The 113,099-nt window shown below is 42.9% G+C and carries 135 protein-coding genes and 1 tRNA gene (1 of these 136 running past the window's edge); 119 read left to right on the plus strand and 17 right to left on the minus strand.

Going from position 1 to position 113,099, the window contains the following annotated elements; translation table 11 throughout:
- The 6 genes from ACIFSR_RS26755 to ACIFSR_RS26780 all read left to right on the plus strand — a co-directional run.
- The coding region (locus tag ACIFSR_RS26755) for a WIAG-tail domain (protein ID WP_430061207.1) at positions 1-550 on the plus strand (550 nt) is incomplete at its 5' end.
- 213 nt (positions 551-763) lie between these two features.
- Positions 764-2,152: a glycosyltransferase family 2 protein gene (locus ACIFSR_RS26760; RefSeq protein ID WP_430061209.1), complete on the plus strand. Its 1,389-nt coding sequence runs from the start codon at positions 764-766 to the stop codon at positions 2,150-2,152.
- 64 nt (positions 2,153-2,216) lie between these two features.
- The gene (locus tag ACIFSR_RS26765; protein WP_430061211.1) at positions 2,217-2,507 is read left to right on the plus strand and encodes a nucleoside-diphosphate sugar epimerase; all 291 of its coding nucleotides are present in this window, start codon (positions 2,217-2,219) and stop codon (positions 2,505-2,507) included.
- A 27-nt stretch (positions 2,508-2,534) separates the two neighbouring features.
- Positions 2,535-2,879, plus strand: a complete 345-nt coding sequence (locus ACIFSR_RS26770; RefSeq protein WP_339204064.1) for a restriction endonuclease subunit S — start codon at positions 2,535-2,537, stop codon at positions 2,877-2,879.
- Positions 2,879-3,193: a hypothetical protein gene (locus ACIFSR_RS26775; protein ID WP_339204063.1), complete on the plus strand. Its 315-nt coding sequence runs from the start codon at positions 2,879-2,881 to the stop codon at positions 3,191-3,193. Before ACIFSR_RS26770 ends, ACIFSR_RS26775 begins: the two co-directional genes overlap by 1 nt.
- Positions 3,180-3,425, plus strand: a complete 246-nt coding sequence (locus ACIFSR_RS26780) for a hypothetical protein (protein WP_339204062.1) — start codon at positions 3,180-3,182, stop codon at positions 3,423-3,425. The genes ACIFSR_RS26775 and ACIFSR_RS26780 overlap by 14 nt, the downstream gene beginning before the upstream one ends.
- Before the next feature lie 81 nt (positions 3,426-3,506).
- On the opposite strand, the gene ACIFSR_RS26785 is transcribed toward ACIFSR_RS26780, so the two are convergent.
- Complete coding sequence (locus tag ACIFSR_RS26785) at positions 3,507-4,514, minus strand: ketoacyl-ACP synthase III (protein WP_430061213.1); 1,008 nt, start codon at positions 4,512-4,514, stop codon at positions 3,507-3,509.
- A 161-nt stretch (positions 4,515-4,675) separates the two neighbouring features.
- Between ACIFSR_RS26785 and ACIFSR_RS26790 the strand changes: the two genes are divergently transcribed.
- Positions 4,676-5,401 (plus strand): YhcN/YlaJ family sporulation lipoprotein, encoded by a 726-nt coding sequence (locus tag ACIFSR_RS26790; protein ID WP_339204060.1) that lies wholly within the window; start codon positions 4,676-4,678, stop codon positions 5,399-5,401.
- A 232-nt stretch (positions 5,402-5,633) separates the two neighbouring features.
- Positions 5,634-6,773 (plus strand): hypothetical protein, encoded by a 1,140-nt coding sequence (locus ACIFSR_RS26795; protein WP_430061215.1) that lies wholly within the window; start codon positions 5,634-5,636, stop codon positions 6,771-6,773.
- 62 nt (positions 6,774-6,835) lie between these two features.
- On the opposite strand, the gene ACIFSR_RS26800 is transcribed toward ACIFSR_RS26795, so the two are convergent.
- Complete coding sequence (locus ACIFSR_RS26800; protein ID WP_430061217.1) at positions 6,836-7,915, minus strand: glycosyltransferase; 1,080 nt, start codon at positions 7,913-7,915, stop codon at positions 6,836-6,838.
- A gap of 218 nt (positions 7,916-8,133) precedes the next feature.
- On the opposite strand from ACIFSR_RS26800, the gene ACIFSR_RS26805 reads away from it, so the two are divergent.
- Complete coding sequence (locus ACIFSR_RS26805; protein ID WP_430061218.1) at positions 8,134-9,447, plus strand: nucleotide sugar dehydrogenase; 1,314 nt, start codon at positions 8,134-8,136, stop codon at positions 9,445-9,447.
- The gene (locus ACIFSR_RS26810) at positions 9,444-10,229 is read left to right on the plus strand and encodes a glycosyltransferase (protein WP_430061220.1); all 786 of its coding nucleotides are present in this window, start codon (positions 9,444-9,446) and stop codon (positions 10,227-10,229) included. The genes ACIFSR_RS26805 and ACIFSR_RS26810 overlap by 4 nt, the downstream gene beginning before the upstream one ends.
- A 31-nt stretch (positions 10,230-10,260) precedes the next feature.
- Here ACIFSR_RS26810 and ACIFSR_RS26815 read toward each other — a convergent pair whose 3' ends face one another.
- Positions 10,261-11,079, minus strand: a complete 819-nt coding sequence (locus ACIFSR_RS26815) for a UTP--glucose-1-phosphate uridylyltransferase (RefSeq protein WP_430061222.1) — start codon at positions 11,077-11,079, stop codon at positions 10,261-10,263.
- Between the two features lie 231 nt (positions 11,080-11,310).
- Here ACIFSR_RS26815 and ACIFSR_RS26820 point away from each other — a divergent pair, with 231 nt between their 5' ends.
- The 5 genes from ACIFSR_RS26820 (at position 11,311) to ACIFSR_RS26840 (ending at position 17,004) form a co-directional block, all read left to right on the plus strand.
- On the plus strand, positions 11,311-12,033 hold the full coding sequence (locus tag ACIFSR_RS26820) for a sugar phosphate nucleotidyltransferase (RefSeq protein WP_339204053.1): 723 nt from the start codon (positions 11,311-11,313) through the stop codon (positions 12,031-12,033).
- Positions 12,034-12,220: 187 nt separating this feature from the next.
- Positions 12,221-13,399 (plus strand): glycosyltransferase family 4 protein, encoded by a 1,179-nt coding sequence (locus ACIFSR_RS26825; RefSeq protein ID WP_339204052.1) that lies wholly within the window; start codon positions 12,221-12,223, stop codon positions 13,397-13,399.
- Positions 13,400-13,624: 225 nt separating this feature from the next.
- Positions 13,625-14,536, plus strand: coding sequence for a CgeB family protein (locus ACIFSR_RS26830; protein ID WP_339204051.1), 912 nt, complete (start codon positions 13,625-13,627; stop codon positions 14,534-14,536).
- 32 nt (positions 14,537-14,568) lie between these two features.
- The gene (locus ACIFSR_RS26835; RefSeq protein ID WP_339204050.1) at positions 14,569-15,900 is read left to right on the plus strand and encodes a glycosyltransferase family 2 protein; all 1,332 of its coding nucleotides are present in this window, start codon (positions 14,569-14,571) and stop codon (positions 15,898-15,900) included.
- Positions 15,901-15,924: 24 nt separating this feature from the next.
- Positions 15,925-17,004, plus strand: coding sequence for a family 6 glucosyltransferase (locus ACIFSR_RS26840; protein ID WP_430061225.1), 1,080 nt, complete (start codon positions 15,925-15,927; stop codon positions 17,002-17,004).
- A gap of 79 nt (positions 17,005-17,083) precedes the next feature.
- On the opposite strand, the gene ACIFSR_RS26845 is transcribed toward ACIFSR_RS26840, so the two are convergent.
- Entirely contained in the window at positions 17,084-18,163 is a 1,080-nt protein-coding gene (locus tag ACIFSR_RS26845; protein ID WP_430061227.1) for a hypothetical protein, read from the minus strand.
- A gap of 61 nt (positions 18,164-18,224) precedes the next feature.
- Here ACIFSR_RS26845 and ACIFSR_RS26850 point away from each other — a divergent pair, with 61 nt between their 5' ends.
- The 7 genes from ACIFSR_RS26850 (at position 18,225) to ACIFSR_RS26880 (ending at position 26,165) form a co-directional block, all read left to right on the plus strand.
- Positions 18,225-18,827, plus strand: coding sequence for a sugar phosphate nucleotidyltransferase (locus ACIFSR_RS26850; protein ID WP_430061229.1), 603 nt, complete (start codon positions 18,225-18,227; stop codon positions 18,825-18,827).
- A 10-nt stretch (positions 18,828-18,837) separates the two neighbouring features.
- Positions 18,838-19,923 (plus strand): CDP-glucose 4,6-dehydratase, encoded by a 1,086-nt coding sequence (gene rfbG / locus ACIFSR_RS26855; protein ID WP_430061231.1) that lies wholly within the window; start codon positions 18,838-18,840, stop codon positions 19,921-19,923.
- A 12-nt stretch (positions 19,924-19,935) separates the two neighbouring features.
- The gene (locus tag ACIFSR_RS26860; protein ID WP_430061233.1) at positions 19,936-20,856 is read left to right on the plus strand and encodes an NAD-dependent epimerase/dehydratase family protein; all 921 of its coding nucleotides are present in this window, start codon (positions 19,936-19,938) and stop codon (positions 20,854-20,856) included.
- Positions 20,857-20,900: 44 nt separating this feature from the next.
- On the plus strand, positions 20,901-22,784 hold the full coding sequence (locus ACIFSR_RS26865) for a glycosyltransferase family 2 protein (RefSeq protein WP_430061235.1): 1,884 nt from the start codon (positions 20,901-20,903) through the stop codon (positions 22,782-22,784).
- 21 nt (positions 22,785-22,805) lie between these two features.
- Positions 22,806-23,486, plus strand: coding sequence for a hypothetical protein (locus tag ACIFSR_RS26870; protein WP_430061237.1), 681 nt, complete (start codon positions 22,806-22,808; stop codon positions 23,484-23,486).
- A 14-nt stretch (positions 23,487-23,500) separates the two neighbouring features.
- Positions 23,501-24,949: a glycosyltransferase family 2 protein gene (locus ACIFSR_RS26875; protein WP_430061239.1), complete on the plus strand. Its 1,449-nt coding sequence runs from the start codon at positions 23,501-23,503 to the stop codon at positions 24,947-24,949.
- 109 nt (positions 24,950-25,058) lie between these two features.
- The gene (locus ACIFSR_RS26880; protein WP_339204040.1) at positions 25,059-26,165 is read left to right on the plus strand and encodes a glycosyltransferase family 2 protein; all 1,107 of its coding nucleotides are present in this window, start codon (positions 25,059-25,061) and stop codon (positions 26,163-26,165) included.
- 58 nt (positions 26,166-26,223) lie between these two features.
- On the opposite strand, the gene ACIFSR_RS26885 is transcribed toward ACIFSR_RS26880, so the two are convergent.
- Positions 26,224-27,159 carry a GDP-L-fucose synthase family protein gene (locus tag ACIFSR_RS26885; RefSeq protein ID WP_339204039.1) on the minus strand — a complete coding sequence of 312 codons (936 nt, stop codon included), beginning with the start codon at positions 27,157-27,159 and terminating at the stop codon, positions 26,224-26,226.
- A 194-nt stretch (positions 27,160-27,353) separates the two neighbouring features.
- Here ACIFSR_RS26885 and gmd point away from each other — a divergent pair, with 194 nt between their 5' ends.
- The 9 genes from gmd (at position 27,354) to ACIFSR_RS26930 (ending at position 38,706) form a co-directional block, all read left to right on the plus strand.
- The gene (gene gmd, locus ACIFSR_RS26890; RefSeq protein WP_430061242.1) at positions 27,354-28,427 is read left to right on the plus strand and encodes a GDP-mannose 4,6-dehydratase; all 1,074 of its coding nucleotides are present in this window, start codon (positions 27,354-27,356) and stop codon (positions 28,425-28,427) included.
- A complete protein-coding gene (locus ACIFSR_RS26895) occupies positions 28,427-29,752 on the plus strand; it encodes a sugar phosphate nucleotidyltransferase (RefSeq protein ID WP_430061244.1) in 1,326 nt (441 codons plus the stop codon). Before gmd ends, ACIFSR_RS26895 begins: the two co-directional genes overlap by 1 nt.
- Positions 29,749-30,171: a hypothetical protein gene (locus ACIFSR_RS26900; protein WP_430061246.1), complete on the plus strand. Its 423-nt coding sequence runs from the start codon at positions 29,749-29,751 to the stop codon at positions 30,169-30,171. The genes ACIFSR_RS26895 and ACIFSR_RS26900 overlap by 4 nt, the downstream gene beginning before the upstream one ends.
- 140 nt (positions 30,172-30,311) lie before the next feature.
- On the plus strand, positions 30,312-30,989 hold the full coding sequence (locus ACIFSR_RS26905) for an NAD(P)-binding domain-containing protein (protein WP_430061248.1): 678 nt from the start codon (positions 30,312-30,314) through the stop codon (positions 30,987-30,989).
- 224 nt (positions 30,990-31,213) lie between these two features.
- Positions 31,214-35,020, plus strand: a complete 3,807-nt coding sequence (locus tag ACIFSR_RS26910) for a phospholipid carrier-dependent glycosyltransferase (RefSeq protein WP_430061250.1) — start codon at positions 31,214-31,216, stop codon at positions 35,018-35,020.
- A 111-nt stretch (positions 35,021-35,131) separates the two neighbouring features.
- Positions 35,132-36,133 carry a glycosyltransferase family 2 protein gene (locus ACIFSR_RS26915; protein WP_430061252.1) on the plus strand — a complete coding sequence of 334 codons (1,002 nt, stop codon included), beginning with the start codon at positions 35,132-35,134 and terminating at the stop codon, positions 36,131-36,133.
- Positions 36,126-36,572 (plus strand): GtrA family protein, encoded by a 447-nt coding sequence (locus ACIFSR_RS26920; RefSeq protein ID WP_339204032.1) that lies wholly within the window; start codon positions 36,126-36,128, stop codon positions 36,570-36,572. Before ACIFSR_RS26915 ends, ACIFSR_RS26920 begins: the two co-directional genes overlap by 8 nt.
- A gap of 16 nt (positions 36,573-36,588) precedes the next feature.
- Positions 36,589-37,260: a class D sortase gene (locus tag ACIFSR_RS26925; protein ID WP_430061254.1), complete on the plus strand. Its 672-nt coding sequence runs from the start codon at positions 36,589-36,591 to the stop codon at positions 37,258-37,260.
- Positions 37,261-37,518: 258 nt separating this feature from the next.
- On the plus strand, positions 37,519-38,706 hold the full coding sequence (locus tag ACIFSR_RS26930) for a tyrosine-type recombinase/integrase (RefSeq protein ID WP_430061256.1): 1,188 nt from the start codon (positions 37,519-37,521) through the stop codon (positions 38,704-38,706).
- Between the two features lie 33 nt (positions 38,707-38,739).
- On the opposite strand, the gene ACIFSR_RS26935 is transcribed toward ACIFSR_RS26930, so the two are convergent.
- Complete coding sequence (locus ACIFSR_RS26935) at positions 38,740-38,952, minus strand: helix-turn-helix domain-containing protein (RefSeq protein WP_430061258.1); 213 nt, start codon at positions 38,950-38,952, stop codon at positions 38,740-38,742.
- 459 nt (positions 38,953-39,411) lie between these two features.
- On the opposite strand from ACIFSR_RS26935, the gene ACIFSR_RS26940 reads away from it, so the two are divergent.
- From ACIFSR_RS26940 to ACIFSR_RS26970, 7 genes are all read left to right on the plus strand, one after another.
- Complete coding sequence (locus ACIFSR_RS26940) at positions 39,412-39,693, plus strand: hypothetical protein (RefSeq protein WP_430061260.1); 282 nt, start codon at positions 39,412-39,414, stop codon at positions 39,691-39,693.
- Between the two features lie 36 nt (positions 39,694-39,729).
- A complete protein-coding gene (locus ACIFSR_RS26945) occupies positions 39,730-39,915 on the plus strand; it encodes a hypothetical protein (protein ID WP_430061262.1) in 186 nt (61 codons plus the stop codon).
- 611 nt (positions 39,916-40,526) lie between these two features.
- Positions 40,527-40,590 (plus strand) — tRNA-OTHER (locus ACIFSR_RS26950).
- 73 nt (positions 40,591-40,663) lie between these two features.
- A complete protein-coding gene (locus ACIFSR_RS26955) occupies positions 40,664-41,728 on the plus strand; it encodes an acyltransferase (protein WP_430061264.1) in 1,065 nt (354 codons plus the stop codon).
- A 246-nt stretch (positions 41,729-41,974) separates the two neighbouring features.
- A complete protein-coding gene (locus ACIFSR_RS26960; protein ID WP_430061266.1) occupies positions 41,975-42,301 on the plus strand; it encodes a YolD-like family protein in 327 nt (108 codons plus the stop codon).
- Positions 42,294-42,500: a hypothetical protein gene (locus ACIFSR_RS26965; protein WP_430061268.1), complete on the plus strand. Its 207-nt coding sequence runs from the start codon at positions 42,294-42,296 to the stop codon at positions 42,498-42,500. The genes ACIFSR_RS26960 and ACIFSR_RS26965 overlap by 8 nt, the downstream gene beginning before the upstream one ends.
- 32 nt (positions 42,501-42,532) lie before the next feature.
- Positions 42,533-42,739, plus strand: coding sequence for a hypothetical protein (locus tag ACIFSR_RS26970; RefSeq protein ID WP_430061271.1), 207 nt, complete (start codon positions 42,533-42,535; stop codon positions 42,737-42,739).
- 84 nt (positions 42,740-42,823) lie between these two features.
- Here the strand turns inward: ACIFSR_RS26970 and ACIFSR_RS26975 are convergent, their stop codons facing one another.
- Positions 42,824-43,018: a hypothetical protein gene (locus ACIFSR_RS26975; protein ID WP_430061273.1), complete on the minus strand. Its 195-nt coding sequence runs from the start codon at positions 43,016-43,018 to the stop codon at positions 42,824-42,826.
- Positions 43,019-43,218: 200 nt separating this feature from the next.
- Between ACIFSR_RS26975 and ACIFSR_RS26980 the strand changes: the two genes are divergently transcribed.
- The 5 genes from ACIFSR_RS26980 (at position 43,219) to ACIFSR_RS27000 (ending at position 50,355) form a co-directional block, all read left to right on the plus strand.
- Positions 43,219-43,422 carry a hypothetical protein gene (locus ACIFSR_RS26980; RefSeq protein ID WP_430061275.1) on the plus strand — a complete coding sequence of 68 codons (204 nt, stop codon included), beginning with the start codon at positions 43,219-43,221 and terminating at the stop codon, positions 43,420-43,422.
- Positions 43,423-43,485: 63 nt separating this feature from the next.
- On the plus strand, positions 43,486-45,303 hold the full coding sequence (locus tag ACIFSR_RS26985) for a fibronectin type III domain-containing protein (RefSeq protein WP_430061277.1): 1,818 nt from the start codon (positions 43,486-43,488) through the stop codon (positions 45,301-45,303).
- 13 nt (positions 45,304-45,316) lie between these two features.
- A complete protein-coding gene (locus tag ACIFSR_RS26990; RefSeq protein ID WP_430061279.1) occupies positions 45,317-46,309 on the plus strand; it encodes an SGNH/GDSL hydrolase family protein in 993 nt (330 codons plus the stop codon).
- A gap of 47 nt (positions 46,310-46,356) precedes the next feature.
- Positions 46,357-49,362 carry a right-handed parallel beta-helix repeat-containing protein gene (locus tag ACIFSR_RS26995; RefSeq protein WP_430061281.1) on the plus strand — a complete coding sequence of 1,002 codons (3,006 nt, stop codon included), beginning with the start codon at positions 46,357-46,359 and terminating at the stop codon, positions 49,360-49,362.
- A gap of 579 nt (positions 49,363-49,941) precedes the next feature.
- Complete coding sequence (locus ACIFSR_RS27000) at positions 49,942-50,355, plus strand: hypothetical protein (protein WP_430061283.1); 414 nt, start codon at positions 49,942-49,944, stop codon at positions 50,353-50,355.
- 173 nt (positions 50,356-50,528) lie between these two features.
- Here ACIFSR_RS27000 and ACIFSR_RS27005 read toward each other — a convergent pair whose 3' ends face one another.
- On the minus strand, positions 50,529-50,732 hold the full coding sequence (locus ACIFSR_RS27005) for a hypothetical protein (protein WP_430061285.1): 204 nt from the start codon (positions 50,730-50,732) through the stop codon (positions 50,529-50,531).
- 464 nt (positions 50,733-51,196) lie between these two features.
- Between ACIFSR_RS27005 and ACIFSR_RS27010 the strand changes: the two genes are divergently transcribed.
- The 33 genes from ACIFSR_RS27010 (at position 51,197) to ACIFSR_RS27170 (ending at position 74,886) form a co-directional block, all read left to right on the plus strand.
- The gene (locus ACIFSR_RS27010) at positions 51,197-51,703 is read left to right on the plus strand and encodes a ParB N-terminal domain-containing protein (protein WP_430061635.1); all 507 of its coding nucleotides are present in this window, start codon (positions 51,197-51,199) and stop codon (positions 51,701-51,703) included.
- The gene (locus ACIFSR_RS27015) at positions 51,700-52,734 is read left to right on the plus strand and encodes a DNA cytosine methyltransferase (RefSeq protein WP_430061287.1); all 1,035 of its coding nucleotides are present in this window, start codon (positions 51,700-51,702) and stop codon (positions 52,732-52,734) included. Before ACIFSR_RS27010 ends, ACIFSR_RS27015 begins: the two co-directional genes overlap by 4 nt.
- Before the next feature lie 121 nt (positions 52,735-52,855).
- Entirely contained in the window at positions 52,856-53,083 is a 228-nt protein-coding gene (locus tag ACIFSR_RS27020; protein ID WP_430061289.1) for a hypothetical protein, read from the plus strand.
- Positions 53,084-53,114: 31 nt separating this feature from the next.
- The gene (locus ACIFSR_RS27025) at positions 53,115-53,558 is read left to right on the plus strand and encodes a phage terminase small subunit P27 family (RefSeq protein WP_430061291.1); all 444 of its coding nucleotides are present in this window, start codon (positions 53,115-53,117) and stop codon (positions 53,556-53,558) included.
- A gap of 27 nt (positions 53,559-53,585) precedes the next feature.
- Positions 53,586-54,119, plus strand: a complete 534-nt coding sequence (locus ACIFSR_RS27030) for a hypothetical protein (protein ID WP_430061293.1) — start codon at positions 53,586-53,588, stop codon at positions 54,117-54,119.
- On the plus strand, positions 54,088-55,962 hold the full coding sequence (locus tag ACIFSR_RS27035; protein WP_430061295.1) for a phage terminase large subunit family protein: 1,875 nt from the start codon (positions 54,088-54,090) through the stop codon (positions 55,960-55,962). Before ACIFSR_RS27030 ends, ACIFSR_RS27035 begins: the two co-directional genes overlap by 32 nt.
- Before the next feature lie 19 nt (positions 55,963-55,981).
- Positions 55,982-56,209: a DUF6148 family protein gene (locus tag ACIFSR_RS27040; protein ID WP_430061297.1), complete on the plus strand. Its 228-nt coding sequence runs from the start codon at positions 55,982-55,984 to the stop codon at positions 56,207-56,209.
- Positions 56,206-57,798 carry a phage portal protein gene (locus ACIFSR_RS27045; RefSeq protein ID WP_430061299.1) on the plus strand — a complete coding sequence of 531 codons (1,593 nt, stop codon included), beginning with the start codon at positions 56,206-56,208 and terminating at the stop codon, positions 57,796-57,798. The genes ACIFSR_RS27040 and ACIFSR_RS27045 overlap by 4 nt, the downstream gene beginning before the upstream one ends.
- 26 nt (positions 57,799-57,824) lie before the next feature.
- Positions 57,825-59,009, plus strand: a complete 1,185-nt coding sequence (locus ACIFSR_RS27050) for a head maturation protease, ClpP-related (RefSeq protein WP_430061301.1) — start codon at positions 57,825-57,827, stop codon at positions 59,007-59,009.
- Complete coding sequence (locus ACIFSR_RS27055) at positions 59,009-59,380, plus strand: head decoration protein (protein ID WP_430061303.1); 372 nt, start codon at positions 59,009-59,011, stop codon at positions 59,378-59,380. The genes ACIFSR_RS27050 and ACIFSR_RS27055 overlap by 1 nt, the downstream gene beginning before the upstream one ends.
- Positions 59,381-59,400: 20 nt before the next feature.
- On the plus strand, positions 59,401-60,459 hold the full coding sequence (locus ACIFSR_RS27060) for a major capsid protein (RefSeq protein WP_430061305.1): 1,059 nt from the start codon (positions 59,401-59,403) through the stop codon (positions 60,457-60,459).
- 1 nt (position 60,460) lies between these two features.
- A complete protein-coding gene (locus ACIFSR_RS27065) occupies positions 60,461-60,802 on the plus strand; it encodes a hypothetical protein (protein ID WP_430061306.1) in 342 nt (113 codons plus the stop codon).
- Positions 60,789-61,106 carry a hypothetical protein gene (locus ACIFSR_RS27070; RefSeq protein WP_430061308.1) on the plus strand — a complete coding sequence of 106 codons (318 nt, stop codon included), beginning with the start codon at positions 60,789-60,791 and terminating at the stop codon, positions 61,104-61,106. The genes ACIFSR_RS27065 and ACIFSR_RS27070 overlap by 14 nt, the downstream gene beginning before the upstream one ends.
- Positions 61,103-61,687, plus strand: a complete 585-nt coding sequence (locus ACIFSR_RS27075) for a phage tail protein (RefSeq protein ID WP_430061310.1) — start codon at positions 61,103-61,105, stop codon at positions 61,685-61,687. The genes ACIFSR_RS27070 and ACIFSR_RS27075 overlap by 4 nt, the downstream gene beginning before the upstream one ends.
- 11 nt (positions 61,688-61,698) lie before the next feature.
- Positions 61,699-62,136 carry a hypothetical protein gene (locus ACIFSR_RS27080; protein WP_430061312.1) on the plus strand — a complete coding sequence of 146 codons (438 nt, stop codon included), beginning with the start codon at positions 61,699-61,701 and terminating at the stop codon, positions 62,134-62,136.
- A complete protein-coding gene (locus ACIFSR_RS27085) occupies positions 62,133-62,387 on the plus strand; it encodes a hypothetical protein (RefSeq protein WP_430061314.1) in 255 nt (84 codons plus the stop codon). Before ACIFSR_RS27080 ends, ACIFSR_RS27085 begins: the two co-directional genes overlap by 4 nt.
- Before the next feature lie 9 nt (positions 62,388-62,396).
- Positions 62,397-63,851, plus strand: a complete 1,455-nt coding sequence (locus ACIFSR_RS27090) for a phage tail sheath family protein (RefSeq protein WP_430061316.1) — start codon at positions 62,397-62,399, stop codon at positions 63,849-63,851.
- A gap of 16 nt (positions 63,852-63,867) precedes the next feature.
- Complete coding sequence (locus ACIFSR_RS27095; protein ID WP_430061318.1) at positions 63,868-64,383, plus strand: phage major tail tube protein; 516 nt, start codon at positions 63,868-63,870, stop codon at positions 64,381-64,383.
- A gap of 15 nt (positions 64,384-64,398) precedes the next feature.
- Positions 64,399-64,692 (plus strand): phage tail assembly protein, encoded by a 294-nt coding sequence (locus tag ACIFSR_RS27100; protein WP_430061320.1) that lies wholly within the window; start codon positions 64,399-64,401, stop codon positions 64,690-64,692.
- 169 nt (positions 64,693-64,861) lie between these two features.
- The gene (locus tag ACIFSR_RS27105) at positions 64,862-67,387 is read left to right on the plus strand and encodes a phage tail tape measure protein (RefSeq protein ID WP_430061322.1); all 2,526 of its coding nucleotides are present in this window, start codon (positions 64,862-64,864) and stop codon (positions 67,385-67,387) included.
- Entirely contained in the window at positions 67,384-67,581 is a 198-nt protein-coding gene (locus ACIFSR_RS27110) for a tail protein X (protein ID WP_430061324.1), read from the plus strand. Before ACIFSR_RS27105 ends, ACIFSR_RS27110 begins: the two co-directional genes overlap by 4 nt.
- A gap of 4 nt (positions 67,582-67,585) precedes the next feature.
- Positions 67,586-68,608, plus strand: coding sequence for a phage late control D family protein (locus ACIFSR_RS27115; protein WP_430061326.1), 1,023 nt, complete (start codon positions 67,586-67,588; stop codon positions 68,606-68,608).
- 3 nt (positions 68,609-68,611) lie between these two features.
- Complete coding sequence (locus tag ACIFSR_RS27120) at positions 68,612-69,010, plus strand: phage baseplate assembly protein V (RefSeq protein ID WP_430061328.1); 399 nt, start codon at positions 68,612-68,614, stop codon at positions 69,008-69,010.
- Complete coding sequence (locus ACIFSR_RS27125; protein WP_430061330.1) at positions 69,007-69,399, plus strand: phage tail protein; 393 nt, start codon at positions 69,007-69,009, stop codon at positions 69,397-69,399. The genes ACIFSR_RS27120 and ACIFSR_RS27125 overlap by 4 nt, the downstream gene beginning before the upstream one ends.
- Complete coding sequence (locus tag ACIFSR_RS27130; RefSeq protein ID WP_430061332.1) at positions 69,396-69,710, plus strand: GPW/gp25 family protein; 315 nt, start codon at positions 69,396-69,398, stop codon at positions 69,708-69,710. Before ACIFSR_RS27125 ends, ACIFSR_RS27130 begins: the two co-directional genes overlap by 4 nt.
- Positions 69,710-70,834 (plus strand): baseplate assembly protein, encoded by a 1,125-nt coding sequence (locus tag ACIFSR_RS27135; protein ID WP_430061334.1) that lies wholly within the window; start codon positions 69,710-69,712, stop codon positions 70,832-70,834. Before ACIFSR_RS27130 ends, ACIFSR_RS27135 begins: the two co-directional genes overlap by 1 nt.
- On the plus strand, positions 70,827-71,390 hold the full coding sequence (locus ACIFSR_RS27140; protein WP_430061336.1) for a phage tail protein I: 564 nt from the start codon (positions 70,827-70,829) through the stop codon (positions 71,388-71,390). The genes ACIFSR_RS27135 and ACIFSR_RS27140 overlap by 8 nt, the downstream gene beginning before the upstream one ends.
- The gene (locus ACIFSR_RS27145) at positions 71,390-73,021 is read left to right on the plus strand and encodes a hypothetical protein (RefSeq protein WP_430061338.1); all 1,632 of its coding nucleotides are present in this window, start codon (positions 71,390-71,392) and stop codon (positions 73,019-73,021) included. Before ACIFSR_RS27140 ends, ACIFSR_RS27145 begins: the two co-directional genes overlap by 1 nt.
- Positions 73,022-73,036: 15 nt before the next feature.
- Positions 73,037-73,384, plus strand: a complete 348-nt coding sequence (locus tag ACIFSR_RS27150) for a hypothetical protein (protein ID WP_430061340.1) — start codon at positions 73,037-73,039, stop codon at positions 73,382-73,384.
- 59 nt (positions 73,385-73,443) lie between these two features.
- Positions 73,444-73,602: a CD1375 family protein gene (locus ACIFSR_RS27155; protein ID WP_430061342.1), complete on the plus strand. Its 159-nt coding sequence runs from the start codon at positions 73,444-73,446 to the stop codon at positions 73,600-73,602.
- Positions 73,603-73,669: 67 nt separating this feature from the next.
- On the plus strand, positions 73,670-73,963 hold the full coding sequence (locus tag ACIFSR_RS27160; protein ID WP_430061344.1) for a hypothetical protein: 294 nt from the start codon (positions 73,670-73,672) through the stop codon (positions 73,961-73,963).
- A gap of 19 nt (positions 73,964-73,982) precedes the next feature.
- Positions 73,983-74,255, plus strand: coding sequence for a phage holin family protein (locus tag ACIFSR_RS27165; protein ID WP_430061346.1), 273 nt, complete (start codon positions 73,983-73,985; stop codon positions 74,253-74,255).
- Entirely contained in the window at positions 74,248-74,886 is a 639-nt protein-coding gene (locus tag ACIFSR_RS27170) for a M23 family metallopeptidase (RefSeq protein ID WP_430061347.1), read from the plus strand. The genes ACIFSR_RS27165 and ACIFSR_RS27170 overlap by 8 nt, the downstream gene beginning before the upstream one ends.
- Before the next feature lie 119 nt (positions 74,887-75,005).
- On the opposite strand, the gene ACIFSR_RS27175 is transcribed toward ACIFSR_RS27170, so the two are convergent.
- The 3 genes from ACIFSR_RS27175 to ACIFSR_RS27185 form a co-directional block, all read right to left on the minus strand.
- Entirely contained in the window at positions 75,006-75,584 is a 579-nt protein-coding gene (locus ACIFSR_RS27175; protein WP_430061349.1) for an SLATT domain-containing protein, read from the minus strand.
- Positions 75,562-76,440, minus strand: a complete 879-nt coding sequence (locus ACIFSR_RS27180; RefSeq protein WP_430061351.1) for an SMODS domain-containing nucleotidyltransferase — start codon at positions 76,438-76,440, stop codon at positions 75,562-75,564. Before ACIFSR_RS27180 ends, ACIFSR_RS27175 begins: the two co-directional genes overlap by 23 nt.
- A 179-nt stretch (positions 76,441-76,619) precedes the next feature.
- Positions 76,620-77,507 carry a DNA ligase gene (locus ACIFSR_RS27185; RefSeq protein WP_430061353.1) on the minus strand — a complete coding sequence of 296 codons (888 nt, stop codon included), beginning with the start codon at positions 77,505-77,507 and terminating at the stop codon, positions 76,620-76,622.
- Positions 77,508-77,667: 160 nt separating this feature from the next.
- On the opposite strand from ACIFSR_RS27185, the gene ACIFSR_RS27190 reads away from it, so the two are divergent.
- Positions 77,668-78,009 carry a hypothetical protein gene (locus ACIFSR_RS27190; protein WP_430061355.1) on the plus strand — a complete coding sequence of 114 codons (342 nt, stop codon included), beginning with the start codon at positions 77,668-77,670 and terminating at the stop codon, positions 78,007-78,009.
- 30 nt (positions 78,010-78,039) lie between these two features.
- Here the strand turns inward: ACIFSR_RS27190 and ACIFSR_RS27195 are convergent, their stop codons facing one another.
- On the minus strand, positions 78,040-78,267 hold the full coding sequence (locus ACIFSR_RS27195; protein WP_430061357.1) for a transcriptional regulator: 228 nt from the start codon (positions 78,265-78,267) through the stop codon (positions 78,040-78,042).
- Positions 78,268-78,459: 192 nt separating this feature from the next.
- Between ACIFSR_RS27195 and ACIFSR_RS27200 the strand changes: the two genes are divergently transcribed.
- From ACIFSR_RS27200 to ACIFSR_RS27225, 6 genes are all read left to right on the plus strand, one after another.
- Complete coding sequence (locus tag ACIFSR_RS27200; RefSeq protein ID WP_430061359.1) at positions 78,460-79,263, plus strand: ParM/StbA family protein; 804 nt, start codon at positions 78,460-78,462, stop codon at positions 79,261-79,263.
- Positions 79,256-79,480 (plus strand): hypothetical protein, encoded by a 225-nt coding sequence (locus ACIFSR_RS27205; protein WP_430061361.1) that lies wholly within the window; start codon positions 79,256-79,258, stop codon positions 79,478-79,480. The genes ACIFSR_RS27200 and ACIFSR_RS27205 overlap by 8 nt, the downstream gene beginning before the upstream one ends.
- Before the next feature lie 15 nt (positions 79,481-79,495).
- A complete protein-coding gene (locus ACIFSR_RS27210; protein WP_430061363.1) occupies positions 79,496-79,711 on the plus strand; it encodes a hypothetical protein in 216 nt (71 codons plus the stop codon).
- A 109-nt stretch (positions 79,712-79,820) separates the two neighbouring features.
- Positions 79,821-80,294 (plus strand): hypothetical protein, encoded by a 474-nt coding sequence (locus ACIFSR_RS27215; protein ID WP_430061365.1) that lies wholly within the window; start codon positions 79,821-79,823, stop codon positions 80,292-80,294.
- A 14-nt stretch (positions 80,295-80,308) separates the two neighbouring features.
- Complete coding sequence (locus ACIFSR_RS27220) at positions 80,309-80,989, plus strand: M23 family metallopeptidase (protein ID WP_430061637.1); 681 nt, start codon at positions 80,309-80,311, stop codon at positions 80,987-80,989.
- Positions 80,986-83,337, plus strand: a complete 2,352-nt coding sequence (locus ACIFSR_RS27225; RefSeq protein WP_430061367.1) for a hypothetical protein — start codon at positions 80,986-80,988, stop codon at positions 83,335-83,337. The genes ACIFSR_RS27220 and ACIFSR_RS27225 overlap by 4 nt, the downstream gene beginning before the upstream one ends.
- Before the next feature lie 223 nt (positions 83,338-83,560).
- Here the strand turns inward: ACIFSR_RS27225 and ACIFSR_RS27230 are convergent, their stop codons facing one another.
- The gene (locus tag ACIFSR_RS27230) at positions 83,561-84,109 is read right to left on the minus strand and encodes a hypothetical protein (protein WP_430061369.1); all 549 of its coding nucleotides are present in this window, start codon (positions 84,107-84,109) and stop codon (positions 83,561-83,563) included.
- Between the two features lie 156 nt (positions 84,110-84,265).
- Positions 84,266-85,042 carry a putative phage abortive infection protein gene (locus ACIFSR_RS27235; protein ID WP_430061371.1) on the minus strand — a complete coding sequence of 259 codons (777 nt, stop codon included), beginning with the start codon at positions 85,040-85,042 and terminating at the stop codon, positions 84,266-84,268.
- A gap of 117 nt (positions 85,043-85,159) precedes the next feature.
- On the opposite strand from ACIFSR_RS27235, the gene ACIFSR_RS27240 reads away from it, so the two are divergent.
- Entirely contained in the window at positions 85,160-85,747 is a 588-nt protein-coding gene (locus ACIFSR_RS27240) for a HEPN domain-containing protein (RefSeq protein ID WP_430061373.1), read from the plus strand.
- Between the two features lie 56 nt (positions 85,748-85,803).
- Here the strand turns inward: ACIFSR_RS27240 and ACIFSR_RS27245 are convergent, their stop codons facing one another.
- Together ACIFSR_RS27245 and ACIFSR_RS27250 are read right to left on the minus strand one after the other, a co-directional pair.
- Positions 85,804-86,199 carry a hypothetical protein gene (locus ACIFSR_RS27245; protein ID WP_430061375.1) on the minus strand — a complete coding sequence of 132 codons (396 nt, stop codon included), beginning with the start codon at positions 86,197-86,199 and terminating at the stop codon, positions 85,804-85,806.
- The gene (locus ACIFSR_RS27250; protein WP_430061377.1) at positions 86,196-86,876 is read right to left on the minus strand and encodes a LexA family protein; all 681 of its coding nucleotides are present in this window, start codon (positions 86,874-86,876) and stop codon (positions 86,196-86,198) included. The genes ACIFSR_RS27245 and ACIFSR_RS27250 overlap by 4 nt, the downstream gene beginning before the upstream one ends.
- Positions 86,877-87,003: 127 nt before the next feature.
- On the opposite strand from ACIFSR_RS27250, the gene ACIFSR_RS27255 reads away from it, so the two are divergent.
- The 35 genes from ACIFSR_RS27255 to ACIFSR_RS27425 all read left to right on the plus strand — a co-directional run bounded on the left by ACIFSR_RS27255 (position 87,004) and on the right by ACIFSR_RS27425 (position 112,485).
- On the plus strand, positions 87,004-87,237 hold the full coding sequence (locus tag ACIFSR_RS27255; protein WP_430061379.1) for a helix-turn-helix transcriptional regulator: 234 nt from the start codon (positions 87,004-87,006) through the stop codon (positions 87,235-87,237).
- Positions 87,238-87,380: 143 nt separating this feature from the next.
- Entirely contained in the window at positions 87,381-87,683 is a 303-nt protein-coding gene (locus ACIFSR_RS27260) for a hypothetical protein (protein ID WP_430061381.1), read from the plus strand.
- Between the two features lie 241 nt (positions 87,684-87,924).
- The gene (locus ACIFSR_RS27265) at positions 87,925-88,179 is read left to right on the plus strand and encodes a hypothetical protein (RefSeq protein WP_430061383.1); all 255 of its coding nucleotides are present in this window, start codon (positions 87,925-87,927) and stop codon (positions 88,177-88,179) included.
- Between the two features lie 96 nt (positions 88,180-88,275).
- Positions 88,276-88,758 carry a hypothetical protein gene (locus ACIFSR_RS27270; RefSeq protein ID WP_430061385.1) on the plus strand — a complete coding sequence of 161 codons (483 nt, stop codon included), beginning with the start codon at positions 88,276-88,278 and terminating at the stop codon, positions 88,756-88,758.
- A 13-nt stretch (positions 88,759-88,771) separates the two neighbouring features.
- Positions 88,772-89,014 (plus strand): AbrB/MazE/SpoVT family DNA-binding domain-containing protein, encoded by a 243-nt coding sequence (locus ACIFSR_RS27275; RefSeq protein ID WP_430061639.1) that lies wholly within the window; start codon positions 88,772-88,774, stop codon positions 89,012-89,014.
- Between the two features lie 11 nt (positions 89,015-89,025).
- Positions 89,026-89,298, plus strand: coding sequence for a hypothetical protein (locus ACIFSR_RS27280; RefSeq protein WP_430061387.1), 273 nt, complete (start codon positions 89,026-89,028; stop codon positions 89,296-89,298).
- A 195-nt stretch (positions 89,299-89,493) separates the two neighbouring features.
- Positions 89,494-89,868, plus strand: coding sequence for a hypothetical protein (locus ACIFSR_RS27285; RefSeq protein WP_430061389.1), 375 nt, complete (start codon positions 89,494-89,496; stop codon positions 89,866-89,868).
- 6 nt (positions 89,869-89,874) lie between these two features.
- A complete protein-coding gene (locus ACIFSR_RS27290; protein ID WP_430061391.1) occupies positions 89,875-91,956 on the plus strand; it encodes a hypothetical protein in 2,082 nt (693 codons plus the stop codon).
- The gene (locus ACIFSR_RS27295) at positions 91,953-92,123 is read left to right on the plus strand and encodes a hypothetical protein (RefSeq protein ID WP_430061393.1); all 171 of its coding nucleotides are present in this window, start codon (positions 91,953-91,955) and stop codon (positions 92,121-92,123) included. The genes ACIFSR_RS27290 and ACIFSR_RS27295 overlap by 4 nt, the downstream gene beginning before the upstream one ends.
- A complete protein-coding gene (locus ACIFSR_RS27300; RefSeq protein ID WP_430061395.1) occupies positions 92,120-93,241 on the plus strand; it encodes a hypothetical protein in 1,122 nt (373 codons plus the stop codon). Before ACIFSR_RS27295 ends, ACIFSR_RS27300 begins: the two co-directional genes overlap by 4 nt.
- Entirely contained in the window at positions 93,241-93,966 is a 726-nt protein-coding gene (locus ACIFSR_RS27305; RefSeq protein ID WP_430061397.1) for an MBL fold metallo-hydrolase, read from the plus strand. The genes ACIFSR_RS27300 and ACIFSR_RS27305 overlap by 1 nt, the downstream gene beginning before the upstream one ends.
- A 13-nt stretch (positions 93,967-93,979) precedes the next feature.
- Complete coding sequence (locus ACIFSR_RS27310; protein WP_430061399.1) at positions 93,980-94,603, plus strand: 3'-5' exonuclease; 624 nt, start codon at positions 93,980-93,982, stop codon at positions 94,601-94,603.
- A gap of 5 nt (positions 94,604-94,608) precedes the next feature.
- Entirely contained in the window at positions 94,609-95,244 is a 636-nt protein-coding gene (locus ACIFSR_RS27315; protein ID WP_430061401.1) for a hypothetical protein, read from the plus strand.
- Between the two features lie 15 nt (positions 95,245-95,259).
- A complete protein-coding gene (locus tag ACIFSR_RS27320; protein WP_430061403.1) occupies positions 95,260-96,111 on the plus strand; it encodes a hypothetical protein in 852 nt (283 codons plus the stop codon).
- A complete protein-coding gene (locus tag ACIFSR_RS27325) occupies positions 96,065-96,409 on the plus strand; it encodes a hypothetical protein (protein WP_430061405.1) in 345 nt (114 codons plus the stop codon). Before ACIFSR_RS27320 ends, ACIFSR_RS27325 begins: the two co-directional genes overlap by 47 nt.
- Positions 96,406-97,815 carry a replicative DNA helicase gene (gene dnaB / locus ACIFSR_RS27330; protein WP_430061407.1) on the plus strand — a complete coding sequence of 470 codons (1,410 nt, stop codon included), beginning with the start codon at positions 96,406-96,408 and terminating at the stop codon, positions 97,813-97,815. Before ACIFSR_RS27325 ends, dnaB begins: the two co-directional genes overlap by 4 nt.
- A 153-nt stretch (positions 97,816-97,968) precedes the next feature.
- Positions 97,969-98,502, plus strand: a complete 534-nt coding sequence (locus ACIFSR_RS27335; RefSeq protein ID WP_430061409.1) for a hypothetical protein — start codon at positions 97,969-97,971, stop codon at positions 98,500-98,502.
- Entirely contained in the window at positions 98,495-98,935 is a 441-nt protein-coding gene (locus ACIFSR_RS27340) for a MarR family transcriptional regulator (protein WP_430061411.1), read from the plus strand. Before ACIFSR_RS27335 ends, ACIFSR_RS27340 begins: the two co-directional genes overlap by 8 nt.
- Positions 98,904-99,452, plus strand: coding sequence for a hypothetical protein (locus ACIFSR_RS27345; RefSeq protein WP_430061413.1), 549 nt, complete (start codon positions 98,904-98,906; stop codon positions 99,450-99,452). Before ACIFSR_RS27340 ends, ACIFSR_RS27345 begins: the two co-directional genes overlap by 32 nt.
- A gap of 74 nt (positions 99,453-99,526) precedes the next feature.
- Positions 99,527-99,892, plus strand: a complete 366-nt coding sequence (locus ACIFSR_RS27350; protein WP_430061415.1) for a hypothetical protein — start codon at positions 99,527-99,529, stop codon at positions 99,890-99,892.
- Positions 99,893-100,061: 169 nt separating this feature from the next.
- Complete coding sequence (locus ACIFSR_RS27355; RefSeq protein ID WP_430061417.1) at positions 100,062-100,394, plus strand: hypothetical protein; 333 nt, start codon at positions 100,062-100,064, stop codon at positions 100,392-100,394.
- A complete protein-coding gene (locus ACIFSR_RS27360) occupies positions 100,391-100,570 on the plus strand; it encodes a hypothetical protein (protein WP_430061419.1) in 180 nt (59 codons plus the stop codon). The genes ACIFSR_RS27355 and ACIFSR_RS27360 overlap by 4 nt, the downstream gene beginning before the upstream one ends.
- On the plus strand, positions 100,567-102,471 hold the full coding sequence (locus ACIFSR_RS27365) for a DNA cytosine methyltransferase (RefSeq protein WP_430061421.1): 1,905 nt from the start codon (positions 100,567-100,569) through the stop codon (positions 102,469-102,471). Before ACIFSR_RS27360 ends, ACIFSR_RS27365 begins: the two co-directional genes overlap by 4 nt.
- A 9-nt stretch (positions 102,472-102,480) precedes the next feature.
- Complete coding sequence (locus tag ACIFSR_RS27370; protein WP_430061423.1) at positions 102,481-103,647, plus strand: hypothetical protein; 1,167 nt, start codon at positions 102,481-102,483, stop codon at positions 103,645-103,647.
- 185 nt (positions 103,648-103,832) lie between these two features.
- Positions 103,833-105,023, plus strand: coding sequence for a DNA-methyltransferase (locus ACIFSR_RS27375; RefSeq protein ID WP_430061425.1), 1,191 nt, complete (start codon positions 103,833-103,835; stop codon positions 105,021-105,023).
- Positions 105,024-105,035: 12 nt separating this feature from the next.
- On the plus strand, positions 105,036-105,245 hold the full coding sequence (locus ACIFSR_RS27380) for a hypothetical protein (RefSeq protein ID WP_430061427.1): 210 nt from the start codon (positions 105,036-105,038) through the stop codon (positions 105,243-105,245).
- A gap of 12 nt (positions 105,246-105,257) precedes the next feature.
- Positions 105,258-105,710 carry an ASCH domain-containing protein gene (locus ACIFSR_RS27385; RefSeq protein WP_430061428.1) on the plus strand — a complete coding sequence of 151 codons (453 nt, stop codon included), beginning with the start codon at positions 105,258-105,260 and terminating at the stop codon, positions 105,708-105,710.
- 319 nt (positions 105,711-106,029) lie between these two features.
- On the plus strand, positions 106,030-106,947 hold the full coding sequence (locus tag ACIFSR_RS27390; RefSeq protein WP_430061430.1) for a phosphoadenosine phosphosulfate reductase family protein: 918 nt from the start codon (positions 106,030-106,032) through the stop codon (positions 106,945-106,947).
- Positions 106,948-106,986: 39 nt separating this feature from the next.
- Positions 106,987-107,316, plus strand: coding sequence for a hypothetical protein (locus tag ACIFSR_RS27395; RefSeq protein WP_430061432.1), 330 nt, complete (start codon positions 106,987-106,989; stop codon positions 107,314-107,316).
- A gap of 101 nt (positions 107,317-107,417) precedes the next feature.
- On the plus strand, positions 107,418-107,876 hold the full coding sequence (locus ACIFSR_RS27400) for a hypothetical protein (RefSeq protein WP_430061434.1): 459 nt from the start codon (positions 107,418-107,420) through the stop codon (positions 107,874-107,876).
- A 139-nt stretch (positions 107,877-108,015) separates the two neighbouring features.
- The gene (locus tag ACIFSR_RS27405) at positions 108,016-108,639 is read left to right on the plus strand and encodes a sigma factor-like helix-turn-helix DNA-binding protein (RefSeq protein ID WP_430061436.1); all 624 of its coding nucleotides are present in this window, start codon (positions 108,016-108,018) and stop codon (positions 108,637-108,639) included.
- A gap of 65 nt (positions 108,640-108,704) precedes the next feature.
- Positions 108,705-108,890: a helix-turn-helix domain-containing protein gene (locus tag ACIFSR_RS27410; RefSeq protein ID WP_430061438.1), complete on the plus strand. Its 186-nt coding sequence runs from the start codon at positions 108,705-108,707 to the stop codon at positions 108,888-108,890.
- A gap of 230 nt (positions 108,891-109,120) precedes the next feature.
- Positions 109,121-109,345 (plus strand): helix-turn-helix domain-containing protein, encoded by a 225-nt coding sequence (locus tag ACIFSR_RS27415; RefSeq protein ID WP_006040330.1) that lies wholly within the window; start codon positions 109,121-109,123, stop codon positions 109,343-109,345.
- 177 nt (positions 109,346-109,522) lie between these two features.
- Positions 109,523-111,112, plus strand: coding sequence for a sensor domain-containing diguanylate cyclase (locus tag ACIFSR_RS27420; protein WP_430061441.1), 1,590 nt, complete (start codon positions 109,523-109,525; stop codon positions 111,110-111,112).
- Between the two features lie 62 nt (positions 111,113-111,174).
- Positions 111,175-112,485: a GHKL domain-containing protein gene (locus tag ACIFSR_RS27425; protein ID WP_430061443.1), complete on the plus strand. Its 1,311-nt coding sequence runs from the start codon at positions 111,175-111,177 to the stop codon at positions 112,483-112,485.
- A gap of 53 nt (positions 112,486-112,538) precedes the next feature.
- On the opposite strand, the gene ptsP is transcribed toward ACIFSR_RS27425, so the two are convergent.
- Positions 112,539-113,099: the 3' portion of a phosphoenolpyruvate--protein phosphotransferase gene (ptsP, locus tag ACIFSR_RS27430; protein WP_430061445.1), read on the minus strand. The gene runs 1,170 nt beyond the window's last position; the window shows 561 of its 1,731 coding nt (coding positions 1,171-1,731); its start codon lies off the right edge, out of view — the gene reads right to left on this strand; its stop codon occupies positions 112,539-112,541.

Consider the following 113,099-nt stretch of genomic DNA (forward strand, 5'->3'; position numbering starts at 1 on the left):
AAGCGTGACAACGACGAAGCTAGCGTTTGGCAGCGTAGGTGCGGAACAGCTGGCGGACGGAAGCGTAACCTCAGCGAAGCTCGCTCTAGGCAGCGTAGGAACGGAACAAATTGTTCCGGGAAGCATTACTGCAGATTTGTTGGCACCTGGATTATTGCTGAGCAATGTAGAGGGTTCAGCAGTAAATCAAGTAGATCAGGTTGCAGATGGCTCAATTACTGGAAGGCATATTCAAGAGCAATCCATTGGTCTTTCAGCACTGCAATTTGCACCTGTAATTACTAATGCGAGCCAAGGCATAGTAAAGCAGCAATTTGGGCTTGCACCTTACAGCTTTGCTGCGCAAGCAGAACAAGTAGAGCTTATCATTCCATTTGATGAGCCGTTCGTGGATAATTATTACGTGCTAACCGTAACGACTGACAACCCGGCCTGCTATGCTGTAGTTCATTCGAAAGCTGCGGCTCATGCAGTTATTCTCATCATTCGTACACGCATCAGTCAAGAGCCAATTGGCCATCTCAACTGGATTGCTATCGGTAAAGGATAAGACGAATTGAAAAGGAGATTGCCTGAAGGTGTAAAATACCGAGGGCAGTCTCTTTTTATACACAATTATAAGACAACTCTAGCATTTTGTTGTCGCAGCATTTTATACTCATTCCTTGATAAGCAGTACACTTGCCGTTGCAGATATCTCTTCAAAACATACTATATGATGTTGATGTAAAAAAGATCAAATGACGGATTGGAGAGGTTATCGATGAGACGCAAAAAAAGACCGGTCCGACGTCTCAAAAACAATGTTAGCTTGCGCAATACAGCGGAAAAAAGAGTAGAGAGATATAGGCTGGGTATGAATGAAGGCTATGAGGAAGGATTGAAAGCTGGCATTGAAAGCTATGATTCATATTTCGAAGGAACTAGCATAATCATTCCCAGTCATAATGAGGTTGAATCGGTAAAAGCATGTATCGAAGGCATTATGGATCATACCGATTTGCCTTATGAAATCATCGTTATAGATAATGGATCTTCAGATGGCATCGAGCATTATTTACGACAACTAGACGGCCAAGTGCGGTATCGTATTTTAGCAAAGTCGGCAGGCTTCACAGGCGCTGCTAATAAAGGTTTAATGATGGCTAAAGGGACGACTATTTTGCTGCTAAACAATGGGATGCGACCGACTGGAAATTGGCTCGACAATCTATTAATATGCTTGAATAGCGATGCTGGCATCGGAATGGTAGGCCCTGTCTCTATCGGACTGACTGGCAAACAAAAGATGGAATTTCATTATGTTGATATGGAAGATATGCATGAACTTGCGAGATTAAATAATGCTAGTGATTCATCGAAATGGCATCAAACAGAGCGGTTAGCTAGCAGATGCCTGCTCTTTCGGCGCGAGCTGCTGGAGAAAGTGGGCTTTCTCGATGAAGGCTGCCAAGAGTCGCCGTTTGAAGCAGAAGATTATGGCTTGCGAGTGAGATTGCAAGGATATTCATTGGTTTACGCGCGCGACGCCTACATTCATGCCGAACGAAATGATAAGGAGCTGGCGGAGTACAACGCTAGAGAGTCCGAGGCGCTTGAATCCAAGCATTATTTTATGAACAAATGGAGCGGCTTGGATGAGAAGTTTTTGGACCGAGAGGGAACTGACTTTGAACGTCAAGCCAAGCTTCCTGAATGGGAAGCGAGCATTAGACCGAAGCTTGGGGAGTCGGTGTTTTATCCGCAGCAAATGGTCGTAAAAGGTTTTGGAGAAACAATTTATTGGATAGAGGACAGCGTTAGACGGCCCATTCATGGCTTATGGGAGCAGCCAGTTAAACGCGTATCTCAGCTTGACTTGTGTCGTTGGCCGATCGGTGAGCCTATCGAGGTGGATGTAGTCATTTCACGTAAAGGCTCGCTATATTACGGTGATAGCAACGAACTCCAAAATGGCAGCATTTATGCAAGTGAGAACGGAAGCAGCTTCTATCTTGAGAATGGCAAGAAACGTATTATTATGAGTCGCCTTGCTGCCGATGGCTGGGGTTTGCAGCTTGGGCATAAAGAGAAGCTTTCCGAAGCAGAGCTTCGTATGATTCCCGATGGCTTGCCCTTGATCGCACCGATTACGCTTCGTCAAGCATTGTAACAAAAGGGAAGTATCCACTGCTGCGGAGCACGCATATGATGTAGGAGCAAGGAGGGAAAGTGCGATGCAAGCTACAATTACGGAAATTATGCAGCATATGTCTCACGGCAATGTACAAATGGCACGAATGCTAGAAGCAGAACGGCATGTAACGGTTCGCTTATCCGAGATCGTGCAGGCGCTTCCAGACGAGCATCCGAATTTAGGAGGTTTATCTGGCATTCTGGAAAATACGCAAGCGGTGGGTCAGAATATCGTTGCATATTTGAATAGTATCGCAGATTTTCAAGAAACGATTGCTACTCAACTTACCTATGTCGTGCGTGAGCTTAAGGAAGCAGACGGGGAAGAATAGAGAGCAAATAAGGAGGCCTAGCTTGCAATGGATCGTGATCAAGCCTATATGCGAATGCTTAGCTCAACAGCTAATATGCAATGGAATATAGCAATTATGCTGGAAGCCAAAGCGGCTGAGGCAGAGAAGATGCGAGGCTGGATATGTAATCATGTGCATAGCCACACCTTTAATTCGCACCAAACGCAGCTAGGCCAATCTATTCAAATGCATGATCAGGTGATTGAGATGATCGATGGAATAGCGAAGCTTAATCAAGGGATCGTGTCTATTATGAAGGCCGTGCTGCAGCAAGAGGAAGAAATGTCAGAGAGTTATGGTGATTCATTGCCTTCGCTGGGCAAGGGCTTCACCTTTGGTGACAAAAACTGATGGAGACCTTGGGATCTGAACGAGAGGCAAGAGCGGCTTTTTTAGCCTCGCTTGCTAGAAGCCAAGGCGCGCTTGCCCGTATATTAGAAAGTATCGCTGATGTGTCTGACGCTTCACAAGGAACAGTTAAGCTCCTCCGGGACAATGTAAGATCGCTTACCGCACTACAGGAAACGATTGCTGAATCGGTAACAAGCCTTGCTTGGCATAGACGGATAAAACGGAAGGGTAATCCAACGAAGCCATGGCTTCAGCCTGAGCTGCCTATCTATGGCGTTCATTGGTCAGGGGGAGAGGGGATTGTTGAACAGTAAGAGCAAAACACGGAAAAGTGAAAGTGCACTAAGCCCTCGCAAACGGACAGCAAGAAGAAATACGACAAGCAAAAAAACACTACAACGTAGAAAACAAGTACCGAGGAAACGATTTGCCCATAAGGAAACCGAACGAGCTGGACTTGGGCAAACCTTTAATGACGGCTATAACACAGGGTTTGCAACGGGTTTTGAAGATGGACACCAAGCAGCATACGAGAGTCAACCCTAAATGGCTGTAGAAAAACAGCCCTCTACACCATCGGTTCCAAGCGGAATGTAATCGATGGAGTATAGGGCTGTTTAGCATGTTCTAGAAGGACCAGCGAAGAACGACGCCAGCTTGAGTTAATCCGCCTCCAAAGCCGTATAGGAGTAAAAGATGTCCAGGCTCAACGAAGCCGGATTTCACAGCCTCGTCTAGGGCAAGCGGAATGGATGCAGCAGATGTGTTGCCATATTGTTTTATACTCGATAAGGTTTGTTCAAGTGAGAAGCCTGTTCTTTCGCAAAGCGATTCTATAATTCGCATATTAGCGCTATGAGGAATAAACCAATTGATTTCTGCCGGTGTATATCCGCTCTTCTCCAATAGCTGCTGAACACCTTCAGCTACATGACTAATCGCCCAGCGATATACTTCCCGGCCATTTTGCACGATTAAACCGTTCGTTTGTATATCATGCTCACCAATTGCGGATGCTAAACTGCTGCGATAAAGCAGATGACCACGGGCACCATCTGTTTTGGTATATACTGCTTCGATATCGCCATGTCCGTCATGCGAAGCTTCCATAAGAATTGCGCCAGCCCCGTCGCCAAACAAAATACAGGTCGTACGGTCTGTATAGTCCGTAATTTTGGATAACGTTTCTGCGCCAAGCACTAAAATTTTGCGATGCGCTCCAGATAACAACAAGCCATTCGCTAATTGAATGGCAGCGGCAAAACCAGCACAGGCTGCTTGAATATCAGCTGCACCAGCATGGCTGATGTTGAAGTGCGACTGTACCTGAGAAGCTACGCTTGGGAAGACGGCATCTGGGGTAGAAGTAGCCACGATAATGTAGTCAACATCAGTCACGCTTACGCCGTAGCGTTCAATCATATTATGAATAGCTTCAAAGCATAGATCGCTGGTGAACTGACTGTCGGAGGCGATATGACGCTCCTTGATGCCGGTTCGCTGCATGATCCATTCATCGCTCGTGTCCACAAGCTTCTCCATATCTGTGTTTGTTAAAATCCGTTCAGGAACGTAAGTGCCTATTGCGGTAATGACGGCATTCGATTGAATGGCAGATGGTTTTATTTTGTCCATACAATGCACACTTCCTCTCAAAATTAGTACCAAGTACTAGTATCTGATACTAATTTACTTCATCCCTTTTGCTTTGTCAATGCAATGAATAGCGAGTCCCGAAAAGGCGAACGCTAAGGAAGGGTCCGGTGCCTAAACAAAACAAGTTGGAGGATGGCTAAATGCGCAAACAAATCGTTGCTTTGTCTGCAGGTGTGCTGCTAAGCACAATGCTGGCAGGCTGCATGGAAAATCACGGTGAGCTTGGAAATAAAGACATCCGCTCGAACAGTATCCGTTATGATGCAAATGGAAATTTATTAAAAAATAAACGATTCGCCGATGACCAAATGAATGAGAAAAATAGAGTAAATGGACGCAGGCTAAACAGCAATAACCTCATTGGCTCACATAAAAATTATAGAATGCAAATGAATGAAAAAATGGCTAAGGAGATCACAGATTTAGGTGTAGTCAAATCTTCATATGTGATGATAACCGACCATAACGCATACGTCGCTGTTTCATTAGATGAGATTCAGCCTAAGGTTGAATCCAAAATGCTAAGTCGAACAAATAGTGGGTATATGGGAAAAGAGGGCGTGGAGATTAGCCGGCGCATGAGCACTCTGTCTACAGGAAACCATATGCTTACGGCGCAAGTAAAGGAACAAATTGCGAGTAAAGTGAAGCAATTAAATCCGAGCATTGAACATGTATATGTGTCAGCTAATCCTGATTTTGTTGGGCGGATGAATGCGTATATGAATGATGTGAAGCTTGGGCATCCTATACAAGGCTATATTGCAGAATTTAATGCGATGGTCGAACGAATTTTTCCAGCCCAGACTGTAGAAAATAAGATGAAGAGCAAAAGCATCAAAGATAGGCGCATGATTTACGACTAAAGGGCAGGTAATCGTAATGAAAATACAGAAACGGCTGGAGGATTTCAATCTCTGAGCCGTTTTTATTTTGGAATGGCAATGGGTAAAACTATCAGATAATCTTCACCCTATATTTAGACGGATACTAGGGTTTCCTATGAAACAAGGCAATCATAGGATATGACAGGAGAGGAGATGGTCGTACTGCCATGAATGATAATAGACTAGTTATAGCTAGATTGGGAGAGGCATTATGATTTTTGGTACGGTTATACATGCAGAGCATACAGCCAAAGCGATAATGATGGCCAAATCCATTAAGAAACATATGCCTATTGGCAAGGTTATCATTGGTGTGATGGAGGAAACTATGCCTAATGCCGCTTTTGGCTGTCCTTATTTTGATGAGGTCGTGCTCATGAAAGATACGGATGCATATTCCAATATGAAAAAGTTTTTTTTCCAGTACACTCTTCAAGAAGCACAGCGGGCTTGCAAGGCTTTATTGGTGAACTATATATACAAAAAGTATACGAATGAGATAGCTATCCATTACTTGGATGCGGATACATGGGTCATTTCGCCATTTGAAGAGCTTGCAGACGGTTTCAATCAGCATCCTATTACTTTGATTGGAAAAGTCATTGATCCAGAGTTTCTGGATTTGGACTGGTTGACTGATGTTAGGAAAAACGGGATCTATGATTCAAGCTTTATGAGCTTTAAACGTCATGCTGTTACGGAAAGCTTCCTGAAATGCTGGCTCAAGCTTAGTGAAAATAATTGTTATTATGATCGGGCGATCCATAATTTTATCGATCAAGGATGGCTGGATCAATCGCACACACTCTTTGATGGTGTCTTTTCCTTGCGTGATGCGGGTTATCAGGTCTCTCACAGCAACCTTATGGAGAGATGGGATATATCAAAAACTGCTCCTTATACGTATTCCATTGGTAATAGACCGCTGCGCTCCATTCGAATATCCAATGATTTTGAGCTGGCAATCTCATGGATCGAGCATGAGAAGGGGCAGCTATACGGAGAATTAATCGAAGAATATAGAAATGAATGGATAGAAATAGAACGTTATACAGCGGCGAGCTCAACCTGGAGCTATAGTCACTTCACTAGCGGAGAAATGATTGCAGATCAAACGAGAGGAAAGTTTCGCATGCACTACTATGACAATTCTGAAGTTGAAAATCCATTTTTGCTTTCAAATGGGTATTTTCATTCAGAAGCGTTCAGTACGGATGTGATGGATCAACCAACTCCGTATTACGCGGACGAACCAGATCGGATAAAACATCGAAACTTTACGGTGAAAAAGAGAAGAGCTCGGCGCAAGCTAAGGAAGCCTATCCGCAAAAAACGTCGTCGTTCGTATTGAGATATGCCTCAATTGAAATGAAAAAAATGCACCCGTTAGCCTAGGTGCATTTTTTTGCATTCTTATTTATTTAATCTTGCACGATGCTTTGTGTAACCAAAGTTTGCTTCAACATATTGAATCGCTCTTCTCACTTGCCTCTCGTAAAGTTCGGAGCTTGACATCAACCGATCGATTTCATTCGTTACATTGGAAGGTTCAGCATAAATTGCGGCTTCACCAAAAAGCTCCTTGTAGCTTGGGGGAAGAATAACCGGCACGCCAGCAGCCATTGCCTCAAAAATAACGCGGCCAAACGCTTCGACACAATTGGGATGTGTATAGTAAACAAAGACGTCGAGTCCTGCCAAAAAAGACTTTGGCGAGCGTTTTCCAAATCCAAGCACATGCCAATTTTGAGGCAGCTTTCCTAATATCCGACGCGGTGTTCTGGCACCGCCAAGAATGTGTATTTCATATTTTGATGAAGCGGGATAAATTTTTAGAAGATCCGTTCGATTGGAAGGCCATTTCACATAAGCATCTCTGGAGTGTCTGCCTATTTTGATCACGCCTCTGTGAGAAGGACGGTTTTTCCGTCTCCATTCCCTCGTATTAATGATGTTGACCCAATCTGCAGAAGCCAATTTAATGTTCTTCAAATCACCTGCATGGTGCTTATAAAGCGTTTTTCTCACTTGAGGGCCGATTGGATGCCATGTGCTGGATTTTCCGAAAAATTGTTTGACCCGCTGCTCGCAGCGACTAATGTTATAAACTAACCGGCCGTATCTGCCATAATCCTTTCTTGGGGTTTGATTGACGATGACGTGTATTCTCTTTGCCGATACGTTCGGTTTATATCTTCTTCTCACATGAAGAATTCGCGGATGTCTAATAATTAGAGTTTCACAGGTAGCTCTGGCGGTTGTATTCAGCATTCGAATGCTCCGCCCATCGACCATACGCTTGATTTTGGGGTTAATTGTACTGGTTTTGCTTCTTGGCTGGCCGGACATGTGAATCAGCCCTGTTGTTAAACCTGCTCTTTTTTGAGCTTTCATTTCTTCTACGTTGGATGAGGTTGTTCCACCCGGCAATCTAAAGTCAGACATCATAATGACGTCAAAATGTCTGCTGCGCTTGCGGTATTTTCCAGCCATATCGTTACCCCTCTCGAAGCATTTGCTTGCTGCAGATTATCGATAGCATATGCGGCATTTGAAAGGAAGGTATAAGGCGAATGCAAGGGAAGTGGAAAATTGGACTGTGATCACGGTGGCAGCATTTTGTATCCAAACTGTCCAAACTATTAATAAGTTGTTTCATATACTATCTAAGCTGATTAAAAATTACTAGAGAGAAGGCGAGAGATTAGAATATGAGCGATTTGCATAATCATAACGCGATTGAAAAGCAGAGAACGGTAGCTATTGTGGGGCTTGGTTATGTGGGTCTGCCACTTGCTCTGCTTTTTGTTCGTAAGGGGTTTAACGTTGTCGGAATTGATTTGGATAGAAGAAAAGTAGAGTCGATTCAATTAGGAAAAAGCTATATAAACGAAATTAAGGATCAGGATATACAAGAAGCGAATTTATCTGACCGCTTTACCGTTTCAAATGAGTATCATCTAATGGATGCAGCTGAAGCGATCGTTATTTGTGTGCCAACGCCTTTAACTGCGCATGGAACGCCTGATTTGAGCTATTTGACGCAAGCGGCCAAACAAATCAGCAGTAGACTTAAGCGGCAGCAGCTAGTCATATTAGAAAGCTCAACTTACCCGGGCACTACAAGAGAAGTGCTCCTACCTGTTTTGAATCAAACCGGGCTTAACGCAGGGATAGACTATCATATTGCCTACTCGCCTGAACGGGTAGATCCTGGAAATAAACATTTTGATGTAGAAAGTATTCCAAAGGTAATTAGCGGCGTAACGCCCGGCTGCTTGGAGCGAGTGAAGGAATTATACAATCAAATTTTTATTCGTGTGCATCCCGTTTCCTCCACGGATACAGCGGAGATGACAAAAATATTGGAAAATGCTTATCGACTGGTCAACATTTCTTTCATTAATGAAATGGCATTAATATGCGATGCAATCCATTTGAATGTCTGGGAAATTATCGAGGCAGCCAGTACGAAGCCGTTTGGATACAACACGTTTTATCCCGGGCCTGGAATTGGCGGTCACTGTATTCCGGTGGATCCCTCGTATTTAGCATGGAAGCTGAAGCAGTATGGCATTACTTCTGATTTTATTCACATTTCAAATACAATTAATGATGGAATGCCGCTATATATTACACAGCAGCTTGAACATTATTTGGCGCCTAAAGCGCTCTCGGAAACGAGAATTATGATATATGGAGTAGCCTATAAGCCAGATATAGCTGATTACAGGGAATCAGCGGCTATTGGTTTGATTCAAAGTCTGCATCTAAAAGGTGCGGATGTAGTTTACCATGATCCATACGTACCATCGCTGCAAGTAGATGAGCATAAGCTTGTTAGCTTGGAGCTAAGCGCAGAAACACTTTCAAATACAGATTGCGTTATCATTGCTACCGATCATACTTCTTTGCAGCTGGAACTTGTTTTGGAGCATGCTCCGTTTGTATATGACACCCGAAATGTAGTCAAAGGGATTACGGGCAAATCAAGAATCGTCACGCTCGGAGGCGGCGGATCATGAGAGTATCACTAGCTGTTTATGACCGAGTAAGGAGGCACGATGCAGCCGGCATGGATAAGGAGCATTTTTCCGGTCAGGGGAGGATGACCTCAGGTGTAACCATAGTTACAGCAACGAATAAACCCCTCTTTATGCAAAATCTATTCACTAACTTCAAGCGTCAGCAGTGGAGGGTGAAGGAGATGATCGTGCTGCTCAATAACGATGGCATGAACATTGAACTTTACAAAAAACAGGCCAGCAGCTTTGGAAATGTATCGATATACAAGCTGCCGGCCAAATGGTCGCTTGGGAAATGCTTAAATTACGGCATTAGCAAAGCCCAATATGAGATTATAGCCAAATTCGACGATGATGATTATTACGCTCCGAATTATTTGACTGAGGCGATGCTGCGACTTGAAAAAACGGAAGCGGATTTGATAGGGAAAAATAAGTTTTATATGTACTTTAAGCATTCTTCAAGGCTGATGCTTGCAACGATGCCTAGTAAAAATAGAGTAGCAGGAGCGACGATGCTGTTCAAAAAAAAGCTGTATCCGGACGTTTCTTTCAAACATCTTCGGAAGGGAACGGATATGAGGTTTCAGAAGGACAGCATCAAAAAAGGCTATAAGCTGGCTTTCACAAGTCCCAGCCATTTTGCAGCAATTAGAAGATCCAATCAAACAATGCATACATGGAAGGTTACGAAAAAAACGATTCGATTGCTTCGTGCCAAAAAAATTGCGCAGACGAATCAATACCGAAGAATAGTCAATCAGACCAGCAAACAAAAATAAGGATGGCAGCGGCCTATCCTTATTTTTTGCTTTATTGCTTTTGCTTTTTATGGAGCTGGTATGCACGCTGTTGAATTTTCAAGTAGTCATGCTCGATGCTCGTATCGTACCAGCGTTCCTTGTATACATATCCGATTGCTTTGCGTGTCATGCCCATCTGATTTAAAGCATCGGTTAATTGAATCTCTCCGCCTATTCCGGGTTTCGTTGTTTTTAATAATTCGAAAATGCCAGGTTCAAGAATATATCTGCCCATGACCGCGAGCTGGGACGGAGGATCATATGCTGGCTTCTCTACTATGGAAGCGACCTCGTAAATTCGGCGCTGAACTTGAACAGCAGACGCCACGCCGTATTGGGACAACAGCTTGGGGTCAACCGATTGCAGTCCAATGACATTGGTTCTGTGCTTCTCGTAGTTTCGAATCAATGGTAGGAGTAAAGAGTTTTGATACAGGTTTATTTGATCCGGCAGCAGAACAGCAAAGGGCTCGTTTGCAGCAAATGATTGTCCAAGCGAAACGGCATGACCAAGACCGAGTGCTTCATATTGACGAATATATTGAATATTGACTTTGGCGGGAGCAATGATAGGCAGCATGCTTTCTTTGTGAATCGTACGCAAATGAGCCTCCAGCTCCATCGAACGGTCAAAATAGTTCATAATTTCTGTCTTATTGCGAGATAATATAATTAAAATGTCGGTAATTCCTGCATCGATTGCTTCTTTAACTACATAGTCGATTGCGGGTCTGTTTCCAATGGGAAACAATTCTTTGGGTATAGCCTTGGTTATGGGTAAATTGCGAATTCCATAGCCTGCGGCAGGAATAATCGCTTTTCGAATCAATTGCATCACCTCTAGTTTTGAATGTCTCTCTAAATCTAGTTTATTAATAAAATATAGATTTGAAGCTTGTCCTTCTTAAAAAAGGCAGCCGTACAAGCCCCTTTATCGTCATGATTTTTGATCAACAACGTCCAAATCTTAGCGCATGTGGTTATCCATCCACTCTTAAATCTTTTAAATTCATATACTTATAAGGGAGTTTCAGTAGAGTGAGGGGAGGTGGACTGCTGGATGAAAGGCGTTATACTGGCTGGCGGGTCAGGCACGAGACTTTATCCGCTAACGAAATTTATGAATAAGCATCTATTGCCAGTCGGAAAGCATCCTATGATATATTATGCGATTAAAAAGCTGGCGGATGCAGGGATTAAAGATATTTTGCTCGTTATAGGAAAACAATCAGCAGGCTTGTATGTTGATTTTTTGGGGAGCGGCCACGAATGGGGCGTTAATCTCGTTTTTAGAGTGCAGGATCAGTTTGGCGGTGTTGCTGAGGCATTAGCTTTGGCAGCTGGGTTCGTATCTGCGGATGAAAAATTTGTCGTTCTGCTCGGAGACAATTTGTTCGAGGATTCATTATCTGAATATATGGTTTCTTTTGAAGCATCATCGGAAGAGGCGAAGGTATTACTTAAGAGAGTAGCTGATCCAGAAAGATTTGGCGTTCCGAGAATTGAAGGCGGGCGTATTGTATCCATTGAGGAGAAACCTTCGAATCCCGGCTCTAATTATTGTGTAACGGGTATTTATATGTACAACGCTGATGTTTTTAATGTAATTAAGACACTGCGCCCTTCGGGGAGAGGGGAGCTTGAAATTACCGATGTAAACAACTTTTATGCGGCGAGGGGGGCGCTCAAGCACAGCATCTTGAAAGGGTGGTGGCATGATGCGGGTACGTTCGCTTCGCTGCAGAAAGCGGGATTGCGTCTAGCGGATGAGAAAACAGAATAGTAGGCCAGCTAGACTGCGACATTACCTGTGTCCCAGTCTATTTTTTTGCAACGATTAGGAGCGATGAAACTTCATGGTAACAGACGCCGTGGCGGTAAAAAGGATCAAACATATTATGAGATAGGGTTGAATGCATAGAGTCACCAAGTATACCGCCATTACAGATATAAGGGAAGGAAAAAAGATTATGAAATTCAAAAATCTTAAGGTCCGACCTAAGATGATGCTGAAGCCAAAAAGGAGAATTGGTAGAAAAAGCAGCTTGGTCAAAAATGGAAGGAAAGATTGGCGGGCAGGATCGATAAGCAGCCAGTCAGAAGGCTACAAAGCTGGATGGAAAGACGGCTATCGTGACGGCCGCTGGATTGCTGTAGTAGGCGGCGTCTGTAAGCCGAAAATTGCATACGTCATCCCAGGATGCTCCATTTCCGGTGGCGTAGCGGTTATTCTTCAGCATGCCAACCGCTTGAAGCAGCGCGGTTATGATGTCGTATTAGTTTCCATGGATGGAAATACGCAGGTTAGCTGGCATCCTGTTGAGGTGCCCATCGTCACAGAATCCCGCGCTCCTGCGGATCGTGATATTGTGATTGCGACCTTTTGGGCTACACTCGGCGCTGCAAGAAGAATAGAAGCAAAGAAACGCTTTTATTTCATTCAATCGGATGAATCCAGATTTTATTCGCCATCGTCGGAGCAATCGAAGCTGGCCTATCAAACGTACAAAACGAATGATTTTACGTTTCTGACGATGGCAGGCTGGCTGCAGCGCTGGCTGCAGCGTACGTTTAATAAGCAAGCGATCTATATCCCTAACGGACTCGATACCTCACTTATGTATGAGGCAGAGCCGCTTGCACCAAAAAGCAGCAAGGTTAGAGTATTGCTGGAGGGACCTATTAACGTTCCTTACAAAGGAATGAGCGATGCTTTTACGGCAGTGCGGGATTTGAACTGTGAGGTTTGGTGTGTCAGCTCGTCGGGGCGTCCCGCTGCATCTTGGCGCTGTGACCGCTTCTTTGAGAGTGTATCCTATGAAACGATGAAGCATATTTACTCTAGCTGTGATATTTTGCTCAAAATGAGCAGGGTTGAAAGCTTCCTCTATCCTCCACTTGAGATGATGGCTTGCGGAGGAGTTCCAGTCGTTGCTGATGTAACGGGGACGGATGAATATCTGGTCAATCATTATAATAGTTTGGTCATTCCAAATGACATTAGAGCAGCAGCGAATGCAGTACAAAGTTTGATAGCAGACAAGTCTCTGCGCGAACACCTAAGAGCTGGCGGGAGCGAGACGGTAAAGAAGTGGGAATGGGATCGAAGCATAGATTTGTTGGAGCAGGCACTAATTAGAAATGTATAAAGAGTATTCGTTACAGAAAGAGGTGAGATACTTCTGAAGCAGAAACGGAAAATAAACAATTCAGCAGCAAACGAGTGGGATGCGGGACGCGAATCTGGCTGGAAACATGGTTACCATGTGGGTACCTGTGAGGCGTTAATTCAGAAAATACCGCGGCCTGCAAGCGTGCTTCGATCTCTGCGAGTATTATATGTTCGCGCGGGATTAAGAGGCCCTTTTCCAGATATGGATCAGGCGGTTACGGATGCTCTCAGAGGTATGGTCAGCGAGCTGATCATCGCATCTCCATCGGATAATCTTATTGATCTGGCAAGCAGGAGAAGACCGGATTTAGTGCTGGTACTGCATGGCACTCAGGTGCCAGTCCACCAAATCAAAGGCATTCGTTCGATCGGTGTTAAAACAGCAATATGGCTCGTCGATGAGCCTTATGTAACCGATGTAACAACGGTCATTGCCCCGCAGTATGAATGGTTATTTACCCATGAGCTGGCTGCTATTCCAATCTATCGGCAGCTCGGCTGTCAGGTTCATTATTTGCCGCTGGCAGTTAACCCAGCCGTGTATAAGCCTAAATATGTACCCTCTCATTATCAAAGCGATATTTGCTTTATTGGGAATGCCTTTCATAACAGAGTCAGATTAATAGATCGAATTGCTCCTGCACTAGCACAGCGCGATACAAGAATTATCGGCTTGTTCTGGAAAAGGCTTAAGCGTTACAAAAGCCTAAGCAAAGGCATCCGCATTTCATGGATCAGCTCAGAAGAGGCAGCGAGCTATTACAATGGCGCCAAGATTGTCATCAATATTCATCGTTCCCATGACGACAAGGTGCATAACAAAAATAGCCGCAACCTTCCCGGCTTGTCGATCAACCCTCGTACGTATGAAATTGCGGCTGCCGGAGCATTTCAGCTTACAGATGTTCGTCAGGATTTAAGCGATTTTTATGTACCGGGAACTGAGCTTGAAACGTACTCTTCACCAAATGAGCTGGCTGATAAAATTGCATATTACCTGCAGGACGAGCAAAAGAGGAACCAAATCGCATTAAGAGGATTTATAAAAACGCTGGAGCAGCATACCTACGAGAAGCGGCTCAGCCAGCTGCTTCAAATCGTCTTTCCATCATGATAGCTAAACAAGATCGTGGGAGGTGAATCGAGATGCGCAAGCGATATCCGCGCAGGCGTATAAAAGCAGTCCGTAAAATAAAGCGAACCAACTTTCAAGCGAGCTATGCAGCTGGTTATCGGGATGGCAAGGCGAGTGGAGCAGCAAGCTATCAGCAGCCTTTTGAAGGCACAAGCATTATTATTCCAACCTATAACCAGTTGAACTATTTACGAAATTGTATAGAGAGCATTCATAAATATACGCCGCAATCTTATGAAATCATCATTATTGATAATGGCTCAACGGACGGAACGGCTGCCTATTTAAAGTCGCGGGCAGGGCGATTGCGCTATAAAATTTTTCAAGAGAACTTAGGTTTTTCCGGTGGTGTCAATCAAGGCCTGATGATGGCAAAAGGTACGTCGATTCTCATTCTTAACAATGATACGATCGTGACGAAAAACTGGCTGTCGAATTTATTGTCGTGCTTGAACAGCAACCCATCGATTGGTCTTGTTGGTCCGGTAACCAATTATTTGTCGAATGATCAAAAGATTGATGTCAGCTACAAAAACATGAAAGAAATGCAGCAGTTTGCCCAAAATTACAATCATATTAACCCGGTACGATGGAGAAAAACGAATGCCATAATGGGCTTTTGCTTGCTTTTATCCAGAGAGGTGCTTCAAAGAGTCGGGTATATGGATGAGGGATATGTCATTGGGACCTGCGAGGATGTAGACTTTTATCTTCGGATACAATTGCTTGGTCTCGATCTAGTAATTGCGGAGGATACATTCATCCATCATTATGGCAGTGTGACGATGCGTTCGTTTCTGGATGCTTCCTTGCTTAATAACGCTTTTTTTCGTGAAAAATGGGGCGACTGGGATCAGATCAGCAGGCTGGAGGCGGTAATGAATTCGGCATCGCCTAATGAAAAGAGAACAGGAACAAACTTTTACCCTAGCCATATCGTTGTTAAAGGAACCGATTCGAATGTCTATTGGGTAGAAAATGGATATCGATATATCGTGCGGTCTTCAGACTTAATGCATGTGGATGCAGTAAGATTGCCGCAGCTTGATTTATGGAACTGGCCGATAGGAGGAGACATTTCGATTGCAGTGCTGCAGCAGAGAATAGCTGCATTATCGGCGCTCACAACCAATTTCGCTGAAGGCAGTTTAGTAAAAACGCAAGACGGCGAAATGTACCAGATTATACAGGGCAAGCTGCACCGGATGACGACAAAATATGCCTATAAGGCATGGGGACTGGAGCAGCGTTATGTTCGTCCTTTAACGCAGGCCGACAAAAACCAGTATTCGGAAGGCTTCCCTATTGTAGCTCCTCCGATCATTAAGGCTAATAATATATAATTTCAAGTTTAGGAGGACGGCAGCATGCTGACGAAACGAAAAAAAAGTACAGCTATTAAAAAAACGAGCGTAAAAAAAACGTTGAAAGCCGGCGGGAAATTAAGCAGCCGCAAAAACAAATATGGTGTAAAAAAAGGGAAACGGCGAGGTAAAACATTAAAAAAAGGGTTGAGAAGCGTTGCAAGAGGGAGAAAAAGAAGCGGACCGTTTCACACAGGTTATGAGCAAGGGTATAGAGAAGGGCATTCTAAAGGTTTTGAGGATGCGCATCAAGAGTCTTATATGACCAATCAAGGTGCTGTCCTCTCGCAAGCACAGCCAGAAAGCGCAAATGCATCCCCTTATCTGACTACACAAATGCCGAGTGAAGCAGAAATTGCGAGTGTAGCCGGATCTCGAATCGGGATTCTTTATATATGCACAGGGAAATACAGTATTTTCTGGGAAAACTTTTATCGGAGCGCCGAAGCTTATTTCTTGCCGGGCTACCAGAAAAACTATTATGTATTCACAGATGCCGACCACATCGTTGATGAAGAGAGATCGAACATTTTGAAGATTCCTCAGGATAATCTTGGATGGCCGGGCAATACGCTGCTGCGATATGCGATGTTTAGAAACGTGGTGCATCAGCTGCAGCAGGAATGTGATTTTGTATTTTTCTTTAATGCCAATATGCAATTCGTTGATGTTGTAAGGGAAGAAATATTGCCTATTCACGAGGGCATCGTTGCGGTCCAGCATCCAGGCTTCTACAATAAAGCGCGCCACGAGCTTGATTTTGAGAAAAATCAACAAAGCTTAGCCTATATTCCGGAGGGCGCAGGAAGCTACTACTTTATGGGTGGGTTGAACGGCGGCCTAACGGAGCACTATACGAATCTCATTCGTGTTCTGGATGACAATATTAGAACGGATATGAATAATGGGATCAATGCCATTTGGCATGACGAATCGCATTTAAATAAATATTTAATCGACAAGTCTCCTAAAGTGATGAATCCATCCTATGGTTACGTGGAGGGCCAGCAGCTTCCGTTTCCAATGAAAATATTAATTCGCGATAAAAACAACTTCGGCGGCCATAGCTTTTTGAGAAGCTAGCGGCATAAAAAAACGTAAGCGGTTCGGATTTTTCCGAGCTGCTTACGTTTTTTTTGTGGATGAATGATAGGAACAGCTATTAAAAGATGTCTACCTGCTCGTGGCATGCGGCTGGAATATAGTTTGCATATTTGTTTACGTTTATACGATCACCGTTCTCAAATAGCAAAGCAAGCTCTTGCGGCGAGTATTCCTTATTGCTTCCTGCGCGGTTGGCATAGACATTCTGAACGACGTTGAGCGGGTTGCAAAACGCTAAGGATACTTCGCTGCATGCTAGAAACTGGCGCCCCTCAGACAGCTCCTGCGCACGTCCTGCCATACATCCTTCAAGCGTATTGGGGTTGGAGAAATCCAAGTTTCTCAGATGAGGAAGAAGATGAGTTGTGCGGTATACCGAGCTGGAAACTTCAATCGGATAGCCGAATTCATACTGCGCCGATGTCCAGTCAAACTTGCGATAGCCATACTCGATAATGTGATGCCATGGAATAGACTGTTCAGCACTCATCGTGTAGCAGTAACGAATGTTTGGTCCCAGTCTTAAGGAAAAGCCAATCAAATCGTTGTGCGCAGCTAATGTGTTCATGACGGACTGCAGCGTGAAATCGCGAACGAACAAGCAATCATCCACGATGAATAGAACATAGGTATAGGGTTCCATCGAAGCGATAACCTGCTCTTTGAATTGCTCCTCTTTAATAAATTGTACCAACGGGTATTCGTTTTTGAGTCGTTCATATTGTGATTCATAAAAATCGCTCGATGTCTTGTAAAGGACCTTCATGTGAAAATTGGAAATATCGAGGGCATGCAAGTAAAGCGATCGCAGGGCTGCATCCAGCTGGAGGGCTCGATCCTTGCTGAAAATAATACCCGTCAGCGGTATTAAAATAGGCGCTGCCCCTCCGTCGCTTGGCTGTTCAACAAGAGAAGAAGCAGGAGCAGTAGGAGCTATTGGAGCAGCTGGTACTTTACGGGCGAGGATGCCGCGTTTCCATCCTCTTGCTCGTTTGTTTATTCGATTTGACCGCAGCAGCATCTTCCCCTTGCGAGAAGCTCTGCGACGCGTATTTGCGGACGTGCGATTTATTTTTTTACTTTGTCGTTTCATCCGCTTATTCGAAGCTGGTTTTCGTTTGACAACGGTTTGAGACAAGCGTTATCCCTCCTTATTTTCAAGAAACCTCGTTCAATGTATTCTATGTCGATAATTTGGCATGGTACGGGCAATCGATAGGCGTGAAGCGCCTGTATTCCATTGCTCGGATGTGACCTTTGATTTATCGAATCGAAACGAAATGACAATTCATGAATCTTCCATTGAACCTTGGAAAATCACGTTGGTCGACACAGGCAAAGAAACGATGACGGGCGGCAGGCTAAAGCGAGTTCAGCCGTATTTAGGAAACAAAACATTTATGCTGACGTACGGCGACGGGGTTTCGGACATCGATATTGGCAAGCTGTCAGCTTTTCACTGCTCTCATAACAAGCTGGCTACAGTAACGGCTACGCAGCCAAGCGGCAGATTTGGCGCTCTCGATATAAAGGACAGCAACAAGGTTATTGATTTTATGGAGAAACCAAAAGGCGACGGGAGCTGGATTAATTCAGGTTTTTTCGTAATGGAACCGCAGCTGCTTGATTATATTGAAGGCGATCATACAAATCTGGAGATGGACTGCATGCAGAAGATAGCTAATGATGGACAGCTTATGGCTTATAAGCATGAGGGGTTCTTTCAGCCGCTGGATACGCTTAGAGATAAAAACTATTTAGAAGGTTTATGGAAATCAGAAAAAGCGCTTTGGAAAAAATAAAGGAGTGTCCATGATGAATCCAAGCTTTTGGCGCAATAAAAAAGTGTTCATTACTGGACACACCGGCTTTAAAGGCAGCTGGCTTTGCTTGTGGCTGGCAGCGATGGGCGCCAAGGTGACTGGTTATGCGCTAGCACCGCAGCAGCAGCCTAATTTATATGAGCTTTGCAATATCGATGCGATGATTCAGTCCGTTACCGGTGATATTAGAGATTCAGCAAGGCTGAGCAAGGTTTTGTTAGCTGCTGAGCCTGATATCGTTATTCATATGGCAGCTCAAGCTCTGGTTAAGCCCTCCTACGAAACGCCTGCTTATACTTTTGAAGTCAACGTCATGGGTACGGTTAATCTGCTTGATGCGGTAAAGCTTGCTGTGGAGAGTGGAGCGGGCATTAAGGCGGTTGTTAATGTAACGACAGATAAAGTGTATGAAAATCAAGAATGGGCATGGGGCTACAGGGAGAGCGATAGGCTGGGCGGTTATGATCCATATTCAAACAGCAAAGCTTGCTCGGAGCTTGTTACAGCCTCTTATCGCAATTCCTTCTTTCATAGCAAGGATGAGAAGGTTCACGGTGTCGGCATTGCAACGGCAAGAGCGGGCAATGTCATCGGGGGCGGAGACTTTGCTCAGAATCGATTAGTTCCAGATATGGTTCGTGCCTTCATGGACGGCAGTGCGGTGAGCATTAGAAACCCGCATGCGATAAGACCTTGGCAGCATGTACTTGAGCCTTTAAGCGGATATTTGCTGCTTGCAGAGAAACTTTATGCGAACGGATCAGAGTATGCGGAAGGCTGGAATTTCGGTCCTCGCGATGAGGATGCAAGGCCGGTAGGCCAGATTGTTGAAATACTTGGTGTGAAATGGGGCGGCGTAGTGGTGCATACGGATATAGGCAAGCACCCGCATGAAGCCCATGAGCTGAAGCTGGACTGCTCGAAGGCGCAGCGACGCTTAGGCTGGAAACCAAGATGGACCCTTGATCAGGCGCTGGATAAGGTGGTTGAGTGGACGCTTGCCTATCAAGGCAACGAAGATATTCGGCAGGTTTGTTTGAAGCAATGGAATGAATATGCCGGGAAAACAAGCTGAGGGGGGACATCGATGATAGAAAAAAATTCCCGTACAGCCTTAACAGCTTTAGTCACCGGAGCCACGGGTTTTATTGGCTCACACCTCGTTCGGAAGCTTTTGGCGGAAGGGTGGAAGGTGCACATTATCGCTAGAAATGAGTCGAGCCTTAAGCAATTGGAGGATGTCCAGGGTGCTATCATCATACATCGGCATGATGGGACGATTGACAGTATGTTCGCAATTGTCGAGTCTGCAAAGCCCGATCTTGTTATTCATTTAGCATCATTCGCCACAGTTACGTATGCGCCAAGACAGGTAGAAGAGATGCTGACAAGCAATATTATTTTCGGTACGCAGCTAGTGGAGGCGATGTTGTCGCAGCATGTTTATGCATTCATTAATACGGGAACCTTCTCACAGCATTTTGACAATAAGCTTTATAGCCCAAAATCGCTGTATGATGCCTCGAAACAAGCGTTTACGGATATTTTAGCTTATTATTGTGAGTCGTCGCCGTTACGTGTAATTACACTGGAGCTGTTCGATAATTACGGTCCAAACGATACGAGATCCAAAATCATTTCGTTGCTGCTGAAGGCAGGGAAGGAACAAAAACCGCTCGCGATGTCACCTGGAGAGCAGCTGATTGATATTGTACACATTGATGATGTTGTTGAAGCTTATATGCTCGCAGCCCAGCAGCTGCTAAATGAAGAGGCAGTTAAGAACGAGGTTTATTCCGTATCTTCACAGCAGCCCATTCCACTAAAGGAGTTAGCGGGCATTATCGAAAAAATAATGGATGTACCATTACAGGTGAATTGGGGAGGACGACCCTACCATCCGCGAGAAATTATGATTCCATGGAACAAGGGGGTAGCCGTGCCGAAGTGGAAGCCAAAAATAACACTAGAGGAGGGAATTAAAAGATTAATAGAGCAGCAGCAATAGGAATGAGAATAGATTGCTGTTAAAAATGAGGAGGGTAAATTAAGATGAGAATCTTGCTTTGTTATGAGGCGGATGAGGCAGCTGCGGGCAGTAAGGCAGCCGGTCAACTCACCGCTGCGCTCCATGATTTACTCGCTCCAATAGGCGCAGTTACGCTGTTCAATGCCTCATATTTTGATGTGCGGATACTGCAAGGTCAAAGCTACGATCTGTATGTCGGCGGCTCCTATCATCTCTCGCGTATAAAAGGGCTATGCCATATAAAGAAAAGTATATTGATAACGACAGGGCTGCACCCCCAAGAAATCAACCACAGCACGTCTAGATTAAAGGCTGGCCATAACCTGCCAGATGATGTTTTCCATGAGACTGCTGCACCGAATGTTGACGAGCTGGAACAGTCTATCAATCAAGCTGATTTCATTATCGGAATTGGAAATATTGAAACCTACAATTCTTACATCAAACGCGGACTGCCAAAATGGAAAATAAAAATGTTGTTAGGCGGGATTGCTGCTTTAGATCAACCCAATACGTTGCCATCTTCGGAAAATGTAAAAACGGGGCAAAGAAGAGTGTACACGTATATCGCTCCAAAACTCGGATTAAGCAGTGGTTTTGAAGCTGTCTTTCTACTCTTTTCGAGTTCAGACATCGCGAGTCAAAATTTGGAGCTGCATGTTGTGGGGCAGCCTGCAAATAGGTTTTTCAACAATAGGCTGCTGCAATTAAAAGCTGTGCTCGGCGATAAGCTGTCTGTTCACGGTGATGAGCTTAATGAAGCTCAGAGCGCAGAGCTGCTCTCGAACACTGATTTTATCGTTTACCCCTCGTTAGGCCAATATGATTCTTCGATTTTACAGGGACTAATCCACGGCGCTATACCGCTTGTAACCGCGCAGTCCGGCATCGATTTTTCACCCATCGGAGTATTCGACCCATTGGATCATTTGCAGCAAAAACAGCTGCTGCAGCGCACGCTTCAGCTGAGTGATCAAGAGATTGTGGACTGGAAAAAGAAGACGATTGAATATGTAAAGGAATATCACCTTCCTTATAAGCAGGTACTGGACAAGACGATTAAGGATTGCCTGAACGGGAATCTATATCCGAAAATAAGCATTACGCTGCCAGTTTTCAATAAAGAAGCTACGATTGTTCCCCTAATAGCGGAGCTGCACCGTGCTGTGAGCGAATATAAAAATGCTGAACTCCGAATTATTTTTGATGGCTGCTACGATCAAAGCGAATACGTGGTGAAGCAATTTTTTCAGACCGTTCAAGTGGATTACAGTATTGCTTATGAAACGACGCCTAACATTTTTGAGATTAAAACGAACAACATCGGCTTAAAAAAATCATCTGGTGCTTATTGCGTCATTCTGCAGGATGACAATTATATTTACGATAAAAATATCTTTTACGAGGTTGTACAGTTTATGGACAAAAATACGAGTTGTGCTATTGTCGGCTGTTTATCCGGCGTTAACTTTTACCCGAGAGGAACGACGCTTAGCGGACCTGGGCAAATCTCGTGTTCTGCAAACGAGGTGTATTGGAGGCAGGATGAGAAAGCAGATTCGAATTTGAAAAACCGTGTTTTTGAAGTGGATGCTTGCATGCGGGGACCGCTCGTCATTAGAAAATCATTTATGGAGCAGTATGGATACTTAGATGAATGCTACGCGCCTTTGTATCAAGACGACATGGATATTTGCTTTCGGGCTAAGCATTACGGCTATAAAGTGTATTGCATGATGTCCGATGTAGAGAACCGTTCTTTGACAATGGCCCATTACGATACAGGGATGAGCAGGATGTTCCAGGAGGTGATGGAGCGAAATACGAATATTTTTTATGCAAGATGGACGCCGAGTACAAACAAAGATTTTGCATGGATTCATCGAACTCGCGTTGATGGATCATAGGTTAGAAGGAAGTGGTCATGAATGATTTATTTAGTAAGTTTTGCATCGCCAGAATTTCAATCCTATCAAGATAGACTAAACGCGACTGCGCTGCAATTCGGCGTTGATCGTGTCATTTCATATCATCCAAGCGATCTCGAAGGAACGGCTTTTGCTCGTAAGAATGCAGCAATTTTGCAGCATGAGATAGGCTTTGGCCTATGGTGCTGGAAGCCGTATATTTTACTGGACTCTTTATCGAAAATGGAAGAAGGAGCGCTGGTGCTGTATTCGGATGCGGACACGCGGTTCACCAGTCCATTGTATCCGCTATTTGCCCACTGCGCCGATAACGGCGGATTTGCTTTTTTTAAAACAGCCTACTATTTAAATAAAAGCTGGACCAAAAGAGACAGCTTCGTGCTTATGCAGTGCGACAGCTCGAGTTATTGGGAAGCAGAGCAGGTCTGGGCTGGATTTTTTATGTTTTACAATAATGAGAAAAGCAGAAGCCTATTAGAAGAATGGCTGTTTTATTGCCAAGATTATAAAGTGATTTCAAATGCTGAAAATAGCAGCGGCCTGCCGAACTTCCCGGAATTTATCGATCATCGTTACGACCAGTCGATTCTTTCGCTGTTGACGGTGAAATATAGCTTGCCGGTGACAAAGGATATGTATCATTACTTTATGCTGCCAGACAGGAAAGTTACACCAGAATGAAAGGAGCTTGCCCGATGAATGTGAAGGTCAGCATAGTAATCCCGTGCTTTGATGAGGGTAGATTTATTGAACAAACCATCGATTCCTGCTTAGCTTCTTCCAATTCGGAGATTGAAGTAATCGTCGTGGATTATGGATCAACAGAGCCAGCGACGATCGATCTATTAACTAGTTTAAATAAACCAAAGACGAGAGTCATTTATGAGAGGAACAGTGGACTCCCGGCTGCGAGGAATGCGGGGATTAAGGCAGCGCAGGGCGACTTCATCGTATCGCTGAATGCAAATGATTTGCTCCATAACAGCTTTCTTGAGAAGGCGATTCGCCTGCTTGAGCAAAATCCAATGGCAGGCATTGCTTCGCCAGGCTATCATACTTTCGGGGCTGTTCATTATAGCTGGGAGCCGCCGGTCTTTCATTTTGGCCGCTTGTTAGCTGAAAATATTATATGCATAAGCGCTCTCTTTCGGAAGCAGGCTTGGCTTGAAGCTGGCGGCTATAACGAGGGGATGACGGATGGTTATGAGGATTGGGACTTTTGGATTTCGCTTTCGAAAAAGGGCTGGATCAGTATAGCCGTAAATGACGCCCCGCTGGCTTATCGTGTATTAAGCGCCGATTCGGATGGTTCCAAGCATGATCTGCTCAGTAAACAAATTGTGAGTAACCATCCAGAGTTGTTTCACGAGAACCGCTTGGATAAGCTATGGCTCAGCTGGCTGCGAGACGAATGGGAGGTTAGGAGAATGCTACGCAGGCGACTTGGTCAAGATCTTGAGCTCACGCCAATCGTAAGCATCGTCATTCCCTGTTACAATTACGGCCAATATGTGGAGGAAGCCGTAGATTCTTGCTTAAACTCGACCTTTCAAGAAATTGAAATTATTGTCGTAAATAACGGCTCTACCGACCCGTACACAATCGATGTGCTTCAACGCCTTCAGCGGCCAAAAACGAGAGTCATTCATGTTCAGACGAATATCGGTCTGCCGTATGGACGAAATGTTGGCATACGCGAAGCAAGAGGGAAATATATATTGCCCCTTGATGCGGACGACAAAATACAGCCTACTTTAATAGAGAAGGCTTACCGCATATTAGAAGCGAGACCGGAGGTTGGGTTCGCAACTGTCGGGTTGGAGTATTTCGGCGATCAATCGTGGGTTTGGATTCCGCCTGAATTTGATTTTAACCGCTTGCTTTCTGAAAATATTGTTTGTGTCACGTCGCTTGTTCGCAAAAGTGCTTGGTTATCAGTAGGCGGTTACAATGAAGCGATGATACACGGCTATGAGGATTGGGATTTCTGGATTTCGTTATGCGAGAGGGGCTGGCGTGGGACTGCCATTCATGAAGCCTTGTTATTATATCGGCGTCATGGCCATTCGTTGTCCTATGATGCGGGACAGAAGCATGCGATGATTGTTCAGCAAATACGAGCGAATCATCCGAGATTATACTGAAACAGCGACATTGTTGAAAGAACGATGAAGATGCCCTAAGGCTTTTGTCCAAACCATCTGCATCTATCATTCATTGTATAGTAGTGAGTGTGTAGAAGGAGGCGGGAAGGTGCCAAAGGTAACGGTTTTGATGCCGGTTTATAACGGTGAATTGTTTTTGCGCGAAGCAATCGAAAGCATTTTAAATCAGACATTTCAAGATTTTGAGTTTTTAATTATTGATGACGGCTCCAATGATCAGAGCGCCGCAATCATTGCCTCTTACTCGGATACAAGAATCCGTTTCTTTAGCAATGGATCAAACTACGGACTTATTTTCACGCTAAACAAGGGGCTTGTTCTTGCTCAAGGCGAATATATTGCTAGAATGGATTGTGATGATTTTGCTTTTCCTGATCGTTTGGCTAGGCAGGTTGAGCTTATGAATCAATACCCGGATATAGGCCTTTGCGGCACAGCGATGAAATATATGCATACCGATATTTGGGTTAAGCATCCAACCGACCATGAGGACATTAAGGCAGGGCTTTTGTTTTATTGCTCTCTAAATCATCCAACGGTCATGATGCGGAGCTCCGTTGTTAAGAGCTATTCGCTTTACTATGACTATCAAAGCCCTCATACGGAGGATTATGAGCTGTGGTCGAGAATGGCGCAATTAACCCGTATCACGAATATACCTGATGTACTGCTTCATTACCGCATTCATAGTGAGCAAATAGGCGCGAAGCATAATGCGGAACAACAAATGATCGGGAAAAAAATTGTATTCAATCAGCTGATTCAGATGGGGCTCCTGCCTACGGAGGATGAGCTTAATCTTCATATGGACGTATGCGAGAGACGTTTGCAGGCAACAGACGGTTTTGTTCAAGGGGTGACAAGCTGGTTCGATAAGCTTCGGGCAAAAAATATCGAAACGAACCATTATTCCCAGCAGAGCCTTGAAAATGTGTTGAATTCGTATTTTGCTGAGGTTTCAAGCTATTATCAGGCTAATCTGCCAGTTGCCAAACCAGCTTCAAGCATAGGGAGAACGAAGCCGTTAAGAAGAAACGGACGTAAAAGGTTAGGAAAAAAAACAACCGCCATGCGAAGAAAAAAAAGTAGTAAAGGCGCATCGAGCAGGAGAGCTGTCAGCCGGAGCAAGCGTAAGGGGAGTGTCCAGCCACGGAAAAAAGGGAGCGCAATAAAAGGAAAGAAGCGGGCATCATAAAAACAAAAGCCACAGCGACTAGGGATAGTCGCTGTGGCTTTTGTTTTTATGACCGTATTTATTGCTGATCGATATACCATTTGACGGTTTTCTCTAACCCTTCCGGCAGATCTGTCTGTGCCTTGAAGGAGAATAGCTGCTCTGCTTTGGATGTGTCAAGGCATCTTCGCAGCTGCCCGTCGGGTCTGCTTGCATCCCATCGTATATTTCCGGTATAGCCTGTTTTCTCTGCAATTAAATGAACGAGCTCTTTAATCGAGATTTCGCGGCCTGTGCCAATATTGACAGGCTCTTCGCCATTAAACTGCTCTGCGGCTTGCAGAATAGCTGTTGCAGCGTCCTCCACATATAAAAACTCTCTTGTTGCAATTCCTGTGCCCCAAACCTCAATGTAATCAGCATTCTGTTCTTTCGCCTCTAAGCATTTGCGAATAAGCGCAGGAATGACATGCGAGGTTTCCAGATCAAAGTTATCTCTTGGACCATACAGATTAACGGGTAGAAGGAAGATGGAATTAAAGCCGTATTGCTTGCGATAAGCTTGAGACTGAACGAGCAGCATTTTTTTGGCTAAGCCATAAGGTGCGTTTGTCTCTTCAGGATAGCCGTCCCATAGCTCTTCTTCCTTGAATGGAACATTGGCAAATTTGGGGTAAGAGCAAATCGTTCCGCAGGCTACAAACTTTTCGACGCCATGGAGGCGCGATGCCTCTGCGAGGTGGATGCCCATCGACAGGTTGTCATAGAAGAAAGAACCTGGATTTGCGCGATTGGCTCCAATCCCGCCTACTTTTGCGGCCAAATGAATGACGATATCCGGTTTATAGTCTTGAATGACGGACAAACATGCGGCCTGGCTAGTTAAATCATATTGCCGGCTCCTCGGTACAATAACGTCCGCTGCATCGTATTTAGCAAGCAGCTCGACGACATGCGAGCCTAAGAAGCCGGAGCCTCCGGTGACCATAATTTTTTTCCCTTTCAATTGACTCATTATCAGCCTCCGACCTTTCCTATTTAACCTGAATATATAATTCTACTTATCAGATTATGTAATCGGCTCTTAATGTGAGCATGTCTTTGCCTATTTATAGAATTGAGTTTGAGAAGCTTCCATTACGTCCATACCAATTCGTTTGAGAGACATACTATGTTACTAATTGGGATGATAGGGAAGGGGCAGATGCTTTGAAGATTGCTTTTGTAACAGGGATTACGGGACAAGACGGCGCATATCTAGCTGAATTGCTGTTAGATAAGGGATATATTGTACACGGATTGCAGAGAAGAAGCTCTCTGCCGAATACCGGAAGAATCGACCATTTGTTGAATGATTCCAGCATTAATGAACAAAGATTTTTTCTTCATTATGGAGACCTAACGGATTCTTTAAACATAGTGCGAATTATTGAACAGGTGAAACCGGATGAAATTTACAACTTGGCAGCGATGAGCCATGTTCATGTCAGCTTTGATACGCCAGAGTATACAGCCAACGCAGATGGCATCGGAACGCTGCGCATACTGGAAGCTGTACGACTGCTCGGGCTTACGCAAAAAACAAAAATTTATCAAGCCTCCACATCTGAGCTTTACGGGCTTGTCCAACAAATTCCGCAGCACGAGAAAACACCGTTTTATCCCCGCAGTCCTTATGCAGTTGCCAAGTTGTATGCCTATTGGATCACAGTAAACTACCGCGAGGCCTACGGCATGTTCGCGTCCAACGGTATTCTCTTTAATCATGAAAGTCCTTTGCGAGGAGAAACATTCGTTTCACGCAAAATAACGAAAGCTGTAGCCCGTATAGCGCATGGACTGCAAGACAAGGTTTACTTAGGAAATTTAAATGCGCAGCGAGACTGGGGACACGCAAGAGATTACGTCGAGGCGATGTGGCTGATTCTTCAGCAGAGCGAGCCGGAAGACTTTGTCATAGCAACAGGATACACGACAGAGGTTAGAGAGTTTGTTCGCCTTGCTTTTGCCGAGATCGGTGTGGAAATAGCATTTAAAGGTGAAAAGGAAGACGAAGTGGCCTATGTAAAGGCATGCCATAATCCAGCCTATTCGCTTCCGGTCGGCAAGGAGGTTGTTGCCGTGGATGCCAAATATTATCGGCCTACCGAGGTTGAGCTGCTGCTCGGAAGTCCTGAGAAGGCAAAGAAACAATTAGGGTGGAAACCTAAATATGATGTTCAAGCGCTTGTTAAAGAAATGGTTATGCAGGATATGAATGTACTAAAAGGAGCGCGAGGCTAATGAAAATAATTTTGCTCTCGGGAGGCTCCGGTAAACGATTATGGCCGCTCTCGAACGGCTCGCGAACGAAGCAATTTTTAAAGGTGCTCAAAGGGGAGAACGGCGAACGAGAATCGATGGTTCAACGGGTGTGGAGACAGCTGCAAGAGGCTGGCCTTGAGGCTTCATCCTATATCGCCACATGCTCCTCTCAGGTGGATTTGATTAGAAGCCAGATTGGCAACCAAGTTCCGATCATCGTGGAACCGGAGAGAAGAGATACCTTTCCGGCTATTGCTTTGGTTTCCGCTTATTTGAATTCAATCGTGAAGGCATCTAAGGACGAGATCGTATGCGTGCTGCCTGTAGACCCCTATGTAAATGCTGATTTTTTCGAAAAGATCAAGGAATTAGAGCAGGTTTTGAGAGGAACGGATGCGGAGGTTGCCTTAATTGGATCACGTCCGACTTATCCTTCTGAGAAATATGGCTATATGATTCCGTCTCCTATGAATCTCGCATCACAAACTTATAATAGCATCGTGATTACAAGTTTTGTCGAGAAGCCGCCAGTGCTGATTGCCAAGGATCTAATAGAAAATGGCGCACTATGGAATTGCGGCGTGTTTGCCTTCAAACTTGATTATTTGCTCTCGCTTCTACGCGATCGGAATTACCCAACCTCCTATCAACAATTATCCCGCCAATATGCTGCGCTGCCGAAAAACAGCTTTGATTATGAAGTGTTGGAAAAAGCGAAGCAGCTCAGAGCCATCGCCTATGAAAATGAGTGGAAGGACCTCGGCACTTGGAACACGCTGACGGAGGAAATGGATACGAATGTGATCGGGCAGGGTCTTATAAGCGACGATTCGTACAATACGCATGTGCTTAATGAATTGGATATTTTGGTGACGGTGCTTGGTTTATCGAATATCGTTGTTGCAGCAAGTCCGAATGGCATCCTCGTATCCGATAAATCTGCGAGTCCCCGCATTAAGGAAATGATGCAGCCTATCGATCAGCGATTGATGTACGAGGAGCTTCGCTGGGGCTGGTATCGCCTTTTGGACGTGTTTAAGCTGGAAGACAACCGAGAGACGCTTGTGAAAAAAATTGTAGTTCATACAGGAGAGCATTATGTTCCGGATCCATTGTCCTCTCGAAGGGTTATATGGACTGTTCAAGCCGGCAAAGGCGTAGCGATTGTGGATGGTAAACCGCTAAACGTGGCTCCCGGGGATTGCTTGGAAATGGAGTCGACAACAAGCTACAGCATAGCCGCTTTAACGGAGCTTACTTTAGTGGAAGTACAAATAGAGACGACCAGCGGAGTGGACGTATGACATTTAGAAAAAGGATGCTGGTCTTATCCATCATCGACAGCTTGCTGCTCCTCGGAAGCTGGATGTTTGCTTTATATTTGATTTATGGCGAGCTTCTGCCTCAATCATTATCGGTTACTGATGTGGCAGTTGCTGGACTTTTTATCATTACAAGCTACTTCTTCCTTGTCATCAGCAAGTCTTACAAAACCTTATGGAAATATGCAGGCGTGCACGAACTCATTAGGGTGTTTAAAGCGGTGGCGGCAGCTGTCATTCTCTACGCAGCGGAGTTACTGCTTTTCATGCGGGAAATTGATGATTGTGTAAAAAAAGCACATGAAAGCAATCGATTGCGCTTGCCATCATCGGATCAACCGCGAGGCATAACAACCCGACGTTTATCATTGGACCTGCCAGAGAATCGCAGACTTTTGTAGCCTGTTTCTATATTGTTGCAGAGCGTGAGCATGTAAAGGCTATTTGTGAATACGCCGATGGTAAGGTCGACTACATTTTCATTGACGCCGAAGCTAAAAACGCGGAAGCGGGTGATTTTCTGACTGTCGCCAAAGCGTGTGTGCTGCAGAGTGAGATAAAAGCCTATAAAGGAAACGATATTACCTCGCTGGCATGCGATCTTCTAATCAACGAGCTGGTTCCTGAGCTGAAACAGAAGAAGGTTTCTATTATTGGCGCGGGAAACTTAGGCTCAAAGCTTGCGTTAACGCTCGCCGAGCGAGGTGCTGACGTTTACACCAGCAGGAGAGATCAGCAGGGGGCAATCATTGCGCAAGCTTTGAATGCCATTCTTCCAAGGTACAGCACCGGGCTGATATACAATGAGAACAACATCGCGGAATCCGTCAAAAATGCTGATATTCTTATAGGCTTTACGCAGGGGTTCCCTGTTATAGACGAGGCTGCGGTCACAACCCTAGCTAAGCATGCGCATATTGTGGACAGCGGCATCGGAACGGTTAAGGAGGCTGCGATCGCAACAGCTAGGCGATTAGCGATAACCATTATTCGGCTCGATGTGCGCATTGCGTTTTCTTATGTCATTGATGCGATGTTGAATACGGAATATTTTATGAGGCATATCGCTGGAACAAGAGTCATAGAAGGCAAAAGCTATGTGGCGGGAGGCATGATCGGCGAGAAAAACGATATCGTAGTCGCGGATATAAGAAAACCTTCAGAAATCGTAGGCATAGCCGATGGAAAGGGTGGTATGCTGCCTCCAGCCTCAAGCTGAATCGAGAGTGCATCCATGCAGAAGAACATGCATTCCATTGTGGCATTTCGCGCATCCCATTAGGGATGCTTTTTTATTATCGCTGTCGACTTTTCCGTCGTGCTAAAAAAGCGGTGGAAATTTCACTTTTTCATTGACCATGAGGTTAATATCACATAGAGTTAAGTTGTATTTCATTATAAAATGGACAACTTTATTCCAAATATGAGGTGGAAATCGGAACGATGATGAATATGTTTAGTCGCGCTACAATAACCATCCTTCTCCTAACCCTTCTATGGCCAGCGGCAGTATCAAACGCAGCAAGCAATCTACTTAACAATGCCGGTTTTGAAAATGTTGCGGAGGGAGCGCCTTCAGATTGGACGCATGATGCGTATTTGAAGGAAGAGCAAATTACTTCGTATACGATTGATAATACCGAAGCGCATACAGGAACTTATTCAGCCGTGCTTGAGAACAAGCAAGCTAATCACTCGCGGTGGACACAGACGATAAAAGTAAAACCAAACACAACATATAAATTTTCTGGGTACGTGAAGACGGAACAAGTAGGCTTGGATGCAACAGGAGCTCTATTTTTCGTTGAAGGCGTAGCAGTAACTTATCCTGAAGTGAAGGATACAAATGGAAAATGGGCGTATGTTGAGTTTTATGCGAAGACGGGCCAGGACCAGAAGAGTATTACGTTCAGCGCTAGTTTAGGCGGATACGGGAGTATTAATACCGGAAAAGCTTATTTTGATGACGTCAGTGTAGAGAAAGTATCTAAGGCGCCATCCGGTGCAGAGGTGTTCAGCTTAGTCCCTACGGAGACAAGCCAAGGAACTGAAACATCGACTTCGGGCGGCTCAGTCCTTCCACTTATTTTGTTTGGTGCACTGTTCACCTTGTTTTTTGCACTTATCTATAAGAAGCTGTTTCGAGAGCGAAGCTGGCTTGACGAGAAACAACATTTACATAAAATCATTCTTGTATTCGTGTTCCTTGGGGCACTAATTTTGCGGCTCTGGATTGCTGTTTCAAGCAGTGGTTATGCGAATGATATCGCTTTGTTTATGGCTTGGGCTGACCAAGCTGCGAAGCAGGGGCTTTCTGGATTTTACCATTCGGGAATGTTTGTAGATTACCCTCCCGGCTATATTTATATTCTGTATGTATTAGGTTTAATAAAAGATATGCTGTCGCTAGATTCAGGATCAAATGCGGCATTGCTTCTATTTAAGCTCCCGGCGATTTTAGCCGATTTGGCTGCTGCTTATTTCATTGTCCAAATAGGCAAGAAGAAAGCTGGCTATTCGATAGCGTTAGGATTAGCGCTTCTTTTCTTATTCAATCCAGCTATTATTGTGGATTCTGCCGCATGGGGGCAAGTGGATTCAATATTTGCGCTGGCACTCGTGCTGGCTATTCATGGACTGGTCGAAAATAAAATAGAGCGCGCTTCGGTTTTGTTTGCTATTGCAGCGCTTATTAAGCCGCAGGCATTTATATTCATGCCGGTGCTGCTGTTGTGGTTCGTATATCGCAAAGATTGGAAGAAGATTCCAGTCAGCGCATTTTATGGCTTCACTACGTTTATATTGCTCGCTTTGCCTTTCTTCTGGGGCAACAGCGGCTTGTCGGGCCTCATTAAGCTGTATTCAGGAACCTTGTCTTCTTATCCGTACGCGACGCTAAATGCATTCAACTTCTATGCGTTAAGCGATGCCAATTGGAAGCCGATTACGGATACGTGGCTGCTGTTTTCGTTCAAAACATGGGGGAATATCTTCATTTTTGCAGCCGTAGCGATCTCCGCTTTTTTTGCACTGTTAAAGCGAGACAAGGAATCGTCAAAGCGCTCTTATTTTATAGCGATGGTGCTTATCGTTGTCGTATTTTTGGGTGTAACGAAGATGCATGAGCGTTATCTGTTTCCAGTAATGCTGCTTGGAATCTTTGCTTTTATACAATCGCTCGATCGCAGGATGTTGATGGTGTATTTCGGATTTAGTTTGACGAGTTTCATCAATATTGCTTATGTGCTTGACTACAGCAAAGTGAGCACGAACGTGCCTTTTAATGGAATTGTTCTATTGTGCTCGTTAGCAAATGTTGGATTGATGCTTTACTTGTTATATATCGGATATGATAATTATGCACGCGGAAGGTTGAAGCCTATCGCCCCGCTGCTGGAGGAAGAACGCAAGCAGTCGGATCACAAGACACTAACAGCTTTCAAAGCTGAAGCGATCTCACGAGTGAAGCAAGAGAATGAACGACTCGTGCGCAAGGATTGGATATGGATGGGTGCGATTACGCTAATTTATGCGGTCGTCGCGCTATTCCAGCTTGGCGAGATGAAGGGGCCGACAACCGCATGGCAGCCTTCGACCGTTGGTCAAAGCTTTTACGTTGATTTGGGCGAGGTTAAGCAGCTTGATCGCATCAACAGCTTTGGCGGAGTTGGAACAGGAAAATACAAATATGAATTTAGTCAAAATGGGACCGACTGGGACAATCTCATGGAAGTCGACAGCAGCCATGTTGCTGTATTTACTTGGAACAGTCAGCCAGCGGCGCTCGCAGCTCGGTATGTGAAGCTTACGACGGTTCAAACAGGCTTCTCCATGCATGAGATGGCTATTTACGAGCAAGGTAACAAAATACCGTTATCAATCGTTGGAATAAATGATGAGCAGGCGAAGGATGCCAAACGAGGCAGCGTACCTTTGCTCTTTGATGAACAGCAGCGCGCGAAATATGAAGCGACTTATATGAACGGATCTTATTTTGATGAAATTTATCATGCCCGTACTGCTTATGAGCATATGGAGCATATTGTAGCTTACGAGAATACACATCCACCGCTTGGCAAAATTATAATTGCGATCGGTATTAAGCTGTTTGGGCTTAATCCGTTTGGCTGGCGCATTGCTGGTACGCTGTTTGGCATTGCAATGCTGCCGTTAATGTATGTATTCGCGAGAAGGCTGTTTAAAACGACTGTTTATGCGGGTGTGGCGACTGCCTTGCTAGCAGCAGATTTTATGCATTTTACGCAGACTAGAATTGCAACGATTGACGTTTACGGCGTGTTTTTCATTATGCTGATGTTTTATTTCATGCACAAATATTATTCCTTAAGCTTCTACAGGGTAAAGCTGAGTGTTACTTTGCTGCCGTTGTTTTTAGCCAGTCTCTTTTTTGGAATCGGTGTAGCTTCCAAATGGATTGTGCTCTATGGGGGCGCAGGCTTAGCTATTATGCTCGGTTTATCTTTATTTGATCGTTATAAGGAGTATGCAGCTGCCAAGCGAGTTCTGAAAGAGAACAAAAGAGAGTCTGGCTTTAGCCAAGACAAGCTGCAGCATATTATAAACGTATTTCCTCGTTATACGATCATAACGCTTGCTGTATGTCTCGTATTTTATATCGTTATACCGCTTGCGATTTATGCGTTATCCTACATTCCCGTGCTGACTGTAATGGATGAAGGATATACCTTAAAAAGTCTAGTTGATTACCAGAAGCATATGTTCAGCTATCACAGCAAGCTGGTATCAACGCATCCATTCTCATCCTCATGGTGGGAGTGGCCGTTCATGAAGAGGCCGGTATGGTATTACTCAGGCGACAATATGGCAGCAGGTATGAAATCCACAATTGTAGCGATGGGCAATCCGCTTATTTGGTGGGCAGGCATTTTTGCGATGGCAGCGACGATATGGATGAGTATCAAACGGAAAGATAAAGCGATGTATACGATATGGATTGCGTTTCTAGCACAGTATGTGCCTTGGATGCTTGTAACAAGGCTTACGTTCCTTTATCACTATTTTGCAATGGTGCCGTTCATTATTCTGAGCTTGGTCTATATGTTTAAAATAATCGAAGAGAAACGGCCAAACTTTAAGCTGATTCGAAATGTTTTTGTGGCAGTAGCGATATTGTTATTTGTGATGTACTATCCTGCGCTATCCGGTATGACTGTAAAGACCTGGTATGTAGAGCATGTTCTGCGCTGGTTCCCAAGCTGGTTATTTTAAAATATAAGAAAGTATATCGTTTTCTCATACTTATCTTATATTTCACCGTCAAGGCTACTTCAGCGTCTAAGGAAGCCGAAGGCGTTTTTGCTTGAAGAAAGGGGTATCTGGATGAAACAATCGGCTGTAAAATACAGTATTATCGTTCCTATGTACAACGAAGAAGAGGTTATCGAGCATACGTACGAGCGGCTGAAGCTGGTCATGGACAGCACGAACGAGTGTTATGAGCTTATTTTCGTCAACGATGGAAGTAAAGATCGTACGGTCGAATTAATTTCCATGATCTGCGATTTCGATCCAAATGTCCGAATGATTAATTTTTCACGTAATTTTGGTCATCAAATCGCGATTTCAGCGGGGATGGATTATGCGCAGGGTGATGCGATCGTCGTCATTGATGCTGATCTACAAGATCCTCCTGAGGTCATTATCGATATGATCGCCAAATGGAAGGAAGGCTTTGAGGTTGTTTATGGCAAACGTCTTAAGCGCAAAGGCGAGACGATGTTCAAGAAAATAACCGCTAAGCTGTTTTATCGCACGCTGCGCAGCTTAACGAATGTGGATATTCCCGTAGATACGGGGGATTTCCGATTGATCGACCGGAAGGTATGCGATGTGCTGCGCGGCTTGAAGGAAAAAAATCGGTTCGTTCGCGGCTTGGTAAGCTGGATCGGTTTCCGTCAGACGATGGTCGAATATGAACGGGAAGAACGTTTTGCAGGCGAAACCAAATATCCGCTGAAAAAAATGATTTCTTTTGCCATTGACGGAATAACCTCCTTCTCTTATAAACCTTTGAAAATTGCCACTTATGTTGGCTTTACATTATCAATTACGAGCTTCTTGTATTTGTTAGTCGTTATATTCCAGAAGCTGTTTACGGGCACCACGATAGCTGGCTGGGCTTCCATTGTGGCAGTAAATCTTTTGTTTAACGGCATTATATTGATGCTTTTAGGCATAATCGGGGAATATATTGGCCGGATTTATGAAGAATCCAAAAACCGCCCTCTATACATCGTTCGCGAAGCTCAAGGGTTTCCTGCGAAAGAAGACAATCAATCCTCAGAGTCTGCTGAACAAGATCGGGTTAAAAAATATGTCTAACGCAACATCAAAACGAGCAGCTAGAGGATTCATCGCACAATTTGTAAAGTTCAATTTAGTTGGACTTCTTAATACGTTAATCGATTTTCTGATGTTTACACTTCTCATTTGGTTTGGTGCGTATTATTTACTTGCACAGGTGATTGCATACGGAGCTGGAATGATTAATAGCTATGTGCTAAATAGCCGATATACATTTAGGAAGAGGGAAAATGAAGCTTCAAGCCCGCAGCAGCTAAATAGAGGTATGAGATTCATCGTATGGAACGGTATCATACTAGGTATTACTTTATTGCTGCTTATGGCCTTGAACGAGTGGTGGGGTTTGAATGAGGTCGTCTCAAAGCTGATTGTAACGGTGGTAACCGTTGCGCTTAACTTTTACGGAAGCAAGAAATGGGTTTTCGAGGCGAAAGGACCACAGACTGAGGCCAGCTAGCGGAAGGTGGGGAAAAATGAAAAGAATACTCTCTTATGCATTAGTGATTGTAGGTATTCTCATATTGCTCTATCCAAAAGCGAATGAATGGTACGAGAACCGTCAGCAGGATAAGCTGATGGCTACTTGGGATGAGGCGAGCTTTGATGTGAGTGCAGAGCAGCAAGCGCAGCAGCAATATGAGCAATTGACGGATCTCTTCAACGAGCAATCCGCAGCGACCGAGACGCCGATTCAATCGCCGACGGAAGCAGCTACACCAGAAGCAACTCCTACAGAGGCGCCAAAAGCACAGAAGATTGCCCCCATTGCAACGATTAAGATTGATAAAATAAAGCTTAAGCTGCCTGTCGTTGAGGGAGCCACCCAGAAGAATATGAAATCGGCTACAGCTCACTTAAAGGAAACAACAGCAATAGGCAAAGTCGGCAATGCAGCTATAGCCGGCCATCGGATGCGCTCTAAGGGAAGGCTGTTTAATCGGCTTGGGGAAGTTGAGGTCGGAGATAAAATCGTCGTGGATACAAAAGATGAAAGCTTCACATACACCGTTTATAAAGTATCCATTGTAGATCCGACAGATGTATCTGTTCTAAATTACAACAATAAAGATAAGCTGCTGACTTTGATCACCTGTGATCCCATAGTAAACCCCACGCATCGGCTCATCATTCATGCAAAAATATAATGGGCAGCAGAGCCCATTTTCCCTTCATAACAGCACCAATGGTATCGCCCCTTCATAGTATAAGTTGACTGTATCCCTTAACCTTGTTAAACCATAAAAACCCGCGCAAGGAGGGGTGACAAACATTGAAGGGTAAATCTACCCGACCGAAAACCCTTATAAATAAAGGGTTTTTTTGTTGTCTAAATATTTTTGATGCAAATTTGATGCAAAATGCCTATAATGACACCTATGAGCAAAACTTAAGGGGTGACTTGCTTGGCTAAGGTATCTGAGGAGAGCAAAAAGAAGTCTAAGGACAAAATAAATTATAACGATACCGTGAAAAACGGAAAGCCATGGTGGTTTCAAGTCATGGTTAATGGGGAACGGGTTACTAAGCGAGGGTTCAGGACTTTCACTGAGGCGAAAAAAGCTAGAGAAGCTTTGTCTACCGAATTAGATAAGGGAACGTATATCGAGCCTGCTAAGTTGTCCTACGGAAAGTATTTTAGAGATTGGTTAGATAACCGACCAATCAAAGAAATACACGGGAATGGAATTGCTGGATCGACTAAGGATCTGTACGATTCATATTTCACTAATCATATCGAGCCTATACTTGGTAAGATCGCTTTATCAAAATTAACACCGTTGGATATTAAAAAGTTTATCGCCGATCTGAGAAAAAAAGATTTGGGGGATCAAGCTGTAAAAAGAATTTATTCGACAGTAAGTGCTTCCCTGAATTCGGCTGTGACAATGGAGATAATTCAAAGTAATCCAGCTTCGAAAATACCAAGGGATGAAAAGCCGAAGGTAGAACGCAAAGAACGACAAATATGGAGCAATGAATCAGTAAAGCATGTGCTTTCTAACGGAAAAGAAACAACAAGGTATTGGATTGCCTTTTTCCTTGCAATAATGACGGGTATGCGGCAAGGCGAGGTTCTCGGCCTTCAATGGACTGATATTGATTTTATGCGAGCGCAAATTCGAGTTCGAAGAAGCTTGCGTAAAGATAAGGTTACATTTACAGGGGTTAAGAATGAAAGCAGCGTCCGAATTATCAGTTTGTCACCATTGACTGTTTCCTTTTTAGAAGAGCATAGGGATTTTGTGGAATCTGAGAAGAAAAAGCTGGGCGAGAGATATGAAGATAACGACCTTGTTGTATGCTCCAGTAAGGGGACGCCGGCAAGGGCATCAAAGGTTTTGGCGGCGTGGTATACGATGTGTGATAAGTTTAAACCGGAGCATGAGCCTAGAATAACCTATCATGACTTAAGGCACCAAAGCGCAAGCATTATGCTGAATGAACGTGAGGACGTTCGGGTAGTATCTCAAAGGCTCGGACATTCGACAGTGAGTACAACATTGAATGTCTACTCTCATTTACTGCCAACAGCTCAGGAGAGCGCGGCATTGGCTCTTGATAGGACAATAGGATTCACTGATGGTGGATAAGTAGCAGAATTAAAAAAATAGAGCAGTGAGGGTTTAATCCTCCTGCTCTTTTTTGTGCTCTATAATATCGTTCGGCTGACATTCAAATCGTGTGCAAAGCTTATCCAGCACATCCATCGACACATGTTCACCTTTCCCCATCTTTGCAATCGTTGCGCTGGATAGGCCCAACTCAACTCGTAATTGTTCCTTCGTCATTTCCTCTTGTACTAATCTGACCCATAAGGGCTTGTATGAAAAAGCCATATCACATTCTCCTTTACAAAGCTTATATGTTAATTATAGAAGTTATTCTTCACGAAGTCAAAGAAAATGTTTGCAAATACCTTTAGGTAATGTTATAATATATTTAGAAAGTTAAAGATTAGCTTTCGGAAAGGGTGAAACAAATGAAGGATTGGGTTTTACTTCTTACGGCACTCATACAATGTTACACGGCAATCATGATAAGCCGGACAAGCCGTAAGGAAAACAAAAAAGGAACCCCACGCAAGCGCCGCAAACGCAAGTAAGGTTCCTCGGAGAGGTCGTGGTAGCGACCTCTCCACCCAATCTTAACATATAGCAAGATTAAAATAAATGGAGGGATCTCGATGAACGTAATTACATGGATCGTAATAGGCGCAGCATTGGCTCTCAGCATCGTTGCGTTAGTAAGAGTAGTAAGAAATAGAAAATAGCCCAGTGAGGCATTGGAGGCGTTAGATGATGTCAAAGGTTATCGAGTTTCCTGCAGAACGAATATCGAAAGGGGTCCACACTTATTATCCTGAGATGAAAGAGCGAAAGGTCACAGCACAGATTGAAGCGCGTTTGAGTTATTACGGTAAGCACTACTTCCTTTATACAACACTTGAGCTCAAGGGGCGAGGGATAGTTCAAAATGAATCTTCTCGCCCAGAATTAAAAAGTTACATGGTGACTACTAAAGCCTTCGATAAACTGAAGCAGCTATATTCAGTTAGTTTGGAGAGATTGCTTGATTAATTCAAGCCCTTCGGGGCTTCCGAGGAGGAAAAGGAAATGGAGAATACAACGATTGAGATTACTGGAAGAGAACAGTATTTAATCGAACTTGCATTAAAACGTTTTTTTGATCAACTAGAGCTAGAAATTAATCGTAAACCCAAGTATCAAGATATAGCACGTCGCAATGAAGTCGCCGCACTGTATCATAAAATACTACACAGTTCAATGCAATGTATATAACCGCCTGATGAGTCCGCAACGGGCGCGGACGAAACCTAAGGCAGCAGCCGGTAAGGTCGCGGATCTCCGCAGCGAGCTGGTCATGCATGGCCGGCCTTTACATAGATTGTTCTTTGAAAACTTCAAGTAATATCAAGAAATAGTACATATATGGAATTTTAGAGTAAAAAGTGCTATATCTTGTCATGTGAATGCCACCAATAGGTGAAGGCACTAATCGATAACAGTGTAGTTGATGCAAGGTTATCAGGAGGTGATCCATTATCTAACGTCATACGCTCAGAATTGCGACGAGAACAAACGTTTGGTCTATCTGCTTGTATGTGGAAACCAAAACACAAAGTGCCTCACAATCGAATTTGGGGCGTCTGACGGTTTCTTTTTACGACAAGTCAACTCCGCAGGATCGGTCGGCTGCCGAGATCATAACGAGGAGGCACCTTCGTTCTGGTGACACAGCCTGCGGGGGAATGTTAGGTCGAAGCCTTATTTAACTAAAACAGCACACAGAGGGGAATACCCCGGAGTTTTAAAGGTGTGCATTTGATGGCCCAAGCCGGGCATGGCGCATTGGCGGTAGGCGCATGTAATAAATTACCGCTCTTTGTTATGCGGGTATAGGTTGTACCGCAGCCTTACAAGCTGCTGAGGTGGGTTCAAATCCCACTGCTCGCTTAAAATCATTCTTGTTAGAGAACAACTGTGGATGTTATAATGAACAAAATATGGAATTGATTGGGGATAGCTTATGGAAAGGGTTTATTCAATTGACTACATAAAGTTTTTCGCAATTTTCGCAGTTGTAATAATTCATACGACAACAGTAGATACTCAGCTAGGATTGATATTAAACACAATATCGCGGTTTGCTGTACCATTTTTCTTTGTTGCTTCTGGCTACTTAGTTGGACAAAAATTATTGAAGAGCAATATTGACGGATTGTCATACGTTAAAAAGTATCTTATGAAAACTACAAAAATCTTTGGCAGCTGGCTTCTGATTTATGTGGTGTATGACTTATTGATCTCAACTCTAGTAAACTTACAGAACGGAAAAGATGTACAGCAGGGCATCATCAATTATTTTAACGAAGGTTTCAATGTTCTGAACATTTTTTATTACGGCACTTTTTCGAGCGGTTATCAGCTCTGGTTCTTGCCCGCATTAATTTGGAGTACAATTATAGTATTCCTATTCCATAAGCTTAATCAAATAAAGCTATTACTGGTTATAAGTTTGCTGCTCAATCTTGTTGGCCTTTTTGGTCAAGCATACTCGGGCGTTTGGTCTTTTAGCATTCCTATCTCAACGCAAGATACATTGTTTTTCGGATTATTTTATACCTCATTAGGTTTCTTTATAGCGAAGTATTACCAGGCTGTTAAATTGAAATTAAGTAATTGGACATATGCGGTTCTAATTTTTGTATTCTTATCACTGCAGATATCCGAATCTTGGATGTTGGATTCTCCAAGCGGTTATTTTATATCAACTATCTTCCTAACAATTTCAATATTCTTATTTGTTTTAAATAACAAGCCACTAGGTCAAAATGCATTAATATCTAAAATCGGCTCACAATCACTTGGAATTTATGTGATGCATGTGTTAGTTATAAGCTTGATTAACTTTGGATTATCTACACTTAACTTAAGCGCTGTTAAAGAAATGGTACTTTTTGAAATTCTTTTTGCTCCAGTTGTGTTTGTTATCTCATACTTCGCGTACAATGTTCTGCAAAAACTAAAGTATATGGTTGTAAAACCTGAAAGCAAGAAATCGAATCAATTGAAACCAATAAAGAGCATATAAATATGATTATTCCAAGAGAGCCTAACAGCTCTCTTTTTCGTTACGCCGATCCTGCAAGGCGATATGGTTTTGACATTCTCCATACGCCTTGTTTGCTCATTTCCTTCTCCGGTCACTGACTGTACGTGTAAGGATTCGGCTCGCAGCGGCAATGGCATGCCGAATTAAATGCCATTTCTTCACCCTTGAATAAAGAACGTGTGTTCGCATATAATAAGAACATCAGATATGAAGGACGGTGCTCTTATGGCGAATAAATTAACGGGTAATGGGATGTGGGAAGCGAGTAGAATGATGCTTCCTGAACATAAAGTTCGGATCAATCAGCTTGCTGAGGAACAGAAGAAACGTGTTCGAATTTATCTCGATGAACAAGATTGGGAAGATATTTCGAGGATTGTAGCTCAATCATTGGAAAGAAAAGAACCAATTAAACTTAAGATGTTCCATGAGCTTGAAGAACTTGAGGTTAACGGCATCGTGGATCGCGTGGATCAACTACAAGGTCGTTTTATGGTTGATGGTGAATGGTTCAAGATTAGAGATATTGAGGGTGCCCAGCTTGATGATTGATCGTCAGAAATTAATCGAGTATCTTGAAAATAACGCTGAGCTGCTGAGGTTGAAGATTGACGGATACGATGAGGCGAAGAGCATAGATAGCGGGATGATTCTGATGTGGGTCGCCAAAAAGATCATGCTGACGCATCTTCTGGATGATTTATATAATGGCAAATTTGATACAGCTCACTTAGAGGAGAATGAAGATTAATATTGAACACTCTTACAAGAGGAGGCGGTTCAGTGTTAATTGATGATTATATAGGTCACATAGTAGTCGTTGAGCTTGATACTTCGTTGACGTATCAAGGATTGCTAGAGGCTGTCAAGGACGAGTTTATTACTGATTATGTTAAGGTGACATTTGGTAGTAGCGTAGATTGGCTGCCGAGACATGAAATATATAAAATCACTCCTATTTATCCCAAACGCTTTGTATCTGAAGAATGAATTCATAAAAATAACAAGAAGCCATTCTTGCTGCTGTTAAAGCGCAAAGATGGCTTTTTAAATCCAATAATTATGATAAGCCGATTAGCGAATCTTGAAGTCACAATTGGCTTTCAAGTAGTGCATCCCATTGATTTTGACAGTGTTTGGATGAATTTGTTGGATAACTCCGCCGTAATCAATGATTTCATCATCTTGGTAAGCAACAACGGGGGTTTTGTTAAACATAGCAGCTAAAAGATGAGCGTCGTTAGTCAAAGCAAAGCCTGATTTAAACATTATCCAACAGCTTGAAAAACACGCTAAAAATAATGAAAATCGCTCCAAGTAAATAAATCGGTATTATGATTCTGGAATGTATGATATTACCAAGTGATACAAAGAATCTCAAAATAACACCTCCTTTATACCTAGTTCATTCGACACCAAAAGAGGAAATCCTTTCCTTTTGTCGAAATGTGATTCAGGGGGCGAGTTACTTGAAATTATTATGGAAGGTCATCTTGGTTATTATTGCATTATTATTATCAATTATGATGGCATTTGGTGATGCTATGTTGTTTGGTATGCTTTTTAAAACCCGACGAGAACGAAGGACAAAGGGGCTTGATCAAAGGTTATTTGATTGGGCTGTGATGCAAATGCCAAATAAGACATTGAAGTTTTGGAAGTGGAATAGTTGAGATAGTCGAAGTCGTCCAAATGGAGCGGCTTTTTTTATTGTCCAAAATGAGGAGGTTTTGTAATTGGCTAATCTTATTTATGTTGGTCCAACCATTCAAAGTTTAGGATTTTCGCAGAATGCTGTGTTTAAAGGTGGAGTGCCTACAGGATTATTGGGCGTTTATAACTCTAACGCGGATATTCAACTATTAACAGTAGTATACGCAGCTGCAGGAAAGACTTGGGCTCAAACTCAAACACCTGGCACACCTCAGCATGATGCTTATAATCGTTTGTCAAAAGCAGAAACAAAAGATCAAACTGGAACAAAACCTGATGGAGGAAACTCTGAGGGTGGAAGTGGTGAAATTCCTGATCCATATGAAACACCAATTCCATCAAAACAGAAGCGATCTGATGGCACGATTGTAAATCCAGCAGATGCTTATACACCTGAGGGAGCATTGAAAGTAGTTCTTCAGGGGGGATCAACTGGAGCCGGTGGATCTGATGATTTAGTTGCTACTGAATTTTTCAGTGGTTCAGGCGATATGACAAAGAATTTTAGTGTGAATATGAAGGGCTTTGTCATAAGCAATGATCACACTAGCGATTTAAATTTTACAATAGCGGGATTAGGTACTATTCCTGTTCTAGGTGATCCAACAGGTAATAAAAAAGGTGAGGTCTTTAACCAACGCCTTGAAACGTTCTCATCAGTAAAGATAGTTGCATCAGGTCCGTTTAGAGCGTATGGTTTAAAATCGCCTGGTACCATTATTGATGTAACTGAGCCTAATCCTGTTACAAGTCTTGCTGAAGTAAGTAAGACATCGACAAGTATTCAACTATCATGGATAGCTTCAACGTCACCCGATGTCATAAGTTACGAAATTCTGCAGGGTGGTTCTGTTATAGCTACAGTGACTAATACGTCCTACACCATTACTGGATTGAGTCCACAGACACAATATAATTTATCGGTACGTGCAAAAGATGCTTCTGGTAATGTTTCTACAAGCGTGTCACTTATAATCACCACAAATGCATCAAATATCATTTTACCTAATCCGGTTTCAAATATGTCTGCGGGCACACCTACAGAAAGTTCAATTACATTAAGCTGGACGCCATCCACTTCACCCGATGTAATCAAACAAGAAGCAGCTTATTCAATTGACGGAACAAATTTCACGATTGCTAGTGCAGATATTACTGTCGGTGTTACGAGCTTTATGTTTACTAACTTAGCTGCTAATACAGTTCATACGTTACGAATAGTAGCTATTGATAGTGCGGGAAATCGATCAACTCCTGTGACTTTGCAAGCAAAAACGGCGCTAGCTATAACAAATCCAGTTATTGATGCATCTAGAACATTATTCTTAGAAAACCCTGCGAACTTGTATTCTGTTCCTAATCCTGATAATTACTTCGGTGGTACTGGGGATTTCACACTTGCTGTAACTGTTAAAGTAGCTTCTAATGGGACAAACGCAGCAACAATACTTGTGAGTCGTTGGATTAGTGCTGGAACTGACAATGTCATGAAGCTGGAGTTTGCATGGAACAATTATATCCAGGCAAATCTATTCGGAATGCGAGCAGACGGAACAACTAATTGGTATCCTTCTGTTTCTACTAGCCCGACAACATACACTGATCACAGTATGTATTATCATATAGTTTTTGAACGCGAAGGAACGACGATTAAGATCTATGTAAATGATGTTCAAGTTCAACAGCTATTTATCAATTTAACAGATAAAGTGCGACAATCATCGAGTCTTCCGCTTGTTATAGGTGAAGTTGGTAAGATGGCAACATTTAAGAATGTATCATACTACAATCGTGCATTGTCAGCAGCGGAAAGAACACAGAATTTCAACGCTCTTAAATAAAGGTGGGATATCATTGTTTCATAAATCAGGGTTACCAGGTCCTGCGGGTCCACAAGGACCAGCAGGCAGCGGAAGCGGCGGGGGTAGTTCTAAGTTAATTATTGGCGGTAATGTGAAATTCGCAGTTGATTTTATAGCAAAAACCATTGCATTTACTCCGTTTAATTTATGGAATGCTACTTCTGCCTTCACTCTTTCGGTCGGCACCAAAACGTTTACAACCGAAATGGGAACGACTACTTTTTATTATGTGTGCTTATTAAATAACACAATCGAGCTAAAAACTGCAAATGAAATGGCGGCATATGCCGGGTATCCGATTTTCGGGATAATGAACAATATTGTTTTTCCGTTTTCTTATCCTTTAAACCAAATTGGCGTTCGCGGCGGTTCAATATTCGGGCGTCCCGATCTGTCGATAGGCGAATGGACTCTTATTGGAGACAGCTTAACACAGGGGACATCATGGTGGCAGTACGTAAAAGAACAGTACTATATTCCAATCCACACAAACTTAGCGGTTGCTGGTAGAAAAATGTCCGGTTCTTCTGGAATGTGGAAAGACAAAGATACAGTAACTGCAACGACTGACTTAGTAACAATCATGGGCGGTACGAATGACGAGACTATCCACTCAGCTGGTGGAGCCGGGACGCTTCAAGCAGTGGGTTCGACGTTTAATACAGAAACTTATATCGGAGCTTATCAAACGCTAATCGAGGGTCTGCTTGCTAAAAACCCGAAAATGAAAATCATCCTTATGACGCCACCGAGAGCGTGGACGGATACAACCGGGACAACTTTAAGAAGCCAGTTGAAAGTGGTAGGGGATGATGTCAAAAAGATTGGTCAGTTTTACAATTTACCCGTTATAGATATGTATAACAATATGGGTTATAACGAAGTTAATCAGAAAACATACCTTACTGACGGTTTGCATTGGACAACTGAAGGTCACAAGCGAGTAGCTTCATTGGTATGTGGTGCACTGAGACAATATTATTAAAAGTAGTTTTTATCAACCTATTTTAGGGAGAGTTAGGAGGTTGGATCTTGACTGGTCAAAGCTTTATTTACATGGGCCCGACAATCGTAGGATTAGGGTTGGTCCAAAACACGGTATTTAAAGATGGGATTCCACTTTATTTACGCGAAACCATTGCTAAGTCAGAAGATATACAGGCTCTAATTGTAGTTTTTTCAGATATGGCGAAAACAAATAGTGAAATTAATAATGTTGGTAGTTCACTGCATGAAGCGTATAAGCGATTATCTGGCGATTATGAAATTGTGATTAGACCACCTAATGGAGGCGGTGGGGGCGAACACGGTGGAGGAGGAACTCAAGGACCTCAGGGTCCAGCCGGTCCACAAGGCCCTAAAGGAGATAAAGGTGATAAAGGGGCTACTGGTGCAACTGGCCCCGCAGGTCCAACAGGACCACAAGGACTTAAGGGTGATAAAGGTGATCAGGGAATTGCAGGTCCACAAGGCCCTGCAGGACCAACTGGTCCACAGGGGCCGGCTGGAAATGGATCGGGATCTGGTTTGCCTAGTACAACCTATATTGTTGAACTTACAAGATGGGGGATTACAACTGGTATCCCTTCGAAGCCTTACATTGATGCTGATTATATTCGGGCCGATAATAATGTAAAAGGTATAAACGATGCAATACAGTGGGCATATGCTAATGGGTATCGGTACATTGTTATGCCATTTGGTAGTTATCCGATTTGCTATCCTAGAGAAATCGTCATTGATAAGAGTTACATGACTTTAGATTTAAATGGATCCACATTCCAAGTTTTATATGATTCAGAAAGAAAGTCTCCATTTGATACAAGAGCAACCACTGACTATTATAAGTTTGCAGGAAACAGTTTTGCAATTGTTGGTGCTCATTACTCTGAAATCGTTAATGGGGAAATATTAGGCGAACGTTTGGATAGAAGCTTTGTTGACCCAGCAGAAGTTGCAATTGAATGGTCAACGGGTATTTTAATTCGGAAAGGTTCAAGTTTCTGTGGAATTAGAAGAAATAAAATTGCGTTTTACATGGCTGATTCCATTGGATTTAAGTCTGATTCAAATGAAGAGACCGCTGAGTTTAATTTGACTCTAACAGTGAATGATCTTAGTCGTACAACTGGTCTTCCGATTGCATCGACAGCGGATACTTTGATTTCACAAATGATGACGATTCCGACAACTGCCGCTTACCCATCACATAATGCTTTTTGCATAATGGGACAAGGTTATACTCGTCCAACGAATCTCATCTCAAAAGATGTGGGAATATTTTATTATCGTGCAGATGACTCTTTTATTTGTTCGATACCGACTCAAAAGATTTTCACTCCAATGACAATTCCTCCAGGAGCCAAGAAATATCGGTTTCTATTCTATAACGAAACTGATACAAGCAGGGTAGGATCGACACAGTTGGCTATTCATCTTAAATTTGGATTGGTTGTTCATAACACAATTATTGAGGACTGTGAAATATACGGGAATCATAGGGGTGGCATTCAACCAGGCGGAAGCGAAAACATTATACAAAACAATAAAATTCATGATATCGGGGTTGGGCTTTTACCAGGTATTGATATCTATGGAAAGCCGATTTTTAATGATCCAACTCGATATGCAATAAACCAAGAGGATTTCTATGGTGATTCGATCACTATAAGAAACAATCTAATCTATGGCTGCCATACAGGGATTTTGTGTGGGAACTATAATTCTACGATTGAGAATAATCGGATTTACAATTGTCCGTCAATTGGAATCAATTTATATACAACACTTAAGAGTGTAATTAGAGGGAATTTCATATATAAGTGTGGAAGTCCGGTCGGTCTGATGGATTCCCATTTCGGCAACGCTCACGTGTTAATCACTGAGAATACTTTTGTTGGTGGTAGTACTGGTTATATCAGTGCTGTAGGATACCACGTTACAATTGAGAAAAACACCTATATTGACCCACTGAGTATATTCATTCCTGATAATGATTTTTATGTTTTTAAAGATAATCGTATCAAAGTTAACTCCTACTATAATGGTCTCATGGTAGTTACATCTAATAAACTTGAAAATTGTTTATTTGATGTTCGGGGTACAGCCAAAAAAACGATAATCTTTAGAGCGGATGTTTATAAAAATTGTGTCTTTCTTAACACCCAAGTTAGAATGCAAAAACGGGTCAATACAGTACGCGGATCTGTAGATATATCTGATTGCAGTTACATTAACTGTACGTTTGATAATCACATTGAGCCGGATACTAAAAAAAGAATAATTAACGTTAACCAAAGCAAGTTCTTAGATACGATAATTTATGCTGGCGCAACAAATGTTGAATATGAAAATCCTGAAATAAAAATAAGAAACAGTCGAATTGCCGTAAACACATTAGCTAATTTAATTAGTGTAAATACAAATCGAGCATTAAGTTACGGAATTATAGAATTTGATAATTGTGATGTGAATATATCGAATCCGAGTTTGCAATCACTCATATTAAATGGTTCTACTACTGTACATGATACATGCAAATTAACAATCAGAAATACAAATGTGGAGTATACCGGCGCTAATTCGTTAAACCTTATTTATTACTCACACATTAATTCAATGCTTGCTCTCGTCTCAGTAGGAAACACATTTAAAAACTTAATACTTCCAGCACAGGATGCAGGTGTTTATATTGGGTATGATCCATTGACTCACGCGCTTTCCGAGCCAACATCGGGTTATTTTCCGCTAGGTAGAAAGATTGAGCAGGCTGCACCAGTTTCAGGTGGGTTTGAGGGTTGGCTGCCGGTTACGCCAGGTACAGCCAATAAGACCGCGTGGGCTGCTGCTACGGCCAAAGTGAAATACGACCAGATTAATGCAGGCGGTTATGTTTATGAAGCGACCACAGCTGGCACGACAGGCGCGAGTGCGCCGACATGGAGCACGACACTGGGTGTAATGGTGACCGATGGAACGGTAATTTGGCAGAATATTGGGCCACTCGCTGTATTCAAAACATATGGTCAAATAGGGTGAAAAACGTTGCAAAACAAAAATGGAATTTCAGGTCTCAAATTAACTCGTTTGTTCAATAAAATCAATAGTTATCGAATTATTCCTCTTGTTATCTCTGGGTAACACCTAAAAAACGGCTGAAACCCTTGGTATTACTCGTTTTTTTCGATGTGCTTTAAATTCCGAGGTAACAGGTCGTGGATATAAACAATAAATGATAACAATGAAGTAATAAAGATCTAAAGATATATTGTTTTTTTAACTCTTTTAAAGCTGTCAAAAATGAAAGAAAAAAGCCCTTGCAACTTAGCATGAGCGCAGGGGAACAAGTGTTAGGCTTATTTTATAGCTTAAACGGCTATTAATCGATTTGACGGGCTATCTCACGTATCAGTATAATGGGCTTGTTCTTCCTCTCTTGTTACTAAGTGCGTATGCTTTAAAGATCTTATTGCGAGCGTAGCGTTATGCAGGATCAATTGCATAAAGTGCGCTTTATTTTTTTATCGTTTTTAAAACACCGTCTCAGTTACATTAGTGCTATAAAGGGAAGTATCATACAAAGGATGATTTAGGATCATTCAAATGGAGGAATTTAGCATGGATGCGGAAAAGCTAAATGCGATCCGGAAAATCCGTAAGGGCATGAGTTGGGGAGCACAAGATCAAGGAATTGAGCAGTTGACTGATAATGAAGTATTTCTGCTGGATTTGGTGGAAACGCTGCTAGAAGAAGCTAAGCAGATGGACGCTCCCATGATCGGGTCTCTAAAAAGCACATACTATCATATACCAAGACAACGAGGGGAACTAGAGAGAGCACTACACGTTAGTAGCACTCGTGACGAATATCGTTTGCGTCTTGCGATTTACTCTGAATTCGGCGAGGGCAATTTCACAGCAGGACACATAATTTCAGCTGAAACTTACGAACTAGAACGATATAAAGACAAAGTCGAGGAAATGGCTTTCAATGATCTGATGCACTATGCTAAAGAAAAACTCAATTTATAAACAAAAGTCGAACCTAAACGGATCGGCTTTTTTTATTGTCATGAGAGGGTGAATGCTGATGGTAGATACCGTCAAATGTCAATGTGGGTCATGTGATCAGGTTGATCAGTACTCAGCTGCTTATTGGACCGAACGCTGTAATCAATGTAAAAGCCGATCGCTGTGGAGGATACTTACGTTGGAAGAGAAGGCGGAGATTGAGAGAGTAAATAGTATCCCGCTCCAAGCTCCCCAGCATATGCTTCGTACACCGTCACCCACTCCGTAGAGATAGCAGGATGCTGGTGACCGTGTACTGCGAAGCAAAACCTTTGTGGGTAACGCTCAGGCATCATTGCTGTCGCAATCATGCCTGCGTGGCTGAAGCTTCCTGTCATCCACCAGCGACGTTTTCCAGCTCTTCGTCGGTTAAGTGGTATGGATAAGATAATTGCTGCTCTAATCTTTCAATTCGTTCTAGTAATTGAGATAGTAAATGTTCGTCTGACATTGGAATCTCTCCTTTCTATTACTACTATTATCACCAGAATGATAGGGAAATATCCGTATTGCGGCATTAAAATGTATATTTAAAACCTTTTTTTTAAAATTAGGTACTTTGGGACCAAAAAAAAGATGCGGGTGCGCGTGAGCCCGAAATCTGATCAGATTTTATTTTCAAAAATTACTTTCGCTTTCGTTTTTTGCAGGCTCCTACGCGGGATTATTTGGATTCCGCTTCAAATATAGTCCTTAGATATATCGAACGTAATAGAAGGCTGAAATGCGAAAGTAACGCGGTTAAAATAAAGAAACTGAAGGGGGCATTGTTCTGGAGATAAGAACTATTCAGATTGATAAAATTAATCCTGCGCCATACAATCCAAGAGTAAGGCTTCAGCCAGATGACCCTGACTACATTAAGCTGAAAAGCAGCTTGAATGAGTTCGGATACATTGAACCAATTGTATGGAATGAGCGAACAGGTAACATGGTCGGAGGGCACCAGCGATTTAATATAATGGTTCAAGAGATGGGGCATTCAGAATTGGCCGTGTCTGTTGTGGATTTAGATGACAACCAAGAGCGGCTGCTGAATTTAGCATTGAATAAATTGTCAGGGCGATGGGATGAGGAAGCACTCGCTCGATTATTTGAAGAAATGAAAACTAACGGTATTGATTTGGATTTGTCCGGTTTTAATTCTACTGAAATAGACAGGCTTATATCTGAATTCACTGAACCGTCTGCAGATCAGCTTGGTGATTTTCAAAACAAAGAGCTCGATGTTAGTGGTTTTGACGAATCAAGGTTTGACTGTAAATGCCCTCGTTGTGGTTTTGTGTTCGATAAAGAGGATGTGTCATGAATCGAGCAGCATGGGATTGGAGTTTAACCGATCTGACAAGCGTTGAACAAAATGGATGCACAGTATTCAGCTGCTTCTCATGTGGCGGTGGTTCGACAATGGGTTATAAGAAAGCCGGCTTTCAGGTTCTAGGTAACGTGGAGATCGATCCTCAGATGATGCGGATTTATAAACAAAACCACAATCCTAAGTACCCATATATGATGCCGATTCAAGATTTTAAATCATTACCTGATCATGAATTGCCGCCAGAATTATTTGACCTGGACATATTGGATGGATCACCGCCATGTAGTGTATATTCAATGGCTGGTAACCGTGAGGATAAGTGGGGTAAGGAATTCAAATTTCGTGAAGGACAGGCTGAGCAACGGCTAGATGATTTATTTTTTGATTTTATTGACGTTGTAGAGAAGCTTCAGCCTAAGGTAATCGTAGCTGAGAACGTGCGAGGAATGATGATCGGCAAAGCTCGGGGCTATATTAGTCTGGTTTTGACTCGTTTGCGACAGATTGGTTACAGACCGCAGCTCTTCTTGCTTAATTCGGCCACAATGGGCGTTCCTCAAAAGAGGGAGCGCCTTTTCTTTATTGCAACTAGGAATGATCAAAACCTTCCGTTGCTTAAACTCGAATTTAATGATGAGCCTGTACTGTATCGCGATGTTCGTTCAGGACTTGGAAATTCAATCAATCCAATAAGTAAGACCTTTCAACGATGGAATAAACGGCGCCCACGTGATCTCAATATGGGGGATGTTACTGAGCGAGAAGAGAGCAAGATGGTTAATTTCAATACTATCTTAGTTAAAAATCAAAAGGTGCCTAACACGATTGCTAGTTCTTCTGTTTTTCTAAGAGCAGATGTGCCCGAACATCTTACAGGATTAGATGTTATAAGAATTCAAACCTTTCCGCGGGACTATGATTTTATGGATGCAAATGTTCAATACGTATGCGGCATGAGTGTACCTCCACTGATGATGCAAAGAATTGCTGAACAAATCCATCTGCAATGGTTCCAAAAATAGAAAAGAGGAGCGCAGAAACGCCCCTCTTCTTCAACGGGTCACCCCGGCTGAGATAGTGGAATCCCGTGGCCACGGTTTTCGTAAGCCACTATCTCACTTTCCATAATAAGGGATAGCCGAGGTGACTACAATTAAAACTTCTGACGAAATATTGAAAGAGCTTGCGAACAGTAAAGGAAAGTATCGAACGATCGTACAAGCAGGAATTGCAAAATGGGTCAAAGATTTTCAAGATGGCCGGATTAAAATTGAAAGTGTAGACGATCTGAAGAAGCTTGTCGAACTCGATATTCATATCCAGAAAGACGATTACGTCATGAGCAAAAACGTTAAGATTAGAAAAGAATAGCTGCCATAACTAGGTGGGGGGGAGGGGGCATTTGTCGAGACCTGTTAAACCAACGTCCTTGAAAGTTATAAACGGGACGAATAGGAAAGATCGAGCATTGAATGAACCGCAGCCAACTAAGCCGTCATCAATGCCGGAGCCTCCTGTTTACTTTGATGAAGTAGCAAAAGAGGAATGGAATAGATTAGGCCCAGAGTTATTAAATCTGGGTCTCTTTACTGTTGCTGATCAATCGGCTTTTACAGCATACTGCCTGACTTATAGCAGATTAATAAATGCTACTGTATCACTCAATGAAGCAGGCGAGTTATTTCATGAGCACACGAATAAGGTCGGAGCTACGAACTATGTTTCACGCCCGGAGCTAGCAGTCATACAAAGAGAAAGCTTGATATTAAAAGCTTATTGCACCGAATTTGGATTAACCCCATCAGCTAGAGGGCGGATGGAGATTCCAAAAGTTGATTCGGATTAGCAAATCAGCAAGAGGGAGGTCAGTCGGATGGCAAAGCGGACAAAGAAAGAGGTGGGTATGCATGAACGGGAATTGGGCACAAGTGAATTAGCATCAATTATCGGTAAAACACCGCAATGGGTCCGCCAATTAACCCGCGATGGTGTGCTAAAGCAGGTCGCTCGAGGCAAATATATTCTTAATGATGCGGTTCAAGCCTATATTGAGCATGCTTCTGGTGGTAAAGAAGACGATGGTAAACCTCGTTTAGTTGACCATAAAACAGAACATGAGCGAATAAAAGTTGAAAAAGCCTCATTGGAACTTGCTCAGATGCGTGGCGAATTGCATGCTGCTGAAGATGTTGAGTCTGTAATGACGGATATGCTTATCACTTTACGTTCCAGGTTACTAGGCTTACCAACAAAAATAGGGCCGCGCCTTCAATATGTTCAAGATTTGTCTGTGCTAACTGATATCATAACCGATGAAATTCGAATTGCCCTAAGCTCCTTGTCGGAATATGACCCGGAGTTATTCAAGGGGGGCGGTGAAGACGAGCCAATCCAAAAAGAAAACTGAGAAATTATTTAGGAGGGTAATTAAGTCTCTTGCTCCTCCAGCAAAACTCACGGTTTCAGAATGGGCCGATAGGTATCGTATTCTGACGTCCGAGTCATCGTCCGAAGCGGGACCGTGGAACACTGACAGAGCGCCTTATCAAAGGGAACCGTTCAATGCTATTACTGATCCAAGAGTTGAAACACTTGTTTTCAAATGGGCAGCTCAGCTCGGTAAGTCCGAAGGTATCCTAAATTCAATAGGATATCATGCTGATCATGAACCCTCACCAATGATGCTAGTGCAACCAACCTTGGACATGGCACAAGCTTTTTCGAAAGATAGGCTTGCTCCAATGTTTAGTAAATCTCCTAAGTTACGAGATACGTTAAGTAAGGCTAAGACGAGAGACAGTGGTAATACTCTTCTTCATAAGACATTTCCGGGCGGACATATTACAATGGCTGGCGCTAACTCGCCGGCTTCTTTGGCTTCGCGTCCGATTAGAATCGTCTACTGCGATGAGATTGATAGGTATCCTACTTCTGCTGGTAATGAGGGTGATCCAGTAGCGCTTGTTACCATGAGGATGGAAACGTTCTGGAACAGGAAGCGGATATTGGTTTCAACACCTACCATTAAAGGTGCATCCAGAATTGAAGACTTTTATGAGGATAGTACACAGGAAGAATGGTGCATTCCCTGTCCGAGTTGTAACGATATCCAGCCTCTTTCTTGGAAGCAAATTAAGTTTGAATTTGATGAGGTTAAGAAAAAGACGACTTCTGTTGAACATTGTTGTCGGTCCTGTGGTGCGCTTCACGGTGAACAAGAATGGAAAGCGGGCATGGAGCACAAAGGTAAATGGATCGCTCGTAAGGAGCATGCAGATACAAGAGGATTCCACCTTAATCAATTAGCCAGTACCTTCTCAAGTTGGGGACGAATTGTCCAAAAATTCAAGGCAGCTGAAAAGTCTTTAAAAAAAGGCGAAGTTGAACCTATGAAGGTATGGATTAACACCGTACTCGCTGAGGAGTGGGAGGAGAAAGGTGAAAAGCTTGACGAGAATAGTCTATTAAATCGGAGAGAAATGTATCATGCGGATGTGCCGGATGGCGTAAAACTTTTAACAGCTGCCGTTGATACTCAAGATAATCGATTTGAAGTTGAGGTTATTGGTTGGGGTGCCGGCCATGAATCGTGGCGTATTCAATATCAAGTAATTTATGGTGATCTCAATCAAAAACAAGTATGGAACGACCTCGATGAATTCCTTCAACGTACATGGACTGATTTCGAAGGCAGAAAATTCAGAGTTGCCATTACTTGTATGGATTCAGGAGGTCACTTTACAAATGAAGTTTACAAGTTTTGCAAAGAAAGATTCGCTCGGCGTTTATTTGCAATAAAAGGTGAGAGTCCTGGTGACGGCACGTACTTGCCTTTAGTTGCGGGTACTTCAACGAACAATAGATACAAAGCAACGGTCATCCGTTTAGGTGTTGATGAAGGTAAATCAAAGGTAATGACAATGCTTAAAAACAAGCCCGATCAACAGGGTTACTGCCACTTTCCGCTCACGACCCGCGAAAAGGATCGAGGATATAATGAGCAGTATTTCGATGGACTCACCGCTGAGGAATTACGCAAACGTTATAAGATGGGTGTTGCGTATCATGTTTGGGTTAAAGTGAAAGCTCGAAACGAACCACTTGATTTAGCTGTTTATAATCGAGCGGCCATCGAAATATTGAATCCTAACTTAGATGAGATGCAAGTGGCTGCTTCTGGCGGCGTTGTTAACAGAGGGGGAGCTCCACCTCGTAAGAAACGCGGTACCCTCAGTAAAGGTGTAACCTGAGAGGAGGTGAACAGGAACAATGGCAGGATGGACAAAGGAAGTAGCGCAAGAACGTTTAGATATGTGGCTTGCTGCGGAGGCGGCAGTCGCTACGGGTCAAGAATACAGCATCGGTCAAAGGTCATTGAAGCGGGCTGATCTGAGTGAGATTCGCGAGCAAATGCTATTTTGGAATAGAGAATTACAGTCCTTGTCCTCGGGTCGTAAAGGCGCGCGTGTTATGCGCTTTGTTCCAAGAGACTCATGAATACGAATACTAACCCAGCTATTCAGCGTATGCAAGCCGCACGTAAGCGGCTCAATGTGCAGAATTCTGGTTACTCTCATCATGGAGCTAGCACGACAAAGAAGTCTATGATCGGCTGGAATGCAACAAGCCTTTCGCCAGCAGAGGATATCACTAGCAATCTGCATTTACTTCGACAGCGATCGCGAGATCTTTACATGGGCGGTGCTGCATTAGCGACAAGTGCAATTAAGACAGCACGAACTAATGTGGTCGGTACCGGACTTTGGTTAGAGCCTGCAGTCGATGCGGAATTCTTGGGAATGGGACCGGAAGAAGCGTCGAGTTTGAAGAGACAGATAGAACGAGAGTATAACTTATGGGCTGAATCAGTCGAGTGCGATGCCGCGAGGCAGAACAATATGTATCAGTTGCAGCAGCTTGCGCTTCTCTCGCAATTAATGAGTGGGGACTGCTTTGTTCTGCTGCCGGTGACCATTCGAAAGCAATCTATATACGATCTGCGGGTGCGAATTATCGAAGCGGATAGATGCCGTAGCCCATGGAACTTTACTGATCGATTTACGACAGAGCACAAGGATAAAAATATAAGCGGCGGTGTTGAAACAAATGACGCTGGCGAGGTTATAGCTTATTGGTTTTCTAAGAACCATCCATATTCAATAGTGGATTATGGCAAAGATGATTGGACAAGGGTGGCTGCTTATGGCGAAGAGACAGGCAGGCGAAATGTTCTACATCTTATGGAATCAGAACGACCTGAGCAACGCCGCGGCGTCCCGATCCTCGCTCCAGTAATTGATTCAATTAAACAGCTCGGACGTTATACAGAAGCTGAGCTAATGGCTGCGGTTGTAACAGGGATGTTTACAGTCTTCATCAAATCGAACACGAATGGTAACCAGCCACTTGATTTAGGGTTTGGTGACGGTGATCAAGTCGATCAAGGAGACGAAAACAGTTATGAACTAGGATACGGTTCAGTTGTCGGTCTTGCTCCGGATGAAGATGTCGTGCTAGCAAACCCGAGTCGTCCGAACACAGCGTTTGATGCTTTCGTAATCGCAATATGCCGTCAAATCGGAGCTGCTTTAGAGATACCTTATGAACTGCTGGTGAAGAACTTCACGGCTTCATACTCGGCTTCCCGTGCGGCTCTACTGGAAGCATGGAAGATGTTCCGCATGCGTCGATCTTGGCTGGCTACAGGATTCTGTCAGCCCATATATGAAGAATGGTTTGCAGAAGCTGTCGCGAAGGGACGTATCCCTGCGCCCGGCTTTTTTGACGATCCATTAATTCGCCGCGCTTATACAAAAGCGGAGTGGCACGGTCCGTCACAGGGCCAGCTTGATCCTTTGAAAGAAGTTAAGGCCGCTCAGGTTCGGGTTGAAGAAGGATTCAGTACAAGGGAACGTGAGACAGCTGAAATGACGGGAGCAGACTTTGAAACAAACAATACGCAGCGTGTTCGCGAAGAGAAGCTGCGTAGAGAAGGAGGGTTGATACCTGTTGCATTACAACCTGCAGGTAACTTCGAGCCAGCCAATCCAGAAGAGTCAGAAGAAGACGACTCGGATGATAAATAAACCTGTGAAGGGGGGTGAGAAGGAAAATGCCGAAAGCAACGAATAGCACATTTTGGAATTTAAAGAAAACAGCGAATAATAGCGCTGAGATTGTAATTTACAGTCCAATTGATGATGAGGAGTCTTGGTGGTATGACTCTGTTACTCCAGCCAGCTTAATACGTGAGCTCAATGCAGCAGGCGACATATCGGAGATTACTGTTCGAATCAACAGCCCTGGTGGAAGTGTTTTTGCTGGCTTGACTATTTATGAACAGCTGAAGAGTCACAAGGCGAAGATAATTACAAGAGTTGACGGTGTCGCAGCCTCAGCTGCCAGTATCATTTTTATGGCTGGCGATGTACGTATTATGGGAACCGGCGGAATGGTTATGGCTCATAATCCATGGACAGTAGCGGTTGGCGAATCGAAGGATTTGCGGCATACAGCTGATGTTTTGGATAAAGTCACGGCTTCTTTAATTAACATCTATTCAGATAGAACTGGTAAAGACGAGAAAGAGCTGAAGAAAATGTTAGATAAAGAGACCTGGCTTACAGCAGATGAGGCTGTCGCTAGCGGATTTGCTGATAAAGTGGATCGTAGTTTCCAAGTTTCCGCTTCAATTTCAGACAAATTTGTAGTATTTAACGGTCAGAAAATCAAGATATCAGCATTCGCAACAGTTCCAAACTTACCAAAAGCAGAAGATGAGGAGCTAGAATACCAGCCGGAAGGTCAAGAAACACCTGCAGCTGAGCCTGAAAATCCTGTTGTTACACCGGAAACTAATGAAAAAAATGATGAAAACGAGCATGAATCTGCCGAAGGAGATGATGATTCAGTGAAAGATATTGAGGAATTACAAGCAAAACACCCTGCAATTTATCAAGCTGCCCTTAAAGCTGGCGCTGAAAATGAGCGTAATCGTATTAAATCGCTCGATGAGCTGCTTATGCCAGGTAACGAGGACCTTATTAATAAAGCAAAATTTGAAACAGGCGCAACTGTCGCAGAGACAGCTGTTGAAATCTTGAAAGCAGAGAATGCGAAGCGTAAAGAAATGGGCAATAAAACGATGGCCGATGCAAATAAGTCCAACGTCAATTCTTTGTCGACAAGCGCTGCGCCACAAGATGAACAGACGGATGCCGAAAAGGAAGATCAGGAAGCGCAAATCGTATCGAATGGGATTATTAATCAAATGAAAAGAATGAGAGGTGCTCAATAATGCCTAAAAATCTTGTATCATCTACATCCAATGAATACGATGATCTATTTGTTGGTGGTTCTTTTCCAGTCGTTGTCGATACTGTTACGTTGAAGTCGGGAGCGGCTTATAAACGCGGGACAGTACTGGGACTAATTACAACTGGTGGTTTGGCTGTTGCAGTTGATTCTACAAAGTCAGATGGTTCTCAAAAGGCTTACGCAGTACTAGCTGATGACGTTGATGCAACACTAGCAAACACAGTAGCGACTGGTTATTTTACTGGAGAATTCAATGCAGCAGCTCTTAGCTTTGGCGGTACCGATACGATTGCAACACATAAAACTGCTTTGCGCGCTCTTAGCATTTTTGCTAAAGCGGTGCAAGGTTAATCCGAGGAGGAATAACAAACATGACACAAGAAATTGATATATATGATCCAAGAGTTCTTATTGATGTTGTAATGAATCGTCCACCAGTAAGAACATTCCTACGAGATATGTTCTTTAAACCGGAAAATATTCAAACATTTGATACATCACATGTGGATGTTGATTATATGAAATCTCGACGCCGGATGGCTCCATTTGTATCACCACGATTGAAAGGTAAAACGATGTCACGTGAAGGCCTAGTAACAAAGACTTATCAGCCTCCACAAATCAAGCCTGATCGTCCAATTACGTTAGATAATCTTAATAAGCGCATTGCTGGCGATACAATATACACTCGTCGCAGTCCTGCAGATCGAGCATCAATCATCTTAGCTAGAGATATTCTTGATCTAGATGATGCTATAACACGTCGTGAAGAATGGATGTTTGCACAAATTCTATTCTCCGGATCGGTGCATATGATTGGTGAAGGTGTAGATGAGATACTGGATTTCCAATTCTCACAGAAAGAAGTCTTATCTGGGACTGATAAATGGGATAACGCAGCGAGTGACCCGTATACCTTTCTGCATAACCGTAGACAAACGGTTGTTAAAAACTCTGGCATTAACCCGAACATCCTTGTATTGTCTAGCGATGTTGTTCCTGTCTTTATTAGTCATCCGAAAATTAAAGACTTGCTTGATAAACGTGCAATTGAAATCGGACGAATCGATCCACGTATTTTGCCAAACGGAGCGACGTATATCGGTTCCTTGACGGCGCTTGGTTTGGATATCTACTCATACGATGAGTGGTATCTTGATGAAGAAACTGATCCGCAGAATGCTACTGAGAAACCAATGGTCCCAGCAGGCACGATTATGTTGGGTTCCACTAACGCACAATTTAAAACGTATTATGGTGCAGTTACGCTTGTAGATCCAGATACGAAAAAATTCTTCACTGTTGAAGGTGATCGCATTCCACAAAGTTGGGTGACGATCGACCCACCTTCGCGTACGTTGCAACTCAATGCGCGGCCACTGCCTGTACCGCATGAAGTGGACAGCTGGTTTGTTTCGAAGGTGCTTTAAAATGCCGATAACTAGCAAATGGATTATCACACATGACGGCGTAAGCTATCCTGCAGGTGATGTTGTTTCTGTGTTGTCGGTTGAGGCTGAAGACGAATTGATTTCATATGGTATTGCGAAAAGAGTCCCGGTGATCGAGGTTGCCGCGGGCTCTTTGCTTTCTAATGTGAGTGGAGACGATGAAACCGCACTAACTCCTGCAGAGTTTTCTGAATTGAGCGCGGCGGATCAAAAGGATGAACTTATAAGCTTGGATATTGATCCGGCATCAAACGAGCCTGGTCGCATCGATCAATATATAACGTGGTACGAGAATCAGGTGATTGGTAATGACCATACCTAATTTCAAAGAGGCAATAGCATCTGACGTATCGGCATTTATTAATCCAGCAGAATTTGCAGACATCCACAATGTTGATGGGCGGCAGATCCGTGCAGTGATAGAGTCAACTGATAACGAACACCCTCTTGCTTATGCAGAGGGTGTTTCTCTTTTGCGTATTGTAGCGTACTTTGACTCTTTGGAACTTGGTTATAAGCCAGTCGAAGCCATGTATATGATGATTGATGGTAAGCGATATATGGTGAAATCAGTCTCAGATGAAGCAGGCATATATGCTGTAACGTTGGAGGCGAGTTTTGATTGAGGACAGAGGGACTGCGTGATGCGCTGAAAGCTGCCAGAGCGATGAAAGAAAAGATGGAAGAGGTATCATCTAAAGCTATGAATCGTGTTGGTGATGGAGTCATGACGGAGGCAAATCGAAAAATCAGAGCCACTTATCAAATAAAGGCTTCTGATCTTAAAAACACTTTGAGAATTGTTTATGCTTCGCCGCAATCAAGCGAGGTTTTGATTAAATCAAAGGGTCCTAATTTACCTCTGACTCGATTCAAGTTTTCACCGAAGCTGGGAAATCCGCGAAAGCCGAAAACCGTAAGGGTAGAAGTGAGACGCGGAGAGTCGAAGTCCATCCGATCTGCTTACATCAGAACCTCGAATGAAAAAGTCATGATTATGAAAAGAAAGTATCCATCAGGTCAGAGCGGCCAGAAACGTGTAAAGAACATACAGGGTAATTACCCGGAGTTACCAGTTGAGCAGCTACGAGGTCCCGCCGTGCCAGTCATGATGAATGAGCCACAGGTTATCAAGCATTTAGAGGATCAAGCCAAAGAGCGCATGCATAAACGATTAGACCATGAGATTGGGCGCATTTTGAAATGAGGTGAGTAACATTGTCTACACCGATTTTGCTCAGCGGCGCGATCAAACGATTTATTGAAGGTGTGCTGGCAGAAAACGTTTCACAGCAGCCGCAAGTTTTTGAGTTTGTCCTGCCGCAAAAGACGCATCAAAACATGAATGCTGAGGATTATCCCTTTGTCATTGTCCGCGTTATTAATGGCGAGGATCAAGAAGATCAGCACAAGGTTACTGTTAACTTGATTTTCGGAACGAAATCTGAACAGGAAGCAGGCTTTCAAGATGTTTTAAATTTAATGGAGCGTGTTCGTGTGGCATTTCGGAAGCGGCGGACGCTTGATAATCAATTTAGGGTTGAACTTCCGTATAAATGGACATTGTTCGAGGATCAGCCATATCCGGAGTGGATCGGACAGGCCATAACAACTTGGACGCTCCCAACTATAAGTGAGGAGGTAGAAGGGATTTGAGTAAAAAGAAATCAAGTATACCAGAACAATTAATCTACGTTGGCCCTACGCTACCAGGTGGCCGACTAGCGCAATACTCTATTTTCAGAGGCGGTGTTCCTGATCATCTTCAAGATCTTATAACTAATCATTTAGAAATTAATGATCTGATCGTTTCTGTAGCTACATTTCATTTGGCTCAAGCAGCGACTCAGGAAGTTGGTACTACAGAGTATTCAGCATACAAGGCGCTCAGCCAACTGAGCAGATAGGAGGGTAACATGGCACATGGAATAACGGTAAGCGAACGCTCATCATCAATTTCAGTACCCGCACAGCTTGAATCATCTATTCCTGTTGTTTTAGGAACGGCGCCAATTAATATGTCACGCCTCGGAACGGTACCTGTGAATGTCCCGATACTTGTAAAATCATTCTCGGAAGCAGTTGAGGCCGTGGGATATAGCGAGAATTTCGCGTCATACAGTTTGTGTGAATTCATGGATTCACATTTCCGACTATACGGGCTTTCACCAGTTATTTTAATAAATGTTTTAGACCCATCGACTCATAAAGCTGCAGTAGCTGCTACAGACAAGCCTGTGTCGAGTGGAGTTGTAAAGTTATCCGAAGAAGGCATTCTCATTACGTCTATAGTAGTTAAGTCTGCAGACGGAACAACTACATTTATGAAAAATACTGATTATACTGCTGCATTTGATTCAGCTGGATTTGTTGTAATAACACGAAAAGCTTCAGGTACAATTCCAGCCAACGCAATTACCTTAAAAGTTAGTTATGAAAAACTTGATCCTTCAGCTGTTGATTCAGCGGATATAATTGGCGGTTTAGATTCAGTCACTGGCAAACAAACTGGATTAGAACTACTAAATCAGGTTTACCCGCGGTTCGGGTTAGTACCGGGTCTCGTTGTGGCACCGGGTTATTCTAGCGATCCAATCGTTGCAGCAGTGATGGTTGCAAAAGCAGGTAATATCAATGGTCATTTTAAGGCTCTAGCTCTGACAGATATCCCAAGCGGAACTGGCGGTGTTAGTCTTTATACAGATGCGCCTGTCTGGAAAGCTAATAATAATTATACGGCAAGTCAGCAGGTTGTAACTTGGCCTAAGGTTACTTTCAAAGGTAAGCAATACCATTTGTCTACGCAAGTAGCTGGTACGATCGGTGAGACAGCTGAAGCTAACGGTGGTATTCCATATGTATCGCCAAGTAATAAGTCTCTCAGAGCAGATGGAGCAGTTATTGCGAATGGTTCAGAGGTTTTCCTTGGACCAGATCAGGCAGCATATTTAAACGCTCAAGGTATTCTTACGGCACTTAATTTCGTTGGTGGCTGGAAGACATGGGGGAATCACACAGGGGCATTTCCTACTGCAACTGAAGCGAAAGATTCGTTCATTGCTATCAGAAATATGTTTAACTGGATCGCTAACTCGATCGTTTTAACATATTGGAAAAAAGTAGATGATCCTTTAAGCAAACGGCTCATTGAAACAGTCACAGATGACATTAACATATGGCTTAATGGGCTAACTTCTTCGGGGGCGCTGCTTGGAGGCAGAGTGGAATTTAATCAATCTGAAAATGCGACAGCTGATTTGCTCAAGGGCTTTAGTCGCTTTCATCTCTACCTCACACCTCCTGGACCAGCTCAGGAGATGCACTTTATTCTTGAGTATGATCCAAGCTATCTCGGTTCGACATTCGCATAAGAAAGGAGTGATTTAAGTGAAGATTACTGAGAAAACAAAATCATACTCTGCTTACCTAAATGGATCAACCTATTTGGGTACGGCCGCGATAGAGTTACCAAACCTTGAATCATTAAGTGAAGTGATTAAAGGTGCGGGAATTGCTGGTGAAATCAATAGTCCTACAATTGGACATTTCGGCAGTCTAGGGATGACAATCAACTGGCGAACAGTTGATCCGTCTGCGATTAGACTAGCTGAACCACAACTGCATGCTATAGACTTCCGTATTGCTAGCCAAACATTGGACTCAGCAAACGGTCAATATAGCACTGATTCAACAAAGATTTCCGTAAGAGCGATGCCTAATGGTCTTACTCTTGGAAATTTGGAAACTGCAACTCAAACAGGCACAAGCAATACCTTCGAAGTTAATTACATCAAAATTGTAATTAACGGAAAGGTTGTGCTGGAGCTCGACAAATTAAATAGCATTTATATTGTAAATGGAACAGATTATCTAGCTGCTGAGCGTGCGGCGCTCGGTAAATAAGGAGTGAAGTAGTCAATGGTAAATGATAAAAAATTCGTTTTGCACCGATCAATTGATGTTGATGGCGAGAAAATAACAGAGTTTGAAATTAATTTTGAAGATTTATCTGCTGATGATATTTTATCAGCGGATCGGCAATACAGCGCTGAGAATCCTGGCGAAACTTCGTTTGTTAAGGAGATTTCAAAATCTTACTTAGCATACATTGCAGCGCGTGGAGTTAAGCAGCCAGTAGAAGTAATTAGAAAACTATATGCAAAAGACTTTACGAGGATCACGGTCTTAGCGCAAAATTTTTTGCTTTATTAGGCTTAGCAGAACACAAAGGGATTCAGCAGTTGAAAAAAATTGCAGGGTCCCTTTCTATTTTTTATCACACTCCGATCCCATATTTTATGAGTTTGCCAGTCCGAGAATTAATTGAATGGTTGGAGGACGCAAATGAGCGTCAAAAGCAAAGGTAAGTGGGGTGGTTTAAGTGGCTGGGAAAATTTATAAAATAGCTTTTGAGCTCGCATCTAAGCTTGAAGGTTCTTACAATTCAAATATGACGAAGGTGTTGCATGATTTAACGGAGTTGGAGAGAAAGGCCCGTGATTTAAATTCTATTCGTGTTTCTGGCGATATGGTAAATTCACTTCGAACGGGACTCCAGAACGTTGAAAATCAAATACGAACACTTGATGCTCTCCGTATCACTGGACACATGGCCACTCCATTACGAAGTGCGCTTGTGGATATAGAACGCAAGATTAGAACGATAAATTCGCTACACCTTTCTGGCGATATCGTTAGACCTTTGCAGACTGGATTACGGCATTTAGTAGAGGAATTTCGGCATTTAAGAACCACCCCGTTCCCCAATGGAGTTTTCACCAACCTAAATGTTGAGCTACGTGAAGCAGTCGTTAATGCTCGCCATCTTTTACAGTCATTAAGATTAATTGGTGCGTTTCGAATGCCCGGTAATATGTTTAGAACAGACATGCGTGATTATTTACGAGATGTTACAGCTCTTGAACGGCGCATGCGTGACTTGCAGAATGCTGGAGGCCCAGGTGGTGGTGGTGGCGGAGGGGGCGGTGCTGGCGGCGCTGCTTCTAGTTTCGATCTTATTCGAAACTCCGCATTAGGAGCAGCTGGGGCAATAGCGAAACTTGCTACCGGAGGCATACTGTTGGGTACTGGTCTTGTCGTTGGAACTGCAACCTTAATAGGGAAGTTTACAAGCGAAGCTGTTGAGGGACAAGCTCAGCTACAAGCAGCGACCGGAGCAACGGCTATGCAAATGATTACTATGAAAAAAACATTATCGAACATCTACAAAGACGGCATAGGTGAAGACTATCTCGATGTTGCTAATTCAATCGCCATTGTTAAGCAGGTAACAAAACAATCGGGTGATGAACTAGAAAGGACAACGAGAAATGCCATTGCCTATCGGGATGTGTTTCAAGAAGACATCACGCAGTCAATTAAAGGCAGCGACACGATGGTCAAAAACTTTGGGATATCATCAGCACAAGCTTTTAACCTACTTGCTGAAGGTGCTCAAAAGGGTTTGAACAAATCAGGGGAGTTAATTGACTCTGCAAATGAATATGCACCACATTTCGCAAAACTTGGTTTTACTGCTGAGCAAATGTTCGATACCTTCTCAGCCGGTCTTGATGCAGGAGCTTTTAACTTGGATAAGGTTGGCGATGCAATAAAAGAATTCAATATCCGGTCTAAAGATATGTCGAAGACTTCGATTAATGCATATAAATCCCTCGGCATGAATGCTGAGAAGATGTCGAAAACTTTTGCAAAAGGTGGTCCCGAAGCTCAAAAGGCTTTTGCTCAAATCGTAAAGGCTATTTCAAGCATAGAAGATCCAGTTAAAAAGAATGCTGTGGGCGTTGAAATTTTCGGAACACAGTTTGAAGATATTGAAACGGATGTAATTAAGGCGATGGGTTCAGCTAGGAAGCAATTTGATATGACTAAAGATACCTTGGATCAGCTTAGTAAGGTTAAGTACGACACACCTATGAATGCATTCAAGAGTATTGGAAGAATCCTGCAGGTTGAGCTGTTGCAGCCAATTGGAGAAGAGCTTCTTCCTGATTTAAAGAAGTTCGGTGATTGGGCGAAGAAATTTGCGAATGAGTATGCTCCTCAAATCGCATCAAGCATTAAAAATGCTATTCAAGAGGCTCGTAAATATATCGGTACTCATTTTTTAAATAATCCTGAGTTTCAAAAGCTAAAATCAATTGAGAGTAAGGTTGATTTTATCTTTACTGACATCAAGGAATCTTTTAATAAATGGTGGGAAAGTGATGGCAGAACTATTGTTAAGGATGGTACTGAGAAATTAACCGATACAATGATCTTAACATTGGAAAAATCCTTGCCAGAACTAACTGAAATGGGTTTGCATTTAGGTGAAGGCTTAGCATCTGGTATGTGGGATGGTTTAAAAAAATCTCAATTTTTCGGATGGTTTATTAAGTGGGCAGATGGAACATACGTCAAAGGTGCCTATAAGTATTTAGGCATGGATATTGATAAAATTGTCAATCCTCCAATAACGGCACCAGGTTTTAGTGGTAATATAAACGGTTTTAGTAAGGATAATCAATCGAAACCAAATTCACCGAATAACCCCGATGCTTTTTGGGAAATTGCAAACGCTAAGCGGCTAGGTATTGGAGAGCGGGCTAAAGGCGGGTTAGTTACCAGTCCAGAATTATCTTGGTTAGGTGAAGGCGGATATAATGAATGGATTATTCCTGAGAATAATTCAAAGAGATCGCGTGACTTGTTGTCAGCTGCTAACAGCAGCATGGGTTATAGTGCTCCTGCGACGGGTGGGGATTTTGTTTTTAGCCCGACTTACTATATCTATGGCAATGCTGATCAGGCTGCGCTACAGCAGTTAGATCATCGTTCACGAACTGATTTCGGAAGACAATTTGACGCTTATAAAGAGGAGCAAAGGCGTGTGAATGTAAAATGACTTACACCACAATAATGGGCGATACATGGGACGGTATTGCCTATAAAGTGTATGGAAAAGGTGCGCATATGACGACTCTTATGCTTGCAAATCAGGAGTATCTTGAATTGGTTGTTTTTTCGGCTGGCACCATTTTAAAAGTGCCGGAATTAAAAAATGATAGTACGTCCGCTTTGCCACCATGGAAGAGGTGAGTAAATGCAGCGAGCACGAGAGGCAGAGGTAGTTATTAGTTACAACGGTCAAGAGATAACTGCATCTATAAAAGACTCTTTGTTAGATTTGTCTTACTCGGACAACCCTGCAGGGCAAATTGATGATCTACAAATCAGCTTAGAGGACCGCCATCAAAAGTGGCAAGGACCATGGAGCCCAGCAGAGGGAGATTCAGTATCAGCAAGCATCCGTTTAATTAATTGGGATTATAGTTTGAAAACAATCAGTTTCCCTCTCGGTACATTCGAGGTCGATTCTGTTGCGCTTAGCGGACCTCCTGATGTTGTTAAAATTAAAGCATTGTCTTTACCCGGCGGGACATCTGTAAAGCAGGAAAGGCGCTCTCAGGGCTGGGAGAAGATAAGTCTCAGAGCAATAGCGCAAGATATTGCTAAACGAGCAAAACTAAAGTTATTGTATGATGCTCCTGATAATCCGATTTACGAGAGAATCGATCAAATGGAACAATCAGATATGGCATTTTTGCTCGATACATGCACTAAAGAAGGTATCGCACTTAAGGTATCGTCTGGGAAGCTAGTATTGTTTGATGAAGCCACTTATGAAAAGCAAAATGTTGTTGCAACGATAACGCGGGGCATAGATGCGATTATTAATTACTCGTTCAGTTGGAGCACTACTGATTCTGCTTATCGAGCATGTCAAATAACATATGCTGATAGTAAAAAGCATAAGGAAATTAAGGTTGTATACACACCGCCAGGTGCACCTAAGCAAGGCCCAATGTTAAAAATTAATGAGAGCGTAAATTCTGAAGGTGAAGCGCTCAGATTGGCGAGCAAGAGACTGCGAGAACAAAACAAAAATTTTGGTCGCGCAAGTCTGCAATTAGCTGGAGACGTAAGGTTGTCAACGGGATTAACGATTAATTTAGTCGGTTGGGGTAGATATGACGGAAAATACATTATTGAACGGGCTGAACATTCAGTTGGCGGGGGCGGATACTCAACATCCGTAGACATTCGGATGGTATTGGGGTGGTAGTTGATGAAAAATCTAATTAGGGCCGGAAGGGTATCAACTGTAAATGCAAAGACTTGCGCCGTTAGAGTTGTTTTTGGTGACATCGATAATCTTGTAAGCAAGGAGTTGCCACTTTTACTCCATGCAGGGAATTATGTTTTGCCGGAAGTAGGACAAAGAGTTCTTTGTGTGTTTTTTGGAAATGGAGTCAGTGAAGGGTTATGCCTCGGAACATTTTATACTGATGAGGATACTCCTCCAACTGTTTTGCCTAGTAATAGAGGAGTATGGTTCCCTGATGGCAGCCACGTATATCATAACTCTTTAACGGGAGTGTTGCACGTCATGGCTGCTGGCCGTGTCCGGATCGATGGAGACCTTGAGGTAACTGGCACGATTACTCATGGAGGATTGATACCATGATAGGAGCTCTAGGACCTGTCGTATTTGTTGCTTCTCATCAAACGATCCGTACCTTTTCGGATTTTAAGCGTAATAGCACAAGCAGGTGGGCTAAACATGAAGTTATCGGTATGAAACCTTTGACTCAGCGTATCGGCCCGGGATTGGATACGATTGCTTTTGCAATGATTTTTGATGCTAAATACGGATTGAACCCTCGCAAAGAACTGGATGCATTAACAGCTTTAGAGCGTAGCGGCAAGCCTTTAGCACTTACTATCGGGGGTAAAGGAGTAGGGACAGGGCTCTGGATTATTACTGGACTTGATCAACAATGGAATATAGTTGATGCTGCTGGAAATATCGTAAAGGGTACAGCGGCTATTACTTTAGAGGAGTATGTGAAATGAGCATTGTTATTAATATGGATGAAATCACTTCAATCAACTTTGCGCCATCGCCCTCTGAAGAATTGATACAAAATGTAAGAACAATATTGTCTACTCTGCAAGGGTCAGTACCAATTGAGCGTGATTTCGGAATAGACTCTTCGATTATCGATGAACCGATCCAAATAGCCAAAGCTCGGCTGACAAGTTTAATTTATGAAGCAATAACAAAATATGAACCGCGGGTTAATATCGAATTGATTGAATTTGAGGATGACCTATTTAACGGAATATTAGTGCCCATTGTACATCTCGGGGAGGTGATCGGATAATGGCACTCGTTAATCTACCTGAAATCGAATATGTTAGTCAAGAAGTAACAGAAACACTTAATAATATGGTGACGGTCGTTGAGGCTTTGACAGGTAGAACTCTTTATCCTGCCGATCCTCTACGGCTTTTTTTATTATCTCAAGCAGCATTAATAGTTCAGCAGCGGGTGCTCATCAACAAGGTAGCAAAAGAAAATCACCTAAGATACGCTCGTGAGGGCGTGCTTGATCATATAGGAGCTCTTGTAGAAACGGAGCGATTGAAATCAACTGCAGCAACAACAACAATTCGATTTACTTTATCTGCTGCTCAGTTATCAAATGTAACAATTCCAGCGGGTACAAGGGTAAGTACACAAAGCGAACCGAAGCGATATTTTGCAACATCTCAAACCGCAACTATTGCCGCTGGAGCGATTAATGTTGATGTTTTATCGGTTTGTACTGAAGAAGGGTCTATTGGAAATGGATATTTAGCCGGTCAAATCAATCAAATTGTTGATCCTATAGCATTCGTTTCTACGACAACCAATATCACTACAAGCAGCGGGGGATCTAATACTGAGGATGATGATGCATTTCGAGAGCGAATTCATACGGCACCTGAAAAGTTTTCAGTTGCAGGACCTGAAGGGGCATACGAATATTGGGCAAAGTCCGCTAATCCATCAATTGTAGATGTATCGGTCAGCTCACCATCTCCTTGTGCAGTATTAATTGTACCGCTGCTTGAGGGTGGAGTTGTTCCAAGTCAAAATATTCTAGAAGCAGTTAATGCGATTTGCAACAACAAAAAAATACGTCCGCTGACTGATCAGGTGACCGTGTCAGCTCCTACAACAGTTAGCTATAACATCTCTCTAACCTATTGGGTTAATCGTGAGCGAAACTCTGAGCTTAATGTTATACAACCAGCCGTTACAAAAGCAATAAGTGAATTTGTGATATGGCAAAAGTCGCGACTTGGAAGAAGTGTAAACCCTTCTGAACTAATTCGGAGAATCATGGACGCTGGCGCATACAGAGTTACAGTCATAAGTCCTGTATACACCGCGGTAGGTCAAACAGCGGTTGCGATTGCAAATACAGTCACAGCGAATTATGGAGGGTTGACTGATGATTAATTTAAGCCAGGTTAGCTTGCTTGATCTATTACCCCATAATCTCAAAATGGATAAATCAGTTTCCGCTGCAGCTCAGGCAATTGATGCAGAGTTGGCTATAACTACTGCGGAAATCAATAAATTATCCATTTATACAAGGTTGGACTCACTAACATCTGAGGAAGCTGATGCGTTAGCGTGGCAATATCATGTTGATTTTTACGATCCAAGTTTGCCTCTTGAGAGGAAAAGGGCATTAGTTATAAATAGTTTTGCTTGGCATCGGCGTAAGGGTACGCCTTCGGCTGTGGAGGAATTGGTTGCAACTATCTTTGGTGATGGTGAAGTGCTCGAATGGTATCAATTCGGTGGTGAGCCGGGCACTTTCAGAGTTGCGACAAGTAACAATGAGGTGACAGATGAACAAGCGCAGAGATTAATTGATGCAATTGGAACGGTTAAAAACACTAGATCACATTTGAATGGAATCCAAATTACAGCAACCGATGATTTGAATTTATATTTTGGGTATGTGGTACATGTTGGCGAATATCTAACTTTTGAGCAGGTGACATAATGGGAGCATTTAACGGTTTACGTATTACGACTAAAGGATTGGCTTTGCAAGCGAAAGCTCAAGCGGGTAAACCTTTGCACTTTAATCGCATTGCGATGGGTGATGGCTCTTTGACTGGACAGGCTATCGAGGGTTTGAATAGCTTAATAAGTGAGAAAAAATCTTTGACAATTACTAAATTATTGCCACTAACAAACGGTAAGGCGACTGTCGGATCTTCTTTTTCGAATTCAGACATCACGACATCGTTTTATTTTAGGGAACTTGGAGTATTTGCACAAGATCCGGATATTGGAGAGATTTTATATTGTTATGGCAATGCAGGAGCAAATGCTGATCAAATCCCTGCAGCTGGAAATGGTACGGACAAAGTTGAAAAAGCAATAGATGTAATCACAATCGTCGGAAATGCTGCGACTGTTACTGCCAATATAAATAACTCCCTTATATTTGTGACAAAAACTGAATTTGATGCTAAGGTAACCGAACTTACGGCAGCCGGCAGTGTTACGGATGTTAGAATTGGAAATCGAACAGCTAACGATACGACAACACCATCGTTTTCTGGAACATTAACTTCACTGATTTCTGGAATCTTTGCATTAATAAAAGGGATTACAGGGAAAACAAGTGCGCTAACCCCACCAGTAAAGTCCATTGAGCAATTAAACAATGAAAAAGTGGATAAAGTGGCAGGAAAGCAGCTTTCTACTGAAGATTATTCAACAGCTGAGAAAACGAAGCTTTCCGGGATAGCAACTAATGCGAATAACTATACACATCCAACGAGTCATCCGCCGTCGATCATCACGCAGGATGCAAGTAACCGTTTTGTAACAGATACGGAAAAGACGACTTGGAGTGCCAAGGCCGGAACAGTGTCTCCAGTATTCACAGGAATACCGACAGCTCCTACGGCTCTAAAAGGTACTAATTCAAATCAACTTGCAACTTTAGCGTTTGTTAATGCAAGTAATGAAACTATACTGCTGTCTAGTGGAACAAACTTAAATAGCCTCATTATCACAGGTAAATACAATGGTACAGGTCTTATTAACACGCCAGCGGCCCTTGGAGGTGCTTGGTGTTTCGTTGATGTTACCGGATATTCAGAAGCCACTAATTGGGCAACTCAAACCGTCAGAGATTTTTACACAAACAGAGTTTGGGAACGAAGATTGAACAACGGTATTTGGACAGAATGGATTCCGCTATATCAAACTTACATCATTCCAGGCGATACAGTTATATTGTCTTCCCCAGCAGAAAAGGCTGGTGAGTACAACCTAAAAACGTTCAGGGTAAAAAGAGCAGGGAAATACAGAGTAAAAGGTGAATGGCGTACAACCGATAACGGATATGCAGGAACTATGAGTATAAGATTGGCTATTGCAAGTGCTGGTAACTTGACTGCTGATAGTATGAACTATGGAGTAGGCACGACATCAAGTACTTTTTCAGCATTTTCATTTGATTTCGATTTGGCAGTTCCTGAAAATACTACTATTGTTTTGTATGGTCACAGAGGTAGTTCCTCACCATACCCAATAATAGTAATAAGAAATGTAACTTTATGTGGTACTGAGGTTTTTGATAATACTGCTGGGGCTAACAGCGTATCCGAATACTAGAGGGAGGTTGGGAGATTGTTGCTTGTTGAATTTGACAAAATTACGGGTGTATTAATTGGGGCATCTAAATGGTCAACAGGGTTTATTGACCTGCCAGAAACGTCAGCAAGTTGCTTGATTGAGGATAAAGAAACAGCCGACGCAATCTGGATTTCTCATACAAACAAAGGCGAAGTTGTAATTCAAGTTGATGAACAGGGGATGTTCATGTCAGCCGAGATTGAAGAGGTGACTCCAGTAGTACCTGAGACGCCTAAGACACATGAGCAACTGCGGATTGAGCAGTTAGAAAGTGACAACCTAACTCTTAAGATGGCCATTTTTGATCTTTACACCATGATAGTCCCTTCTGAAGCCGAATGAGCATGTTAACAAACATGTTGCTTAGGCTTCTTTTTATTTCACTGAGAGGGGGTGAGTCTATGTTTTCACAAGCGCTTATTGATGTATCTGTATCTCTCATCGTTGCTGGTCTTCGCACGTTTAATCAAGTTCCAAATACAATCAAGCCTTCGGTAAAATCCACACTAGAGGCAATTGGATTAGGTACAGACGGAAAGCCTTTGCCACAATCGGAATAAGTCAGGAAGCTCCTATTTGATGGGCTTTTTTTATATTTTCATAGATTAATTCGAATAGGAGGCTGAAATGGAGCAGACAACAATCATCATGGCGTTATCGGCACTCGGTACCATTAGTGCAATATTGCTCGGGTGGATCGGGCAAAACCGGATAGTGCGACAAAATACACGAAACGATGCAGGCAATGATGCGGCACTTAAAACAGATGTCGATTATATCAAACGTGGTGTAGATGATATGAGACTGGAACAGCGTGTACAAGGACAACGTTTTGAACAATTAGCAGAGCGTGTAACGCGGGTAGAAGAGTCTGCTAAACAAGCCCATCTGCGTCTTGATCGATCTGAAAAACCAAACTAAAAAGGTGAGGATGATTACTATGGAATGGAACGCTATTTTTCAACTTATAGATCCAAAATTATTGATTGTTGTTGCTGCTTGTTGGGTAATTGGATTCTTTCTAAAGGACACACCTGCTATACCAAACTGGAGCATCGTCTATATCGTTACAGGTGCTTCATTGGCGCTTACAGTCTGGTTGATTGGATGGAGTGCTGAAGCGGTTATTCAAGGCGTTCTTGCTGGAGCATTTGCGGTATACGGCCATCAATTTGTAAAGCAGGCTAAGGAGAGGGCTGAGAGCGATGAGTAACTGGATTTATGACCCTTCTTATCGCTTAACCAGCCCGTTTGGCATGCGCATGCATCCAATCCTTAAAGTGAACAAGTTTCACCGCGGCGTCGATTTGGTTGTCACTCCCGGCAACGGTCCGCTACATGCCTTTGTAGAAGGTACCGTCATGTATGCTGCAATGGGTAAGCCTGGTATAGGCATCCCCGCAGAGATGGGGATCGTCGTGGCAATTAAAGACGACAAAGGTTATCTGCACCTATACGCACATCTCAGCACCGCTGTCGTCAAGGTAGGACAAAAGGTTGCAAAAGGGCAAGCAATCGGAAATCAGGGTACCACAGGCTCCAGCACAGGCAATCACTTGCATTATGAGATCCGTCGAGCAGCCACACCAAGACACGGATGGACCGATACAGAGGCGGGTGTCGTGGAGCCTACCAAATACCTGCAAGACTATTACAAGGCAGCAGCGCCTATTGTGGTGCCGCCAAAAGTAGAGGTGAAACCTATGTTGAAACCAGAAGATGCAAACAAAATTATTCCGTTTATTAGTGCGGCATATGGCTTGGCTAAAGACAAGGCGAGCCGCGATGAAGCACACAGATTGGCTAATGAGCTGCGAACCGCAAGCGGACAGCCGAAGCAATAAAGACAAGTCCTATGGTATATTGTTACCAAATCCGAAAGCATCGGTCGTGGAAAAGCATCCCATAAGCAAAAGCCCCTAACCTTAACTGGTTGGGGGTCAATAATGTTCTTTTTAAAAACTCAATTTATTTCTCTGTTTATCCTTCTAACAGAATTGGGCAACATGACATCAATTTCATGTTCAGAAAACGTTTGTTCTTCATCTGTTTTCAGTGCTTTCTGTGCTGCTTTATAACTCTTATAGTCGGTTCTTGGTGACTGAGCATAGATTTCAGCTGTTCTATTTTGTAACTCATCTCTTTTAGCCATTAAATCCGAAGCTTCAATCACATCAAAGTCTGTGAGCAATGAGATATATTCCTCTCTAATTTTCCACAATGCATCAGCGGCATTTTGATGACTCTGTGCTGTTTCAACAAGATCAAAATTTTTAGTATACGCATTTAGTATCAAAAGGACTATTGATATAAAAGCCCCTATAAGACCGGTAATTTTTTCATTAGTAAGTACTGTAGTAAAAAAACTGCCCGTTGTTAGGGCGGAAAGAACGATTTGCCATATTTTAATATGTTCATTCTTAGTTAAAAGACGATTTACGATTTTATTATGACAGGTAAATGTGTAAACAATGCGCCCGTACGCTTCTCTTATCTGTGATTCCAATTTATACCCTTGGCTAACTGGGGAATTTCGTTCCATAAATTTTCCTCCATGCTTGTTTTGATGAATAATGCAGATCTTTATTTTCATATTCAACTGCCTGCAAAGAGTCAGTGTAGGCAGTTGCTGCTTTGGTTTGAAAATTACCTGTTTTAAAAACGTAACGATTACTGCCGGGTGCAAGCCAATAATGTTGTGAGGTATCTATATCCTTAAGGTACTTGAAGAAATCTCTGCTCATGAAATCATAATAAAGATAAGATTTTTCCTTATGTGACCAATCCCCTAAAAATTTATACGCCAATGTATCAATTAAGATACCGCTCATAGGTACATCACAGTTATTTTTCCATGCACGTGCCATTCTGCATAACCTTTTCAAGTTTTTATTAGTAAGAGTATTTCTAGAGTTAATTGCTTCAATTTCTTTTCTAGGATCAGTTGTTTTCCACGACCCTCCGTTATTGGTATCTGGGTAGTTGTAACTATTAATATTATTAATAAAACCAGGTACAATTTCAAAATTAATATTATCATTAAAGTTTAAAGCTATTACTTGCCCATCTCCCTTTATATGAGTGGTATCATAAGTTTTTTGTAATACGTTCTTAACTTCTTGCAGTAAGGCTGATTGCCCATTACTGTTATAGCTGTTGAACTTATTGTATGTAGCAGTGGGTAACTGAACAATTATATCGATATCGCTTGTCCATATTTCAGTACCTCTCCCATAGGAACCCACATATAAACTGTGTAACGTCTCGGAAGTGCTCCCCCAATAATCGATATTAATTCTTTTAGTAATTTGTTTATACCGATTTTGTATTTTTTCAACGGTATCATCGTTCATTCTTAAGTTCGAGCAAAAACTAGAAAAATAATCACTTACAGACATAAGGAAATCCCCCTTGAATTATCTAATATCTATCTATTTTTATCGTTTTAATTACAGATAGATTCTACTACAATTCTATTCGTATGGGTATATTTTCCTGTAAATAGATAGTTTGAAGATGCAAAAAACGATAAAAAACTCGTTGGTTGCATCATTTCGACTTCCTTCGCCTTCTCACATCATCCACCACTCCCAAACCCAATCAATTTTGGTTGTCGGAGTATTCCAGAGTCGCTAAACTCTAAAGCCGTAACTCTACAGGGAAACGGAACTGCCAGCCATCTAACGTCAGATTTCTTCATTCCGGCGGAAAGTACGGAGAATGGGCATTCCCCAGGGTGTTGTTCCATAAATTGCTTCAGTACCTTTTTGGATGCTGCGTCGATCCCTGAAACGTGACCAACATAACGATCCTCGTACCGTAGTACAAGACTAGATACATAACCGTTCTTTAATTTGATACCCACAACATCGGCGGTAATCCGGACTTCTTTCCGCTTCTTGAACCAATATTTATGTTTCTTAGCTTCGACATACGGACTATCCAGTTTCTTAGATATGATACCTTCCCATTCACGAGTGTTTACCCATTCCCATAGAGCTGGGCCATCGTATACTAGGTCAGTAACAAATACCCGAGGTTGCTTCTCTGGGAATTTTGAAGCAAGACGAGCATACCTCTCTTTAAATGGGAGTGGCCGGATATCCTTTCCTTCATCGTACAGCATATCAAAAGCTACAAATATCACATTCTCATCGTATTTTTTTCGATTAACTCCAACAAGAACGCGCTGAAAGTTAGGTCGACTGCCATCAAAGTATGCGATCTCGCCATCTAGCACACAGGCTCCAATCCGCAGCGGACTTAACAATTCAACAATTTCGGGAAAACGATCGTTTCTAGGTTCAACCCTTTTAGAAAATATCTCTACTCCGCCATTGCCATCCAGCCTGACTAGTGTTCGAACGCCGTCCCATTTAATTTGATAGCCCCATTCTGGTCCGGTTGGGATTTCAGGAGCTGTGATTGGTGCCATGGGTACGATTGGAAGCTTCATTTCATTCATGTGATTTTCCTTCCCACCTGTTTTTTCATTTTCAGATTATGGTTTACATCTTATTGGGAAAATATTTTAGTTTTTCATAGTCAATCCAAAATACCGTGTAGTAAAAAGCTGGTAATGAAACTATAATCTTGAGTAACTAGTTTAAAAGGAGTGGAAGTCCATGTTGCTAGTAGGGCTTATTGGAGGCATACTCGGAATACTGTTGTGCATAATTTTGTTTTTTGGTGGATTAATGACCATATTTGCAGGAAATGAGCAGGTAATGTTATTTGTTGGAGCTTTAGTCGTATTGATTACAAGTATAATTGGTATTGTAGCCGGTGTATCGGCGGAGAAAAAAACGAAATATTCAACGATCTTATTCTTTGTATCAGGTGGTATCAACTTAATTGCTGGCTTATTTTCTACTTATGCAATTATTTTAATCGGTGTTGTGTTCTTGTTCGGAGGCATTCTAGGGGTATTTAAGTTAGAGAAGAAAAGTAATAGCGCAGCACTGTAGCCGAGGGGAGCTTTCCCTTCGGCCTTTTTTTTACCAAAAATCATGTTCTTCTTTTTCATAGTCGTTTCTCTGCAATGCTCCAATAATGGTCCTCTTTACTAACCCCGTTGGTTTATAATCCGCATTCCCACAAAGATTTGTAATTGTTGGGCGGCTTACACCGCTCCATTTATGTAATTGAGCTTGAGAAATCCCCTTGCGATCTAACCAAGCCCCGAGTTTTGTCCTTTCTCTTCCGAGATGCTCACTCCAAGCCATTTAATATCCCACCTTTATCAACTATGTGATAAGGATGGACATGAACCGCTAAAAATATACATGCTCTATGAATATTTTTAGCACATTGTACGAGCAGACGCCCATATACTACTTCCATAACCAGATACGGAACGACAGACTTCGGCGCCAGTCTAGTTCTATAACCGGTTATGGAAGGAGTGAATCGACAACATGAGTACAGTTGGAATCGATGCAGGTGGGGATTCAACCAAAATCTATGATGGAAAATTTCTTCAGCGTTTTCCATCATCAATCGGATATGACTGGCGGGAGCGGAATCTTATTCAGCAGCAGGGAGAACATGATTTTGAGTGGGAGTATCGTGGGCAAAAAGGTTTTGCGGGAACATTAGCGCTCTTTGAAAGCGATTGTGCTGAAAGCCGTAAAGGAGACAGCAAGGCACATCCAGATGCGCTGTTACGAATCCTAATTGCCTTGCATCAGTTTACAGATGGAATTGAGCATAAGATCGTCGTTGGGCAACCGATTTTGACTCATACCAAGGAAGAAAAGGAACTAATCAAGGAAATGGTAATTGGCAGGCATGAGTTATCAGTAAATGGTCGATCAAAAATCCTATTAATAACTCGCTGCGAAGTTGCAGCAGAAGGGGTTACGGCGGGGTTACTTGCTCCAGGGGCAGGCACGGTTCGTGTAATCGATATCGGAAGTGGCACAGTGAATTTCGGGTCTCTTATTGATAGGAAGTTTAACGATAAGGGGAGCTTCACATTGTCGAATGGAATGGAAACAATACGATCAGCTGATCCAAGTGCATTCGGTCGCCAGATTGCGCTCAAGGCGATTGCAGGGGGGTGGAAAAGCGAAGATGCTGTTTATCTCTGTGGCGGAGGTGCAGGCTTGTTATTGGAAGTAGTTCAAGAGTATTTCCACAGAGCACAACTGCTAACTGTAGAACCAGTAACAGCAAATGTGAGAGCATTTTATGAGATAGCGAGGAAATTATATGGCTAAAGATATCGCAATAATACAGGTTTGTTTCAATCTGCTCGATCCATTTCAACGAAAATTATATGAACGTGCGTCTAACTTTCCTAATCGTTCCGGTTATTGCAAACGACTGATTCAATGGGATATAGATCGGGAAGAAGTGGGATACGTTTCAGTGGGACGTAAAACGTCTGTGGTATCTCAAGCTTTAGATGATTTTCAAGTTGAGGGCTTTATTTAAGAAAGGGTGAATGATTTGAGAGTAATTGTAAATGGGCGGGATTTAACTGAGAGGACTGAATCGCTTGGAGAAAAGGAAAAGCACTACTTCGAAGTTATTAAATCGGCGGTTTATTGTATCGTTGGGGCTATCGCTATCATTTGTTTGCCTGGTGTATTTCACTTCATTGCCAGCTTACCTATTGATTTCGGCGCGGATAGCGTCATCAATTCTTTTAAAATATTGCGTTAAACAGGGAAAACCGCCATGGGCGCAAATAGGTTAAGGCGCTGCGGGCGGTTTACCCTCAGCATATGCAAGACATTCGAAAAAGATGCAAGTACACAGGAGGTTTTATACCGTGAGTACGATGACATTTCGATTAACACCGAATGGTATGCATCAGGTTATCGCTCCAACTGTATGTATTGAGACGATTCGGATCACATTAATCGATCGTCTCAAGTCCGGGGCAAAGGTTATTGTGGAACATATTGAGCGGAATAAAATTGCATATCGGATAGGTGCTGCTACATTGGTCGTTTTATTCGCTGGAGGATTCGATATGATTGCGCATGCTGCAGCGGCAGTCGATCCGTCAACAGCCGGCATCGATGAAGGGGCTCGCAAGATTTATAAAAAGCTGATTAGTGTCGGCAAATGGGTGATTATCATAAAGGGCGGTTTCGACACAATAAACTCGACGGTCCAAGGTGACTTTATTCAGGCACGTAAATCATTTTTATCTTATCTTCTGGTGTACATCATCCTTCTTGGATTGCCGTGGGCTTTTGGTCAGGTTGAGTTGCTTTTTGAAGGCATGGAAGGGATGTGATTTCGGTGGTGCCAATGAAATTCCGCATATCATCGGAATACGGAGTCATGGAGGAAATCCGTAACGGTCGCGTTCATCATGGGATTGACTTAGCGATGCCGCGCGGTACTGAATTGCACAGCATAGCGGAAGGCACTGTCGAGCGGGTGGTTGATTACGGAGCAACAAATTTAGGGAAAGGCATTTTTATACGGAGTGAAGACGGTAGCATTCATGTGTATGGTCATTTAGACAAAGTAATCGTTCATCGTGGCGATCATGTTGATTCTGGTGATCTAATAGGATTGAGCGGAAATACAGGACACAGCAGCGGACCGCATTTGCATTTTGGACTTATTAAAGATGGACATTTTACTGATCCGACTCCCCTAGTTGAAGCGGTACAAAATTTCTCAGGCGAGATTGCAGGTCCGGGTATTTTTCAAGTCAAAGGTCCTGCATCTTGGATCATTGATAAAGCAATGGATGGGAGCTTTAAAGAGCATGTTAAATCCAATATACAGGAGCACATTCATGATTTTTTGGTGGATGCAGGTGCAGTATTATTTGAACTAAGTTTTTCAATAGGTCTGATTGGCTGTGCATCACTAATCATACTCGGAGCGATGGGGTTAAAAGATGGTTATCGGTGGGCAGGATTAACCTTCGGAGCATGCGCACTTGTCAGGCTATTGTTGGGAGGATCAGCATCATGAATACTGTCTCGTTCGGTAAATTTCTGCAAGTCGTAAATCCCGAATATGTCTATTTAAGAATAAAACCAAACAATTCCGTCAGAAACCAAGGGTCATATAAGATCGCACGAGCAATAGCTGCGCTTTACAAAGCTGCTCTTGCAAACATCAAGATAGAGGAGCATCGGTTGATTAAAGCTTTTGGTCGGGATTTTGTTCTTGGCACAAAGTATCGCTATACGCTACCTGGCAAGATTGCCTATTTTGTTTACATGGAGCATAAGAAGGTTGAGTTTTATTTCATCGTGCCCAGGCAGCATCTTAGCTACATGAGGGAGAAGATGTCGGATGTTTGGGGTGCGGTGACGATTGAGGAAGTAGGGGAACTGCCGCAGTTTGGAGCAAATGCGGCAAAGTACCAACTTGCCTATGAGAAAGAAGATGCGCTCAGTGTAGCTACGGATCGCCGAAGCAATGAATTATTGAATAGCAATTTAAACACAGTTGAGCTGTTGGAGGAAGGAGATCGTCTCGGGATATTATATAACTTCATCCCTGTAAATCAGATTAGTTGGAGGCATTTATATAAGGCCACAATTACAAAGGTAAACCGCTGCCTTCCTGTTGAGCGGAATAAATTTGGTGCGACCTACGCCGTAAAATATGCACTGTCATTTCTCGATCTTATATTCCGCGAGATAGCCGAGGTCCTTGGCGGAGAGAAGAAAGGCATGAGCGACAGCAACGTCATTGAAAGCATAATTGAGCGTTTGAATGGTTCTCGTAAAATCAGCGAGAGCACATCCAAAAAGGCTGGGAGCACAGTTTTAGATACTCAAATTGTTGTTATTGCTGAAAGCCTGGATACACTCCGGCAACGAAATGCTGCCCGTAGCCTAGCTCAATCATTTGACACAATCACAGAAGATAATCGATTTATTTATAAACCATACCGCCTGCAGCTCTGCTTCACTGATCGTGATATTCGCGCAGAGCGGAATCTGATTGGAGACCTGGAGGCTCAGAACTTTATTGCTCTGGCTGGCCGCGATGTGTTGGAACGCTATAACTTTATTGATCGAGTGGAGACACAGGAGACAGAGGTTCCTGATGATTTGAAATCAGGGGTCATGTGCATTGGTGAGAATGTGTTTCGTGGTAATGCGCAGCGTGCGTATGCATCAACCGATCGGGAGTATCAAAATCTCACTTATGTCTTAATTGGACCAACGAGGGCAGGCAAATCAACACTAATCGGTAACATGATTCGTGATGCAATTACTGCTGGGGAATGTGCAATCATTTTTGATTTTGTGGGACAATGCGAGCTGAGCCGAGAAGTTGCAGATGCAATCCCTTCGGATAAAACTCTGGTCATCGAGTGTAGTGATTTCCGAAAACTGCAAGGTTTAGGTTATAACGAGGTTGGTCGCAGCTCAGATCCGTTTGAAGCGTACGACAATGCCAAGAAACAAACAACGCAGCTGCTGACGTTGGTAAACTCCATCAATGCGGAGGAAACGAAACTCTCAGCCAAGATGCAACGATATCTTGTCAGTGCTGCCTTGGTGACATTTATCAGCGGCGGCAGTATTCGGGATATGTTTGATTGTTTGCAGGATCATGAGACGCGTGCGAGGTTGATTCGTTCGGTACCGACAACCCAAAAAGAGAACCTCAAAAAATATATTCGATGGTTGGGCGAACTCGACGACTGTGATAAGGCCGGTGCAGTAGTTGGAACGAAAGAAACCTATGTTGTGGGTATTATTGACCGTTTGAACCAATTAGAGCAAAACGCATACATGGAGAAGATGCTCGATAAAAGTATTTCGGGGAATGTAGATCTAGTGAAGGAAATGCAAAAAAATCAATTGATCTGTATACGGATGCCGTCTGATATGTTCTCGACTGATTCGGAACGTGACGTTTACACAACCTACTGGAGCACAAAGATATGGCTTGCCTTGCAGATGCGTTCTAAGCGTTTGGCAGGAGACCGGAGTAAATTCGTCAAGGTGAATCTCGTTGTCGATGAGTTATATCAGGTCAAACATACTGAGCAGTTTATGCGGGATAAGTTGAGCCAGTTCGCAAAATTCGGTCTAAAGCCGATCATCTCTGCTCATTATCTCAATCAGATCAAATACATCCGGGACGAGTTGCGTTCGGCGAATGCAAGTTACATGCTCATTTCTGGCTGTGACAAGAAAAATTATGAGGAGTTAAAATCGGAGCTATATCCTTATACCGAAGAAGACCTGCTGCGGCTGCCGCGGTACCATTCCCTTAACTTAATCAAGAATAAGGATGGTTATGGTCGGTTTATTACAAAGCTTTCGGGGCCTGTGGGGCGGGGAATTGTATGAAACAACTAAGAACGTATTCGATAACTTCTCCAGGAGAGCGGTTATTCACGCGATCGCCTGCTGTCGCCAGCTTCGAGTTTCCATAGGTAAAGCTGCTGCATGAGTATCTATTAGCTCAAGGCGTCAAGAGGTTTTAAATAAAAGGCTACTGAAAATTCAGTAGCCTTGGGAATTGAACCAATGCTTGCAATAATAGCCCTTCTAAAAAATCCCCGACTTATGGCTATTTAATCATTAAGTTTCCGTCATTGTTCTCCCAACCCGATACAACTTCACTATGAAATTTAACGGATGAACGCCCATAATACCATGTATCATAAGGACCGACGTTTAATACTGAATCGGGCGTGCCCATTGCGGATTTTACTTTTTCCATTGAATCACCTTGTGTAAAGTAATTTTCGGCATCTGTTTTATGTTCTTTATAATCAGTTATTTCTTGTTCGACAGAAGCTAATTGATCTGTAACTCCAGCAAGAACTTCCTCTTTAACCGCTTCAGATACCTGAGCAGCAATTACGTCGTTTTGACGACTAATCAAATCCTCAATCTCGTTCTTATAAGCGAGCATTTTATCCTCGTATACATTGGAGTCAGCGGTTGTTATCCATCCATCCTCACGAAGTATTTTAGCTTCGCCTGTTATCCTGTTGATTTTTACAGGGTACTTTTGTTCTAGTTTATCGTATTTGTACAGAGTAGGGTATACCAAAAGCCCAAACAAAATAATGGAAACGGGAACAATTATGTAAGACATTTTACTAAATTTCATTTTACACGCTCCTATTTTGGATATATGTATGTTTTCGGCATGTCAATGGAAATACTGAACGAAAAAATGGAGAAATCTACCACTTTTCAACGATTAAGTCAAAAAACCGCTGATCAATGCATGAGCAGCGGATAATAAAATTATACATCATTCTTATCATGATTGTTTTACAGCTCTTAGTTCCTTATCACCAATATTACCGAATAGTAATGCTTCATCTAAGCTTACAAAGAACTTATATTCTAATAATAATTCGTAGAAGTTCCGATTTATCAAGCTATAATAAAAAATAAATATTATTTCATATGATGTACATTGCGAAGCGAAAAATCCAATATACATTTCCTTTGAATTGTCTAATAAAGTATTATCATTGTGGACAAAAGTAACTAAGGTGGTTACGTGTCTGTAGTAGTGATCTAAGGTAGAAATATACGATAGTTCAGCTAACTTATCAGATGATTTATACATTGGATGATTAAACCTATTATAAAATTCCTCATGTATCTCTTTGAAAACTTTTCGACCTCTAATCATATGAGAAATTTCAATTGAATTAGTTAACTCATTTTGCATTGACAATAGATTGAAGAACGTAGTTTCGAATCGTTGTATTACCATCTGTTCTTTTTGTCCAGCCAATTCTTCTGTTGACTTTCTTATTTCTTCACGTTGTAATGCAAGTTCTTCTCTCTGAAGCGATAATTCATTACGTTGAATCATAATTGTGTAGATTATTCCTGAAAAAGCAAGCCCTGAAAACAAAGAATTAATTGCACCAAACATATCTCCAAAAGTGCCGGGCCCATCGGGTTTTTTGAATGCCAATACAACAAAAGCACCTGATAGCGCCCATACAATAAATATAATCACAGCCATTGTAATTAGTATATCAATCGGTTCTTTTTTATCTTTTGTTTCTAGTTCAGTCAAATATAAAACCTTCTTTCTAAAATAAACTAGTTTGATTCTACTTACTAATCATTTTTCTGTATAATATTGATTAGGGATAATAAAGACAAAATTTTTGAAGAAGGGGGTCTTAAATTCATGGTAAATAGACATAATAACTGGCTCACATTATCAGAACAGTATCTAAAAACAAGTAAATTGATTATGTCTCAATGTAGAACAAATAAAAATGCTTGGGCTGTGATTTCAGATAACCCTATAAAATGGGAGGATTATTTCGAAAAAACCCAGTGGAGTGATTTTAATACGTTAGTGCCTTCATTATTTTTATTGCAACACGGTCTGGAACTGTTGGTAAAGGGACTTTTAGTTATGTTAAATATCGATTTTGGTCGAGAACATGATTTAAATGCATTAATTGAAAAATTTAATAACAATAGTTATATTGAGAGCGAATTTTTAGAAATTATTATAGATTATGCTGGTATTAACCCGGAAAATCCCATACTTAAGGATTTTGTGAATTTAAATCAAGAATTATCGAAATCGTCGATTCATGTGAAATTTAGATATCCTGAATTTAAAGGGAAGGAAACTGACTTTTCTCCATTCAGATATAGAGGAACAGAATTATTGGAACATATTGATCAAATAATAGATGATATTGATAAAATAATTGAAATGTCGTTAAAAATAGTTCGTAAATATGAAAAATCTTTAAGTTAATGTATTAAAATTATAGGAGATTATTGAAATCATTATTTTTGAAGTTGATCAGATCACTAATTTCTCCACGCGAATATTGAAATAACGTTCAACTGGAGAACTTCTTCAATATCACATATTTGAATCACTAACTGCTGAATATCATCCATAATAAAATGCGGAGCATATTTTTCACCGCGAAGCTTGCTTATTGTTCTTTTCACTGTCGGTAGATTTATACCGAAATGTTGTGGCCGTTCCGCACTTACGACAAGTTCAGTTTGTGCAATAGATAAGCTTACGATTTGATCATCAAAGTCTTCAGCCAAATAACGATGAAAAGGCAAGTGAACAGGTATATATAAACACTCCTGGTTCCAATCTATACCGCCGTGCTTGAATTTAATAATCATCCAGATAGGAACTAATTCAGCTTCTAAGTAATCAAAGTATACGGATAATTTCGCTTTCACACGTCAAACTCCACTTTCTTCACTTGTCCTTGAATTCGGACATCATAGATCGGAAGGATGCGAGGAGGGATGTCCCTATTAGCTGCCTGTAAAACGACGGTATCACCTTCGTAATAAACTCTTTTCAAAGTCCCCTCATCACCGTTGACTATCACTACACCAATCTTTCCATGCTCGCAATGACTTTGGCTTTTAACAAGCACACGCATACCTTCATGAATGCCTTCATCTATCATGGAATCACCCTTAACAATAAGGTAAAAGTATTCCCCGTCTTTAACTGTGTCTTTCGAAACTCCTTCATAACCGACAATACGCTGTTCGGCCAGGGAATCATAACCCGCACGTATTACACCATATATAGGAATCTGAACCATTTCGATAATAGGTGCTGAGTCAGGAACAAACGAACCTTTTGATACTTTATATTTTGTATGTGATTCCTTTACCACAAATTTGTCTTCAGTATTTCCAAGTAAATAATCTGCAGAGCAATTAAAAACAGACACTAATTTTATAGCTATATCCAAAGGCGGAGACGCCTTACCCGTTTCATAGTTCGCGATACTAGTTCGATTAACTCCTACCTTTTCTCCTAATTGAATTTGTGTGTATCCTATTCCATTTCTCAATTCTTTTATCCGTTCACCGACAACATTATTCCTTTTTTCGTTCATATCGTCACCTCGGAAAATATATGTTGACGTGCATAATTTGCACATGCTATTATTTGCATGTGCAGTAAATGCACGTTATTGTAATTATAGTCAATAGTTATCACTTTTATGCGAAAGGGGTGAACAAATGGGAAAACGCAAGTCAGACCCCCGCATTATTCAAAAGCGGCTGCGCTTTAAAGAACTCCGCGAAGCGATGGGCAAGTCTCAGCGCGGTTTATCGCTTGAACTTCATGTAAGCGAAAGTTTTATTCGTAGTATTGAGAATGGGCGTTCCAATCCAGAATTGCATTTTGCATTCAAAATTGCTTCTTATCTCGGAACAACAGTTGATGATTTATTCAACGACCTTGCGGGCTAATTAACTGTGTCTATAGTGTGCATATAATGCACATAAGCATCATTATAGAGCGTCCATATTATTAACGCAACGGAACATATGTTCCATTATACATTTTTTTGAAGCTAGAAACACCATAAAATATATAGGAAGGAATTCACAATATGAAATTTGCTCAAATGCTTAAAAATCGGGGATTGACCGCTGGATCTGTATTTGTAACCGGCTTAATGAAGGGGCATGAAGCAGCTCGAATGGTAGCTGATTGCAAGGCGCAAGAAACGATTCGTGCTATGAACGATCGAATCATTGCCGACGCTGAGGCTGGTGGCGTGAGTCATCTCGTGGAAAGATTAGCAACCTTTTACCACTCCGAGCATGTTGCAATTTGCCAGCCATGGATCCTTGCTACACCGTTTGAGGAGTGGCGGGACAAGCAGCTTGCTGCAAGGGGGATTACTTTATGATCGGTGTGAGGGATATTGAAACATTATGTGATGGGGATTTTCGTAGCGTTGTTGTGGCTGATTCCTTTATATTGGGTTTCCTCAACAAGTTGACTATCGAATGGGCTCAACAGACATATAACAGCTCAATTTGGGAGCCGCGTCCATGGCCGGGAGAATAGCTTAAAACAGCTACCCCTATTATTTTTTTGCCAAAATCGGCATTTTGAGCGGTTTTAGAGCTTGAAGGGAGGTGAAAACGATGAATGGAGCAGTCAAGAATGAGGATGTTCTTGTGAAGGTAGAGATAAGATCGTCACATAAAACGGTGATTGTCACCCTTAACGAGGAGTTTAAAAATAAAGATGTCATTGCTTTAGAGGCACGAAAACAAGGTCCCGACAAAGAAATAAAAGTCATCTTTGAAGATGAAACGTTCACTTGGATTACTTGTCCTCAGGATTCATTTATTTATCGCACTTATACATCTATTGCTGTCGACGGAGCAAAAGAATAGCAAAAGACCTAACAGCGGGGTAGGAGCCGCGTCAGGTCTGCACCAAACAATTCACCGCCAGTTTACCATGATGCTGGCAAGAAGGGAAGACGCGAAATGAAAGCAAGAGAAATCACATGTTGCAAATCGTGTGGTTGGGGGTCTGATTCCATTACTATCTCTGAGGTTCAGCAGCAGGTCGAGAAACACGGTGTTTATGTTTGTGAAAAGTGCGAAGCAAAGTATGAAGCGATTCTCAATCATGAAGGCGATTTTAGAATCAAGAATGGGTTTGGATCAAATGAAGCTTTCATTACCGAAGATTCAATTTACTACGTTGAGGCCGATAGAGGTCGGATTGTTGATCCTAAGGCACCATTCCTCGGGTTCGGCGGCAGATGGTTTCTGATAGTTAAAAGGCAAGACGGCAGCAATAATGCATTTGTCACAAATAGTTTATTCCATTGGGTTAGTATCCCTGCAGTTTTTCGTGAAAGGTTTAAAAAATCCGACAAAGTGAATTCGACCATAGTCGGAATGGAAAAGGAAGCACTCGCAAATCTGCGAGATATTTTAAAGAACATTCCACATTTGAACTAGGGAGGGCTTTTAAATAATGAAATCAACAGGCGTAGTAAGAAAAGTAGATGAACTGGGACGGATCGTAATTCCGATGGAGCTTCGTCGTAACTTGGATATTGCAGAAAAGGATGCACTTGAAATTTTTGTAGATGGAGATCGCATCATGCTTAAGAAATATGCACCAGGTTGCTTGTTTTGCGGTAATTTGGACGGTTTGAAATCTATTCATGGAAAGTTAATCTGTGGCGCTTGCGTGGATATCGCTAGCAAATAAGGAGGGATCGTATGGATCGCAAGACATTGCAGTACATGGAGGAGCGAGCAGAAAAAGCTCGCTTGATTGTTAAAAAGATCGAATCATTACTCGCGCACTCAGAAAAAGTGGGAGCAATTGGTTCGATGCAAATTACTGATCGAAACAATTCAAATCTCTTTTTTCTATCGGCCAACCGATCCCAATACAATCATCCTCGACTAATTGAAAAAATCGCTGCATCACTACAACAATTAATCGTTGATGAAATTACAGTACTTGAGCAAGAACTCGCAGAATTGTAGGTGCTCCAATGAAACCTAACCATAGCAAACCGGATTCTCGCGGTATGTTGTTTGTTGCTTGCTCTGAGTGCGAACGTGGCGGTAACGGTGATGAAAGTTGTAGCAGTGGTTGGAGAATTAAACGAGGTGGACCAGAAAAAGGCGCCTGCTTCTCAGGTAAATTGCTCAACAAATTCGAGTCGGAGGGAATTATCCATGAATCATAATACGAAGCAATCATTTTTCAATGCAGCAAAGCAATCTGCAGTCGCTAAACAATGGGCCCAAATGAAAGCGAATAGTCGTTTCAAGCGTGAGAAGTTGGAAAAGCAGCCGTACAAGCCAGGCAAATCAGTTCTAGGGCTGTCGACAGTTTCAGAAGCAATCATGACTGAGTATGACGAACTGATCCAGCGCAGAGATCGCAGGTTATTTGAAAGAAAGGTTGCTAAAGGCAATCGCGAACTAGTCGACGCTGGCTTACTAGATGCAAAGAAAGTAACTCCAATGCTTGTTTTTTATAACGGTGATGGACCTGTGAAAGTGCCGCATAATATCAAACCATCTAAATATCGCAGAGCAAGGGGGTAGGACAGATTGATTAATAATCTTGTACTCATTTCGTTAATGTTCAGTTATTTCAAAGGATTAATTAATTTCAAATTAGAGGCTGACGGTAACGACCTGGACGTGTACGGTGACAACGCTGCAGGCAAGACAACACTATTCGATGGTTTCTCCTTTCTTCTTTTTGACAAGGACAGTCGCGACAAGGCGCAGCCTGAGAAGTGGATTAAGACGCTTGATGCGAACGGCCAAGTTATTCACCAGCTGGAGCATGAGGTCGAGGGAGTGCTGCTCGTTAACGGGAAAAAGTTGACGCTGCGCAAAGTGTTTTCGGAAAAGTGGACGAAGAAGCGTGGTACAGCTTCATTAGAATTCACTGGTCACACGACGGACTATTTTATAGATGGCGCACCTCTCAAGAAATCGGAATATGAAGCTGTGATTGCATCCTTCATAGATGAAGAGACATTTAAACTGCTAACCAATCCCACATATTTTAATGAACAGTATGACAATAAAAAGCGGAGGAAGCTGTTGCTGGATGTATGTGGCGATCTTTCAGACGCTGATGTCATTGCTAGCAATGCTGCTTTAATCAATTTACCAGTAGTCATGGAAGAACGTACCCTTGATGGTCACCGCGATAAGATCAAAGCCGATCAGAAACGTATCAATGAAAAAATCAAGGAAATTCCCGTTCGAATATCCGAGATACAGAAGACTATGCCGGATATTAACGGAGCGGATGAAAAAACGGTAGGAGCTCAACTTGAAGCAATCAGAGCTCGCATCAAGGGTAAGGAAGAAGAGCTAACCCGCATTCAATCGGGTGGGCAGGTTGCCGTCAAGGAAAATCTTAAACGTGAGCTAGAAGGCCAACTCCTTCAATTAAAGAACAGTATTCAATCAGGCTCGCTTGATAAGGTCAACGCGCAGCGTCGCCTTGCCTCTCAAATTCAAGGACGGCAAGGTGATATCGAATCAGAAATAAACAAGTTAACTCGCCAGGTAGCTGCGAATTCGCAGATTAATGACGAAAGAAACGCAGAGCGTGACCGATTACGCGCTCGTTGGAATGAAGTAAACGGAAAGCAGTTTGAACATACCGGCAGCAATGATTGCCCTTCATGCGGACAGGCTTTGCCATCAGAACAAGTCGATGCAGCGCATCAAAAGGCAATGGAATCATTCAACAGATCAAAATCAGAGCAGCTGGAGGAAATTAGCAAATCCGGTTTTGCGGCTAAAGAAGAGATGGAGCGCCTAGCTGCTGAAACCGAAAAGCATAACAATAGGATTGCCCAACTGAATAATGAATTGACAAATAGTTCAATTGAACTTACTACGGCTAGTCGTGTTCTTGGAAAGTTGGAAGCAGGCATTCAGGATGTCGATACTGATCCGACTTATATTGCCAAGCAGCAGGAGATTGCTTTAATTGATAGGGAAATCGTCAACATTCGCTCGACTAACATTGGAGCTCTTGAAACAGCTCGACTTGAGCTTTCAAACATGAGGAACGAAGCAGAGAAGCTAGAGCGCGAACGCGGCGCTTTTGCCGCCACAGAGAAAGGGCGTAAAAGGATAGCGACTCTTAAGGACGAGGAGAAGCTTTTGGCAAAGCAGTATGAGGAGCTCGAGCAGCAACTGTTCTTGACCGAAGAATTCACCCGTACTAAGGCTAATCTGCTCGAATCAAAGATTAATGCGATGTTCAGAAATGTTCGTTTCAAGCTCTTTGATACACAGGTTAACGGAGCAGTCACTGATACATGCGAAACGCTATATGGTCCTAACCTGGTTCCTTATAATGGCGGCCTTAATCGCGCTGCGCAGCTTAATTCAGGGCTCGATATTATAGAGACGCTTTCCCAGCACTACAAAATTTCGGCACCGATCTTCATCGATAACGCTGAAGCGGTCACTGAGTTAGTGAAAACGACAGGTCAGCAGATCCGACTGATCGTCCCACCAGCTTTTGATAATTTACCGCAGGAAGTGCAGAAACATCTCATATCCCTGTACGCAGGGGACTCCGCTTATTTTGAAGCTAAAGAAGCATGGAAGAAACAAAATTCGCAACTGCGAGTCGAGGCGGTTCTGAAAGTATGATGCTGTGGTTAGGTGATGAAATAGAGTATCGTACCTCGGATGGAAAAACTCTTAAGGGGATGGTTGCTGGGGTCAGCGGTAGCCGGATCTATTTCCAAAATGGTGGAATCACCTATGAAAGCAATTTTCTTAGAAAAATTGAAACTGAGGAGAATGAAAAAAAATGAGCAACCCTGTATATTCCACAGCACTAACTAAGGTAAATGACACGTTCCTACCGATGATTGAAAACCAACTAGTGGGCAACGGCCTCAATATGGACCAGTATGCTAAGCAATGCGTTATGAACGCTCTATCGGCCATTAATTCCGCATTAGATGCAAAGCAGCTTACTTTCGCTGACGATCAGCTCGACAAAAGCAATGTCACAACTATTCTTTTACAAATCGCATCGTTGAAGTTGAACGCAGCTGCCAGCCCGCGGGAAGTGTTCTTCACGATCCGGAACGTAAAGACAGGGAAAAAGGAAAACAATCGGGACGTTTATAAGAAAGTCATTGAAATGGGTGTTGAGGGTGACGGCAATGACGCTATCCTCTCCCGTTTTGGGCGACACGTTAAAGAGGTTCGTCAGTACTGGCTGGTACGTGAGGATGATATATTTGAATATCCAAGCTTTAATGGTCTTGAAATGATACCGCCGAGATGGACACCGAAGGGAAAAGGTCCGGTAGTGAGAGTCGTATATCCAGTCATTCGAGATAACGACATAATCGATTACTATATTTCAGAGCGCGAAGAAGTAGCGAAAAACCTCGTAGCTCATATCAATAACGGGATGATGAATGAAACATTCGGCATTTGCGCTGATCGTTACAACGCAACAGCTGAACAAAAAAAACAAATAACAGCAAAGAAATCTGAGTATCTCAAGAAAGCTGCAGAGCTCGGTTTGGGAGCCTTAGATGATCCTGATCTGTTGCAATGGATAAGCCCGGCATGGTCGGAGTTCCACAGCCGTGAATCGATGCTCATTCGCAAAATGAGGAACAATGCGGTTAAGAAAATCCCTAAGGACTTCGGGAATGCCTTTGTGGAGATGGTTCACAGCGAGGCGACCGACGATGGTTATACGGAATCCCGAAGAGAGATCGTTGAAAACTCTAATAGCCAGCCCATTGATGTTGAATTCGAAGCTCGAACAATCCCGATGGACAATTCGGATAATTCATCTGAATTGGAGAGTCCGGCGCAATCAACTAATAAAACTGAGCCTGCATCAGCTGTAATTAATAATGATGCAGCCCCAATTTCTAGCCCTGGTGCAGATGGTCCTCTGTTCTGATGATTAAGATAACCCCACTAGGCTCCAGCAGCGCCGGAAACGCCTATCACATAACCGATGGAGAGACCGCCTTGCTGCTGGAGGCGGGGCTATCCTTCAAAACAATTCAGCGTGGAATTAACTATAAAACAAGCGAGTTAGCTGCATGCCTAATAACACATAATCACGGCGATCATGTTAAAGGCGCGAAAGATGTTATGAAAGCAGGAGTGGAGTTGTATTGCTCCGCTGGTACTGCCGAGGCAGCCGGACTGACAGGTCATCGATTGAATATTGTCACTGAGCATAAGCCGTTTAAAGTGGGATCGTGGATCATATTGCCATTCGATGTGCAGCACGATGCGGCAGAACCACTTGGTTTCCTGCTTGCTAATCGTACAGGAGACAAGATTCTATTTGCGACAGATACCTTTTACATCAAATACAAATTTTCAGGCCTTACCCACTTGCTTATCGAGTGTAATTACAGCGATGCGATAGTAGAGCGAAACATTCTTGCACAGCCGGATGAGGATAAACGAAGAAATTTAATCTACCGCCGCAGCCGCTTGCTGAAGTCTCATTTTAGCTTAGAAAACATGAAGGAATTCATTCGTAACAACGACATGAGTAAGGTGCAGGAGATATGGCTCATCCATTTAAGCGACACAAACAGCGATGAAGCATTATTCAAAAGGGAAATTCAAGAACTGACTGGGCGGCCTGTATATGTCGCCGGCAGATAAAGGAGCGAGTTGCATGCAAGGTATTTTGAATGATGTATGTGTATTTGATTTTGAAACCAGCGGTCTTAGTCCATTGGAAGATCGTGTTATTGAAATGGCAGCGATCCGCGTGATTAATGGTGTTCAGGTTTCCGAATTTAGGACATTTGTAAAATATGATGTCAAGCTGGTGCCGAAAATCACGGAGTTGACAGGAATTACTGATGAGCACCTGGTTAACGGAATGGATGAGAAGAATGCCTTGATGAATCTTCGCAGGGTTATGGGGCCGAAGACGCTTCTTGTAGCACATAACGCTCAGTTTGATCTCGCTTTCCTTCATTATGCAATGTTTCGAATTGCGCAAATAACTTTTGATAATCCGTTCATCGATACGCTGACGATTGCGCGGGACCGGACGACTTATCCACATACGCTTACTGATATGTGCGGCAAATACAATATCCCACTCGAAGGGGCGCACCGGGCCCTAGAGGATGTAGAGGGGACACTAGCCTTGCTGCAAGCTATGCATAAGGAGCAGCCTGTTGACGATTGGCTTAATAAGCTAGGTTACCTAAAGAAATTCGGTCCGCCTAAATGGTACCCACAGCACGCTGGGCTGGTTCCAATGCAACTTAAATATGATCCGAGGTGATCTGAATGAAAGTAAAGATGCTCATTAGCTATAAAGGTGAGAACTACCCTGTCATTCCGAAAGACGAAATTTTAAAAATAAGAGTCTTAGACAATATATTCACTAGGCATCAAGTAGTTGAAGGTCGGTTCAGTGGGTTGTTTGTACCTTTTGAATGCTTTATTGAAGTAGTGCCTACTGAACCTACGTACAGCGCTGCTGATGTGGAACAACTTCAACACAATGCAGTTAGGTTGCAACGAGAGAACAAAGAATTACAGAATCGTGTAAAACATAAAAAAGTAGTGCTGCCTAAAGAGGTTGCGGAAGCGATTGTATGTTGCGAGGCTGAAGGCTTAGATCGAGCCGCGATACCATTCCTTCTGAGTGTAATTGAAAAGTTGTTTCGAGATTATTCACGACAAGTTCTCAATGCATTAGATGTTATCAAAGAATACGCAACCTCATCTGATGATAAATTGAATCTGTTGACTGCACTAGTCGATGACTTCACCTTCGAAGAACAAATAAACCGAGAGCAACGCCTTCGTTCTGATCTGCAGAAGCTATTTACAGGTTGGGAAGGCAGCGGGCGACTCAGCGAGCTCGCCAAAGATGCGGACAGGCTACTAGAAAATCATTTTTCAGAAATAAAAAACTGAATTGGGTGAGGTGGAATGCAAGGCTTTATTTTAGATCACCGCCAAGAGCTAATCAGTGATATTTGGAAAATGCCCCCTCTTTATCATCGCTTATGGCAGTGGCTTAAATACATTGCAAACCACGCCGATAATACCATTCCAATGCGCGACGGAACGAAAATGCTGATTAAGAGGGGGCAGCATTTAACATCGATTCGTGACATTGCAAATGACATCGGCTGGTACGAAGGACGTAAGAAAAAGGTGCCCAATCCGAAGACAATTGACGCCATCTTAAAATTTTTAATACTCAACAATATGATTTCAATAGATCGCGGTAAGGGTAACAGGGAATACACGCTCATAACCCTTATAAACTATGACAAATATCAGCCTGTTAAAGATCAGGGTAACGGAAAAGTAACAGCTGATGGAGAAGGTAGGGATCAGTCGATGGATATAAACAACAATGAATACAATTATAAAGAATTAATATCTATTATTTTTGAACATTGGATGAGTAAAAAACTAGTAAAACACAAATCATTAAATCCTCATATTCGAGCTCAAATTTTATACAAGCTAAGCGATCATACAAAAGATGAACTTATACAAGCAATCGATGCATACGACTCAATTCTAAACAATCCGGAATACAAACTTAATACAAGATGGGGCATGGAAGACTTTTTGTCTAAAGACCATTTCAAAAAATTCCTACCTGATCGTGACCCGTATACTTTTTACCCCAGGGTTATAAATGATCTAGTTCCGCCTAAACAGTCAAAATTTGAAAAAGATAAGGAAAATTTACGGCGGATGCACGAGGAGGCTGCGGCTCGTGAAAGAGACAGAGATAGTGGAGCTCTTCGCATTGATAAGACTTGATTTCCCTTATTTTGAACATAGCGATGAGCGTGTGCAGCATTGGTACAGATTGATGGTTGATCTGCCTTTTGAAGAGGCATGTAGAAATTTTGTTGAGCATGTAAGAACAAGTGACCGAGAACCAAAGCCTGCTAATATCATTCGTGCCGATCGGCTTCTTGCTCAAAATCAAGATATGCTTCGTCTAGAAGCTGCTGATCACATAAGCAATATTGATCGCTGGGCATCTTCAGACGCTTCACCGCCTGATGGTTTTTGGGAGAGTACACGTAAACGAATAAGAGGTGAACAAACATGAGCTATCCAAACGAAGCTCCTGCAGACTATGAGAATAGTTACCTCGGGATGCCGGACTTGGAGCCATACAACCTCGAAGCTGAACAGGCCGTAATTGGTTCAATCTTACTTAATGCCGATGCCTTCGAAAAGGTCAAGGATCGGTTGACCAAAGGTAAGTTTTACGACAAAGCCCATCGGACGATTTATCGAGCGATGTGTGAAGTATACGACTCAAAGGCGCCAATCGATATTGTAACCGTAAGCGCAAGTCTACAGGACAATGACAAACTCGAAGAAATCGGAAATGTTTCGTATCTTGCGAGAATGGCGAACTCCGTTCCCACTGCGACGAGTGTCACCCATTATGCTGATATCGTTATAGATATGGCACTGCGAAGAGAATCGCTTATAATCGCTCGGGAGTTGGTAAAGCATGCAACATCGGAGCAAGATGTTGCTGGCTTTGTGGCCTTAGCTGAAAAGCGAATATCAAAGCTAACAGCAGAAAACAAACCGCCAAAAGCTTTCGTGAAAATGAAAGATGTACTTTTTCAGGTATTCGAACAGACAGAAGAGAAATTCAACAATCGTCATGTCAACAAAGGTATTACTGGTATGCCAAGCGGTTTGAGTGATCTGGATAAGATGACAGCAGGCTTCCAGAAAAGCGATCTCATAATTATTGCTGCCCGTCCTTCCGTCGGTAAAACGGCTTTCGCTCTTAACATAGCGCAAAACGTAGGTATTAGAGCAAGAGAAACAGTAGCTATTTTCAGCCTCGAAATGTCTGCTGCGCAGCTGGTGCAAAGGATGCTTTCGGCCGAAGGAAACATTGATGGAGAAAAGTTTAAAACGGGCTATTTTGAAGCAGATGATTGGGGTAAGATGACCAGTGCGATTGGCATCCTCTCTGATGCTGATATCTTCATCGATGATACGCCAGGCATTACAGTCGGAGAAATCCGTTTTAAATGTCGTGAACTTAAAAAGGAAAAAGGTCTGGGTATGATCTTGATTGACTACCTTCAGCTCATCCGCGGGAATGGTCGGAGCGGCGAAAACAGGCAGCAAGAAGTGTCCGAAATATCACGTACCCTTAAGGAGATTGCACGCGAACTCGAAGTGCCAGTCATCGCGCTTTCACAGCTCACTCGAGGGGTAGAGCAGCGACAGGATAAGCGGCCGATGATGTCCGACCTTCGTGAATCGGGATCTATTGAGCAAGATGCTGATATCGTTGGATTCCTTTATCGGGATGACTACTATGACAAACAATCCGAAAAGAAAAATATCATCGAAGTTATCATAGCCAAGCAACGGAATGGCTCTACTGGCACGGTTGAACTTGTTTTCATGAAAAATTACGGCAAGATGATCGACATCAATCGTCAAACGACGATAGATGATCACGAGGAACTAGCATGAAGCGCCACTCACGTAAGTGCGAAGAGGTTGATCCCTATTTTCAAACTGAACCAAGTGAAATACATCGGGATGATAAGGGTGAGCTGATTGCGGAAGTCTTCTTATTGCCATCTATTTATTTGAATCAAGGCATTGTAAGGAGGGAAACGAAAAATGATAAACCAAATAAAAGAAGCGTTGGAGAAGGCTACACCGGGACAATGGATAGCAGAGGAACATGGTTGGGATAACCCAGCTTTACTTCTGTCATATGAAGGAGACAAAGTTTCGCAACAAATTGCCGAATTTGGTTTCCAGAACGAAAGCGCAGATGCCCACCTAATCGCCAACGCGCCGACGTGGCTCCGCTACCTTCTTGATGTACTGGAGAAGGCAAACAATGTGATAGTAGATCAAAACGGGCATATTGAAGGATTGAAGGTAGCAAAAGAAATTGAAATCGAGAACCACACGCAAAGCTGTTTCGACTATCAAGATCAGATCATCAAAAAAGATAATGAAATGGCGATCCTCCGCAATGAACATACGGCTATGAAGGAAGCGCTGAAATGGTATGCGGACGAAAAGAACCACAAAGAAAATGTTGTCGATCAGTGGGAACCGGTCATACCAATCGCTAAAGATGAAGGCAAAAAGGCACGTGCTGTTCTCGCTTCACTTACGATGGAGGCTAACAAGAATGGCTAAATCCGAATTTGCAAAGCAGCTCGACTCACTAGTCATGACGGACGAGCAAGTTATCGCTCAAGTTAAAAGATGCTTAGAAGCTAATATGCCGATTAACATTAGTACGATGCTGCGCGGTCTAGAAATATTAATCGCTGAGCAACAAGCGCGGCCTAAGCTAGCAACGGGATTAAAACCTTTGAATAAGCGACAAGCAACCACCTTTGACTTCCTAGTAGAATTCATCGGCAAGAATGGTTACTCGCCATCAGTACGAGAAATAGGGGATGCGGTCGGCTTATCATCCAGCTCAACCGTTCAGGGCCATTTAGATCGTTTAGAGGAAAAAGGTTATATCAAACGAGCAGAAGGCGGCAGGCCGCGGAGCTTGCAGATTACAGGTAAGAGGGAGGTCGAAGTCAATGCGGTTCGTGGGGATCGATCCGGCGACTAGGACAGGTATTGTGGCATTAAACCTAAAAGGTGAAGTCCTTGTAGAAATGGAGCTTAAGGGGAAGGGGCCTGCTGGTGCAATGTCAACTCCACAATTAGTTGACCTTGAGAATCAATTATACAAACTGTTGCTAAAAGGAGACTTAATTGTTATAGAGGACGCTTCTGCTGGTACTCAAAAGGGAATAACGACAGGAATGGTTCACGGTGGTTTACGTTCAATGATCTACCGAAGGGAACTCGATTTCGATATATCAAATGCAATGTGGACGAAAAAATATGTCGGAGTAAAAGTTGAAAAGGGACAGACGGAGAAGCAAAAGAAGGATGCTATCGGCGCTGCGGTACTAGAACAATTCGGCTACTCTCACAAAAGTCATAACGTAGTGGACGCGTACATTATCGCAAGAATAGCTTTGAATCTGTATCTGATGCGAAACTATGAACCTTTACTAGACAACGAACGTCATCAAGTGGAAGTAGTACAAGGAATTATGGAAAGGGCTGAAGTTGGATAGCCGCGTAATCACTCGGTGAAGGGATTTCTGCTGTCTTGAAACCGAACATACGTTTCTAAATGGAGGGATTCAGGGTGAGTTATGAGGTGCTTGCGAATGTGAAGATTATCAGATTCGTACCGACTGAAGAAATAGGTTATGGGATATTCGGAACAATTTTTCGGAAGATCGAAAAGCCTAATGAAAATTGGGCTGTGATTTACAATGTCTCGCTTAAGAGCTGGATTGTTACGAATGAGCTCCTTATTCACGGATTAAACGCTGCAGCCGAGGATCTGCAAATGATTGGTTTCGGAGAGAATCTGAATGCAGCACTTTTTATTGTCTGGGAACATCAAACGAGCCTGTGCTTAGATTGGACGATCTTAGACGAAATAAAGAAGCTTCATCGAGAGCAGGTTTTCAAACCCGATATGAGTGAATGGAAGTGGAATAAATGAGTCGGTTTAACTGGAGGCAAGCCACTTTAGCACAACTGGTCATCATTCGTTATCATGACTCGGTAGCGACAAAAGCGGATAAGAAAAAAGCTTATAACGAGATAAAGTTTCGACAGAAGCTGCGTAGTGGTAAGCCTGCTAAAGTTTCGGGAAGGTCGGTGATTCGGAAATGAAAAAAAGTCCGCTAAAAGGTTCCATTCGACGTTTGGTTCCCGATGAGGACGATAAAAAGGACGGCATAACATTTGATGCTCAAGGCCGGATGATGTACCATCCAGAATTTCATCATAATCATAGTAAAAAGATATCGACTGATGAAAAAATCTACATCGCAAAATATGTAGATATCGATGGATCTCGAAAAGTGGGATTTGCTCTCGGAAGAACGGAGCATACCATTGCGAATACGAGAGCATTGTTGAATCGCAGCGGTGATCTTCAAAGGTTCAAAATGATATCAGAGGACGAGTGGTGCGAGCTACTTGAAGGGGTAGGGGGATGAGTCGCCGCTTACAACCGGTACCGAGACCTAAGCTGGATATCGATCGCAAAGCTAACTCGGATATCGTAATTCGACAGATGACTTCAGAGGAACGGGAGCAAAAGGAAAAGATTGCTCCCAAGGACAAAAATATCATGGTCTGGAAGCCAACCAAACGGAAAGAGGTGGGGGATTGAAGCGAGCTGATGAACGCTTTGCTGGTAACAAAGCAATGCGAAAATATTATCGCAAGGTCGCATGCTTCACCTATCACCGGCATTCATACAGCACAGATGAGATATTCGTAGATAACTTCGCTGGTGGCGGTGGTGCAAGTACTGGGATAGAGGTTGCGATTGGCCGGAGTGTCGATGAAGCAATTAACCATGATCCAGCTGCTATCGCCATGCACAAAGCCAACCATCCTGAAACACGGCATTGGTGCGAATCGGTTTGGGACGTTGACCCGCGAGCAATTACAGCAGGTCGACCAGTGGCACTGGTTTGGCTTTCCCCGGACTGTAAGCACTTTTCAAAAGCTAAGGGGAGCAAGCCAGTTGAAAAGAGTATTCGAGGGCTTGCATGGGTTGGTGTTCGGTGGGCTGCTACAGTTCGCCCTCGGGTTATCATGCTCGAAAACGTTGAGGAATTTAAGACGTGGGGACCGATTATTCCGAAGAGAGATCCGGAAACTGGACGAATGCTCAAATTGATTCGAAGTGATGATGATGACGATCAAATACTTGTTTCTGAACCTGGGGAGATCGTTCCTTTTGATCAAAGAATTATGATACCCGATCCTAATCAGAAAGGGCGCACGTTCAATAGCTTTGTGAACGCGCTTCGGCGGCTTGGATACGTTGTTGAATGGCGAGAGCTGCGGGCATGTGATTATGGAGCGCCGACGATCCGTAAGCGGCTGTTCTTAATCGCCCGTTGCGATGGGCAGCCAATCGTATGGCCGGAGCCTACTCATGGAGCGCCGGATAGCGCTGAAGTATTAGCTGGTGAGAGGCAACCATGGAAAACAGCAGCGAGTGATGTGATAGATTGGTCGATTCCATGCCCGAGTATTTTTACTCGAAAAAAAGAGCTCGCTGATAACACCAAACGCCGTATAGCTCGTGGCCTTATGAAGTTTGTTATTAATAGCCCTGATCCATTTATTGTTAAAGTAAATCATCAAGGCGATCTATTCAGAGGTCAATCGATCGATGAACCATTGCAAACAATGACCTCAAAGAACGGTTACGGGTTGGTTACTCCATATATAGCAAGGATCGGTCAGACAGGATTCGGCGGAGATAGAATGCAGTACGGCTTAAATGAGCCGTTAACGACAATTGTAACTAAGGCGGAGCATCTGCTTGTTGTTCCTCACATCACAAAATTCCGCGGGGGAGCGACTGGTCATTCAATAGACGAGCCGTTGCATACGATAACTTCGGGCGCAGGCTCCGAACGACCAGCGGGAGCAGCACATGCAATGGGAATGGTAACGGCTTTTCTCGCCCAGTACCATACCGAAACCTCTGGCAGCTCGGTACGTGGTCAAGAGATTGAACAGCCGCTGTTAACGCAAGATACATCGAACCGATTTGCGATTGTTACATCTAACCTGGTTAAGCTGCGCGGTACCAACATCGGTCAGCCGGTAACAGAGCCGCTTCATACAGTGACAGCTGGCGGACTGCATCATGCGGAAGTAAGGGCGTTTCTAATAGCTTATTACGGTGCTAGTGTTGGTCAATCCCTTGACGATCCCCTTCAGACTGTGGTCACTAAGGATCGATTCGGGCTTGTTACTATACATGGCGTCGATTATCAAATTGTTGATATAGGCATGCGTATGCTAGAGCCACATGAGCTATATGCAGCCCAAGGATTCCCACGTAATTACATTATTAAGAATTACGAGGTAAATGGGAAACCGGTGACAAAGTCCGATCAAGTAGCGCGCTGCGGAAATTCAGTAAGCCCACCAATACCTGCAGCACTTGTGAATGCTAATTTACCTGAGCATTGTGCAGGATCGGGAAATGCTTTGAAATTTGAGAGGTATGCGGAGACAGAGGGTCAACTGCAGCTAACAATGTGAGGTGAATAAATGGGAACAACAATTCCGAAACGAGCAAATGAAAAAGGTTCAGAACCTAGTCCGGTTAAAACCACCAAATTATCTCCGGAAGAAATGGAACGAGAAATGGAACGATTGAATAAGGGAAGACCTGTTTTGCGAAATCGTATAATCGGGAAGGAGCGTGAACTAAAAGTGAAACCAACAAAAGAAGCGTATCTTAAAGCTTTATGTGAGGGCAAAAGTACAACTAAGATCGAAACGATGTTCGGCATTACTGCTGCTGGCCTTGGTTATTGGCTGGGTGAATGGGGGCTTAAGGATTCCGAAAACGAGAAAGCCGCGTTAGAAGCATATCTGAGAGCTCAGAACCCACCAGCAAATAACCTTCAGAGCCAAGATGATAAAGGAGCAGCCAAAGGCAAGCGCGGGCCGGCGCCAAAAGATTCACCTTCATGCGGGTTAACTAAGCAAGTTTATATCGAACAGATTGCTGCAGGTGAAACGAACGCCAGTATCGAACGGGCGTGGAGTATGAAGCAAAACTCACTTTATGAATGGATCAATCGATGGGGACTAAAAGGATTGAAGCCAGAAAGAGCACATGAATTGCTTAATTCAGAGTCTACTCAGGAAGTTATTCCCGTCACTGGTTTAATTAAGCTCAATGAATTGAATGAAATAAATGCTTTAAAGGCTGAAATAGAGCAACTGCGTTTATCATCAAAAGCTATTGAAGAAATGCAAGAGAAGATTAATGCTCTAGAGCTCGAATCAATGGTATGGGAAGAGAAAGCAAATAATATCAAAACAGAGCTTATTAATTGCACATCTGAGCGAGATCAAGCTATTAAAAGATTGCTAGAAATAGAGCGTACTCAAGCTGCTTCGGATTCAGCACCTGAGTATGTGGCTCCGGTTGCTACCCAAGCATTTGTATCGTTTGCGTTACCGTTAATTCACATCACAGAAGAACCTGGTATCAAGCGGGATAGAGCGCTCGAAAGGATCTGTGATTTAACTGACCGAGTGACAACAGGTGATATTGATTATCCGAGATTAGCGAAGGAAACACTCGAGCTCCTGCAGGTTGTAATCAGCCTTGTTCATTCCCAAACTCATGATCTGACCGTCAAGCCTGAGAAAGTATCAAAACGTGTAATGAATTTTTTAGCCATTATAACTGCCTGCATATAAAGCGTATGGAAGAGTTGGCAAATGAGTACAAATGGGAAGCGGTTCAGCATGAGTAACTTGGTTGTTTTAAACCATTGCAAATGTGAAGTATGCGGGTTTGTTAAAAGTAAGAAGGAGTTACGCTCTTGGAATGAAAAGCAAGTTTGCACTTTGTGTATTAATGAACTAGTTGGTGAGGTGTAAGCATGATATTGACCGGAGATTGCCGTCTCGTAATGCAGACGCTGCCGGAGCTACACTTTCACACAAGTGTCACTTCGCCGCCTTACTGGGGTTTGCGGGATTATGGCATCCCGCCGAGTGACTGGCCGGAGGTAACATATACACCTATGCCCGGGCTGCAGCCGATAACTGTCCAAGCTTGGACGGGGTGCTTAGGACTGGAGCCTACGCCCGAGATGTTTGTTGCTCATACGGTTTTGGTTTTTCGGGAAGTATGGCGCGTGCTGCGGGATGATGGAACATTGTGGCTCAATTATGGCGATACTTATTCGGGATCCATGAAGGGGAGAAATGCGGACGGTCTTGGAAACCCTGGTGACATGCACAAGCAACATCCGGGACAACACTCCGGAAGTATTCAGTATCAAGATTACAATGCACCTGGATTAAAACCAAAGGACCTTGTTGGCATCCCGTGGCGTGTAGCCTTTGCGCTTCAAGCTGAAGGATGGTATCTCCGAATGGATAATGTTTGGAGTAAACCGAATTGCATGCCAGAAAGTGTCCGAGATCGACCAACAAAAGCACATGAATATGTGTTTCTTCTATCGAAGTCAGAACGCTATTACTACGATGATGAAGCAATTAAAGAACCGATGGCCGCAGCGAGCATTGAAAGGTTATCACAGGATATTGATGGACAGGCAGGATCAACTCGCGCAGCTGGTGGAGTTAAAACGAACGGCAACATGAAAGCGGTGGGCGGTAGCAAGGGAGCTTTTGGTCCTGAACAATCTCGCACTAGGGCTAAAGGTAACGCAAAGACATTTCGCGGAGGCGGAAAATACACTGGCGGACAAAGCTTTGATAATAGCGAGTTGGCAGAGCGTGAGAGCAACGGAAATGTCCCGAATGAAACAGGATTACGGAACAAACGATCAGTTTGGACAGTTGCCACAGCACAATTCAAAGAAGCACATTTCGCAACTTTTCCCGAAAAGTTGATCGAACCCTGCATCTTGGCGGGAGCTCCGGTTGGTGGCCGTGTTCTAGATCCATTCGGCGGAAGCGGAACAACAGAAAAGGTATCAATTGAAAACGGACGCGAATGTACAAGCATTGAAATCGGAGAGCAATATGTTGTAATTGCTGAGCGCCGTATTGCTACAGTCCAGCCCAAGCTGCAATTTGAAGGACAAACATTATTATTCTAGGAGGCTATCCGCTTGTTTAGGGCAACTACGACGAATTGGCAATGGACTGCAGTAGCCGAAGCCGAATGGCAGAAGCACAATGTTGAACCGCGGCGCGCTGGTCAGATCCTTATGGAGCGCGATCGGGAAGGAATATGGGTTAAGCGGACAAAAGTGCCTGCAAACTGGGTGGATAAGGGCTATGTGAAAGAGGCAGCTGCGGAGCAGACAACACTATTTTAAGGAGTGAACCTTTTGAAAGCTATCACGATAATTCAGCCATGGGCGACTTTAATTGCTTTAGGAGAAAAGAAATTCGAAACACGTAGTTGGCCTACGAAGCACCGCGGCCCGATCGCTATCCATGCTGGCAAGAAAATTGACCGAGAGGCATGCGAGCAGAAGGAGATTAAGGCGGCGCTGGTGGCGCATGGATATACAATTGACAACTTGCCAACTGGGGCGATTGTTGCATCAGGGACCATCTCAGAGTGCTATGAAACTAGACAATACGGGATGTCCGATTTCGTGGAATTAACAAGCGATAGTGGTATCAAGTCAATTGATGGTCCTGAATTTGTTTTTGGAGATTATTCTACAGGGCGCTTCGCTTGGGAGATTATTGGCGTAAATCAATTGCGTGAGCCGATACTAGCCAAGGGGCAACAGGGATTGTGGAATTGGACTGCCAGTGATACATCTCAGTGAATATAGAATTACATCGGAAAATCCTCGACTAGTTAGGTCGAGGACGTTAAAGGAGAGTGTACTGTAAATATATGCGATTTTGAATAAAGTAGTTTATTATTCTTTAAAAATCGATCCGATAAATTTAAAAAATTCGAGTGGTAAGCAAGCTAGTATTTGAATGATGCCTACAATAACTTGAACTATATTATCTTTATTATCTCTGCGGCTCATTACTCTAATCCACCTTTTTTATATGTGCAATAGGTATTTATTGGTAGTATATCACAGCTTATAAGCTGACGGACAGCTTGAATATGGAGGAACATGGGAGGCTGATATGGAGCAAATAGCAAACGTAATGAGCGTATCCGGAGGTAAAGACAGTGCGGCAATGTGGATATATGCCACAAAGGAATTGGGTGTGGAGGTTATACCTGTATTCGCTGATACGGGTAACGAGCACCCATCAACATATGAATATCTTGATTATCTCGAAAGAGAGCTTGGGCCAATCCGGCGCGTGGTTCCAGACTTCACAAAACAAATTGCCAAGAAGCGAGAATACGTTCAAGAGCATTGGGCCGGAAAAGGCGTAACGGACGAACAGATAAAGATTGCACTTGAACATCTCAAGCCGTCAGGAAATCCGTTCCTAGACCTCTGCATTTGGAAAGGGCGTTTCCCATCGACGAAAGTTCGCTTCTGCACTCAATTCCTTAAAATCATACCGATTGCCGAGGGTGTATACTTTCCGCTGCTGGAAGATGGCTATCACATAATTAGCTGGCAAGGAGTCCGCGCTGCTGAGAGTCCGGCCCGTGCCAAACTACCGATGCGCGAGGATACTCCGGAGGGTTACGAGGTATACAGGCCTTTATTGAACTGGAGCGCCAAAGACGTGTTTGATATGCACAAGAAACATGGCATTGAGCCAAACCCGCTGTATTCGCAAGGCATGTCCCGCGTGGGCTGCATGCCATGTATTAACGTCAATAAGGGAGAGTTATTCCAAATCTCTCGTCGTTTTCCAAAAGAAATTGAAAGGATTGCAGAGTGGGAACAGATTGTTGCTAAAGCATCCAAACGCGGAGATTCTTCTTTCCTTCCGGCCCTGCTGGATGACGATAAGAAAGACATATGGGATTGGGTGGAATGGTCGAAGACAAGCTACGGCGGTCACACATACGATCTGTTGAAGATGATAGAGCTTGATGATTTCCCGTCTTGCTCCAGCGTTTATGGGCTTTGCGAATGAACATTCGCTGAAAATTTAGATGTATGGGAGGGACAGACATTGGATTATGCCAAGCTTACAAATGATCTTAGAGAAGCTAATCAAATAGCCTGCGAAGCTGTGAAGGATTCTGATGATGGCGGAACTTGTAATTTAGACAGTTGCTTCTTACAAATTCCTAGAGCACGAGAAACCAAAGTTCTTGAAGCGATCAAAGCAGCTGGTCTATATTGCAGAGCTAAGACACAGTGGGGCTGGAACGGCAATGGTTACATGATTAAACCAACGAATGATGGTCAAGGGGACAAACGTTCAAAGGCCGTTGAGGTAATGTCCAAAGAGCTCAAGCAACGTGGTTGGGACGTAACAACCTATTATCAGATGGATTAAATAAAACGAGTAAACAGCCATTTCTGGTGAGCTGGCGGCCAACTACTGCCCAAAAACAGAACATACGTTCTAAAATTTAACTATGAGAGGAAATAACCCACATGAAAACTTCAGTTAATGTAAATTTCACTAAAAACAATACCAATAAGAAAGACGAAACGATTTTCGAATTTCAAGTACGTGGCAATTTATCGGACGAGCAGATTGTTAGACTTGCACGTTTGAAAGGAGCAGGTGAAGTAATCATTGATATTCGGACATCACAAGCAGAAATTGATGATTATGAGGAGGAAGAGCGTCACGAAGGGGTGCGAGGAACGATTGAAAAAGATGGATCGGTCAACCTTGATAAAGGTCAGATGACTATTGATGAAGTTAAATCTTCTGAACTAGTGCAAGAGCAAGATGTGGAACAAGAGCAGGAAGAAACAATTGAAGCTGTTGAAGCTGCCGAGAACGATCCTATGCACGGAGTTAGATTAAGTAATGATACCCCATCCTCCAATACCGATGGCAAAACAGGGTCAAATGAGTTCGATGTAAAGGAAGATCTTGAATGAAGAGGTTAACTTGGGGATTGATCGGCTTATTCTATGGACTGATTTGGGTAGGCATGTACCTATTAATTGAAGCAAATATTGAATAGAACATATAGCCCCGGCTGCTGCTGGGGCGATCCCTCAAAGGGGCGTGAAGTAAGTGGGTGAGTCAAAGGATAGATTGAGTAAGGTGGATGACCGAGGCTTTCTGATTGATCTGCAGGATTTGAAGAAGTCATATCGTGCCACACTTCGTATGCTTACTGCACGAAGGCAAGAGATTGAGGAATACATTGAACGCGATACCGGCATGACTTTGGTGCAGTTGGGTGAAAAGAAGAACCGGAACACGTACAAGCAATGGAGATCTATTAACGATAGTTATTGGAACGAGTTGCATGAACTAAGAGAAATGATATCTGATGTGAATTTTACAATCGAGTGGTTACACACCGGCAGGCAGCCTGGTAACAAGCGCGGCATCGAGCGTCGATCGGTGTATCAAAATACAATGCTGCTTGATCCAATGATTCTGGCCAATTATGCAAACCCAAGCAATAGTCGCAGCGGGAGCTCGCTGACTGAGGATGAGAAGACAGCGCTGAGGGAAGTGTTGGAGATTTTGAGCCCACAGGAACGTGAGTGTTATGTAATGGCCCATGGTCATTGTATTCCTCAGCAGCAGATCGCTCGCATGCTTAAGCTATCTGAGGGCAGCGTAGCAACATATATAAAGCGAGCTCATGAGAAAGTATCGAGGGGCTGGGAAGGCACCTTGTTTTAAATTTAGTGATAGTAAATGGTATCGGACAATGTCGAAGAGGAATATAAAATATCAGAGGTGATTAAATGGAATCCAAAATAGAAGATCTTCCCGACATTCTCGAAGTAGATGATATTCGTACTTATTTAGGAATCAGCAAAACTGCTGCATACAATTTAGTTAAGTCAGGGGAATTTCATGTTGTGAAAGTGGGTCGTATTTTCAGAATCCCGAAGAAGTCATTTCAAACATGGTTGCAAGGAAATGAATGAGCATTAATGAGTTAAGCAGCTTGGGCCTATCAGCCAAGCTGTTTTTGTTTTGAGTATGTTGATGCAATTTGATGCAATTTTTGATGCAAATCAAGATATGATTTAGTAGGATTTCATAGTAATGAGTGGGATTGGAACGAAAGCGGGATGGCATAAAACGTTGAATTCATTGGGCTTTATCGCACTAAGTAGTATTTGATTTGACTAAACAAGAGTGGCGGTGACAGCCATTGAAGGGTAGCGACCATAAGAGCAAGTTTTTATTGACGCATCGTGAACGCGAGGTATTCGAGCTGTTAGTACAGGACAAGACAACAAGAGATATTGCACAACAACTATTCATCAGCGAGAAGACCGTCCGCAACCATATTTCTAATGTCATGCAAAAGCTGAACGTAAAAGGTCGTTCACAAGCGGTTGTCGAGCTAATCAAGCTTGGTGAATTACAAATCTAACATAGCAACCTAATCGGACGGCACTGTGACAAGGTGCTGTCTTATTTTTTTAAATCGATTAATGGGCAATTATTGAAATTGATTATCTAATTATGGAAAATAAACCAGCTAGGAAAGAGGTATTTGTCGAATCTCGTCGAATAATTAGTAATATCATAAATCAAAGAAGGTATCGCTGTGTCGCTTTTACATGTAAAACAAGCTATTCAAAAGAGAAAAGTGAGCCTGACGACGCTAATGATTGGTTTAGTCTCTGTTTCGGTTTTACTCATGTTAACCATTTTGCTTATTGCATCCTACCAGTCCAAGAAACAAGCGTTGTATGAAACAACACTTACACTTAATCTTTCAACCGCATCAAAAATGAGCATGACAATGGATTCATTATTTGAGTCGATGCGAAGCAGTCTTAAAAACGCGGCAGACTTTTATTCTTTGAATAGTGATATGAAGCAATCAGATTCAGGAAAATATCTTGATCTCATTCGCAATAGCAGCAACTATTTTAATTCGATTGTCGTAGTTGATGAGAATGGTGTCATGCGTACACTGTCCCCTTCGTCGATTGGCAAGGCAGGCGAGCCTATAAAAACAGCCGCTGCGAAGGAAGCATTGGCGTCACGAAAGCCATATTTGTCAAAGCCTTATACTAGCGCGACTACGAAAAATCTCATGGTGTTTATTAGTGAGCCTTTGTTTGATCAAAAGGGTGTATACCGGGGCTATATCGGTGGAAGCCTCTATTTGCAACAAAATAACGTTCTAAATATGATATTCGGTAATGATAACCTTGACCATAACGGTTCCTATTTCTATGTAGTAGGTTCAGATGGCCACTTAATGTACGATCCTGATAAAAGTCAGATTGGAAAGGATAGTACCTCGAATCTGATCGTTCAAAAGTTGATTAAGGGGCAGAGCGGACAAGAGCTCGCCGTAGATGAAGTTGGTGTGAAATGGCTTGCCGGTTACTCCTACGTCCCAGAGAATCAATGGGGGGTTGTTGTGCTTTCACCAATAAGCATAGTGAAGGAGCAGTTGAACAATCATATACAAGCGATCCTATTATACACGCTCATACCCTTTATTCTTTTGATGCTCGTGACGACCTTTCTTGCCCGCCGATTGGCTAAACCTTTTGTAACGCTTGCGAATATCGTCAGCAAAATGGGAAAAGAAGAAGTTCCCATACCCGCCATGAAGCATCATTGGAACAGAGAAGCCGATTTATTAACGAGCACGGTCATACTTGCTATGAACGGTATTAAAACGGAAACTGATCGGTTGACACAAGCGGCTATGACGGATGCTTTGACCGGATTAAATAATAGAAGAACGTTAGAAACGATTATGAAAAAATGGATAGAAGAAAAGAAACATTACTCCATTGTCGTCTTGGATATTGATCGCTTTAAAACCATTAATGATACATATGGGCATCAGGAAGGCGACAGAGTGCTTCAGCATTTGGCTGACATTGTCAGGTTTTCTGTATCACCTGATGACCTTTGCAGCCGTTATGGAGGGGAAGAGTTCGTTGTCCTGCTGCCGAATGCCGCGCCGCATGTTGCCTTTGAAACTGCTGAGCGAATTCGTACAACAATGGCGAGCAGCGAAAATCATCTCAAGCAGATGGTTACCGTTTCCCTTGGCGTAGCTCAGTTTCCTTCCCATGCACAAACAGCAGATGAATTATTTTTACTTGCAGATCAAGCTCTCTATAAGGCCAAGCACGCTGGAAGAAACAAGACGGTAATGGCTGACTAGTATGCCGCCTCTGAAATTTCTGATTATTATCAATTATTGATGTACTGAAAAGGATTAAGCTAATGAAACCAGACCTAGTGTATACAAAAAAAAGAATGATTTATTTTATCGTTTTATCCATCGCAATAATAAGTATGCTTGTCGGACTTAAACTCATCTCCACCTATCACTACACAACGAAGTCAGCGGAGATCACGCTGGCGAAGCAGTATACGGAAATCGCTACGGATGCAGCAAATGGTTTAGATAAAGTTGCTTATAAGCAATTTCTACTAACCAAAACGGATGATGAGAATCGTAAAAAAATAAAGTTGTATTTGGAGGAGTATCGGAAACGTATAAATGCGCTCTATATTTATATTCTGCTTTTAGATGATACCGATGTTTCCAAAGTAATGATTAGCGCATTTCCAAATCATATAAAAGATATACCGATTGGTTTTCCTTGTACCGTTCCTTCTAATCAAGTGGAGATGGCTAAAAAAGGGTTAAAATATTCCACAGGAGTGTTACATGATAGGATAAGCGAATCCTATATGTCCGTCGGGGTTCCATTCTTTGATGAGGATGGCACGGTGCTTGGTGTAGTGGGGATCGATATCGCTGCGAAGGATTTAGGCCATGTGGGCAAGTATGTTGTCCAAAATAATATGTTTATTTTCGGAGTGGATGTCCTGTTTGCTTTATTGCTGCTCGCTGGTGTCTATGTGCTTAACAAATGGTACAAAGCCAGGCTTCATCAGGACATGCGTGAATCTGAGAAGATATACATTTCCGAGTTGGGCAAAATTGTAGAGACCATCAAATCAAGTCGTCATGATCTCATGAATCATCTCCAGGTGTTGAATGGATTAATGGACATCCGAAGGTATGATAAAGCACATGATTATTTAAAACAGCTAACCGAGGAATCCAAAACGTTAAACCTATCGCTGCATATAAAAAATCCGATTTTAATGGTGCTGTTCCAGAGCAAGAGAGAGCTGGCGCATTCGAAAAATATAATCATCAGCTTCGCTACAGATTATGATGCATTCGATAAAATAGAGTCGATGGACTTAGTCAAATTATTTTCTAATTTGTTGGATAATGCGATTGAAGCGGTGGAATCAAATGCTGGGTATATATCGCAGGAGATTCAAGTGCAATGTAAAGTGGAACATGGAAAATATATATTTATAATCGAGAATCCAGCCGTGCTTACGGATGAGGAGCAAAAGTGCTTCTTCCAATATGGTTTTACTACGAAAGCAAAGGGTTCTGTTTTACGAGGAAACGGTCTCTCTATAGTAAGGAGAACCGTGGAGAAATATAAGGGTGAGCTTAAATTTCAATATGAAGAAGGCAAGGTTCGTATTCAAATCCGAATCTAAATAAAAGAGGCTGTACCGCATTCTGATGCAGTACAGCCTCTTTTGCTGAAATTTTATGTTAATCCAGAAACATGCTGCTCCACATAGCCTTTAACCTCTTCAGCTGAGCTTAGTGCCAGAACGGCCTGAGCTATCTGCTTCATTTCCTGTTGAGATAGATTTGCGAGCAAAGCGCGAGCAGGAAGTATTGCACTTGCGCTCATACTAAACTCGTCTAAACCTAGACCGAGCAGAATCGGCAGTGCATGCTTCGAGCCCGCCATTTCACCGCACATCCCCACCCATTTGCCATGAGCATGAGCGGCTGTAATAACACGATTAATGAGCTGTAAAATAGCTGGATGAAGCGGATCGTTTAGATAGGAAAGCTTAGGATTCATACGATCTGCAGCAAATGTGTACTGAACTAAATCGTTTGTTCCGATACTGAAGAAATCAACTTCCTTGGCGAATAAATCCGCTAGCAGAGCCGCTGCTGGAATTTCGATCATGATGCCGGCTTCGATCCCAGAGTTAAAGGGAATACCTGCTTCGGTCAGTTCCTGCTTTGTTTCTTCCAGCATAGCTTTAGCTTGGCGCCATTCACCCAGTGTAGCAATCATAGGGAACATAAT

It is taken from the genome of Paenibacillus sp. NRS-1760, assembly GCF_050467785.1.
Classification (GTDB): Bacteria; Bacillota; Bacilli; order Paenibacillales; family Paenibacillaceae; genus Pristimantibacillus.

What these genes read in the sequence shown, in the direction of transcription:
- ACIFSR_RS26760 (WP_430061209.1), top strand. Translation starts at nt 764, where the DNA reads ATGAGACGCAAAAAAAGACCGGTCCGACGTCTCAAAAACAATGTTAGC.
- ACIFSR_RS26765 (WP_430061211.1), top strand. Translation starts at nt 2,217, where the DNA reads ATGCAAGCTACAATTACGGAAATTATGCAGCATATGTCTCACGGCAAT.
- ACIFSR_RS26770 (WP_339204064.1), top strand. Translation starts at nt 2,535, where the DNA reads ATGGATCGTGATCAAGCCTATATGCGAATGCTTAGCTCAACAGCTAAT.
- ACIFSR_RS26775 (WP_339204063.1), top strand. Translation starts at nt 2,879, where the DNA reads ATGGAGACCTTGGGATCTGAACGAGAGGCAAGAGCGGCTTTTTTAGCC.
- ACIFSR_RS26785 (WP_430061213.1), bottom strand. Translation starts at nt 4,514, where the DNA reads ATGGACAAAATAAAACCATCTGCCATTCAATCGAATGCCGTCATTACC.
- ACIFSR_RS26790 (WP_339204060.1), top strand. Translation starts at nt 4,676, where the DNA reads ATGCGCAAACAAATCGTTGCTTTGTCTGCAGGTGTGCTGCTAAGCACA.
- ACIFSR_RS26795 (WP_430061215.1), top strand. Translation starts at nt 5,634, where the DNA reads ATGATTTTTGGTACGGTTATACATGCAGAGCATACAGCCAAAGCGATA.
- ACIFSR_RS26800 (WP_430061217.1), bottom strand. Translation starts at nt 7,915, where the DNA reads ATGGCTGGAAAATACCGCAAGCGCAGCAGACATTTTGACGTCATTATG.
- ACIFSR_RS26805 (WP_430061218.1), top strand. Translation starts at nt 8,134, where the DNA reads ATGAGCGATTTGCATAATCATAACGCGATTGAAAAGCAGAGAACGGTA.
- ACIFSR_RS26810 (WP_430061220.1), top strand. Translation starts at nt 9,444, where the DNA reads ATGAGAGTATCACTAGCTGTTTATGACCGAGTAAGGAGGCACGATGCA.
- ACIFSR_RS26820 (WP_339204053.1), top strand. Translation starts at nt 11,311, where the DNA reads ATGAAAGGCGTTATACTGGCTGGCGGGTCAGGCACGAGACTTTATCCG.
- ACIFSR_RS26825 (WP_339204052.1), top strand. Translation starts at nt 12,221, where the DNA reads ATGAAATTCAAAAATCTTAAGGTCCGACCTAAGATGATGCTGAAGCCA.
- ACIFSR_RS26830 (WP_339204051.1), top strand. Translation starts at nt 13,625, where the DNA reads ATGGATCAGGCGGTTACGGATGCTCTCAGAGGTATGGTCAGCGAGCTG.
- ACIFSR_RS26835 (WP_339204050.1), top strand. Translation starts at nt 14,569, where the DNA reads ATGCGCAAGCGATATCCGCGCAGGCGTATAAAAGCAGTCCGTAAAATA.
- ACIFSR_RS26840 (WP_430061225.1), top strand. Translation starts at nt 15,925, where the DNA reads ATGCTGACGAAACGAAAAAAAAGTACAGCTATTAAAAAAACGAGCGTA.
- ACIFSR_RS26850 (WP_430061229.1), top strand. Translation starts at nt 18,225, where the DNA reads ATGGTACGGGCAATCGATAGGCGTGAAGCGCCTGTATTCCATTGCTCG.
- rfbG (WP_430061231.1), top strand. Translation starts at nt 18,838, where the DNA reads ATGATGAATCCAAGCTTTTGGCGCAATAAAAAAGTGTTCATTACTGGA.
- ACIFSR_RS26860 (WP_430061233.1), top strand. Translation starts at nt 19,936, where the DNA reads ATGATAGAAAAAAATTCCCGTACAGCCTTAACAGCTTTAGTCACCGGA.
- ACIFSR_RS26865 (WP_430061235.1), top strand. Translation starts at nt 20,901, where the DNA reads ATGAGAATCTTGCTTTGTTATGAGGCGGATGAGGCAGCTGCGGGCAGT.
- ACIFSR_RS26870 (WP_430061237.1), top strand. Translation starts at nt 22,806, where the DNA reads ATGATTTATTTAGTAAGTTTTGCATCGCCAGAATTTCAATCCTATCAA.
- ACIFSR_RS26875 (WP_430061239.1), top strand. Translation starts at nt 23,501, where the DNA reads ATGAATGTGAAGGTCAGCATAGTAATCCCGTGCTTTGATGAGGGTAGA.
- ACIFSR_RS26885 (WP_339204039.1), bottom strand. Translation starts at nt 27,159, where the DNA reads ATGAGTCAATTGAAAGGGAAAAAAATTATGGTCACCGGAGGCTCCGGC.
- ACIFSR_RS26895 (WP_430061244.1), top strand. Translation starts at nt 28,427, where the DNA reads ATGAAAATAATTTTGCTCTCGGGAGGCTCCGGTAAACGATTATGGCCG.
- ACIFSR_RS26900 (WP_430061246.1), top strand. Translation starts at nt 29,749, where the DNA reads ATGACATTTAGAAAAAGGATGCTGGTCTTATCCATCATCGACAGCTTG.
- ACIFSR_RS26910 (WP_430061250.1), top strand. Translation starts at nt 31,214, where the DNA reads ATGATGAATATGTTTAGTCGCGCTACAATAACCATCCTTCTCCTAACC.
- ACIFSR_RS26915 (WP_430061252.1), top strand. Translation starts at nt 35,132, where the DNA reads ATGAAACAATCGGCTGTAAAATACAGTATTATCGTTCCTATGTACAAC.
- ACIFSR_RS26920 (WP_339204032.1), top strand. Translation starts at nt 36,126, where the DNA reads ATGTCTAACGCAACATCAAAACGAGCAGCTAGAGGATTCATCGCACAA.
- ACIFSR_RS26925 (WP_430061254.1), top strand. Translation starts at nt 36,589, where the DNA reads ATGAAAAGAATACTCTCTTATGCATTAGTGATTGTAGGTATTCTCATA.
- ACIFSR_RS26935 (WP_430061258.1), bottom strand. Translation starts at nt 38,952, where the DNA reads ATGGCTTTTTCATACAAGCCCTTATGGGTCAGATTAGTACAAGAGGAA.
- ACIFSR_RS26940 (WP_430061260.1), top strand. Translation starts at nt 39,412, where the DNA reads ATGATGTCAAAGGTTATCGAGTTTCCTGCAGAACGAATATCGAAAGGG.
- ACIFSR_RS26945 (WP_430061262.1), top strand. Translation starts at nt 39,730, where the DNA reads ATGGAGAATACAACGATTGAGATTACTGGAAGAGAACAGTATTTAATC.
- ACIFSR_RS26955 (WP_430061264.1), top strand. Translation starts at nt 40,664, where the DNA reads ATGGAAAGGGTTTATTCAATTGACTACATAAAGTTTTTCGCAATTTTC.
- ACIFSR_RS26960 (WP_430061266.1), top strand. Translation starts at nt 41,975, where the DNA reads ATGGCGAATAAATTAACGGGTAATGGGATGTGGGAAGCGAGTAGAATG.
- ACIFSR_RS26965 (WP_430061268.1), top strand. Translation starts at nt 42,294, where the DNA reads ATGATTGATCGTCAGAAATTAATCGAGTATCTTGAAAATAACGCTGAG.
- ACIFSR_RS26975 (WP_430061273.1), bottom strand. Translation starts at nt 43,018, where the DNA reads ATGTTTAAATCAGGCTTTGCTTTGACTAACGACGCTCATCTTTTAGCT.
- ACIFSR_RS27000 (WP_430061283.1), top strand. Translation starts at nt 49,942, where the DNA reads ATGGATGCGGAAAAGCTAAATGCGATCCGGAAAATCCGTAAGGGCATG.
- ACIFSR_RS27005 (WP_430061285.1), bottom strand. Translation starts at nt 50,732, where the DNA reads ATGACAGGAAGCTTCAGCCACGCAGGCATGATTGCGACAGCAATGATG.
- ACIFSR_RS27015 (WP_430061287.1), top strand. Translation starts at nt 51,700, where the DNA reads ATGAATCGAGCAGCATGGGATTGGAGTTTAACCGATCTGACAAGCGTT.
- ACIFSR_RS27030 (WP_430061293.1), top strand. Translation starts at nt 53,586, where the DNA reads ATGGCAAAGCGGACAAAGAAAGAGGTGGGTATGCATGAACGGGAATTG.
- ACIFSR_RS27040 (WP_430061297.1), top strand. Translation starts at nt 55,982, where the DNA reads ATGGCAGGATGGACAAAGGAAGTAGCGCAAGAACGTTTAGATATGTGG.
- ACIFSR_RS27045 (WP_430061299.1), top strand. Translation starts at nt 56,206, where the DNA reads ATGAATACGAATACTAACCCAGCTATTCAGCGTATGCAAGCCGCACGT.
- ACIFSR_RS27050 (WP_430061301.1), top strand. Translation starts at nt 57,825, where the DNA reads ATGCCGAAAGCAACGAATAGCACATTTTGGAATTTAAAGAAAACAGCG.
- ACIFSR_RS27055 (WP_430061303.1), top strand. Translation starts at nt 59,009, where the DNA reads ATGCCTAAAAATCTTGTATCATCTACATCCAATGAATACGATGATCTA.
- ACIFSR_RS27060 (WP_430061305.1), top strand. Translation starts at nt 59,401, where the DNA reads ATGACACAAGAAATTGATATATATGATCCAAGAGTTCTTATTGATGTT.
- ACIFSR_RS27065 (WP_430061306.1), top strand. Translation starts at nt 60,461, where the DNA reads ATGCCGATAACTAGCAAATGGATTATCACACATGACGGCGTAAGCTAT.
- ACIFSR_RS27070 (WP_430061308.1), top strand. Translation starts at nt 60,789, where the DNA reads ATGACCATACCTAATTTCAAAGAGGCAATAGCATCTGACGTATCGGCA.
- ACIFSR_RS27090 (WP_430061316.1), top strand. Translation starts at nt 62,397, where the DNA reads ATGGCACATGGAATAACGGTAAGCGAACGCTCATCATCAATTTCAGTA.
- ACIFSR_RS27100 (WP_430061320.1), top strand. Translation starts at nt 64,399, where the DNA reads ATGGTAAATGATAAAAAATTCGTTTTGCACCGATCAATTGATGTTGAT.
- ACIFSR_RS27110 (WP_430061324.1), top strand. Translation starts at nt 67,384, where the DNA reads ATGACTTACACCACAATAATGGGCGATACATGGGACGGTATTGCCTAT.
- ACIFSR_RS27115 (WP_430061326.1), top strand. Translation starts at nt 67,586, where the DNA reads ATGCAGCGAGCACGAGAGGCAGAGGTAGTTATTAGTTACAACGGTCAA.
- ACIFSR_RS27120 (WP_430061328.1), top strand. Translation starts at nt 68,612, where the DNA reads ATGAAAAATCTAATTAGGGCCGGAAGGGTATCAACTGTAAATGCAAAG.
- ACIFSR_RS27125 (WP_430061330.1), top strand. Translation starts at nt 69,007, where the DNA reads ATGATAGGAGCTCTAGGACCTGTCGTATTTGTTGCTTCTCATCAAACG.
- ACIFSR_RS27130 (WP_430061332.1), top strand. Translation starts at nt 69,396, where the DNA reads ATGAGCATTGTTATTAATATGGATGAAATCACTTCAATCAACTTTGCG.
- ACIFSR_RS27135 (WP_430061334.1), top strand. Translation starts at nt 69,710, where the DNA reads ATGGCACTCGTTAATCTACCTGAAATCGAATATGTTAGTCAAGAAGTA.
- ACIFSR_RS27140 (WP_430061336.1), top strand. Translation starts at nt 70,827, where the DNA reads ATGATTAATTTAAGCCAGGTTAGCTTGCTTGATCTATTACCCCATAAT.
- ACIFSR_RS27145 (WP_430061338.1), top strand. Translation starts at nt 71,390, where the DNA reads ATGGGAGCATTTAACGGTTTACGTATTACGACTAAAGGATTGGCTTTG.
- ACIFSR_RS27155 (WP_430061342.1), top strand. Translation starts at nt 73,444, where the DNA reads ATGTTTTCACAAGCGCTTATTGATGTATCTGTATCTCTCATCGTTGCT.
- ACIFSR_RS27160 (WP_430061344.1), top strand. Translation starts at nt 73,670, where the DNA reads ATGGAGCAGACAACAATCATCATGGCGTTATCGGCACTCGGTACCATT.
- ACIFSR_RS27165 (WP_430061346.1), top strand. Translation starts at nt 73,983, where the DNA reads ATGGAATGGAACGCTATTTTTCAACTTATAGATCCAAAATTATTGATT.
- ACIFSR_RS27170 (WP_430061347.1), top strand. Translation starts at nt 74,248, where the DNA reads ATGAGTAACTGGATTTATGACCCTTCTTATCGCTTAACCAGCCCGTTT.
- ACIFSR_RS27175 (WP_430061349.1), bottom strand. Translation starts at nt 75,584, where the DNA reads ATGGAACGAAATTCCCCAGTTAGCCAAGGGTATAAATTGGAATCACAG.
- ACIFSR_RS27180 (WP_430061351.1), bottom strand. Translation starts at nt 76,440, where the DNA reads ATGTCTGTAAGTGATTATTTTTCTAGTTTTTGCTCGAACTTAAGAATG.
- ACIFSR_RS27185 (WP_430061353.1), bottom strand. Translation starts at nt 77,507, where the DNA reads ATGAATGAAATGAAGCTTCCAATCGTACCCATGGCACCAATCACAGCT.
- ACIFSR_RS27190 (WP_430061355.1), top strand. Translation starts at nt 77,668, where the DNA reads ATGTTGCTAGTAGGGCTTATTGGAGGCATACTCGGAATACTGTTGTGC.
- ACIFSR_RS27195 (WP_430061357.1), bottom strand. Translation starts at nt 78,267, where the DNA reads ATGGCTTGGAGTGAGCATCTCGGAAGAGAAAGGACAAAACTCGGGGCT.
- ACIFSR_RS27200 (WP_430061359.1), top strand. Translation starts at nt 78,460, where the DNA reads ATGAGTACAGTTGGAATCGATGCAGGTGGGGATTCAACCAAAATCTAT.
- ACIFSR_RS27205 (WP_430061361.1), top strand. Translation starts at nt 79,256, where the DNA reads ATGGCTAAAGATATCGCAATAATACAGGTTTGTTTCAATCTGCTCGAT.
- ACIFSR_RS27220 (WP_430061637.1), top strand. Translation starts at nt 80,309, where the DNA reads ATGAAATTCCGCATATCATCGGAATACGGAGTCATGGAGGAAATCCGT.
- ACIFSR_RS27225 (WP_430061367.1), top strand. Translation starts at nt 80,986, where the DNA reads ATGAATACTGTCTCGTTCGGTAAATTTCTGCAAGTCGTAAATCCCGAA.
- ACIFSR_RS27230 (WP_430061369.1), bottom strand. Translation starts at nt 84,109, where the DNA reads ATGAAATTTAGTAAAATGTCTTACATAATTGTTCCCGTTTCCATTATT.
- ACIFSR_RS27240 (WP_430061373.1), top strand. Translation starts at nt 85,160, where the DNA reads ATGGTAAATAGACATAATAACTGGCTCACATTATCAGAACAGTATCTA.
- ACIFSR_RS27250 (WP_430061377.1), bottom strand. Translation starts at nt 86,876, where the DNA reads ATGAACGAAAAAAGGAATAATGTTGTCGGTGAACGGATAAAAGAATTG.
- ACIFSR_RS27255 (WP_430061379.1), top strand. Translation starts at nt 87,004, where the DNA reads ATGGGAAAACGCAAGTCAGACCCCCGCATTATTCAAAAGCGGCTGCGC.
- ACIFSR_RS27260 (WP_430061381.1), top strand. Translation starts at nt 87,381, where the DNA reads ATGAAATTTGCTCAAATGCTTAAAAATCGGGGATTGACCGCTGGATCT.
- ACIFSR_RS27265 (WP_430061383.1), top strand. Translation starts at nt 87,925, where the DNA reads ATGAATGGAGCAGTCAAGAATGAGGATGTTCTTGTGAAGGTAGAGATA.
- ACIFSR_RS27270 (WP_430061385.1), top strand. Translation starts at nt 88,276, where the DNA reads ATGAAAGCAAGAGAAATCACATGTTGCAAATCGTGTGGTTGGGGGTCT.
- ACIFSR_RS27280 (WP_430061387.1), top strand. Translation starts at nt 89,026, where the DNA reads ATGGATCGCAAGACATTGCAGTACATGGAGGAGCGAGCAGAAAAAGCT.
- ACIFSR_RS27285 (WP_430061389.1), top strand. Translation starts at nt 89,494, where the DNA reads ATGAATCATAATACGAAGCAATCATTTTTCAATGCAGCAAAGCAATCT.
- ACIFSR_RS27295 (WP_430061393.1), top strand. Translation starts at nt 91,953, where the DNA reads ATGATGCTGTGGTTAGGTGATGAAATAGAGTATCGTACCTCGGATGGA.
- ACIFSR_RS27300 (WP_430061395.1), top strand. Translation starts at nt 92,120, where the DNA reads ATGAGCAACCCTGTATATTCCACAGCACTAACTAAGGTAAATGACACG.
- ACIFSR_RS27305 (WP_430061397.1), top strand. Translation starts at nt 93,241, where the DNA reads ATGATTAAGATAACCCCACTAGGCTCCAGCAGCGCCGGAAACGCCTAT.
- ACIFSR_RS27310 (WP_430061399.1), top strand. Translation starts at nt 93,980, where the DNA reads ATGCAAGGTATTTTGAATGATGTATGTGTATTTGATTTTGAAACCAGC.
- ACIFSR_RS27315 (WP_430061401.1), top strand. Translation starts at nt 94,609, where the DNA reads ATGAAAGTAAAGATGCTCATTAGCTATAAAGGTGAGAACTACCCTGTC.
- ACIFSR_RS27320 (WP_430061403.1), top strand. Translation starts at nt 95,260, where the DNA reads ATGCAAGGCTTTATTTTAGATCACCGCCAAGAGCTAATCAGTGATATT.
- dnaB (WP_430061407.1), top strand. Translation starts at nt 96,406, where the DNA reads ATGAGCTATCCAAACGAAGCTCCTGCAGACTATGAGAATAGTTACCTC.
- ACIFSR_RS27335 (WP_430061409.1), top strand. Translation starts at nt 97,969, where the DNA reads ATGATAAACCAAATAAAAGAAGCGTTGGAGAAGGCTACACCGGGACAA.
- ACIFSR_RS27340 (WP_430061411.1), top strand. Translation starts at nt 98,495, where the DNA reads ATGGCTAAATCCGAATTTGCAAAGCAGCTCGACTCACTAGTCATGACG.
- ACIFSR_RS27345 (WP_430061413.1), top strand. Translation starts at nt 98,904, where the DNA reads ATGCGGTTCGTGGGGATCGATCCGGCGACTAGGACAGGTATTGTGGCA.
- ACIFSR_RS27355 (WP_430061417.1), top strand. Translation starts at nt 100,062, where the DNA reads ATGAAAAAAAGTCCGCTAAAAGGTTCCATTCGACGTTTGGTTCCCGAT.
- ACIFSR_RS27360 (WP_430061419.1), top strand. Translation starts at nt 100,391, where the DNA reads ATGAGTCGCCGCTTACAACCGGTACCGAGACCTAAGCTGGATATCGAT.
- ACIFSR_RS27370 (WP_430061423.1), top strand. Translation starts at nt 102,481, where the DNA reads ATGGGAACAACAATTCCGAAACGAGCAAATGAAAAAGGTTCAGAACCT.
- ACIFSR_RS27375 (WP_430061425.1), top strand. Translation starts at nt 103,833, where the DNA reads ATGATATTGACCGGAGATTGCCGTCTCGTAATGCAGACGCTGCCGGAG.
- ACIFSR_RS27390 (WP_430061430.1), top strand. Translation starts at nt 106,030, where the DNA reads ATGGAGCAAATAGCAAACGTAATGAGCGTATCCGGAGGTAAAGACAGT.
- ACIFSR_RS27400 (WP_430061434.1), top strand. Translation starts at nt 107,418, where the DNA reads ATGAAAACTTCAGTTAATGTAAATTTCACTAAAAACAATACCAATAAG.
- ACIFSR_RS27410 (WP_430061438.1), top strand. Translation starts at nt 108,705, where the DNA reads ATGGAATCCAAAATAGAAGATCTTCCCGACATTCTCGAAGTAGATGAT.
- ACIFSR_RS27425 (WP_430061443.1), top strand. Translation starts at nt 111,175, where the DNA reads ATGAAACCAGACCTAGTGTATACAAAAAAAAGAATGATTTATTTTATC.